Annotated in this window: 107 protein-coding genes and 1 riboswitch (2 of these 108 cut by a window edge); of the genes, 60 read left to right on the plus strand and 47 right to left on the minus strand. The window is 30.2% G+C overall.

Annotated elements, in window-relative coordinates; genetic code table 11:
- Nucleotides 1-196, plus strand: partial view of an NUDIX hydrolase gene (locus bsdtw1_RS09270; RefSeq protein WP_183277295.1) — the end only. Its footprint begins 251 nt before the window's first position; the window shows 196 of its 447 coding nt (coding positions 252-447); its start codon lies off the left edge, out of view; it ends in the stop codon at nt 194-196.
- A 93-nt stretch (nt 197-289) separates the two neighbouring features.
- On the opposite strand, the gene bsdtw1_RS09275 is transcribed toward bsdtw1_RS09270, so the two are convergent.
- Nucleotides 290-814 (minus strand): HXXEE domain-containing protein, encoded by a 525-nt coding sequence (locus bsdtw1_RS09275; RefSeq protein ID WP_183277296.1) that lies wholly within the window; start codon nt 812-814, stop codon nt 290-292.
- A 156-nt stretch (nt 815-970) separates the two neighbouring features.
- Here bsdtw1_RS09275 and bsdtw1_RS09280 point away from each other — a divergent pair, with 156 nt between their 5' ends.
- Nucleotides 971-1,528, plus strand: coding sequence for a TetR/AcrR family transcriptional regulator (locus tag bsdtw1_RS09280; RefSeq protein WP_183277297.1), 558 nt, complete (start codon nt 971-973; stop codon nt 1,526-1,528).
- Between the two features lie 123 nt (nt 1,529-1,651).
- Nucleotides 1,652-2,560, plus strand: coding sequence for a Gfo/Idh/MocA family protein (locus bsdtw1_RS09285; RefSeq protein WP_183277298.1), 909 nt, complete (start codon nt 1,652-1,654; stop codon nt 2,558-2,560).
- A gap of 91 nt (nt 2,561-2,651) precedes the next feature.
- Here bsdtw1_RS09285 and bsdtw1_RS09290 read toward each other — a convergent pair whose 3' ends face one another.
- Complete coding sequence (locus bsdtw1_RS09290) at nt 2,652-3,905, minus strand: MFS transporter (protein ID WP_183277299.1); 1,254 nt, start codon at nt 3,903-3,905, stop codon at nt 2,652-2,654.
- Nucleotides 3,906-4,391: 486 nt separating this feature from the next.
- Nucleotides 4,392-4,613, minus strand: coding sequence for a hypothetical protein (locus tag bsdtw1_RS09295; RefSeq protein WP_183277300.1), 222 nt, complete (start codon nt 4,611-4,613; stop codon nt 4,392-4,394).
- A gap of 496 nt (nt 4,614-5,109) precedes the next feature.
- On the opposite strand from bsdtw1_RS09295, the gene bsdtw1_RS09300 reads away from it, so the two are divergent.
- The 3 genes from bsdtw1_RS09300 (at nt 5,110) to bsdtw1_RS09310 (ending at nt 7,605) form a co-directional block, all read left to right on the plus strand.
- Nucleotides 5,110-5,811: a YoaK family protein gene (locus tag bsdtw1_RS09300; RefSeq protein ID WP_244638139.1), complete on the plus strand. Its 702-nt coding sequence runs from the start codon at nt 5,110-5,112 to the stop codon at nt 5,809-5,811.
- A gap of 444 nt (nt 5,812-6,255) precedes the next feature.
- Nucleotides 6,256-7,137, plus strand: coding sequence for a VOC family protein (locus bsdtw1_RS09305; protein WP_183277301.1), 882 nt, complete (start codon nt 6,256-6,258; stop codon nt 7,135-7,137).
- A gap of 51 nt (nt 7,138-7,188) precedes the next feature.
- On the plus strand, nt 7,189-7,605 hold the full coding sequence (locus tag bsdtw1_RS09310) for a VOC family protein (RefSeq protein WP_183277302.1): 417 nt from the start codon (nt 7,189-7,191) through the stop codon (nt 7,603-7,605).
- 118 nt (nt 7,606-7,723) lie between these two features.
- Here bsdtw1_RS09310 and bsdtw1_RS09315 read toward each other — a convergent pair whose 3' ends face one another.
- Nucleotides 7,724-8,365: a hypothetical protein gene (locus bsdtw1_RS09315; RefSeq protein WP_183277303.1), complete on the minus strand. Its 642-nt coding sequence runs from the start codon at nt 8,363-8,365 to the stop codon at nt 7,724-7,726.
- A 13-nt stretch (nt 8,366-8,378) separates the two neighbouring features.
- Nucleotides 8,379-8,939: a sigma-70 family RNA polymerase sigma factor gene (locus tag bsdtw1_RS09320; protein WP_183277304.1), complete on the minus strand. Its 561-nt coding sequence runs from the start codon at nt 8,937-8,939 to the stop codon at nt 8,379-8,381.
- A 420-nt stretch (nt 8,940-9,359) separates the two neighbouring features.
- On the opposite strand from bsdtw1_RS09320, the gene bsdtw1_RS09325 reads away from it, so the two are divergent.
- The 6 genes from bsdtw1_RS09325 (at nt 9,360) to bsdtw1_RS09350 (ending at nt 14,079) form a co-directional block, all read left to right on the plus strand.
- Complete coding sequence (locus bsdtw1_RS09325; RefSeq protein WP_183277305.1) at nt 9,360-9,617, plus strand: TM1266 family iron-only hydrogenase system putative regulator; 258 nt, start codon at nt 9,360-9,362, stop codon at nt 9,615-9,617.
- A gap of 18 nt (nt 9,618-9,635) precedes the next feature.
- On the plus strand, nt 9,636-11,054 hold the full coding sequence (gene hydG, locus bsdtw1_RS09330; RefSeq protein ID WP_183277306.1) for a [FeFe] hydrogenase H-cluster radical SAM maturase HydG: 1,419 nt from the start codon (nt 9,636-9,638) through the stop codon (nt 11,052-11,054).
- A 410-nt stretch (nt 11,055-11,464) separates the two neighbouring features.
- On the plus strand, nt 11,465-12,448 hold the full coding sequence (locus bsdtw1_RS09335; RefSeq protein WP_183279772.1) for a D-isomer specific 2-hydroxyacid dehydrogenase family protein: 984 nt from the start codon (nt 11,465-11,467) through the stop codon (nt 12,446-12,448).
- Entirely contained in the window at nt 12,441-12,578 is a 138-nt protein-coding gene (locus tag bsdtw1_RS09340) for a hypothetical protein (RefSeq protein WP_183277307.1), read from the plus strand. The genes bsdtw1_RS09335 and bsdtw1_RS09340 overlap by 8 nt, the downstream gene beginning before the upstream one ends.
- Nucleotides 12,579-12,790: 212 nt before the next feature.
- Nucleotides 12,791-13,219, plus strand: coding sequence for a MarR family winged helix-turn-helix transcriptional regulator (locus bsdtw1_RS09345; protein ID WP_183277308.1), 429 nt, complete (start codon nt 12,791-12,793; stop codon nt 13,217-13,219).
- Complete coding sequence (locus bsdtw1_RS09350; RefSeq protein WP_183277309.1) at nt 13,216-14,079, plus strand: SDR family NAD(P)-dependent oxidoreductase; 864 nt, start codon at nt 13,216-13,218, stop codon at nt 14,077-14,079. The genes bsdtw1_RS09345 and bsdtw1_RS09350 overlap by 4 nt, the downstream gene beginning before the upstream one ends.
- 10 nt (nt 14,080-14,089) lie before the next feature.
- On the opposite strand, the gene bsdtw1_RS09355 is transcribed toward bsdtw1_RS09350, so the two are convergent.
- Nucleotides 14,090-14,440 carry a DUF3784 domain-containing protein gene (locus tag bsdtw1_RS09355; protein WP_183277310.1) on the minus strand — a complete coding sequence of 117 codons (351 nt, stop codon included), beginning with the start codon at nt 14,438-14,440 and terminating at the stop codon, nt 14,090-14,092.
- Between the two features lie 365 nt (nt 14,441-14,805).
- Nucleotides 14,806-15,429 (minus strand): TetR/AcrR family transcriptional regulator, encoded by a 624-nt coding sequence (locus bsdtw1_RS09360; protein WP_183277311.1) that lies wholly within the window; start codon nt 15,427-15,429, stop codon nt 14,806-14,808.
- A 261-nt stretch (nt 15,430-15,690) separates the two neighbouring features.
- Between bsdtw1_RS09360 and bsdtw1_RS09365 the strand changes: the two genes are divergently transcribed.
- Complete coding sequence (locus bsdtw1_RS09365; RefSeq protein WP_183277312.1) at nt 15,691-17,055, plus strand: glycoside hydrolase family 1 protein; 1,365 nt, start codon at nt 15,691-15,693, stop codon at nt 17,053-17,055.
- Between the two features lie 126 nt (nt 17,056-17,181).
- On the opposite strand, the gene bsdtw1_RS09370 is transcribed toward bsdtw1_RS09365, so the two are convergent.
- Both bsdtw1_RS09370 and bsdtw1_RS09375 read right to left on the minus strand, forming a co-directional pair.
- A complete protein-coding gene (locus bsdtw1_RS09370; RefSeq protein WP_183277313.1) occupies nt 17,182-17,637 on the minus strand; it encodes a staygreen family protein in 456 nt (151 codons plus the stop codon).
- Nucleotides 17,638-17,705: 68 nt separating this feature from the next.
- Entirely contained in the window at nt 17,706-18,596 is an 891-nt protein-coding gene (locus tag bsdtw1_RS09375) for an AraC family transcriptional regulator (protein WP_183277314.1), read from the minus strand.
- 207 nt (nt 18,597-18,803) lie between these two features.
- On the opposite strand from bsdtw1_RS09375, the gene bsdtw1_RS09380 reads away from it, so the two are divergent.
- From bsdtw1_RS09380 to bsdtw1_RS09420, 9 genes are all read left to right on the plus strand, one after another.
- Entirely contained in the window at nt 18,804-21,158 is a 2,355-nt protein-coding gene (locus tag bsdtw1_RS09380) for a glycoside hydrolase family 31 protein (protein ID WP_183277315.1), read from the plus strand.
- 56 nt (nt 21,159-21,214) lie between these two features.
- Nucleotides 21,215-22,609 (plus strand): glycoside hydrolase family 32 protein, encoded by a 1,395-nt coding sequence (locus bsdtw1_RS09385; RefSeq protein WP_183277316.1) that lies wholly within the window; start codon nt 21,215-21,217, stop codon nt 22,607-22,609.
- A gap of 319 nt (nt 22,610-22,928) precedes the next feature.
- Entirely contained in the window at nt 22,929-24,623 is a 1,695-nt protein-coding gene (locus bsdtw1_RS09390; protein ID WP_183277317.1) for a methyl-accepting chemotaxis protein, read from the plus strand.
- A gap of 238 nt (nt 24,624-24,861) precedes the next feature.
- Nucleotides 24,862-26,043 (plus strand): GGDEF domain-containing protein, encoded by a 1,182-nt coding sequence (locus bsdtw1_RS09395; protein WP_183277318.1) that lies wholly within the window; start codon nt 24,862-24,864, stop codon nt 26,041-26,043.
- Nucleotides 26,044-26,301: 258 nt separating this feature from the next.
- Nucleotides 26,302-27,048 (plus strand): MBL fold metallo-hydrolase, encoded by a 747-nt coding sequence (locus tag bsdtw1_RS09400; protein ID WP_183277319.1) that lies wholly within the window; start codon nt 26,302-26,304, stop codon nt 27,046-27,048.
- Nucleotides 27,049-27,430: 382 nt separating this feature from the next.
- Nucleotides 27,431-27,874: a GNAT family N-acetyltransferase gene (locus bsdtw1_RS09405; protein ID WP_183277320.1), complete on the plus strand. Its 444-nt coding sequence runs from the start codon at nt 27,431-27,433 to the stop codon at nt 27,872-27,874.
- Between the two features lie 433 nt (nt 27,875-28,307).
- Entirely contained in the window at nt 28,308-28,547 is a 240-nt protein-coding gene (locus bsdtw1_RS09410) for a hypothetical protein (RefSeq protein ID WP_183277321.1), read from the plus strand.
- Nucleotides 28,548-29,011: 464 nt separating this feature from the next.
- Nucleotides 29,012-29,623 carry a class I SAM-dependent DNA methyltransferase gene (locus tag bsdtw1_RS09415; protein ID WP_183277322.1) on the plus strand — a complete coding sequence of 204 codons (612 nt, stop codon included), beginning with the start codon at nt 29,012-29,014 and terminating at the stop codon, nt 29,621-29,623.
- 451 nt (nt 29,624-30,074) lie between these two features.
- Entirely contained in the window at nt 30,075-31,187 is a 1,113-nt protein-coding gene (locus tag bsdtw1_RS09420; RefSeq protein WP_183277323.1) for a ribose-phosphate pyrophosphokinase, read from the plus strand.
- A gap of 111 nt (nt 31,188-31,298) precedes the next feature.
- On the opposite strand, the gene bsdtw1_RS09425 is transcribed toward bsdtw1_RS09420, so the two are convergent.
- Both bsdtw1_RS09425 and bsdtw1_RS09430 read right to left on the minus strand, forming a co-directional pair.
- The gene (locus bsdtw1_RS09425; RefSeq protein WP_183277324.1) at nt 31,299-32,660 is read right to left on the minus strand and encodes an MATE family efflux transporter; all 1,362 of its coding nucleotides are present in this window, start codon (nt 32,658-32,660) and stop codon (nt 31,299-31,301) included.
- An 82-nt stretch (nt 32,661-32,742) separates the two neighbouring features.
- On the minus strand, nt 32,743-33,108 hold the full coding sequence (locus bsdtw1_RS09430) for a cytochrome b5 domain-containing protein (protein WP_205245277.1): 366 nt from the start codon (nt 33,106-33,108) through the stop codon (nt 32,743-32,745).
- Nucleotides 33,109-33,441: 333 nt separating this feature from the next.
- Between bsdtw1_RS09430 and rbsK the strand changes: the two genes are divergently transcribed.
- The 9 genes from rbsK to bsdtw1_RS09475 all read left to right on the plus strand — a co-directional run bounded on the left by rbsK (nt 33,442) and on the right by bsdtw1_RS09475 (nt 43,806).
- The gene (gene rbsK, locus bsdtw1_RS09435) at nt 33,442-34,359 is read left to right on the plus strand and encodes a ribokinase (protein WP_371874676.1); all 918 of its coding nucleotides are present in this window, start codon (nt 33,442-33,444) and stop codon (nt 34,357-34,359) included.
- A 191-nt stretch (nt 34,360-34,550) separates the two neighbouring features.
- The gene (locus bsdtw1_RS09440) at nt 34,551-35,753 is read left to right on the plus strand and encodes an efflux RND transporter periplasmic adaptor subunit (RefSeq protein WP_183277326.1); all 1,203 of its coding nucleotides are present in this window, start codon (nt 34,551-34,553) and stop codon (nt 35,751-35,753) included.
- Nucleotides 35,753-36,445 (plus strand): ABC transporter ATP-binding protein, encoded by a 693-nt coding sequence (locus tag bsdtw1_RS09445; RefSeq protein WP_183277327.1) that lies wholly within the window; start codon nt 35,753-35,755, stop codon nt 36,443-36,445. Before bsdtw1_RS09440 ends, bsdtw1_RS09445 begins: the two co-directional genes overlap by 1 nt.
- A gap of 12 nt (nt 36,446-36,457) precedes the next feature.
- Complete coding sequence (locus tag bsdtw1_RS09450) at nt 36,458-37,684, plus strand: ABC transporter permease (RefSeq protein ID WP_183277328.1); 1,227 nt, start codon at nt 36,458-36,460, stop codon at nt 37,682-37,684.
- A gap of 26 nt (nt 37,685-37,710) precedes the next feature.
- Nucleotides 37,711-38,289 (plus strand): CDP-alcohol phosphatidyltransferase family protein, encoded by a 579-nt coding sequence (locus bsdtw1_RS09455; RefSeq protein ID WP_183277329.1) that lies wholly within the window; start codon nt 37,711-37,713, stop codon nt 38,287-38,289.
- A 17-nt stretch (nt 38,290-38,306) separates the two neighbouring features.
- The gene (locus bsdtw1_RS09460; protein ID WP_183277330.1) at nt 38,307-39,749 is read left to right on the plus strand and encodes a sensor histidine kinase; all 1,443 of its coding nucleotides are present in this window, start codon (nt 38,307-38,309) and stop codon (nt 39,747-39,749) included.
- Between the two features lie 46 nt (nt 39,750-39,795).
- Nucleotides 39,796-40,488 (plus strand): response regulator transcription factor, encoded by a 693-nt coding sequence (locus bsdtw1_RS09465; protein ID WP_183277331.1) that lies wholly within the window; start codon nt 39,796-39,798, stop codon nt 40,486-40,488.
- A gap of 229 nt (nt 40,489-40,717) precedes the next feature.
- Nucleotides 40,718-41,113 carry a bacteriohemerythrin gene (locus bsdtw1_RS09470; RefSeq protein WP_183277332.1) on the plus strand — a complete coding sequence of 132 codons (396 nt, stop codon included), beginning with the start codon at nt 40,718-40,720 and terminating at the stop codon, nt 41,111-41,113.
- A 53-nt stretch (nt 41,114-41,166) separates the two neighbouring features.
- Nucleotides 41,167-43,806: an EAL domain-containing protein gene (locus bsdtw1_RS09475; protein WP_183277333.1), complete on the plus strand. Its 2,640-nt coding sequence runs from the start codon at nt 41,167-41,169 to the stop codon at nt 43,804-43,806.
- A gap of 857 nt (nt 43,807-44,663) precedes the next feature.
- Here the strand turns inward: bsdtw1_RS09475 and bsdtw1_RS09480 are convergent.
- A complete protein-coding gene (locus bsdtw1_RS09480; protein ID WP_183277334.1) occupies nt 44,664-45,515 on the minus strand; it encodes a helix-turn-helix domain-containing protein in 852 nt (283 codons plus the stop codon).
- A gap of 203 nt (nt 45,516-45,718) precedes the next feature.
- On the opposite strand from bsdtw1_RS09480, the gene mraY reads away from it, so the two are divergent.
- The 4 genes from mraY to nadC all read left to right on the plus strand — a co-directional run bounded on the left by mraY (nt 45,719) and on the right by nadC (nt 49,940).
- Nucleotides 45,719-46,690 (plus strand): phospho-N-acetylmuramoyl-pentapeptide-transferase, encoded by a 972-nt coding sequence (gene mraY, locus bsdtw1_RS09485; RefSeq protein ID WP_183277335.1) that lies wholly within the window; start codon nt 45,719-45,721, stop codon nt 46,688-46,690.
- A gap of 154 nt (nt 46,691-46,844) precedes the next feature.
- Entirely contained in the window at nt 46,845-47,744 is a 900-nt protein-coding gene (gene nadA, locus bsdtw1_RS09490) for a quinolinate synthase NadA (protein WP_183277336.1), read from the plus strand.
- A 68-nt stretch (nt 47,745-47,812) separates the two neighbouring features.
- Entirely contained in the window at nt 47,813-49,120 is a 1,308-nt protein-coding gene (locus bsdtw1_RS09495; protein ID WP_183277337.1) for an L-aspartate oxidase, read from the plus strand.
- A complete protein-coding gene (gene nadC, locus bsdtw1_RS09500) occupies nt 49,101-49,940 on the plus strand; it encodes a carboxylating nicotinate-nucleotide diphosphorylase (protein WP_183277338.1) in 840 nt (279 codons plus the stop codon). The genes bsdtw1_RS09495 and nadC overlap by 20 nt, the downstream gene beginning before the upstream one ends.
- A gap of 76 nt (nt 49,941-50,016) precedes the next feature.
- Here the strand turns inward: nadC and bsdtw1_RS09505 are convergent, their stop codons facing one another.
- Nucleotides 50,017-50,229: a hypothetical protein gene (locus bsdtw1_RS09505; RefSeq protein ID WP_183277339.1), complete on the minus strand. Its 213-nt coding sequence runs from the start codon at nt 50,227-50,229 to the stop codon at nt 50,017-50,019.
- Between the two features lie 225 nt (nt 50,230-50,454).
- Here bsdtw1_RS09505 and bsdtw1_RS09510 point away from each other — a divergent pair, with 225 nt between their 5' ends.
- Both bsdtw1_RS09510 and bsdtw1_RS09515 read left to right on the plus strand, forming a co-directional pair.
- Entirely contained in the window at nt 50,455-51,003 is a 549-nt protein-coding gene (locus bsdtw1_RS09510; protein ID WP_183277340.1) for a DUF6143 family protein, read from the plus strand.
- 296 nt (nt 51,004-51,299) lie between these two features.
- Nucleotides 51,300-52,655 carry an MATE family efflux transporter gene (locus bsdtw1_RS09515; protein ID WP_183277341.1) on the plus strand — a complete coding sequence of 452 codons (1,356 nt, stop codon included), beginning with the start codon at nt 51,300-51,302 and terminating at the stop codon, nt 52,653-52,655.
- Between the two features lie 57 nt (nt 52,656-52,712).
- On the opposite strand, the gene bsdtw1_RS09520 is transcribed toward bsdtw1_RS09515, so the two are convergent.
- Nucleotides 52,713-53,273 (minus strand): P-loop nucleotide/nucleoside kinase family protein, encoded by a 561-nt coding sequence (locus bsdtw1_RS09520; protein WP_183277342.1) that lies wholly within the window; start codon nt 53,271-53,273, stop codon nt 52,713-52,715.
- Nucleotides 53,274-53,736: 463 nt separating this feature from the next.
- On the opposite strand from bsdtw1_RS09520, the gene bsdtw1_RS09525 reads away from it, so the two are divergent.
- The 6 genes from bsdtw1_RS09525 (at nt 53,737) to bsdtw1_RS09550 (ending at nt 59,170) form a co-directional block, all read left to right on the plus strand.
- A complete protein-coding gene (locus bsdtw1_RS09525) occupies nt 53,737-54,447 on the plus strand; it encodes an ABC transporter ATP-binding protein (RefSeq protein ID WP_183277343.1) in 711 nt (236 codons plus the stop codon).
- Entirely contained in the window at nt 54,440-56,047 is a 1,608-nt protein-coding gene (locus bsdtw1_RS09530) for a hypothetical protein (protein WP_183277344.1), read from the plus strand. Before bsdtw1_RS09525 ends, bsdtw1_RS09530 begins: the two co-directional genes overlap by 8 nt.
- A gap of 34 nt (nt 56,048-56,081) precedes the next feature.
- Nucleotides 56,082-56,546: a pyridoxamine 5'-phosphate oxidase family protein gene (locus bsdtw1_RS09535; RefSeq protein WP_183277345.1), complete on the plus strand. Its 465-nt coding sequence runs from the start codon at nt 56,082-56,084 to the stop codon at nt 56,544-56,546.
- A gap of 213 nt (nt 56,547-56,759) precedes the next feature.
- On the plus strand, nt 56,760-57,587 hold the full coding sequence (locus bsdtw1_RS09540; protein WP_183277346.1) for a Cof-type HAD-IIB family hydrolase: 828 nt from the start codon (nt 56,760-56,762) through the stop codon (nt 57,585-57,587).
- 127 nt (nt 57,588-57,714) lie between these two features.
- Nucleotides 57,715-58,242 (plus strand): putative ABC transporter permease, encoded by a 528-nt coding sequence (locus bsdtw1_RS09545; protein ID WP_183277347.1) that lies wholly within the window; start codon nt 57,715-57,717, stop codon nt 58,240-58,242.
- A gap of 157 nt (nt 58,243-58,399) precedes the next feature.
- Nucleotides 58,400-59,170: a CAP domain-containing protein gene (locus tag bsdtw1_RS09550; protein ID WP_183277348.1), complete on the plus strand. Its 771-nt coding sequence runs from the start codon at nt 58,400-58,402 to the stop codon at nt 59,168-59,170.
- A gap of 71 nt (nt 59,171-59,241) precedes the next feature.
- On the opposite strand, the gene bsdtw1_RS09555 is transcribed toward bsdtw1_RS09550, so the two are convergent.
- Nucleotides 59,242-59,634, minus strand: a complete 393-nt coding sequence (locus tag bsdtw1_RS09555; RefSeq protein WP_183277349.1) for a PadR family transcriptional regulator — start codon at nt 59,632-59,634, stop codon at nt 59,242-59,244.
- Nucleotides 59,635-59,940: 306 nt separating this feature from the next.
- Here bsdtw1_RS09555 and bsdtw1_RS09560 point away from each other — a divergent pair, with 306 nt between their 5' ends.
- Entirely contained in the window at nt 59,941-60,147 is a 207-nt protein-coding gene (locus tag bsdtw1_RS09560) for a hypothetical protein (protein ID WP_183277350.1), read from the plus strand.
- A 62-nt stretch (nt 60,148-60,209) separates the two neighbouring features.
- Here the strand turns inward: bsdtw1_RS09560 and bsdtw1_RS09565 are convergent, their stop codons facing one another.
- Nucleotides 60,210-61,028, minus strand: a complete 819-nt coding sequence (locus bsdtw1_RS09565) for a TIM barrel protein (protein ID WP_183277351.1) — start codon at nt 61,026-61,028, stop codon at nt 60,210-60,212.
- A gap of 214 nt (nt 61,029-61,242) precedes the next feature.
- On the opposite strand from bsdtw1_RS09565, the gene bsdtw1_RS09570 reads away from it, so the two are divergent.
- The 7 genes from bsdtw1_RS09570 to bsdtw1_RS09600 all read left to right on the plus strand — a co-directional run bounded on the left by bsdtw1_RS09570 (nt 61,243) and on the right by bsdtw1_RS09600 (nt 68,911).
- Entirely contained in the window at nt 61,243-61,953 is a 711-nt protein-coding gene (locus bsdtw1_RS09570; protein ID WP_183277352.1) for a pseudouridine synthase, read from the plus strand.
- A gap of 10 nt (nt 61,954-61,963) precedes the next feature.
- Entirely contained in the window at nt 61,964-62,506 is a 543-nt protein-coding gene (mnmM, locus tag bsdtw1_RS09575) for a tRNA 5-(aminomethyl)-2-thiouridylate-methyltransferase MnmM (RefSeq protein ID WP_183277353.1), read from the plus strand.
- A gap of 91 nt (nt 62,507-62,597) precedes the next feature.
- A complete protein-coding gene (locus bsdtw1_RS09580; RefSeq protein ID WP_183277354.1) occupies nt 62,598-63,485 on the plus strand; it encodes a MurR/RpiR family transcriptional regulator in 888 nt (295 codons plus the stop codon).
- A 432-nt stretch (nt 63,486-63,917) separates the two neighbouring features.
- Nucleotides 63,918-65,141 (plus strand): BaiN/RdsA family NAD(P)/FAD-dependent oxidoreductase, encoded by a 1,224-nt coding sequence (locus tag bsdtw1_RS09585; RefSeq protein WP_183277355.1) that lies wholly within the window; start codon nt 63,918-63,920, stop codon nt 65,139-65,141.
- A 99-nt stretch (nt 65,142-65,240) separates the two neighbouring features.
- Nucleotides 65,241-65,909: a (d)CMP kinase gene (gene cmk / locus bsdtw1_RS09590; protein ID WP_183277356.1), complete on the plus strand. Its 669-nt coding sequence runs from the start codon at nt 65,241-65,243 to the stop codon at nt 65,907-65,909.
- Nucleotides 65,910-65,913: 4 nt separating this feature from the next.
- Nucleotides 65,914-67,824, plus strand: coding sequence for a bifunctional 4-hydroxy-3-methylbut-2-enyl diphosphate reductase/30S ribosomal protein S1 (locus tag bsdtw1_RS09595; protein ID WP_183277357.1), 1,911 nt, complete (start codon nt 65,914-65,916; stop codon nt 67,822-67,824).
- A 223-nt stretch (nt 67,825-68,047) separates the two neighbouring features.
- Nucleotides 68,048-68,911, plus strand: a complete 864-nt coding sequence (locus bsdtw1_RS09600) for a GNAT family N-acetyltransferase (RefSeq protein WP_183277358.1) — start codon at nt 68,048-68,050, stop codon at nt 68,909-68,911.
- A gap of 257 nt (nt 68,912-69,168) precedes the next feature.
- On the opposite strand, the gene bsdtw1_RS09605 is transcribed toward bsdtw1_RS09600, so the two are convergent.
- Nucleotides 69,169-70,356 (minus strand): aminotransferase-like domain-containing protein, encoded by a 1,188-nt coding sequence (locus bsdtw1_RS09605; RefSeq protein ID WP_183277359.1) that lies wholly within the window; start codon nt 70,354-70,356, stop codon nt 69,169-69,171.
- 248 nt (nt 70,357-70,604) lie between these two features.
- Here bsdtw1_RS09605 and miaB point away from each other — a divergent pair, with 248 nt between their 5' ends.
- The 6 genes from miaB to bsdtw1_RS09635 all read left to right on the plus strand — a co-directional run bounded on the left by miaB (nt 70,605) and on the right by bsdtw1_RS09635 (nt 79,223).
- Nucleotides 70,605-71,921, plus strand: coding sequence for a tRNA (N6-isopentenyl adenosine(37)-C2)-methylthiotransferase MiaB (miaB, locus tag bsdtw1_RS09610; protein WP_183279774.1), 1,317 nt, complete (start codon nt 70,605-70,607; stop codon nt 71,919-71,921).
- Nucleotides 71,922-71,962: 41 nt separating this feature from the next.
- Nucleotides 71,963-74,665, plus strand: a complete 2,703-nt coding sequence (gene mutS / locus bsdtw1_RS09615; protein WP_183277360.1) for a DNA mismatch repair protein MutS — start codon at nt 71,963-71,965, stop codon at nt 74,663-74,665.
- Between the two features lie 11 nt (nt 74,666-74,676).
- Nucleotides 74,677-76,614, plus strand: coding sequence for a DNA mismatch repair endonuclease MutL (gene mutL, locus bsdtw1_RS09620; protein WP_183277361.1), 1,938 nt, complete (start codon nt 74,677-74,679; stop codon nt 76,612-76,614).
- 12 nt (nt 76,615-76,626) lie between these two features.
- On the plus strand, nt 76,627-77,559 hold the full coding sequence (miaA, locus tag bsdtw1_RS09625) for a tRNA (adenosine(37)-N6)-dimethylallyltransferase MiaA (protein ID WP_183277362.1): 933 nt from the start codon (nt 76,627-76,629) through the stop codon (nt 77,557-77,559).
- 45 nt (nt 77,560-77,604) lie between these two features.
- Entirely contained in the window at nt 77,605-77,850 is a 246-nt protein-coding gene (gene hfq, locus bsdtw1_RS09630) for an RNA chaperone Hfq (protein ID WP_183277363.1), read from the plus strand.
- Between the two features lie 92 nt (nt 77,851-77,942).
- Nucleotides 77,943-79,223, plus strand: coding sequence for a methionine gamma-lyase family protein (locus bsdtw1_RS09635; protein WP_183277364.1), 1,281 nt, complete (start codon nt 77,943-77,945; stop codon nt 79,221-79,223).
- A 69-nt stretch (nt 79,224-79,292) separates the two neighbouring features.
- Here bsdtw1_RS09635 and lexA read toward each other — a convergent pair whose 3' ends face one another.
- Entirely contained in the window at nt 79,293-79,895 is a 603-nt protein-coding gene (gene lexA, locus bsdtw1_RS09640; RefSeq protein WP_183277365.1) for a transcriptional repressor LexA, read from the minus strand.
- Between the two features lie 400 nt (nt 79,896-80,295).
- Here lexA and bsdtw1_RS09645 point away from each other — a divergent pair, with 400 nt between their 5' ends.
- Entirely contained in the window at nt 80,296-80,679 is a 384-nt protein-coding gene (locus bsdtw1_RS09645; protein ID WP_183277366.1) for a hypothetical protein, read from the plus strand.
- A gap of 22 nt (nt 80,680-80,701) precedes the next feature.
- Here bsdtw1_RS09645 and bsdtw1_RS09650 read toward each other — a convergent pair whose 3' ends face one another.
- Together bsdtw1_RS09650 and purB are read right to left on the minus strand one after the other, a co-directional pair.
- On the minus strand, nt 80,702-81,703 hold the full coding sequence (locus tag bsdtw1_RS09650; protein ID WP_183277367.1) for a tyrosine recombinase XerC: 1,002 nt from the start codon (nt 81,701-81,703) through the stop codon (nt 80,702-80,704).
- 813 nt (nt 81,704-82,516) lie between these two features.
- Nucleotides 82,517-83,947: an adenylosuccinate lyase gene (purB, locus tag bsdtw1_RS09655; RefSeq protein WP_183277368.1), complete on the minus strand. Its 1,431-nt coding sequence runs from the start codon at nt 83,945-83,947 to the stop codon at nt 82,517-82,519.
- Nucleotides 83,948-84,090: 143 nt separating this feature from the next.
- Between purB and bsdtw1_RS09660 the strand changes: the two genes are divergently transcribed.
- Nucleotides 84,091-84,312: a DUF378 domain-containing protein gene (locus bsdtw1_RS09660; RefSeq protein ID WP_183277369.1), complete on the plus strand. Its 222-nt coding sequence runs from the start codon at nt 84,091-84,093 to the stop codon at nt 84,310-84,312.
- A gap of 37 nt (nt 84,313-84,349) precedes the next feature.
- Here the strand turns inward: bsdtw1_RS09660 and bsdtw1_RS09665 are convergent, their stop codons facing one another.
- From bsdtw1_RS09665 to bsdtw1_RS09675, 3 genes are all read right to left on the minus strand, one after another.
- Nucleotides 84,350-84,610 (minus strand): HPr family phosphocarrier protein, encoded by a 261-nt coding sequence (locus bsdtw1_RS09665; RefSeq protein ID WP_183277370.1) that lies wholly within the window; start codon nt 84,608-84,610, stop codon nt 84,350-84,352.
- A gap of 91 nt (nt 84,611-84,701) precedes the next feature.
- The gene (locus bsdtw1_RS09670) at nt 84,702-85,895 is read right to left on the minus strand and encodes a pyridoxal phosphate-dependent aminotransferase (protein ID WP_183277371.1); all 1,194 of its coding nucleotides are present in this window, start codon (nt 85,893-85,895) and stop codon (nt 84,702-84,704) included.
- A gap of 12 nt (nt 85,896-85,907) precedes the next feature.
- On the minus strand, nt 85,908-86,738 hold the full coding sequence (locus bsdtw1_RS09675; RefSeq protein WP_183277372.1) for a PHP domain-containing protein: 831 nt from the start codon (nt 86,736-86,738) through the stop codon (nt 85,908-85,910).
- 370 nt (nt 86,739-87,108) lie between these two features.
- Here bsdtw1_RS09675 and bsdtw1_RS09680 point away from each other — a divergent pair, with 370 nt between their 5' ends.
- A complete protein-coding gene (locus tag bsdtw1_RS09680; RefSeq protein WP_183277373.1) occupies nt 87,109-87,591 on the plus strand; it encodes a hypothetical protein in 483 nt (160 codons plus the stop codon).
- 653 nt (nt 87,592-88,244) lie between these two features.
- Here the strand turns inward: bsdtw1_RS09680 and bsdtw1_RS09685 are convergent.
- The 24 genes from bsdtw1_RS09685 to infB form a co-directional block, all read right to left on the minus strand.
- Nucleotides 88,245-89,990 carry an ABC transporter ATP-binding protein gene (locus bsdtw1_RS09685; protein WP_244638141.1) on the minus strand — a complete coding sequence of 582 codons (1,746 nt, stop codon included), beginning with the start codon at nt 89,988-89,990 and terminating at the stop codon, nt 88,245-88,247.
- Nucleotides 89,980-91,725, minus strand: a complete 1,746-nt coding sequence (locus bsdtw1_RS09690; RefSeq protein ID WP_183277375.1) for an ABC transporter ATP-binding protein — start codon at nt 91,723-91,725, stop codon at nt 89,980-89,982. The genes bsdtw1_RS09685 and bsdtw1_RS09690 overlap by 11 nt, the downstream gene beginning before the upstream one ends.
- A 109-nt stretch (nt 91,726-91,834) precedes the next feature.
- The gene (locus bsdtw1_RS09695; protein WP_244638142.1) at nt 91,835-92,167 is read right to left on the minus strand and encodes a YkvA family protein; all 333 of its coding nucleotides are present in this window, start codon (nt 92,165-92,167) and stop codon (nt 91,835-91,837) included.
- A gap of 18 nt (nt 92,168-92,185) precedes the next feature.
- Nucleotides 92,186-92,716 carry a Chromate resistance protein ChrB gene (locus bsdtw1_RS09700; protein ID WP_183277376.1) on the minus strand — a complete coding sequence of 177 codons (531 nt, stop codon included), beginning with the start codon at nt 92,714-92,716 and terminating at the stop codon, nt 92,186-92,188.
- 213 nt (nt 92,717-92,929) lie between these two features.
- Nucleotides 92,930-93,934 (minus strand): ABC transporter substrate-binding protein, encoded by a 1,005-nt coding sequence (locus tag bsdtw1_RS09705; RefSeq protein ID WP_183277377.1) that lies wholly within the window; start codon nt 93,932-93,934, stop codon nt 92,930-92,932.
- Complete coding sequence (locus bsdtw1_RS09710; protein WP_183277378.1) at nt 93,915-94,697, minus strand: ABC transporter permease; 783 nt, start codon at nt 94,695-94,697, stop codon at nt 93,915-93,917. Before bsdtw1_RS09710 ends, bsdtw1_RS09705 begins: the two co-directional genes overlap by 20 nt.
- Complete coding sequence (locus tag bsdtw1_RS09715) at nt 94,697-95,461, minus strand: ABC transporter ATP-binding protein (protein ID WP_183277379.1); 765 nt, start codon at nt 95,459-95,461, stop codon at nt 94,697-94,699. The genes bsdtw1_RS09710 and bsdtw1_RS09715 overlap by 1 nt, the downstream gene beginning before the upstream one ends.
- A 217-nt stretch (nt 95,462-95,678) precedes the next feature.
- Nucleotides 95,679-95,778, minus strand: a riboswitch (TPP riboswitch).
- 157 nt (nt 95,779-95,935) lie between these two features.
- Nucleotides 95,936-96,196 carry a stage V sporulation protein S gene (locus tag bsdtw1_RS09720; RefSeq protein ID WP_183277380.1) on the minus strand — a complete coding sequence of 87 codons (261 nt, stop codon included), beginning with the start codon at nt 96,194-96,196 and terminating at the stop codon, nt 95,936-95,938.
- 382 nt (nt 96,197-96,578) lie between these two features.
- Nucleotides 96,579-98,123, minus strand: coding sequence for a ribonuclease Y (gene rny / locus bsdtw1_RS09725; RefSeq protein ID WP_183277381.1), 1,545 nt, complete (start codon nt 98,121-98,123; stop codon nt 96,579-96,581).
- Nucleotides 98,124-98,377: 254 nt separating this feature from the next.
- Nucleotides 98,378-99,460, minus strand: coding sequence for a recombinase RecA (gene recA / locus bsdtw1_RS09730; protein ID WP_183277382.1), 1,083 nt, complete (start codon nt 99,458-99,460; stop codon nt 98,378-98,380).
- Between the two features lie 627 nt (nt 99,461-100,087).
- Nucleotides 100,088-100,678 carry a CDP-diacylglycerol--glycerol-3-phosphate 3-phosphatidyltransferase gene (pgsA, locus tag bsdtw1_RS09735; RefSeq protein ID WP_183277383.1) on the minus strand — a complete coding sequence of 197 codons (591 nt, stop codon included), beginning with the start codon at nt 100,676-100,678 and terminating at the stop codon, nt 100,088-100,090.
- Complete coding sequence (rimO, locus tag bsdtw1_RS09740) at nt 100,665-102,005, minus strand: 30S ribosomal protein S12 methylthiotransferase RimO (RefSeq protein WP_183277384.1); 1,341 nt, start codon at nt 102,003-102,005, stop codon at nt 100,665-100,667. The genes pgsA and rimO overlap by 14 nt, the downstream gene beginning before the upstream one ends.
- Before the next feature lie 80 nt (nt 102,006-102,085).
- Complete coding sequence (locus bsdtw1_RS09745) at nt 102,086-104,383, minus strand: FtsK/SpoIIIE family DNA translocase (RefSeq protein WP_183277385.1); 2,298 nt, start codon at nt 104,381-104,383, stop codon at nt 102,086-102,088.
- Between the two features lie 154 nt (nt 104,384-104,537).
- Nucleotides 104,538-105,233, minus strand: a complete 696-nt coding sequence (locus bsdtw1_RS09750) for a ClpP family protease (RefSeq protein WP_183277386.1) — start codon at nt 105,231-105,233, stop codon at nt 104,538-104,540.
- A 58-nt stretch (nt 105,234-105,291) separates the two neighbouring features.
- Nucleotides 105,292-106,485 (minus strand): aspartate kinase, encoded by a 1,194-nt coding sequence (gene dapG / locus bsdtw1_RS09755; RefSeq protein ID WP_183277387.1) that lies wholly within the window; start codon nt 106,483-106,485, stop codon nt 105,292-105,294.
- 15 nt (nt 106,486-106,500) lie between these two features.
- Nucleotides 106,501-106,776 (minus strand): YlmC/YmxH family sporulation protein, encoded by a 276-nt coding sequence (locus bsdtw1_RS09760; protein WP_183277388.1) that lies wholly within the window; start codon nt 106,774-106,776, stop codon nt 106,501-106,503.
- Nucleotides 106,777-106,827: 51 nt separating this feature from the next.
- Nucleotides 106,828-108,123 carry a M16 family metallopeptidase gene (locus tag bsdtw1_RS09765; protein ID WP_183277389.1) on the minus strand — a complete coding sequence of 432 codons (1,296 nt, stop codon included), beginning with the start codon at nt 108,121-108,123 and terminating at the stop codon, nt 106,828-106,830.
- Between the two features lie 53 nt (nt 108,124-108,176).
- Nucleotides 108,177-110,300 (minus strand): polyribonucleotide nucleotidyltransferase, encoded by a 2,124-nt coding sequence (locus bsdtw1_RS09770; RefSeq protein ID WP_183277390.1) that lies wholly within the window; start codon nt 110,298-110,300, stop codon nt 108,177-108,179.
- A gap of 84 nt (nt 110,301-110,384) precedes the next feature.
- On the minus strand, nt 110,385-110,648 hold the full coding sequence (gene rpsO, locus bsdtw1_RS09775; protein ID WP_183277391.1) for a 30S ribosomal protein S15: 264 nt from the start codon (nt 110,646-110,648) through the stop codon (nt 110,385-110,387).
- Between the two features lie 120 nt (nt 110,649-110,768).
- Nucleotides 110,769-111,698: a bifunctional riboflavin kinase/FAD synthetase gene (locus tag bsdtw1_RS09780; protein WP_183277392.1), complete on the minus strand. Its 930-nt coding sequence runs from the start codon at nt 111,696-111,698 to the stop codon at nt 110,769-110,771.
- Between the two features lie 10 nt (nt 111,699-111,708).
- A complete protein-coding gene (truB, locus tag bsdtw1_RS09785; RefSeq protein WP_183277393.1) occupies nt 111,709-112,587 on the minus strand; it encodes a tRNA pseudouridine(55) synthase TruB in 879 nt (292 codons plus the stop codon).
- Between the two features lie 2 nt (nt 112,588-112,589).
- Nucleotides 112,590-113,543, minus strand: a complete 954-nt coding sequence (locus bsdtw1_RS09790; protein ID WP_183277394.1) for a DHH family phosphoesterase — start codon at nt 113,541-113,543, stop codon at nt 112,590-112,592.
- 1 nt (nt 113,544) lies between these two features.
- On the minus strand, nt 113,545-113,895 hold the full coding sequence (gene rbfA / locus bsdtw1_RS09795; RefSeq protein ID WP_183277395.1) for a 30S ribosome-binding factor RbfA: 351 nt from the start codon (nt 113,893-113,895) through the stop codon (nt 113,545-113,547).
- Between the two features lie 14 nt (nt 113,896-113,909).
- Nucleotides 113,910-115,343, minus strand: the 3' portion of a protein-coding gene (gene infB / locus bsdtw1_RS09800; protein WP_183277396.1) for a translation initiation factor IF-2. The gene runs 657 nt beyond the window's last position; only the last 1,434 of its 2,091 coding nucleotides appear in the window; the start codon falls outside the window, past its right edge — the gene reads right to left on this strand; it ends in the stop codon at nt 113,910-113,912.

The following is a 115,343-nucleotide window of genomic DNA, read 5'->3' on the forward strand; positions in this document are numbered from 1 at the left end:
TGGAAAATGCTATATTGAGTTCCCAAATGGAGATAAAGCATATTTTATTTCTATTGGTTATGTTAGTAAAAGCTTTAGTGGAAAGCTAACAATTGATAACAATGAAACAAAAGAATTAAAATTTTTTAGTTATAAAAATCTTCCTGAAGATATACCTAACAGCCATAAAATAATGATCAATAAATATTATAAATAATTATAAAGCTTAATAAGCTAAAATGATAATATTTGCATTAATATGCTTTAATTTAGGTAAGAGATACTAATATAATATCTCTTACTTTTTTTATTATATTTTCATAAATCGATTTAACCAGCAGTCTACTGAAGACATCAATTTATGAAGTGCAAATATATTTGCAATCATAATAATTGTGCTTAAAAGTATTGAGATTATGAGCGATATGGCTGCAAAATTAACTAAAATATAAACTTTATAAATCATGTAAATTGAAATGGGAAAAAGAATAATACTTGTTATTGTAGCGGGAATATATTTCTTAAAGATAAACAACTGAACGAAATGCAGGATTAGATGAAAAGTAAAAGCAATAAATATTCCATACCAAGCTAGATAATTATCACTTAGTGATGAGAATAAAGTAACAAAGGATATGATTATAAATTCCTCTGCAACACCAAATGAAAAAGCAGCTGTTGATGCATTAAAATTGAAAGGGATATGTCCCTTCGCAATAGATGAGATCTTAGTCTCATTCCTTTTCGACCAAGCATTAAACATAATTATTTCTTCAAAATCGTGAAGCATAAAAATAATAGGGAAAAGCCAAATAATCATAGATAAATCTTTCATTTAGTTAGACCTCCTTATATTTTATATTAGTGACTCACTTGTGTCACTTGGTAATTTTTAGTATAATATTTTATATGGAATTAGTCAATAAAATCGGAACAAGTGCTACAATTGCTGATTAAATGTGTCATTTATTATGTAAAAGGAGGTGAATCTATGGAAAAAGAAAGTTCTAATCCAATATCTATTCAATCTAAAGAATGGCTAATCAAAGCATTGATTAATTTACTTAAAGAGAAACATTATGATGATATTACTGTAACTGAAATAGCAGATAAAGCGCAATTAGCAAGGAGAACATTTTATAGAAATTTTGATAGTAAAGAAGCTGTGTTAAATTCATTTATACAAAAGTTAGTATCAGAATATATAGAAGATTTGTCGAAGGAGAAAAGCTTAGAAGTATTTGATATTGCTAAGGTTTATTTCACTTTTTGGTGCAGGCATTTAGAGTTTTTGAGATTAATGGACAAAAATGATTTGTTACATATCATTCTTAAAGCTTATAATGATTTTTTGCCAATTATACACAAAAAATTTAAGGGTGAAAATAGATTTGAAGAAAATGATATATTAGAGTATATACTAGCCTTTAGTGGAGGAGGATTTTGGAATATGCTAGTTGCATGGGTAAAAAGTGGTGCAAAGAAAACTCCTGTAGAAATGGCAGAATTAGTTAATAAAATAATTGGAAAGTCTGCTTTTTTAGAATAAGAAAAATTTAAGTATTTTAGTAAAATTAATAAAATGGTATTAGAAACTTTTTTAAATATTGTTTGTTATAATAAAAATTTTTTATTGAAAAGTAATATATAATTACTATTATGAGGTGAGAAAATGAGGGTTGGAATTATTGGATTAGGGGACATTGCTAAAAAAGCATACTTACCTGTTCTTTCAGAAAAAGAAGATATAGAGTTAGTTTTATGCACAAGAAATTCTGTAACATTAAACAATTTAGCAGAAAAGTATAGGATTAAAGAAAAGTATAATACAGTAGAAGAACTTATAAGAAGTGGCATTGATGCAGCTTTTGTAAGCACTGCTACTGAGGCTCACTTTGAAGTGGCTGAAAAACTTATAAAACATGGTGTAAACGTATATATAGATAAACCTGTTTCTATGAATTATGATGAGACCAAGAGTATAGTAAAGCTTGCTAAGGAAAGTGGAAAAATTGCAATGGTTGGTTTCAACAGAAGATTCATACCAATTGTAAAGGAATTGAAAGCTAAAGGAAAACCAACAATAATTATTATGCAAAAAAATAGATTTGCATTACCTGATAAGGTTAGAAGATTTATTGTTGAGGACTTTATCCATGTTGTAGATACCTTGAGATTTTTGATGGGAACTGAAGTTAAAGATCTAAAGGTACAGTATCTAAGAAATGGTGAACTATTAGATAATCTAGTAATACAACTCACAGGTGATGGTGTTATCGCTATTGGAATTATGAATAGAAATGGTGGAGTCACAGAAGAGATTATAGAATACATGACAAGTAGGGATAAATATGTAATTGATAATTTGACTGAAACAACACATTTTCATAATAAAGATATAAAAGTATCTAAATTTGGAGATTGGGAGCCAACTTTATTTAAACGAGGATTTTATCAAATAATAGATCATTTTATTGATTGCGTTAGAAATAATACAGAGCCTATGCCATCTATCTCTGATTCATTAATTACACATGAGCTTTGCGAGAAGATCGTAAAATATATAGATGATGAAGCTTAAAGAAAGTTTGATTTATTTAATAGTTAAAAAATAACCAGTGAGAATACTCACTGGTTATTTTTCGCTAATAATTTATGAAGTCAATCCAAGTTTAGGATGCAGTATTTTCATCGAGTTGATAACTTTTTATATCCTCAAACTTGTTAACATTTAAAATTGAAGGGAAAAGTTTCATCCAGCTTAATACAACTAGTATTGTTCCGATACCTCCTACTAGAGCTGCTAGTTGTGGTCCCAGAAGTGCAGCTGTAGCACCAGATTCAAATTCACCTAATTGATTGGACGTACCAATAAAAATCATATTTACTGAACTTACTCTACCTCTCATAAAGTCTGGTGTTTCTAGCTGTACAAGAGTTGAGCGAATAACAACACTTATAACATCCGAAGCTCCTAGAACGAATAATGCTATGAAAGATATAATGACAGACTTAGATATTGCAAATACTATAGTTGATAAACCAAAGAAAATTACTGCAGTGAACATAGTACGTCCAACATTTTTCTTTAATGGTTTTTTAGCTAGATAAGCTGACATAAGTAATGCACCTACTGCTGGAGCAGATCTAAGTATACCAAGTCCGAAGGATCCTATCTTTAAAATTTCGCTTGCATATATAGGTAGAAGCGCGGTAGCCCCTCCAAATAATACTGCAAATAAATCTAGAGATATTGCTCCAAGAATAATTGGTCTTCCTTTTATAAAGGAAATTCCAGCAAAAAGTGTCTTTAAGCTAGCTGGTTCAGCCTTAGTTTCTTCTTTTCTCATTATAAGCTGAGAAATCAAAATACTAGATATAAATATTAAAATACCAGTTAATCCATACACCAGGGTTGGACCAAAAGCATAAAGTATCCCACCAACTCCAGGTCCTATAATAACTGCAAACTCAGACACAGAAGACATTAAAGCAGAAGCTCTTGGGAAAATGTCTTTACTCACAATGTTTGGGAGTAGAGCTTGCATTGGAGGGCCTTGAAATGAGTGTGCAACAGCGATGAGGAATATTATTATAAGAAATCTTTCTTTTGTAATCCATTCACTATAACTTCCGTAAGCTAAAGCTAGTATTGCTGTTCCCTCAAATATTTGACTTATAGTAATTATTTTTCTTCTATCGTATCTGTCTGCAAGATGTCCAACGAATAGTGATAATAGAAGCATAGGTAGAAATTGAACTAGTCCAACTAATCCTAAATAAAATGCAGAATGAGTCATAGAATACATCTGCCAGCCTATAGCTACAGTTAGCATTTGATAGGCAAAGTTTGTAGATACTCTTGCTACCATTAACAATCTAAGTGACTTATTTTGTAGAAGAGCTGGAGTTTTTGTAGTGTTCATTATGTTCAGCGCCTTTCTGTAGATGATTGCAAATTATAAATAGATATGATAGTTTATTTAGCTTTAATAAATATATTTTTATTTAACCTTTATGTTATATAACGCTCGTATTAATACGGATGAATAATTTAAATTTTAAGTTTAGTATATTAAAATATATTAATTGATTAAATTATTTTATTATTATAACGCTATTGATAGTATATAACACAGACACATAAGTATCAAGCTCAACATTAGTCTAGATAAATTGAATATGCCTCAAAATACTTTACTTTAGTAGGATATTGAATCCAATAGAATTCTCTATTTATTCAACTTTTCAGATCTTGACATTAATGCAAAATGAAAATTTTAACTAAAAAATAAAAGTATCTAATGATAATATGTAGACACTTTTATTTTTTACTTTCTTAAATATAGTTGAAGAACCACTTTCAAAGAATTTGAAATAGAATTACTTTATAAATTCACTAAACATTACAGCTAATCTACTATATTCTCAATTCTATTCATTTTTTTTACTAACCATTCCACAGCTTCTTTACTAGTACTAAATTCTTCATTTGTACTACTTACATAAGAATATCCTTCTTTATCATCTATGCTTTCAATAAATAGATTATTTGTCTCATTTTTTAAGATTATTTCTCCTTTTGATTCAAGTACATCTATCAACTCATCAATAACTTTCTGATTTTTTTCCATAAGTTAACCCCTTTCTTATATTTTATAAACATATGTTTTACAAATTGAATGTTTTTATGACTATTCTAAGATGATTTATACCAATCTATCTTTCATTTTAGCTTTGGATATATTCAGTATATATAAACTAGTTCATATTAGAATTTATCCAAATAAAGATTCGTAGAACAATCGAAATCTTAATTTGGAGTTTAATGACTGAAGTAGTTTATCAGTTTATCTATATATTACTTAAGAATTTGAGAAAAATTAGGATCGAATTTGTAAAAAACATAAGAATAACTTTGTAGAACGCAAATAAAAGCATATGTAAAGATTTAGATTCTAAGTAAAATCCCTTGTTAGCATAGTTATTTTATTATAAAGATAAAAAATGAGGATATATGGTATTTTTTGCTTTAAGATCGTAAGATAAAAATTTTTAATAGTGCTATAATATTTTTGGAAGCTATTCCACACAACCGGATTTTACAGATTTATTTAGGAGGCTTTAGAAGTGATTAGCAAGGTGTATGATATAAGAGATATAAGAACTGATTCAAAATATGAAATTCATGAGACTGTGGTTTTCGGAATGTTACTTGCCATTGTTGGAGGCTTTTTAGATTCCTACACTTTTATATCAAGAGGAGGGGTCTTCTCAAATGCTCAAACAGGAAATATAGTATTTTTGGGGATATATGGTTCACAAGGGCAATGGGCTCAGGCCTTTGAACATCTTCCACCTATATTAGCATTTATACTAGGGGTTTTACTAACGGAGATTGTTAAAGGAAATTCGCCAAAACTTTTTACTCAACAATGGGGTAAAGTTATTTTGATTTTAGAAATTGCAGTACTTTTTATAACTGGTTTTATGCCTAAGGGGGCTACTGATACTGTTGTGAATGTTATAATTTCCTTTGTATCATCACTTCAAATAGCATCCTTTAGAAAACTAGGAGATTGTCCTTATAGCACAACTATGACAACAGGTAATCTTAGAACAGCATGTGAAGCAGTTTATATTGCGATAACTCATAAAGACAAGAAAGCTAAAAGTCGAGCGATAAAACTTTTTACTATAATAGCATCATTTATAGCAGGAGCTTTTTTAGGTGCCATATTAACTATTGTTTTTAGTGTAAAAGCTATATGGGTTGCAGCGTTGATTTTATCTTTTAATGTAGCACTGTTTAGTATAAAGAAACAGAGATAAAGATGAAACACTTCAATTTAAAAATATGAATTTTATAATAAATAGCATTCTATAATTATAAAACTAGAGTTTATAAGAATCACTAAGAGGTGATTCTTTTTTACTTTAAACAAAAGTATTAAATTTTTGCTATACAGTGATAAATTAAACTTATTCGACTGCCAAACTTTCAGTATATACATTCGGAAAGGCAGATGAGGAAAAACTTTTTTTCTCAAACATAAAATAGTAGTGTAGGAATGATGTTTTTGTTGAATAATATAAACTGATTAGGATAAAGATGATAAAATAAGTTTCAGATTATACTTGTTAATCTGAAAGTTTTTTAACAAGTAATAAAATAATTGCAACTTGAAGGAATTATGGAAAACATAGAGAATAATGATATAAATGAAAACTTTTATCAATATGTATGTCGAAAAATATCTAGTTAGGAGAGGTTATATGTCAAAAATAATACCTTATATATGGTATGATGACCAAGCAGAAGAAGCAGCAAAGTTTTATGTTTCTATATTTAAAAATTCAAGAATCAATGATAATTCATTTTATGCAGAAGGTCTGCCAAAGCCTAAGGATAGTTTAATGAGTGTAAGTTTTGAATTATGTGGTCAAGATTTTGTAGCCCTAAATGGTGGCCCATATTTTACAATAACACCTGCGATATCTTTCTTTGTTAATTGTGAGACCTTGGATGAAGTAGAAAGTATCTGGCAACTGATGAGCAAAGACGGCATAGTTCTTATGGAATTAGGAGAATATCCTTTTAGTGAGAGGTTTGGTTGGATCCAGGATAAGTTTGGGGTAACATGGCAGATAAATCTTTCAAACCAAAAGCAAAGTATATGTCCAGCATTAATGTTCTTTGGTGATAATTACAGAAAAGCTCACGAAGCTATGAAATTCTATACATCTATATTTGAAGATTCAAAGATTGACTCAATTGAATTTTATAATGATGGTGAAGTAGATACTGAAGAATCAGTCAAGAAAGCTGTTTTCATACTTAGATCTCAAAATTTCATGGCAATGGATAGTAGTATTAATCATGAATTTACTTTTACACCAGCAATATCATTCTTTGTTGATTGTGAAACTCAAGAACAAATAGATAATTTTTGGGAAAGACTTTCTTATCAAGGTGAAAAGGGCCAATGTGGATGGTTAGAAGATAAATATGGAGTTTCATGGCAAATAGTACCTTCAGTTCTAGGTGAACTTTTAAACAGCGCAGATGAAAAAAGAGCACAGCAAGCTACAGATGCTATGCTAAAAATGAATAAACTGGATATAGATACTTTAAAAAAAGCATATGAGCAAGATTAAATACTGTTAAAGCATTAAAGATATTTAAAAAATTTTGAGGAGTTGAAGAAGATGGCTATACAAGTATATCTAAATTTTAATGGAAACTGTAGAGAAGCAGTGGAATTTTATTCAGAAGTTTTTAACACTGAAAAGCCTCAAATAATGACTTTTGGTGAAAATGCATCTGATCCAAATTTTGTTATACCCGAAGAAGCAAAAAATTTAGTATTACATACAAGACTTGAAATCAGAGGAACTACTATAATGTTTTCTGATACATTCCCTGGTATGCCTTTTACTCAAGGAAATAATTTCAGTCTAACATTAGTTACTAATGATATAGAAGAAGTTAAGTCATATTATGACAAATTAAAAGAAGATGGTACAGTTGATATGGAGCTTCAAGAAACCTTTTGGAGTAAATGTTATGGTTCATTGACAGATAAGTTTGGAATACAATGGCAGCTTAGTTATGAGGGGAAATAAAATTTTAAGTAATTAAGGTAAAAGATAAATAATAAGTTATACATGCCCTAAATTCTTGTACTTTTATTATTTAGGCATGCATAACTTAATTGTTGAAGTTAGCTTTCAATAACTTATATTAGTGAGGTATTACCCAAGTAAATATAAAGCCAATAAATAGACTTCCAAAGGTTGCTATTAAAATTCCCCAGAGCACAATTCTGATAATCAATTTTATTAAAGATTCTTTTCTTTTTATAATTTTAACTCCTTCTTTGGTTAAAATATTTAAAATATCAAGATAATTATTATTAAAGAAGTAAATTTCATGGGTATCTTTATTTTTAGATATTATAGTTATAGTTTTTCTATCTCTTCTTGTAATTTCTTTTACAAATTCTATCTGATTAAAATAATACCACTTGATTTTTATAATTTCATGAATCATATTTGCATATGCTACGTATAATCTTTTGTTAGTTACTATAATTATTGAATTTCTGCCTACATCTCCCCAAAATAGTGAGGATGATATTATTTGTGCACCAGTTGTTTTTGCTGTGATTCCCCAAATTATTTTTTGTACTGCTTCATCTGGTTTAAAGTCCTTTTCAATATTAGATATTCCTCTATTAAAATTTGATTTTAAAACAGAGTTCTTTATTCTATCTTTCATTTCTTCAAGCTTTTCATCATTTAACTTTTGACCATCATATTTATTTGATTCATCTTCACTTAAATAAATATCATTATATGAAATAAGCATATTTCTTTCATTCATATAAACCCCTCCTTTACAAGATTAACTCAATATTCTTATCAGATATAATCTTTTTTAGTTTCTTTCTGCCACGGCTTAGTCTGTTATAAACCGCCATTTTAGACAAATTTAAATCTTTAGCAATAGCTGAAATACTTTTGTCTTCAAAATACCTAGCTTTAAAAATTTCCTTATCAACTTCATCTAGATTATTTAATAGAATCATTGCTTCGTTAAGACGATCTTTTTCTAAATAACTTTCCTCAATATTTTCATTTGAGTTGATCTGAGTAGATTCTAATTCTACATTTTGTAAATCCTTTTTAAGTTTCTTTTTATATGTTAGAGCTTTGTTTTTAGCTACTACGATAATCCAATTTTTTAAAACACCTTTATCTATGGAAAAACAATCAATGTTATTCCATAAGCAAAGAAGTACATCATCCACACATTCATCAATGCTGCTGTTTTCGTGACTTCCATTTAAAACCGATGCGATGACATTGTAAATTATAGAGCCATATTTATCGATGAGATTATTAAGGGCACTAGTATCTTTACGTAAAATTCCTTGAATAATATCTTTATCATTCATATTTTCACCTCCTATGTTTTCACTATATATACTTACTAAATAATAACTTTTTGTCATAAACTTCTATTTTCATAAATTTAATTATTATATATGTGCTAAATATAAACAATCTCTAAAGTGAGAATTTAGTTTTTAGGAAATAAGCTAAGTTCACACATAAAGTTTTACTTTGGAAAACATTATGATATAATAAATATTGTTGGTGCACTTTCTGAGATTAAGCATACAGCTTTTTCTTGTAGTAAACCATAAAATTTAAAGAATCGTACTGAATGAATGAGGGTTAGTCCCAAGTTAGAAGGCGAGAGAATAGTTGTTATAAACTCAGGAAATTAATTTATATGATTACTTGTGTTTTATTTTCTATCCTTGTTCCTTTTGGTGCAAGGTTTTTTTATTCTTTATCGAAAGGATTTTTTTATGGAAACAAGGATTGCTGTCGTTGGAATTATTGTTGAAAATAAAGATTCAGTTGGGAAGCTTAATACTATTCTGCATGAGTATACAGAGTATATTATTGGCAGAATGGGACTGCCATACCCAAAGCGTCAACTTAATATAATAACTATAGTTATTGATGCACCGAATGATGTTATCGCCGCTCTTTCTGGAAAGTTGGGAATGTTACCTGATGTGAACATCAAAACGGTATACTCTAAGGTGTCTGCCAAGGAGTAAAATATTGGAGGGATTTGAATGTATAATGTTAAGTCTAAAGTTGCAACAGAATTTATCGATGATGAAGAAATTAAGAGTACTTTAGAACATGCAAAGGAAAATAAGAGTAATAGAGAACTAATTGCTAGTATTATTGAAAAAGCTAGAAGCTATAAAGGAATAAGCCATAGGGAAGCTGCAATTTTATTAGAATGTGATATCGAAGAATTAAATGAGGAAATGTATAAACTAGCAAAAGAGATTAAACAAAAATTCTATGGAAATCGTATTGTAATGTTTGCACCTCTTTATCTTTCAAACTATTGTGTAAATGGATGTGTATATTGTCCATACCACTATAAAAATAAACATATAGCTAGAAAGAAGCTTACTCAAGAGGAAATAAAAAGGGAAACAATTGCACTACAAGATATGGGACACAAGCGTTTAGCTCTAGAAGCTGGAGAAGATCCTGTAAACAATCCACTTGAATATATTCTTGAAAGTATTAAAACTATATACAGCATAAAACATAAAAATGGAGAAATAAGACGTGTTAACGTAAATATAGCTGCAACTACAGTTGAAGACTATAGAAAGCTTAAGGATGCTGGTATTGGAACTTATATATTATTCCAAGAAACATACCACAAAGAGACATATGAAGAGCTACATCCAACTGGTCCAAAGCATAATTATGCATATCACACTGAAGCAATGGATCGTGCTATGGAAGCTGGAATTGATGATGTTGGACTAGGTGTTTTATTTGGTCTTAACCTATATAAATATGATCTTGTAGGACTTCTAATGCATGCAGAACATTTGGAAGCTGCAATGGGAGTAGGTCCACACACTATCAGCGTACCTCGTATTAGACCAGCTGATGATATTGATCCTAATAGCTTTTCAAATGCGATATCAGATGAAATATTTGAAAAAATAGTTGCTATAATACGTATAGCAGTACCATATACAGGAATGATAGTATCTACTCGTGAATCTAAAAAGACTCGTGAGCGTGTACTTGAACTTGGAGTATCACAGTTAAGTGGTGGTTCAAAGACTAGTGTCGGTGGATATGTTGAGCCTGAACCAGAAGAAGAAAATTCATCTCAGTTTGATGTAAGTGATAATCGTACTCTTGATGAAATAGTAAATTGGCTTTTAGAGTTAGGTTATATACCAAGTTTCTGTACAGCTTGTTATCGTGAAGGCAGAACTGGTGATAGATTCATGAGTCTTGTTAAATCAGGACAGATTGCAAACTGCTGTCAACCTAATGCTTTGATGACTCTTAAAGAATACTTAGAAGACTATGCATCAGAAGAGACTAAGAAAAATGGTGAAGTCGTAATTAATGAAGAAACTGAAAGAATTCCTAACGAAAAGGTAAAGGCTATAGTAAAAGAGCATTTAACTGAGTTGAGAGAAGGAAAGAGAGACTTCAGATTCTAATTAATTAGTTTTATGTGTAAGTCTGAGAAAGTAAATTTTTTAGATTTAAAAATTGAAAATTGAACTGTTATATTTAAAAGTATGTGAATTTTTATTCGCATACTTTTTACTATATAGTTATCTTTCCGGTATTTCATTTTTACTTTTAAAACTCTTAAGTTTATTTTTAGTAGAGAAGCTTTGGATTGTTATAGCTGCAGTTTTTATTTTAGATGAACTATTACAAAAAAATATAGATACATGATGGTTATCTTAGGTGTTTTCTTTCTGGCAATATACATTTATATAAGAAAAATTATATAATATAGTAATAAAATGGATTGTTTTTTCAACTTTATTAATAACCACTAAACTAGAACTAATCACATTATTTTATATGCAGGAGAGGATATATTATGGGTAGAGGTAAAATAAAAGTATGTGTTTTCAATTATAGAGAGTTTGACGAAGCTCAATACTTTAAGAAAATAAGTGAGGAGTTAGGAGTAGAACTTATTATTTGCAGAGAAACACCAACTCTTTCAAATATACAATTAGCAGATGGTTGTGATTGTATTAGTATTATAACTACACCGATAGATGGAAAGTTGATTGAGAAACTTCATGAAATGAATATAAAGCTAATATCAACTAGAACTGTTGGGTTTGATCATATAGATATCAAATATGCAAAAGAATTAGGGATACATGTAAGTAATGCAACATATTCTCCAAACGGAGTAGCAGATTACGCAATTATGTTAATGATGATGGCAGCACGTAATATGAAGCGTATTATGGAGCGAGGAAATATTCAGGACTTCTCCTTGCAGGGACTACTAGGAAGAGAATTTTCTAATATGAAGATAGGAATAATAGGGACAGGAAGAATTGGTGAGACAGTTGTCCGTCATCTTTCAGGGTTCGGAAATGAAGTTTTAGCATACTCATTATATGAGAATGAAGAAGTTAAAAAATTTGCGAAATATGTTTCCTTAGATGAACTTTTAAATGAAAGTGATATAATTAGCCTTCATACTCCAGTTGATGATACAAACTACCATATGATTGATGCAAAATCAATCTCTAAGATGAAGGATAAAGTAATCATAGTAAACACAGCAAGGGGAGCACTAATCGATACTAAGGCATTATTAGAGGGAATTGAAAGTGGCAAAGTTGGTGCAGCTGCTCTAGACGTAATAGAAAACGAAGCTGGGCTTTGTTATAATGATTTGAAATCTGAAGTGTTAAATAATCGAGATTTAGCGGTGCTGAAAAGTTATCCTAATGTGATAGTGACACCTCATATGGCATTCTATACAAATCAGGATGTACAGGAGATGGTTTACTCATCTTTAAAAAGTTGTGTTTTGGAAGTTGAAGGAAAAGAAAACCAATGGAGAGTTGTGTAAATATAGTGCGCACGAAGCCTTATTAAAAGGTGCATCAGCATTAGCTTTAACTGGTTATGATGTTATAACTGATAAAGAACTTCTTAATAGAATTAAGAAAGAGTTTGAAAAAGTAAATATTAGAGGTTAGAAAATATTTTTTTAATCAACGAGTTATATGGACAGCTAGAAATGGCTGTCTTTAATAATATGTTGGATTAACAGTATATTATTAGGGTATTTATATTCTTTGATTTTTCTATGTGAAATAAAATAATTTACTATTAAAATTGACATAAGTAATTTTAGAGTATACTATAGATATATAATTAGTTAGTTAGACTAACTATATGGAGGGTAAGAATGGATAAAGATATTATTATCAGCGCAGATGCTGTTTCTATGTTTTGTAGATTGCAGATGAATATGAAAAGAGACATTCCTATAAGACCAAGTGAAATGGGAGTACTTATTTTTACTAAGACTCAGGAAGCTCAAGTTACACCTTTGATGATTAGTAACTTTTTTAGAATCGCAAAACCTTCTGTTACAGCAATGGTAAATACATTGATAACAAAGGGTTACTTAGTAAAAACTAAATCACTAACAGATGGAAGAAGTTACACAGTTTCTGCTTCTGAGAAGGGGATAGAACTAGTTGAAGAAACTTACAATGAGTATTTTAAAACAATGGAGTTACTAAAGCAAGGGTTAGGTAGTGAAGATTTTTGCAGATTTATTGAGCTGATACAAAAAGCAAATAAAATCTTAGGGGAGAAGAAGGAGTTATGAAAATTTTAGTTACAGGGGCATCTGGAAATGTTGGTAATTATGTAGTTAAGGAGCTTTTGAAAATGGGTGAAAAAGTTGTTGCAGCAGGAACAAATATTGAAAAACTTAAGAATATGTTCAATGAAAAAGTTGAACTCGTAAGATTTGATCTTACAGATAAAAATACTTTTAAAACTGCTCTAGAAGGTGTAGATAGGGTGTTTTTAATGAGACCACCTCACCTTGGAAAAGCTGAAGATTTATTTCCTTTTATTGATGAAATGAAAGCTAATGATATTAAGCTAGTATGTTTTTTATCATTAATGGGAGTAGAAAAGAATACTATACCTCCTCATCACAAAATAGAAAAATATATTGAAACTTTAAAAATTCCATTTACACATATACGTCCAGGTTTTTTTATGGAAAATATATCGGGGATTCATTCTGTTGAAATCAGGGAGCAAGATGAAGTCTTTATCCCAGCAGGAAGAAGTAGAACCAGTTTTATAGCTTCAGAGGATATAGGTCTTTCTATAGCAGTAGTACTACATAACCCAGAATTATATAAAAATACTGCTCATACAATTACTGGTGGTGAAGCCTTAGATTATTATCAAGTAGCAGAAATAATTAGTAAGGTAACAGGAAGAAAAATAACTTATAAAAAGCCTGGATTTTTCAAATATAGAAGATATTATATAAAAAATAGAGGTCTCGAAAAATCATATGTAAATGTGACTGTAGCACTTTATTTTATGACAAGAATGGGAACAGCAAAAAAAGTAACAAATGAGTTTTGTGAATTAACTGGAAAAAAGCCTAAAAGCTTTGAAGAGTTTGTAAAAGAAAATGTAGTGAATTTTTGTAGTAAACTTTAAGCTTTATAAGTTAATCTTTTTTAGTCTTAAATTCATCTTTATAATATCTTTCTTTATTTTTTCTAGTTATTAAAACGTTTCCAAATGTTAGTGCAACTATAATAACTGCCGAAATCAAACCTATTGCTGCAGAGTGGCTTTTCCCATAATCAGTGTTAAGAAGAACCATTACAACCATAAGAACAATATCAGCAAAAAGCAGTTCAAACCCAGTCTCTTTACAGACTTTTCTTTCATCATATTTGTTTTTGTCCAACTCATTCACTGAGTTATAGCCATCAACTAAAAAACTTAATTTGCCATTTATTAAGGCAATTGATACTGCTAAAAAAAAAGCTATTAAAATAAATCCCATTATCATGTGGAATAAACCTCCTCATATAAACAACACCTAAGCTATCAAATATTCAAAATATCCTTTTGATTTATTAGGCATTCAATACTTTATTGTAATTATACACCATTATAAAAATTATTTCAAATATTTACCAATTAGTATGATAATCATTAATTAAAAGCTAACACCAATAACTAAAATTTAATTAGGTTTTAATCTTATTTTCAAATACCTTGTTGAATGTAAGTGGATATTCATCTGATGCTTTTAAGCTGAACAACTATATAGTTGAGCTTATATTAAAAAACTCTGCTGGATTATATGAGCAGAGTTTTTTAAAGTAGTTTAATGATTTAAGTGCTATATGTTTGTTTAAAAATATAAATTCATTATCCTATATTGAGAATTATATGGGTGGTTTCAATTAGCCCTTCTAAAATTTCTATAGCATCATAGGAGGTTTCTATCTGGATATGATCCTTTCTTACTGAAAGTCTTTGCATAAGACCCCATATTGCATTTATTTGGATAGCTAGCTTTTTACGAAAACTTAAATTGTTTTTAATGGAACCATCCTGAAGTCCTTCATTGATTAATTCATCATAAAAGTATGAATAAATGATATAATCCAAATAATTTTCATCGTCTGCTCGATGAGTATGATAACAATCAAAAAATATTGTGAATCTGATATCATCAAATCTTTCAAGGTATAGTTGTTTATATAAATCGATTAAAGAATGAATTTTTTCATTTGCATTATTACCGTGTATGTTATCCTTTAAAAATATTGTTATTTCACCTAAAATGCTTCTGTGAATTTCCCACAATATATCAAATACTGAATCAAAATATTTATAAAAGGTTACTCTACTGGTTTCAGCAAGATTAACAATATCAACCACAGTTACTTTATCCATGCCGTTCTTAACAGCTAGATCGAAAGCTGCCTCCATTAAAGTATTTTTACGTTCACTCTCATCTTTGAATTTATAGTTATGCTTAAAACTCATTAGAACCTCCAGATAAGCAGTTTTGCTTTTTATTTTAGGTAATTCCTTAATTAAAGGATACACATGTTTATATTTTAACATATAAATCGGAAAAGTGAGATTTTCTAAATGCGAAAATCTAATAACTTCGGGTTTACACTGTGTAAATTTAGTGGTAATATAAAGCTAGTTTACAGTGTGTAAACTAGTGAAGAACTTTGTATTATTTAAGACAATTATTATATAGTTGTCGAATTAAATAGAAGGTGGAGGAGAGAATTTATGAGTAAAACTAATGCTAATCAATTTCTTTGGGGAGGCGCTGTAACATCATTTCAAATAGAAGGGGCTTGGAATGAAGGTGGTAAAGGAGTTTCTATTGTAGATAACAGAGAAATAAAACCTGGAGTATCTGATTGGAACACTGCCATAGATTTTTATCATAGATACAAGGAAGACATAGAACTTTTTAAGGAACTTGGATTAAATTCATTTCGTACTAATATAGCTTGGTCTAGAATCTTTCCTGATGGTGAAAATGTAAATGAAGATGGATTAATATTTTATGATAATGTAATAGATGAACTCTTGAATAATAATATAGAACCAGTGTTAACCTTATATCATTTTGATATGCCTTTAGCACTGCAGGAAAAATATAATGGATTTATTTCAAGAAAAGTAGTTGATTTGTTTGAGAAATTTGCAATAACTGTTTTTAAAAGATATGGAGATAGGGTTAAGTACTGGGTTAGCTTTAATGAAATGAATACAGCTACACTAATGACTGATTTGTACGGAACTAAGCTTCCAAAGGACATGGACAAAAAAACTTTCGAAAATCAATTAATCCATAATGTCTTAATGGCTCATTCAAAAGCTACCAAAGCACTACATGATATTGTTAAAGATGGAAAGATGGGCGGTATGGTTAACTACATGCAATTATATCCTGCAACCTGCAATCCTTATGATACTTTTTTAATGAAAAAATTTAAAGAGAGAATTGCTGATTTATATTTAGACGTATTTGCAAGAGGAGAGTATCCATCATACTATCTTACAGATTTAAAAAATAGAAAAATATCCTTGGATTTCGAAGAAGGGGATTTGGAATTATTAAAATACGGAAAAGCAGACTATTTAGGAATCAGTTATTATTTTAGTGGAACAGTTAGCTCAAGTATAAAAAATAACAAACCTCTTTTCCCAGGTATGGAAAATTTAATAGAAAACCAATATCTTAAAGCTAGTGAGTGGGGATGGACTATTGACCCTATCGGTTTTAGACTGGCTTTAAAGGATGTCTATGAAAGATATAATGTGCCAATATTTATATTAGAAAATGGAATTGGTGTGAAAGAAGAATTGAATGAAGATAATACTGTAGAAGATGATTATAGAATTGACTACGTGAAAAAACATATAGAACAAATGAAAATTGCAATATCTGAAGGTGTAGAAATAATCGGTTATTTAGCTTGGGGACCAATTGATATACTAAGCTCTCAGGGAGAAATGAGTAAAAGATATGGATTTATATTTGTAAATAGAACTGAAAATGATTTAAGAGATCTAAAGAGATATAAGAAAAAAAGCTTCAATTGGTTTAAGCAGGTTATAGAATCTAACGGTGAAAGATTATAAAATAAAATCTAAATATAAATTACATGCATACAGAGATGTTTTATGCATAAACCTCTGTATGCATATTTTATCGCAATTTTTAATAGCAATTATATTCAGTAAAAGTTAAATTATAAAGCTATAATGCTAATTTAAAGTATTATACTTTGAAAAAGTTCCATAATCTTCAACCTTGTTTAGATTCGGACATTTGGCAATAAAGTGGACTATAATATGACAGTTATCCAATTTTGGATATACTTCAAATAGTTTTCTATCGCCATATCTTATAGCTTCCAATGCAAGAGGTAGTTCTTTTCTAAAAATGTAGTCTCTAATAGCAGCCTGGATTGGATTTGTGTCGTTATCTACAGCTAAATAAACATAAAACAAAATGGAACTTTCTTTACTTACCCATTCTCCACGTACTTCATCTCTCATCTCATTAGTTTTATCATAGGCAAAGCTCAAACCTATAGTTAAAAATAATTCTGCTGTAATATCTGAGTGAGTTAATGTACAGTGTCTAGTTAAAATAGGATTGCTTGGTGTAACACCATCCCTAAATTCAACTGAAAGTTTTTCAGGTTTAAATTGCGACATATATTATACCTTCTATTATTTATTTACAAGAATAGTATATGTATATCATTACGCTTTGCTATTTTGATTTATATTTTATTTAGCATCTGTTTCTTATATTGGTTTGGAGTAACATTTTCATATTCTTTGAACTTTTTGATAAAATAACTAAAATTATCAAAACCAACTTCAAAACAAATATCTGATATCTTTTTATCACCATTTTTCAAGAGTTTAGTGGCTTGTTCGATTCTATATTGGTTTATAAAATCTACTATTGTTTTACCTGTATTGGCTTTGAAGAATCTACAAAAATATTGAGGATTCATATTTGCTTGTTTAGCTAAATCCTCTATATACATCTTTTCTGTATATTTATTCTGAATATAATTTATAGTTTTTTTAATGACACTTATTTTATAATTAAGCGATGAAGCTGATGATACCTTATGGACAATGAATTTATTTTCTCTAGCGATGACAGAAAGTATCTTGTATAGTGAAGCTTTGATTCCTATCTCCCAACCGAATTGTTTTTCGGAGCATATATCTAGTATTTCTTTTACTTCTTCTATTACTTTTTTACCCCATATATAATTCTCATCTATTATTAAAGGAAAACGAAAATCACCATTTAGAAGTGGGGTAATATAATTATTTTGGCATGGGTCATTGATTGTACTATTTAAAAAGTTTAAATCAAAAAGTAAAGCATGATGCAAGCTGCCTTCACCATTAATAGTATGAGCTGAATGAAGTTGACCGCTATTTATTATTATAGCTTGGCCTTCCGAAACCTTTGTTGAAACAGTGTCTATTGTATAGATTATAGATCCTTTTTCTACGTAGATGATTTCAAACTCATTATGCCAGTGTAAGTATAGGGTGAAGTTGTTCCAATTTTGATTATATGAATAAAAGGGAATGAGAGAGTTACCTCTATATACGGTTTCTCTTAGAGTATTTTTTTCAGTTTCCATTTGTTAAAGTCACCTCACTAGTGGTCTGCAAAGTCTATTAATTTATAACTCAATAATAATCAGTATAATATTGTGGTTTTTATTTGTGTCAAAATAGTGTTATTTTTAGTTAAAATAGAGCAAGTATTGGTGCTAAAAAATATATATACTACTAATATAAGGTTTACATCGTAAAATAACAAGCAAAAATGCTATGGAGGGAATAATATGTTTGGGAAAATAGTAAGTCATAAAGTAGAAGATAATAAGATACATTTAGAGTTTGAAAAAAATAAAGGTATACTTGAAGTTATAAATCCAATGATTGTGAATGTTTTTTGTCCATTAAAATATAATAATCATTATTCGAGAGCTGTTGAGAATTTGAACATTGAGCAATGTGAGATTTTAGTACAGGAAAAAGGCTCTTACATAGAGATAAAAACAGAGGCATTACTTATTAAGGTATATGAAGATTTTAAAGTAGATTTTTATAACATTGAAGGAAAGATCCTATGTGAAGATTTTAGAGAAGAAAGAGCCCCTTTTATAAGAAGAGGTACCATAAGTGATGCACAAGATGAAGGTCATAATGTAGATAAACAAGCTCATAACCATAAAATTGAAGTTGTTAAAAGGTTATTTGGAGATGAGAAGTTCTATGGTCTTGGAGAAAAAACAGGTCATCTTAATAAAAGAGGTTACTACTATGAAATGTGGAATACTGATGATCCAACACCACATGTAGAAAGTCATAAATCACTTTATAAATCCATTCCTTATTTCATTACTTTAAGAGAAGATAGTACTTTTGGCATATTCTTCGATAATACCTTTAAAACTTACTTTGATATGGGAAAAGAAAACTCCGAGTATTATTACTTTGGAGCTGAAGACGGTAATTTAGACTATTATTTTATTGGTGGCAATAATATACAGGAGGTACTAAAGGGGTATACTGATTTAACAGGAAAGACACCTCTTCCTCAAATGTGGACTCTTGGATATCAACAAAGTAGATGGTCTTATTCTCCAGAAGGCAGAGTTAAAGAAATAGCAAAAAACTTCAGAGAAAAAGATATTCCTTGTGACACAATTCATTTAGACATAGATTATATGGAGAGTTTTAAAGTGTTTACTTGGGATAAAGAAAGATTTCCTGATGAAAAGAAGCTATTAAATGAGCTTAATGAAGATGGATTTAAGATAGTTACCATAATAGATCCAGGGGTAAAGAAAGAAAAAAACTATGATATTTATGAGACTGGACTTAAAAATGGGTATTTTGCCACTGATAAGGATGGAATCACTTATGTAAATAGGGTATGGCCAGGTGATTCTGTGTTTCCTGACTTTTCTAATAAAGATACTAGAGATTGGTGGGCTGAAAATCAAAAGCTTCTATTGAATTCGGGAGTTTCAGGTGTATGGAATGATATGAATGAGCCTGCTAGTTTTAATGGACCATTACCGGATGATGTTCAGTTTGAAAACGAAGGAAGAAATACAGATCACACTGAGATTCATAATGTATATGGACATCTAATGGCAAAGGCAACTTTTGAAGGGATTAAGAAACACAGTGGTAAAAGACCTTTTGTTATAACAAGGGCAGCATATGCAGGAACTCAAAAGTATTCTACTGTATGGACTGGTGACAATCAAAGCTTTTGGGATCACTTAAGGATGTCAATACCTATGCTTTTAAACTTAGGAATGAGCGGTATTAGCTTTTGTGGAGCTGATGTTGGAGGCTTTAGCTTTGACTGTACCCCTGAACTTTTATCGAGATGGGTTCAAGTAGGAGCTTTTACGCCATTATTTAGAAATCATTCAGGTAGCAACACAAGAGATCAGGAACCTTGGGCTTTTGATGAAGAGACCTTAAATATTAATAGAAAGTATATAAAGTTAAGATATTCGCTTCTTCCATATCTATATGATTTATTATGGAGTGGGGAAACTACAGGGTTACCAGTTATGAGGCCACTTGTGCTTCATTATGAAAGAGATAAAGAAGTATATGAGATCAATGATCAATTTTTATTTGGTGAAAACATATTGGTAGCACCTATATTAGAGCAAGGTAAGAAAATAAGAACTGTGTATCTTCCAGAAGGTCAATGGATTGACTATTGGACGAAGGAAGTTATAGATGGTGGAAAGTATATACTTAAGGATGCTCCTCTTGATATATGTCCAGTATTTATTAAAAAGGGAAGTATAGTACCAAACTATCCAGAGCAAAGCTACGTTGGAGAAAAAGATATTAAAGAATTAACACTCGATGTATATCCTGGACAAGGCCAATATGTACACTATGTAGATGACAAAGCAAGCTATAACTACAGAGAAGGTGAATATACTTTATACGAATTTATTATGAAGAGTGATGAAAAAGTTGCAATTGATATAAATATAAAGCATGAAGAGTATAAAGCATATAATAGCTTTAAAGTTATATACAATTGTAATACTATAAAAGAAATATCTTTCAATGAAGAAAAATTAGATTTTTTAGAAAATAATAATAAGATTGAATTTATTATTCCTGCAATAAGTGGTAAGCTTGTAATAAGATAGAGTGTTTAAGAGTTTAAGCGAATAAGTATATTCCAATTAATGTGAGGAGAATTCTAATGAACTTATATAGACCTATATTTCATTTTATGCCTGAAAAAAGTTGGATGAATGACCCTAATGGACCGATATATTATAAAGATGAATATCATTTATTTTATCAGTATAATCCTAATTCTGACCATTGGGATACAATGCACTGGGGACATGCTGTTAGCAAAGATTTAGTTCATTGGACTCACTTACCAATTGCTTTATATCCTTCAAATGAATTAGGTGAAACTCATTGTTTTTCTGGATGTGCGTTAGTAAATGATGAAGGTTTACCAATGATTTTCTATACAAGTGTAGGTGAAAACAAAAGAAATTTTAAAGATGGTGCTGAGCAATGGATTGCCATCAGTAAAGATGAAATGTTCTCTTGGGAGAAACCAAATTTTAATCCTATTATCACTGCAGATATTCATGGAGATATATTAATAAAAGACTGGAGAGATCCTTTTATATGGAAAAAAGATAACCTTTGGTATATGGTACTAGGGGGAGGCCATGATGGTAAAGGCTGTGTGCTAATGTATAAATCTACTAACTTATTAGAATGGCAGTTTATAGATATAATATATGAAACAAATGAGTACGAAATTTTAGAATGCCCTAATATGCTTACTTTTGAAGAGAAATATGTTTTAGTTTATTCTCCTTGTGATGAGGTTAAATATCATATAGGAACAATAGATGAAAATAATAAGTTTTTAATTGAGCATACTGGTATATTAGATAATAACTTTGGAAGAGAAGGATTTTATGCTCCTAATACTTTAGTAGATCCAAAGGGAAGAAATATTATGTGGGGATGGCTTCCTGAGGATTCAAGAAGAGATTTTAAAGGAAATGCTGGATGGGCTGGAGTTCAATCAGTACCTAGAATACTTTCTTTAAAGGATAATGAAACTTTAATAATGGAGCCAGCTGAAGAGTTAAATGCTTTAAGATATGATGAGGAGATATATGAACATTTAATTATCCACGATGAAAAATGGAAACTAGAAACTCAAGGGAGAGCTCTAGAAATTGACTTAAATATTCAAATACAAGGTGATGAACAGTTTTCTTTGAATCTTCTAGAATCAAACGATAGTAGTGAATGCACTATATTAAGTTACAATGCAATGGAAGAAACACTATTATTGGATAGATCTAAGTCAAGTTTATCCGATCTACCTAATAAGTGTAGTCTTAAAGCTAAATTAAGCTGCAAAAAGGAACATAATCTTAATATACGAGTTTTTGTAGATCATTCTACAGTTGAAGTTTTTGCAGATAACTCAATATGCATGTCAACAAGAGTATATCCGACTCTTGAAAATAGCTACAATATTAGTTTTACTCTTAAAAATAGCAGCAAGTTAAATGTTAATAAGTTTAGCATATGGAAAATGCGTTCAATTTGGTAAGTTCATATGAAATAAAAGCACTAGAGTTGCATAAATTCTAGTGCTTTTGTTATTGGCGTTAAAGTACCGTGTTGAAATTAATTGGTTAGCTATCCGATGCTTTAATGAGCTTACGCAAAGAATTAATTTCAACAATATTCTTAACCTTAGCCTTATTATAAATAGGAGCTTTCATATATGAGGGCTAATGTTCCAGTGTTGGGTATAAAATCATAGAAGTATATAAAGCTTAATTCGTTAAGAATCATTATCATGTAGACGAGAATCTAAATATACCTTTTACAAGGGAGATTAATATACAAAGGAGGATTTGCTACATATGAAGCTTCGAAATATAAAGTTACTATCCTTGCTCATTACAATGCTTGTAATCATTATAGTGTCTACATCAACACTGATTGGTATTGGATACACAAAAATGAGTGCAATAAACGACAGTGCAGAGTCAATTTATTCAACTAACTTGATTCCAATTAAATACCTTGGGGATATAAGAAGTAATTTCACAATGACGAGAATAAGTATAGTAAAATGTATATGGGGAAGCTATACTCAAACGGAAGCAGATAAAGTAGTATTATATAAACAGAAAGTTGAAGAACTAGAAAAGGAATATGTTCCAGTAATAGATACTACAGAGGAAAAAAAAGATTATGATTCATATAAAGCAGCTCAAAAGATCTATTTCGAAACCTGGGACCAAATGAAACTTAAAAGAATGCAAAACATAGAAATTACTGATGAGGAAAGAGCTTCTTTCGGTGCAAAAGGCGAGAGCGTAGTAAAAAATCTTGATGAGTTAGTTAAGTTAAATACTGTTCAAGCTAGTGAAGGAAAAGAGCATAGTGAAAATATATATTCAAGCGGAATGAAACTGTTTATATTAATTGGATTAGTAGTAATCGTTATATCAAGTGCCGTAGCCTTAACGATACTTTTAATAATACGAAACTCTAGTAAGGAAATATTAAATAACCTTGCTCTATTAGCAAAAGGTGACTTAACAGCAAAAATTGATGATTCAAGTACTAATGAATTTGGAGTGATGAAAAAAGAATTAAATAAGACTGTAAATAGTATAAGAGAAATTCTTTCTTCAATTAAGAGTAATGCTCTTGTACTTAATGATCAATCTTCATCTCTATCTGCTATTTCAGAAGAAATGACTTCATCTTCTCAAGAAGTTTCAAATGCAGTTCAGGAAGTTGCCAATGGTGCAACAAATCAGGCACAAGATCTTGTATCAACTGCAAGCAGCGTTGAGAGTTTTGGACAAAATGTTGAGATAATAGTTGGTGCAATTGAAAAAGTAGATGAAAAAGCTAAGAATATTGATGATAAGGCTAAGGAAAGTAATATTAAATTAGAGACTTTAGCCAACTCTATTGCAAATCTTAGTACATCATTTAACGGGGTAAGTGGACAAGTTGAAGGCTTAGGAGATAACATTAATGAAGTGCAAAAAATCATTACAATTATTAACTCTATTGCGGACCAAACTAATTTACTAGCACTAAACGCTGCTATAGAAGCAGCGAGAGCTGGAGAAGTAGGTAAAGGTTTTGCCGTTGTGGCAGATGAAATTAGAAAACTTGCAGAAGAATCAAAAAAATCAGCACATAGTATTGATAGCTTACTAAATAAAATACTTAATGAAACTAAAGAAGTTGTATCTAATTCAAATAGTGTTGGAACCGATTTAGATAATCAGATTGTAGTAATTGAAGAATCAATAAATTCATTTAAAGAAATCATTGAAGATATTAATAATATACTTCCTCAAATAGGAGAAGTTAGTACTTCTGCAGTGAATTTAAATAAAGAAAAGTTAACAATTATAAATAAGGTAGAAGCCTCAGCTTCTATTGCTGAAGGAACAGCAGCAACAGCCGAAGAGATAGCTGCTTCAGCTCAACAAATGAATTCTTCAAGTGAAGAAGTGGCTAATTCAGCACAAAATCTTGCTGAGATGACAGAAAATATGGCTAAGAATGTAAGTAGGTTTAAGTTATAATTAAATATTTTGTGAACTCATGTTTAATTAGATTTAGGAGTATGCAGTTTGTATACTCTTTTTTACTTATATATTACAAAATAAATGTTTAGTTAAGAGGACAGGTTACTAAAAAAATATGTTATTATTGTATTATTAGAGAATTAATGTAACAATACAATTTGTATAAATAAATTATATATAATTTTAATTTAAGCATTAATAAAAGAAAGCTTAGAAAAACTTGAGAGGTAAAGCGGTGGCTAAGATATTTGACTTTAATATATTTAAACTAAATAGTGACATAAAACTTACCAATGAACAGAGAACATATATAGATAAAGATATAGCAGTAACGAATCTGAAAAGACTTAGGATAGGGTTAAGTATAACTTCAATCATGGAGATGGTGTTAATATTAGCATATGATTTGCCACGAATTAAAGATATTAATTCTTCTATCAGAGAAATATATATATACTATTTATGGTTACATTCACTTATTATTATAGTCTGCTTATTAGGATTTATATTACTAAATTTATGGAGTAATATAAATAAAACTTTTTCTGTCAAATTTATTGAAAGAGTAATATATTCTACGTTAGGAGCTATATTAGTTCTACTTGCATTAATATCAGGATTAGATCAGATTACTACAGGACAAATTTTAGTTTTTGGTATAAACATAATTTTTAGTGGTTTAGCAATACTCATAAAACCACCATATGAAAATATTATATATACTATCACATTTATGACCTTTATTACAGTTATGATATTCTTTCAGCATAGCTGGAACATATTGATTTCTAATGTTGTTAATGGAAGCTTTTTCTTTGTATCAGCCTTATTTTTAGCTAAGTTCATACATAATAACCAAGTTTCACACATAGCTAAAAATATTAAATTGCAAGACATAAATAGAAAGCTGCAGTATTTATCAGATTATGATTATCTTACTGGAATTCCAAATAGAAGATACTTTATGAAACAGTTAAAAGATTTTGGGTATAATTACGATTTTGCCAGCATTAGAACTTATGTAGTTATAGTGGATATAGACTATTTTAAAAATATCAATGATACCTATGGACATCTAATTGGTGATTACGTTCTAAAGGCTGTAGCTGTGGTACTAAAAAATAATATTAAAGAACAGGATTTGCTAGCTCGCTTTGGTGGAGAAGAGTTTTTGATCTTATTATCAAGCATCAACTTAGAAGAAACCAAAGTTATCTGTGAAAATTTAAGAAGATTAATTGAACAATATACTTTTAATTTTGAGAAAAATACAATAAAAATTACTGCTAGCTTTGGAATTTCTTCAATTGAAAATATTACTGAAGTAGATTTTGACAAAGCATACAGTCATGCAGATAAAGCATTATATGAAGCAAAAAGAAGTGGCCGTAATAAAGTATGCATTTTTAACTTATAATATTAAATGGGTACGTAATTGAAAAAACAGTGATAAAAGTCATGAAGTTATGGAATTCATAGTTTTATGACTTTTACTTTTAAAAAGTATATAAGAAGTATTAAAATTTAATGCATACTAACGTAATATGATTTACTATAATAAACATATAAATAGAGATTTATATGAAACTAACGTTCAAAAGATATTCATATTTAAAAAAGTTGAAACACTATATAAATTAGTTTAATTTAAAATAATACAACAGGAGGATAGAATATGTCAAAGTTAATATTTTTAGGTACAAATGGATGGTATGATTCAGAAACTGGAAATACACCATCTGTTCTAATTGACTGTGAACGCTATTATTTAATATTAGATGCTGGTAATGGAATTTCTAAGTTGAATAACTATATAGATTCTGATAAACCTGTTTATTTATTTTTAAGCCATTTTCATTTAGACCACATATCAGGATTGCACACACTAGTTAAAAATAAATTTTCTAAAGGATTATATATTATAGTACAAGGTGGAGGAAAAGAATTTTTGCAAAAATTTATTAACACACCTTTCACAGTACCAATAGAACAACTTCCCTTCGAATTAGAGATAATAGAGGTTGATAAAAATGTAGATGGGCTTCCTTTTAAAGTAAGTTTTTTGCCATTAAAACATAGTATAGATGTTTTAGGTGTTAGATTGGAAATAGACAATAAGATTATTACATACTGTACTGATACTGGTGAATGCCAAAATGCAGTTACCTTAGCTAAAGATGCAGATATATTAATTACAGAATGCAGTATGGCACCAAATATAGAGAAAGATGCTAATGTACATCTTAATCCTCAAATGGCAGCAAGGATTGCAAAAAGATCTGAAGCTAAAAATCTTTACTTAATGCATTTTGATGCAAGTACTTATACTAATAAAAAAATGAGGATTGAAGCAGAATTGAATGCAAAAGAGACTTTTACTAACACTTTTGCAGCCTTCGATGGTTTGGAAGTTGAATTTTAATAAAATATATTACTGAGTTAAGATATTTTGAAGTGCATAATTAACTAAAAAATGAGTTTTACCTCTATACATGTAATATGCAGCTGCATTAGCTGATATCTTGAAGTTATATAACATAAGCTAATCTAGTTGGCAATATTATGTTATAATTATTCAATATAGTAAGACTATAAATATCAGATTTTTATGTGTAAACAGATGTACCAGTTCGAACCGAAATCTTCTTGCAAATATCCTCTGGTTCTAAGAGGAGATTTTGAAAATATAAATTTTAATGCGAAGTGGCACATCCACATATTGCAATGATTACAAGTAAATAGCTTAATCAAATTCATAAATGTTTTTAAGTTTAATTCAATAACATACGTGGAGGATAAACTCGATGATTTGGAAAATTAAAACCTTTGATCAATTAACTGGTGAAGAAGTATATAAACTTCTTAAATTAAGAAGTGAAGTTTTCGTGGTAGAACAAAATTGTATCTATCTAGACCCAGATGGTAAAGATAAATACTCATACCACTTATATTTAGAAGATGAGGGAGAAATTGTGGCTTGCACAAGACTATTAAATAAAGGTGTTGCATATAGACAAGCCTCAATAGGCAGAGTGATAGTAAAAAAAGATTATAGAGGAAAAGGTATATCCAGAGAAATGCTTTTAAAAGCCATTAACTTCATAGAGGAAACTATGAAGGAAACAGAAATAAAAATTCAAGCGCAAGCATATTTATTTGATTTTTATGGAAGCCTTGGGTTTAAGGCAATTTCTGAAGAGTATTTAGAAGATGGTATTCCTCATATAGATATGCTTTATAAAAGTTAATATAAATATAATTCCATGAACTATGTTTAATTTTGATTAGTTATTTATATGCAAAATTTTATATATGGTTAGTTTTTTCAACATATTCATGGGCTTCTTCATAACCCTATTTGCTGCAGCATCTATCAAGAAAAGATCTAAAAATTGGGCTATATTTGTAACATGTCATAAGATTATTAGAGAAGCCTTTAGCGACTTCTCTAATGAAATCTAAATAGCTTTTCTAATTTTATCTAAATCTATAATAAAAAAGTTTGAATTAAAAATGTAGTTACTCGGCAGAATTATTCTAAAAGTATGAAGAAATGCATATAATATAGTCTGAAATATTATAAAAAGTCAGAATATTGGGTAAAATATATATAATTATAGTTTTTAATAGTATATCTTACTAATAATTATACAAAAAATTAGACGGGTGGTGTATAAAACAGTGATAGATATTGGAGAAGAATTTTTATCGATGCATCCTGCACAAAGAAAATGGATTAATGAATGTAGTATGTGCCATCATAGAGGATACAAGCCAAACATATTGGAACAGCTATATCCTTATCCACCAGCAGAAACAAGAAATTTGCGTTGTTATTTTAAACCGCTTGCACTAAATGAAAATGGCGTTTGTGAAGATTGTCATAAACTTCTGAAACAGAAACAAAATAAAAATTATTAATCATAGCTATAACTAAATTTAATACTTCAATGATTGATTTAATTCTTGGTAATAAATTATTACTTCTTTTTACGGATACGAGGTAATATCTATATTGACAACTAATAAATGAAGTTCAATAAAGCGGAGACTTTCAAGGTGTATGTTTTATAGTATAATTATACATATAATACTAACATTACAAGAGATGTAATTATGAATAAAAATTTGAACAAAGAGATTATATAGACTGCAGATAATGTACTTGATATGTTGGACAACCTTATTTTCAATGATTAGAATTTGAAGAAATGAAAGAATCAACTGATGAAAATATCTTTACAAAATCTTTTTTTATGATATGTATTAATGAAAAAGAAATCATAAGTTTTCCGAGTTTTAGGAAACGTCTAGATTTTAAATAAAATTTCACTTTTGTTTAAAATTAATAAAAGATATATTGTTAGAGTTAAGTGAGGTGTCATATGGGATTTGATGAATGTGCAAAAGAATGGGACACAGAGAGACGGATTTCTAGAACAATAATTATAGCTAGGGAATTGGAAAACTTTATTCCAATCAACAAAAGACTTTCTGCTATGGAGTTTGGATGTGGAACAGGCCTTATAAGTTTTAATCTGCATGATAGGTTAAAAGAGATAACACTTATCGATTCCTCAGAAGGGATGCTTGATATAGTTAAATCGAAAGTTGAAAATTATAAGGTTAACAACGTAGTGATTAAAAATTTAGATATAGCAACAAATAATTTATTTGATGAGAAGTATGATATAATATATAGTTCAATGGTACTCCATCATATTAATGATACCCAAAGTATAATAAGTAAACTTTATGAACTTCTTAATAATGAAGGATATCTTTGTATAATTGATTTAAATAAAGAGGATGGTAAGTTTCATAGAAATGAAACTGGTTTCCAGGGGCATAATGGATTTAATCAAGACGATATTATAAGGATCTTTGAGAATACTGGTTTTAAAGAGGTCACAGCTCATACATTTTACGTAGACACAAAAGATGTTGGCGACGAGATAGTAGAGTATTCTTTGTTTATAATTAAAGGTAAAAAATAATTTGTTTAAATGTGGTTGATTTTATATAATAATTTATGAGGAAACACAATGAACTGTTCTATGACAATAACGCTCTAATCTTTCTAGTCAAAGATATGAATATTTCTACTATACTTAAATTTAACTTTAAAAGATAAATTGAATAACTTAAAAATCACTACGAAAAGTTTACTCGTAGTGATTTTTGATTAATTAAAATTACATATAATTCTATATAAAACTAAGTTTTATATTAATTAGCTAGATTAATTTTAGATTTTATGATTTATATGAAAATTTTAGGGGATATTTATATAGTATGACAAATAGTAGAAACTATGAGTAAAGTCATGAATTAGTTAAAATGAACAAGAAAATACTTGAAATATCGAGTTAATCCGACATAATAATTGATTCATGAAATAGAAAATACAAGTATAATATATATATATTTATTATAAGGAGTATGAAGATGAACGAAAATCAAATTTTTATCCACAATAACGGAGAATTAGGTCTTATAGTTTTAGAAAGCTGTAAAGCTTTAGGACAAAAAATTGATGAAGAAATCAAGGCTAAAAGGGGCGTAAGTGAATCTTTTTTAATTCCTTCAGATGAAATACGCTTTTCTAATGGGGAAGGAAAGGTAAAGCTTTCAGAAACAGTTAGAGGTAAAGATATTTACATACTTTGCGATGTTGGTAATCATAGTTGCTCATATAATATGTTTGGAGTAAAAACTTTTAAAGGTCCAGATGAACATTTCCAAGACATAAAAAGAACTGTTTCAGCTATAAGAGGAAAGGCAAGAAGAATAACTGTTATAATGCCACTTCTTTATGCTTCAAGACAACACAGAAGAAAAGGCAGAGAATCACTTGACTGTGCTTTAGCATTACAAGAATTAGAAAGATTAGGAGTTCAAGAAATATTAACATTTGATGCACATGATCCTAATGTTCAAAATGCAATTCCACTTTTATCTTTCGAAAATTTCTATCCTACTTATGACATACTAAAGACTTTTATCACAGAAGAAAAGTCAGCAGAAATAGATAAAAATAAAATGCTAGTAATCAGTCCTGACACAGGAGCCATGGATAGAGCTATATACTATTCAAGTGTGCTAGGTCTAGATGTGGGTCTGTTTTATAAGAGAAGAGACCATTCTACAATAGTTAATGGTAAAAACCCTATAGTAAAACATGAATATATGGGAAGAGATGTTGAGGGTCAGGACGTGCTTATCGTAGATGATATGATTGCATCTGGAGAATCTGTGCTTGATATAGCAAAAGAACTTAAAGCAAGAAAAGCAAGAAATGTTTATGTAGCTGCAACTTTTGCATTCTTTACAGAAGGAGCTGAAAAGTTCCAAAAGTTCTATGAAGATGGTACTATAACAAGAGTTTACTCAACAAACCTTACATATATAGCCCCTGAAGTTCAAGAAGCAGAGTGGTTTAAAAAAGTAGATATGTCTCAATTTATTGCTAGAATAATAAATAGATTAAATGGTGACCAATCTATCGCTTCATACATGGATGCAACATATGTAATATCTGAACTATTAAAAAATAGATAATAGTAAAAGTTTTGATAATATTCCGATATGCAATAAAAAGGTTAGAACTAAAATTTTAGTTCTAACCTTTTTTTATTCTTGCTTACTCGAATTAGAAATATCGATTAGTAATTAATGAACTACCAGATTGTTTATCCACTTTTTAGATGCAATCCTAGGAAATCCAACAAAAAATTTTGCTATTTCCTCCATAAAGACGAAAATATATACTTTATCTATTGGCATATGGAAGTACAATCCTGCTAGAGCAACCAAAGGCACTCCTACAAGCCACATTCCACCGATATCAAGTAGTAGACAAAACTTCGTATCTCCACCGCTTCTAAGTATACCAACAACATTTGTATAATTGAATACCTTTATACAAAGGAAAATCCCAAGTATATGAAGCAAGGATTTAGAATAATTGTGGACCTCAGGCGATACACTATAAGCAAACAAAATTGAAGGAGCTCCTAAATATATTATAAGCCCTACAATAACGCCAAGTAGGGGATTCATTATAATAAATCTCTTAGCATATAGAAAGGCAGTTTTTTCATCCTTTTGTCCTATCTTCTGTCCTATCATGATTGCGGCAGCATTACCGAATCCCAAAAATACAACCATAGCAAGTCTATCTATAGTGCTTACAATATTAGTAGAAGCAACGATAGCTGTGCCCATATGTGCGTATACAACTGAATAAATAGTAACCCCTAAAGCCCAGAAACTTTCATTTAAGATAACTGGGATAGTAATCTTAAAGAATCTTTTAGCAAATTCCATAGATAAGTCTAATAGTTCTTTTGGTTTCGCTGCAAGAGGGAATTTAAATTTATATACAACAAATATCATTAATATAAATTCTATAATACGAGCTATCAATGTACCTAAAGCAGATCCGTATACTCCAAGTCCATGAACACCAGCCACACCATAAACTAGAGTGAAATTTAAAACTGTATTTATTCCAAGTGCAATAATACTAACTACCATTGGAGCTTTTACCTGTCCTAAACTTCTTAAGGTTGCAGCATAAGCAAATGATACTGCGGTAACTATATAACTAAGACAGATTATTCTTAAATAGTTTGCACCCATATTTATAACCGCTGGATCATTAGAGAAAATACTCATAATTGGCTTAGGAAAAAGTAAAGCTGCAATTGTAAAAACTGATGATACTGCTATTGCAGTAATAAGACAAATTCCTAGAACTCTTTTAATATTTTTCAAGTCTTTTTTTCCCCAGTATTGCGCTGTAAAAATCGAAGCACCACTTACTACACCAAACAAAACAAGATTTAGTAAGAAAAACATTTGGTTAGCTAGTCCAACACTTGCAATTGCTACCTCCCCTAATCCTCCAATAATTATATTGTCAAATAAATTTAACGAAGACAATATAAAATTTTGAAGTGCAATTGGGAAGGCTAGCTTTATCGTGTCTTTAAAAAACTTTTTGTCTGAAAATAAAGATAATAAGTTCATAAAAGTAACCTCCATAACATTAGCTATATAATTATAGCATAACTTGGAGATCTTATCATACTAACCTAATTTACTCTATTTACTATTTAAGCTTTCCTACTATAGGTAAATTATTTAATACCTTGGTTCCATGGGCTGCTTGATTAATTTCTTGCGTAAGGTCTTTTCCTGCAGTGATTCCATTTTTATGCTTACCATTATGCCAGTCCTCAGCATTAGTAACATCATATACAATACCACTCACTGCGGCATATGCTGGATTTCCATTTTGACCATCATACTTTTTCAATTCATCTAAAGTAAAGGTTTTATCTGGTATTGATTGAGTAGTACTTGAATTGTTTGTATTATTTTTATTTGAGGATTCATTTGTTTTTGTACATCCAATTAAAGTAAAAGATAAAAATAATACGAGAGTACACATAATATTAAGTGGTTTTTTTATCATATAATCATCTCCTTATCTTATTTATTTGCTATCTAATTGAAGAATATTCTTTTTAAAATACAATATTGTATAGATAAAGATGAACCACTTCGATCCGAAATTTATTTTTAAAACTCTCACGGGTTCTGGTGAGAGAATTTAAAAATATAATTTCTATTACGAAGTAGTTCATCTATAGACCAGTTTTAAATAAAATATAACAAAATAATTTAATTTCTATTAATAATTAATAGAAGCAATAACTAAGTTTTGTAGACTAGAACCAGAGTACAAATAGATGCGTAGTTACTTTATTTATTAATAATGTTAAGATTATATATAGAGGTGATAAATTTGAAGAAGAAAAAAATATTAGTTATCGGAAGCTTGAATATGGATTGGGTGATACCCGTTAATCATATGCCTAAAGAAGGTGAAACAATATTAGCAGAAAGTTATATAGAAATTCCAGGAGGAAAAGGAGCAAACCAAGCTTTGGCTGTCAAAAGATTAGGTGGGAGTGTTACAATGCTTGGGATGGTAGGTGATGATACTATAGGTGAGAAACTAATATCAAACCTTGCAACAGAAAAAATAGATACAACTAAGATAGAAGAAATTAAACAAATTAATTCTGGTTTAGCGTTAATATATGTAAGTAATTATGGATCAAATAGTATTGTAGTACTTCCAGGAGCAAATTCTAGAGTTGATAAAAATTATATAGATAAAAACATAGATGTATTAAAAGACAGTGATATAATCGTGCTTCAAATGGAAATCCCAGAAGAAACTGTTTATTATATAATAGAAAAAGCTCATGAAATGAATAAAATAATAATATTAAATCCAGCACCTGCACCAGAATATCTGAAGAATGAATTATATGATAAAATTGATTTCTTAACACCTAATGAAACAGAGCTAGAAAAATTAACAGGTATATTAGTAAACGATATTAATGGAGCAATAAAAGCTTCAAAAATACTTTTATCAAAAGGTATAAGGAACATCATAGCTACATTAGGAGAGAATGGGGCTTTACTTGTAAACAAAGATACATGTGTTACTTTTAGAGCAGAAAAAGTAAAAGCTGTTGATACAACGGCGGCAGGTGATTGTTTTAATGGAGCATTTGCAGTTGCCTTGGGTGAAGGATATAGTTTAGAACAAGCTATACAATTTGCAAACAAAGCTGCTTCAATTTCTGTTACCAGAAAAGGAGCGCAGCCTTCTATTCCATTTATAAATGAAATGAAAAGTGTTCTATAATTTATAAAAGATTTTAGAATTAGTTTAGAATTATTTAATAATTTCTTTCAATTAATTTTATAATCAGCATGTACAATAAAGATGTACTATTTCAATATGGGAATAATATCTCAGGTTAGATGGTGCATCTTTGTATAATGCTATGAAATTAATTATGGAATATATGTATGATTACATGGGAGGAATTTTGGATGAAAAAGAAAGTAATAGCTATAGTATTAGTAGCAGTAGTAGTGGTTGGAGGATTAGGTTATGCTAGAAGTAGAAAAAATACAACACATTTTCTAAGCGTAAAAACTGCAAGCGTATCAACAGGTGATATTCAGTCATATCTTTCAACTACTGCAACTATAAAATCTAAGAATAGTAAAGATTATTATCCAATCCAAGGTAAAGTAAAAAAGGTAAATGTAAAAGTTGGAGATTCAGTAACAAAAGGACAAGTACTTGTGGAATTTGATGTAACCGATCCTAACATAAGTGTAAAGCAAGCTCAAATAAACTACGATAATGCTGTGTTAACTAAACAAATGCAAGTTAATGCAAATAATGATGCAAAGAACAATATGGCTGATCTTGACAAGCAGATAGCAGATTTAAATAATCAGATTAATGAAGCTAAGAAAAATCCTCAAGATGTAACTAAAATACAATCATTACAACAACAACAATCAACTCTTCAATCTAAAAGAGATGCAGCAAAGATTCCTTATTCAGATGAACAGTTAAAGCAAGCAGATAATACTATATCTCTTCAAAAAATTGCATTAGATACAGCTAAAGATAATCTTTCAAAAAGTCAAAGTACAATTGTAGCAGATTTTGATGGAGTAGTGACTGCATTAAATGTTGCAGAAGGTGCAGCTACAGCAGCAGCAGCTCAACCAGCTATAACAATACAGGATGTGAACAATTTAAAGGCTGTAATGTCAGTTGGAAAGTTTGATGCTGCAAAGATTCAACTTGGACAAGAAGCAGTTATAAAAAGTGGAGATAAAAAACTAAAAGGTAAAGTTTCATTTATTGGACCTTCAGCTAAAACTACTGCATCTGCAACTGGAACTGAATCAACACTTCCAGTAGAAATAGACATATTAGATAAACCAGACGGTTTAAAGATCGATTTTGACACAGATGTAGATGTACTTCTTGGACAAGTAAATAATGTAATAAAAGTACCAGCCGAAAGTTTAAGAACTGATAAAAATGATAGAAACTATTTATATGTTGTAAGTGGTGGAAAAGCAGTGGAGAAAGAAGTAAAACTTGGACTTCAATCTGACATGGAGGCACAAGTAACTGAAGGGTTAAGCAATGGAGATAAGGTTATTCTTAATCCAAGCTCAAGTGTTAAAGATGGGGTAACAGTAAAAGAAGCAGGTGATGGTAAGTAATGCTAGAGGTTAAAGATATAATTAAGAAGTATGTAAACGGAGATATTAATTTTACAGCGCTTAAAGGTATAAACCTTAAAATTGAAAAAGGTGAATTTACTTCTATAATGGGGCCATCAGGCTCTGGAAAATCTACCATGATGAACATAATCGGATGTTTAGATAGAATGGATAGTGGAACATATATTTTAAATGATCAAAATGTATCAAACCTTACGGATAAGGAATTGGCATTTATCAGGAATAAAGAAATAGGGTTCGTTTTTCAGGCATTTAATCTGTTACCTAGAATGACAATCTTAGAAAATGTTGAACTTCCTATGGTATACGCAGGTGTACCTAAGAAGGTTAGAAGAGAAAAAGCTTTAGCCGCTCTTGGTAAGGTTGGTCTAGGAGACAGGGTAAAACATAAACCAAATGAAATATCGGGAGGACAAAAGCAGAGAGTTGCTATAGCTAGAGCAATAGTAAATACACCTGCAGTTATAATGGCTGACGAGCCTACAGGAAATCTGGATACTCAGTCTTCTATAGAAATAATGAAAATATTCCAGGACTTAAATAACGAAGGTGCAACTGTGATAATGGTTACTCATGAACCAGATATAGCACAGCACACAAAAAGAGTAGTTAGGTTCAAGGATGGACTAATAGTTGATGACTACTTAGTGGAAAACAGAATAATTCTATAGGAGGTAAAACTAATGAATATAATAAGCAGTTTACTAGAAAACTTTAAAATGGCTATCGATAGTATTATATCTAATAAAATGCGTTCTTTTCTAACAATGCTTGGTATAATAATAGGAATTAGTTCAGTAATAGCAATTATATCCTTAGGAGCTGGTGGACAGGAGTCTATAACAGGTGAGTTTGAAAAGCTTGGTTCGTCAACTGTAAATGTATCAACTGACACAACGAAAGCATCTGAGAGTGATTTTATAACTTTTGAAGATATAAAACAAATAAAAAATAAAGTTGATACAGCAAGATATGTTGCTCCAAGTGTATCTAAAAATGGAGTTGCTATTTCTGACACAAGTAATAAAAGAGCAAGTATAACTGGAACTAATACTGACGGATTTATAATACAAAACACTGAGTTCTTGTATGGAAGAGCTTTTAATGAAAGAGAATATACAGAAGGTAAAAATGTAGTTATAATTGACGAAGACTCTGCAAATGACTTGTTCGGTTATACAGACGTTACAGGAAAGAGTATTAAAATTGGGTCTGCGAAATCTCCAATAAAAGCTACTATAATAGGGGTTACTGTTTCACCTTTTGGATCTACTTTTAAAAATATGGGAAGAAATCAAAGACCAGGTATATTCTATGTACCTGCTACATTACTACAAAATATGTACTCTAATGAATTCTCTATTGATAAGATAAGCATAATGGCTTCTGATAAAGATGCTTTGGAGGAAACTGGTAATAGTGCAAAAAACGTATTAGAAAGTAGACATAATAACAGAGGAAAAGATATTTATACTGCTCAAGGAGCATTAAGTCAGCTTGAACAAATAAATAATGTTCTTGGAATATTTACTACCTTTATAGGTGCAGTTGCTGCTATATCACTTATTGTAGGCGGTATTGGAGTAATGAATATAATGTTAGTTTCAGTAACTGAAAGAACTAGGGAAATAGGTATAAGAAAAGCGATTGGTGCAACAACTAACAAGATACTTCTGCAATTTTTGACTGAGTCAGTTATAATTTCTCTTATAGGGGGAATCATAGGATTGTTTTTAGGAATAGTAGGCGCTTATGCAATAGGAAGTTTTGCAAATATTACACCTTCTTTATCAATATCTGCAATCATAGGAGTTATAGCATTCTCTTCAGCTGTTGGAATTTTCTTTGGGATATACCCTGCTAGAAAAGCTGCTAAACTCGATCCTATTGAAGCATTAAGATATGAGTAAACTTTATTAAATAGGGGTGAATTTATATGAAATTCGTAAATAAACTTACTATGACCAGATTGGTTTTAGCAACTATCTTTTTAGTATTTATGGCTATAAAGGGAATACCATATCGCAGGAGTATTGCTACAGTGGTGTTTATTGCGGCTACCATGATAGATGTATTTTATGAGAACTTTATTAATAAAGAGAATAAATCAGACAAATTAGTTGTTTTAATAAATTCATTGATTGATAAAGTTCTTGTTACGACTGCTTTGATCTATTTAGTTGAAACAAGTGTAATTCCTAGTTTTGTAGCTGTGACTATTATATCGGTAGAGTTTGCTATCGGTGGTCTTGTATCAATAGGTAATAGTGATGGTCTTTTACTTGCAAAAAGCACTTTGGAAAAAGTAAAAACTGTTTTCCAGATGAGCTCTATAATAATATTACTTTCAAAAATGAGTATTGATCATAATTTTCATAAAGTAAAAGAATATGTAGCAAATAGCTTTATTGGTGTAATACCTTACATGGCATTGTATATCGCGCTTTTAGTAACAGTTATATATGCAGTTGATTATTTCTTTAAAAATAGGCAATTTATTAATATTGATAGATAAATGAAAGGAGGGATTTCGTGTATATAAAAAGGAAACTGAAGTTGACATATGTAATGATTCTTATTACTTCATTTTTACTTTTGATATGTTTAAGTAATGTATTTATTGCATTAACAGAAAGCAATTCTAAATATGATCTAACAGGCAAGCTCGGAAAAGGAAACTTTGCATTTTTTACTGAACTTGTAACTGAGAATAATAAATTACTACAAAAAGTAAATAGTGAAGTTTTGACTAATCCTGATAACTTTTTAAATCATGATTATCTCCTCCAACTAGAAAATAGTTCAAATATGAAATATACTGGAATAGTAACTTTAATTAACGACAAAATTGACTATTCTTCAAATTTTATACGAAAAGACTTGAGTGAAGATGCATTAACTTCTTTTAATTCAAATTCTAACGATCAGTTTAAAAAGAAGATTATAATATTATGGAAACAAGACTTTACGACAAGCAATAAAGATAAAGGTAGCATCTACTATATAATAGACATAGACAGCTACAAAAAATTATTTAAGCAAAATGTTTTAATAGTTATGGTATTAATCCTAATTATATTAATGGCTACTAACGGTATAATAACTTATTTTGTGTCCAAAAGTATTGTTAAGCCTTTAAAAGAGTTAGATAAAGGTGCAGGCGAGATTCTAAAGGGAAATTTGAATTATAAGCTAGACATTGACTCTAAAGATGAAATAGGAGAAGTTGCAGAAACTTTTGAGGAAATGAGATTGAGACTTAAAGAATCTTTAGAAATTCAAAATCAGTACGAAGAAAATCGTAAAGAACTGATTGCAAGTATATCTCATGATTTGAAAACTCCCATAACATCTATAAAGGGTTATATTGAAGGAATTAAAGACGGGGTAGCTGACACTCCAGACAAGATGGAGAAGTACGTAAATACAATTTTGACAAAAGCAAATTACATGGATAGTTTGATAAATGATTTATTCTTATATTCAAAACTAGAATTGAATAAGGAACCTTTTAAATTTCAAACTGTTGATATGAATATTTATATTCAAGATTGTGTTGAAGAAATAAGTTTTGATCTTGATCAATCGAAAGTTGAATTGATAGCGGATGTTCCACAAAAACCTACTTTGATTGATATAGATGTACAAAAATTAAAAAGAGCTATTATGAATATAGTAGAAAACTCTATAAAGTACAGAACTGACAATAAGCTTATAATAAATATAGTTGTTAAGTCAAATAATGATTTGGTGATTGTTGAAATACGAGATAATGGAAAAGGAATTCCAAAGGAAGCATTACCTTATATTTTTGAAAGATTTTATAGAGCAGACACTTCTAGAGAAACAGTTATTGGTGGAAGTGGTCTAGGTCTTGCAATAGCAAAAAAAATTATGGATGAACATAGTGGGAAAATAGCAGTAAGTAGTGAATTGAACAAGGGAACATCTATATTTCTTAGTTTTAAAAAATAAAGTAATGACATATTTATAATTTTAATATCTAGGTAGGTGAGATTTAATGCAAAAAGTATTGATAATTGAAGATGATGTTAGTATTGCTGATCTTGAAATGGATTATTTGCAAATCAATGGCTTTGAGGTTGATATTGAAAATAATGGGGATAACGGATTAGCAAAGGCTTTAAATGAAGACTATAATTTAATAATTTTAGATCTCATGCTTCCTGGTATAGGAGGATTTGAAATATGTAAAAAGATTCGTGCAGAAAAAGAAATTCCTATAATCATTGTATCTGCTAAGAAGGAAGATGTTGATAAAATGAGAGGATTAGGGCTTGGTGCTGATGATTATATGACAAAGCCATTTAGTCCTAATGAAATGGTTGCTAGAGTTAAGGCTCATATCTCAAGATACGAAAGATTAAAAAGCGGTAATAGTATAATAAACAAAGAAATAATAGAAGTTAGAGGAATCTCTGTAGATAAAACAGCTAGGAAGGTATATGTTAATGGTAAAGAAATAGAGTTTACATCAAAAGAATATGAACTTCTAATTTTACTTTTAAATAATCCAAATAGAGTTTTTTCAAAAGAAGAATTATATGAAAGAATCTGGGGCTTAGATCCTGTTGGTGGTATAGCAACAGTAACAGTTCATGTAAGAAGATTAAGAGAAAAAATAGAGTTTGATCCATCAAATCCCGAGTATATTGAAACTATATGGGGGATTGGATATAGATTTACTCTATAGGTTATTTCTGAAAAGAAGTGAGCAAAATGTTTGTCACTTCTTTTTTTCTGTTTTATTGTAAAAATTTATAATCTTCATAAATGATTTTATTAAGTTCTTATTGTTATAACCGATAAATATATATTACAAAAAACATCAAAATACGACAAAAATATAGTGTTGTATACTTCTATTTAGATAATATTTATTTAATTAGCTAAATTTTATATCATCAGAAGGGAGAATATCAATGTTTCTATGGTCTTCAAAATATGAAACAGGATCAAGTTTTATAGACGATAATCATAAAAAATTGTTTGAAATCGGATATGATGTATTAGCATTCATGCAATCAGAAAGAAATGAAGTTAATACAAGTTATTTTAAAAATGTGCTTAAAGATTTTATGACATATGCAAAATTTAATTTTTCTATTGAGGAAGATTATATGTCGGAGATTGAGTATACAGGATTCGTGAGCCACAAACAAGAGCATTATTTTTTTATTAAAAGATTATGTTATTATGATTTTGATGAAATTATTACAAATAAGGAAAGCTTACAAAAGTTGTTTGAATTTATATATTCATGGTTAGATCAACACATAATTTCAGAAGATCTAAAGCTTTTTAAAAAACAACTTTAAATATAATGTTAAGTCGATGTAAAGTTTAAAATTACTTTGCAGGGAGTCGTGATATGAGTACGAAAAAGATAAAGTTATTTATAATGATGTTAATATATTTTATTTGCTTTACTTCTTTTGGAGTAAAAGCAGCAACAAAAGTCATTTATCAAGTTGATAAGAATTATCCTCCATATACATTTACATCTAAAAGTTATTTGCATGGCTTTGATGTAGATCTAATAAACCTAATATTTAATAGTGATAAATATGATGTTCATGTATCTGCTGATAATTGGTCTTATGTTTACAAAAGATTGGTTTCTGGAGAAGTTGATGTTGGTGGTATAGCCGGAATAACTGACAGTAGAAAAACAGAGGTGCTGTTTACTAAGCCTTTATTTAAAGCATACTCTGCTATCTACACTCGTCATGATTATAGACAAGTAGATTTAAATAAACTAAATGAATATAGAGTAGGAGTAGGTAAGAGCAATTTTACAGAAAATATTTTAAAAAACAATCTTAGGGTCAATAATTATATTACTTATGATAATATGGAAGATGCCGTTAAAGATCTTGAAGATGAAAAGATAGATGTGATCTTTGAAAATCAACAGTTAATGGATTATATACTAATGCATAAGAATTTAAAAGGCGAGATAATTCCTCAAGTTACTAACTTATTTCCAGTGGAAGAAGCTTATGCAGTAAGCAAAAATAGACCTGAACTTGTAACTTATATTAATACAAGAATTGATCAATTAAAAAAATCAGGTGTCTTTGAAGAACTATATAAAAAGTATTTCTACGCTAATTCAGAAGAATATATAGCTAATCAACATAAAAGTTATCTAACATTGTTAGGATTTGCTATATGTATAATTGTTATAATATTTATTTTTTTGAAGATTTATATAGACAGGCTTAAATCTACTGTTTTAAAAAATTATGACGAGTTAGCTGTTGTAAATATGGAGTTATCTGAAACTAAGACAAATTTAGAAAAGCAATATGAACAATTATATAAAAATCAAATTGCACTTAAGGAAAGCGAAGAAAGATATCGTTTAGTATTAGAAGCATCCAATGATGGTGTCTGGGATTGGGATGTAGAAAATGATATAGGTTACTTATCAAAGCCTTGGAGAGAACTATTAGGAGTCCAAGAAGAAGAAATTGAGAATTACTTTGATTTCCTAAGAGAAATGGTTTATTCAGAGGATAGAAAGTCAGTGTTAAGTTCTTTAGAAGAATATTTTATGGGAAAAACTAATGCATATGAGGTTTTCTTTAGATTAAATCTACAAAGAGATGAATTTATATGGATTCAGTGTAAAGGAAGAATTTTTAGAAATGAAGCTGGATCTATTGTGAGGATGGCTGGATCAATTTCTGACATTACTGAAAAAAGAAATTATCAATCAAAAATCTTCAAAATGGCTTACTATGACAATTTAACCAATCTCCCAAATAGAACTTATTTAAATGATAAATTAGATGAATTAATAAAAAATGTTACTAAAAAAGGGGGCAAGGCTGCTGTCTATTTTCTAGACTTAGATAACTTTAAAAATATTAACGATACACTTGGACATGACTATGGTGATATAGTTCTAAAATGTGCTAGTAACGAATTATTATCTGTGCTAGGTGAAGATTATACTGTAGCCAGATTTGGTGGAGATGAATTTATAATAATACAACACAAGTTAGATGAAGAAATTGAACTTAACGACACAGCTGAAAAAATAATAAAAATTTTTGATAAACCGATATTAATTAATAATCAACCTTTCTATGTTGCAGCAAGCATTGGAGTAGCAATTATACCAGAACACGGTATGGAATCAGTTGAAATTTTAAAGAAGGCCGACATAGCTATGTATAATGCTAAAGAAGAAGGTAAGGGAAGATTCAAAATTTATGATGAAGAAATGTCCAAAAAAGTTCAATTGGAAAGCGACTTTGAAAAGAGTATAAGAAAAGCTATAATTCAAAAAGAATTTTACTTAAATTATCAACCTTATTTTGATGCAATCAATGGTGAATTAGAAGGTGTAGAAGCTTTAATAAGATGGAATCATCCCAAAAGAGGTATAATTCCACCAAATGAGTTTATTCCTTTAGCAGAAAAAACTGGTTTAATTAAGGAAATAGGTGATTGGGTTCTTATGGAATCATGTAAGCAAAATAAAGCTTGGCAAGATAAGGGCTTAAAGAAAATTCCGGTCGCAGTGAATGTATCTGAACATCAATTTCAGTCTCCTCTATTTGTTGAAAGAGTTAAGACAGTACTAAAAGAAACAGATTTGGATGCTAAATATTTAAAGATTGAGATTACTGAAGGAACCGTCATAAAATCTTTTGATAACAATATTAATATTTTAAATAAGTTAAAACAAATGGGTATTGGAATATCCCTTGATGACTTTGGCACAGGATATTCATCTTTATCGTATCTAATAAAACTGCCATTAGATGTGATAAAGATAGATAAGAGCTTTGTTGATGATATTTGTGGAACTGAAGATACAAAGTTAATTATTGAAGATATAATCTCTATGGCTCACAAGCTAAACTTAGAAGTTATCGCTGAAGGTGTGGAAACTGATGAACAATTGAAGTACTTACAAAAGCATAAAGGTGATAAAATACAAGGTTTTTTATTTTCCAAACCTCTCTCTAGCACAGAGATAGAAAAGCTATTATAAGATAATTTCTTATATAAAAAAGGTTTAATCATAAAATATGTGATTAAGCCTTTATATTTTGCTTACATTTACATTAATAATTCAATGGAGCAATGTAGTAGATTAATACACCTTTTAACAGTAAAAAACAATAGTAATTTTAAATTACTATTGTATATGATAAGAAGATATAGAAGTGATTTGATTATTAGATAAAAGAAACATAGTGATGCGGTTAGCACTAATAAAGATAATTTATTACCTAAGTATAATCTTTCGACCATAAAAAAGCACATCACTACCAAATATTAATGGTTCACTCGACCTTATTAGATATTTACACAACTATATATAACCTTTCGGCTGTATATAACCATTACAACACCTAATAAAATCTTATCTCGACCTTATATGATAAGTTGGAACCTTATTATAATCAAAATATTAAAGCTATCTGACTATAATAAAGCTTTTCCTAACCATATAAAATCTTATCCAAGAGTTTATAACTTGGATATTACTTATATCAAATAGAAATACTATTATTATAAGTATAGACTAAAGAAATTCAATCATTCTAATCAAACGATTTCATCTTATATCAATACAAAATCGATAGTTTTGAAAATTTGATAGAATTGACTGACTCTTTTCATCACTATGTTCCTTACACTATTAATATAACCTTTTTTCGAGATTAAATACTTGGTAAGTTAAGGACACAGTTTAATGTTTTTACAGTTTTAAAAGTTATATGCTTAGATCACTGAAAATTTAATAAGTATATACAACTCTGAACTTAAAACCACAATTTTAATTGCGGAGTTGTCCTTATATTAAAAATTATTACAATTGTAAACTTAGCTTCATCAAGAAAACTATAATAATGATTCTATAAAATTATAAGCCTTTTCATCTTCAAATGATGAAAGCTTCACATTTCTAAGTTCAACTTTACATGAATTTAATGTTAGAAGTTGCTTAAGATTTTCATAATATGTATTTCTTTTGATTCTGATACTGCTTATTAATAACTTTTGACAACATGGCTTACTATTAGCATCTGAAGGCAAGAAAAGCATAGCAAGTCCGCCAACATATTTTCCCTTATTTATGTTTGGCTTGGTCATACTTAGATATGATATACCATCTTCAACACTTTCCATATTAAAAGTAATAATTTTTTCAGAATTATTAATGCTTCCTGAAAAATTCTTCATAACAGAATCTCCTAAAATTATTTTAAAACTTACTCTTTCCTCATGAAACTCCAAAATTCCTTCATGAATAGAGTCTTCCTTACCTATATTAGTAGCAAAAAAATAGCAAAAATAACTACCAGAAAATATATTGCTATTTGAATTTAGCCCTTTCTCAATAATTTCTAGTTCTGTTGCTGATAATCTCAGATTTATAAATTTATCAATCTTTATATTATATACATTACAGATATAAGCTAATGTTTCAATAGAAGGAAATGCATCACCTGCTTTATACTTTGAAAGCAAATCTTCTGATACTCCAATTTTTTTTGCCAGTTTTTTCTGAGTACCCTCTAGTTGAATTAGTTTTTTTAAATTATATATGAAATTACTTGAGATATTTTCAAATAGATTATTTTTAGACACTTTAACAATATTAATTTCATTTGAAGAATCTTTTTTAATTTTATAGAGTTTTTCATTGTTAGTATAGCCCGTTTCCTTAGTGTTTTTTGCTTCATTATTCAATAGAAAACCTCCTTATAGTATTTTCTTATGATTTAAGTTGAATAATATTCAACTTAAATCATAACATTTTCAATTCTATCACATATTTTTATAGATTAGTTGAGCATTACCATCTTATATATTACCATAATAATGGATTTTCAATATATATCAAAATTATTAAAATTATTAAAATTAATCAACAGAAAGAAAGGATTACTTTTATGAAGGATATTATTACATCTATAGTTTTTTCTTTTTTCATTTCAATAATAATTGGGAGGTTAATCATACCTGCTCTAAAAAAAGAAAAAATAGGACAATACATAAGAGAAGAACAGCCTAAGAATCATATAAAGAAAGCTGGTACACCAATTTTTGGAGGATTTATATTTATTATCTCAACAATAGTTACTTCTGTTGTTATGATAAAAGAATTTAACAATGAAGTAATGTTTATTATTTTATCAATTTTAATTTTTGCTACTATTGGTTTTATAGATGATGCGCTTAAAACCTTCAAAAAGAAAAATGAGGGGTTGAAGGTAATTCAAAAGCTTATTCTCATATTAATAGGAGCTAGTTACCTAATATATTTTGCGCAGCAAAACTTGAATATTGGTGATATATTATTGATTCCGTTTACACTTAAAAACATTCATATTGGCATACTTTACATTCCATTTATTCTGTTTTTCTATACCTGTGTGACAAATGCTGTAAACCTAACAGATGGTCTAGACGGATTAGCCGGAACAGTAACAATGCTTATAGCGATCTTTTTTACAACAGTTTGTATTCTTTTTGATAAGGATAACTTAGCCATAGTTTGTGGTTCACTCTTTGCCTCATTAATAGGTTTTTTGAAGTTTAATAAATTTCCAGCTAAAGTAATCATGGGAGACACTGGTTCCTTAGCTTTAGGAGGATTTGTAGCTTCTATAGCAATTATATTAAAGTTACCACTAATCATACCAATAATAGGAGGGATATATCTAATCGAAACATTAACTACATTTATTCAAATATTGGTGTTCAAGATAACAGGGAAAAAGGTATTTAAGATGACTCCAATACATCATTCTTTTGAACTGTCAGGATATCATGAGACTAAAATTGTAAAAATGTTTTCTCTTATAACGGTAGCTCTTTGCATCATTGGCTATTTATCTTTGATTAAGATATTACAATTTTAATCCAGGTGTTGTAAATCAAATGAACTTACGCAGTTTTCTGTTATAAAAAAATATAATTAACACATAATAGGCTGTTCTCTTGAAAAGGAAGTTATATAATGGTATATTTTATATATACTAGTGTATATACATCTGTAAAGGAATGGTGAATATTATGTCAGTTATTGAAGAAATTATAGCTTTAAAAAGAGAAAAAAATGCAATAATACTTGCGCACTATTATCAAAGACCAGAAGTACAAGAAGTCGCTGATTATATAGGAGATTCATACTACTTAAGTAAAATAGCTAAGGATTCAGATAAAAACACCATAGTATTTTGTGGTGTTAAATTTATGGCTGAAAGCGCAAAAATACTATCTCCACATAAGAAAGTGCTTCTACCAGCATTAGATGCAGGCTGTCCTATGGCAGATATGGCCACTGCTGAAAAAGTACTAGAGTATAAAAGTAAATACCCTAAGGCTGCTGTAGTTTGTTATATAAATTCCTCTGCAGAAGTAAAAGCTGTAAGTGATATATGTTGTACTTCGTCCAATGCATTAAAGATAATTAACTCAATTGACAATGAACAAATTATATTTTTACCTGATAAAAATTTAGCATCGTATATTCAAGAGAAGGTTCCAGATAAAGAAATAATACCTTGGCCTGGTTTCTGTATCACTCATAAAAGAATTCAAGTGGAAGAAATTCTTACTGCAAAGAATTCAATTGATGATTTACTAGTATTAGCTCATCCTGAATGTGAAAAGGAAATAAGAGATCTTTCAGATTTTATAGGAAGCACCTCAGAAATAATAGACTATGCAACTTCAAGCAATAATAGAAGCTTTTTAATAGCCACAGAAGAAGGAGTTATACATGAACTAAAAAAGAGAAATCCTAATAAAAAATTCTTCACCCCAAGAGGCGGATTAATGTGTATTAACATGAAAAAAACTTCTCTAAATGATGTAAGAGATGTATTACTTTTTGAAAAGAATGAAATTTTACTTGATGAAGAATTAAGAATTAATGCCTTTGATTGCCTGATGAGAATGCATACAATTTAAGAAGCTTTATAAAATTTAAACAGTATTTTTTTATTTCTAAAGTTTAGTTTTTGAAGGAAGGTTAGAGTATGATATTAAATACTGATGTTTTAATAATTGGGGCAGGAATTACAGGATTAAACTTTGCATTAAATTTAAGAGCGGATCTTGATGTAATTATACTTTCTAAGAATAGTCTGCAAGAATGTAATAGTTATTTAGCTCAAGGTGGTATTTCAGTACTTAGGAATGAAGAGGATTATGAAGCGTATATAAATGATACCTTGGCTGCTGGTGGCTTTAAAAATAGAAGACAAGCAGTTGAAATCTTAGTTAGAGAATCAAGAGCTGCAATAAAAAGGCTAGAAGAATTAAAAGTTCCTTTTAATAGAGATAAGAATGGAGAGCTAATTTATACAAGAGAAGGGGCTCATAGTATTAATAGAATAGTACACTGTGATGATAATACTGGCGAGCAGCTTCACAAAGTTTTTGAGAAAAAAGTTAGCGAAAAAGTAAATATAAAGCTCATAGAAAATTGTTTTTTTGCTGATTTATTGACATCGAAAAATAGATGCATTGGAGCTTTAGCAATTAACGAAGGTAAAGAACTTAATATAATTGCTAAAGCAACAATAATTGCAACTGGAGGAATAGGTGGGTTATTTAAAAATTCAACCAATTTTCATTCTATCAGTGGTGATGGTATAGCAATAGCTATAAAAAACAATATTGATGTTGAAAACTTAAACTATATTCAATTTCATCCTACATCCTTCTATGAAGATATAAAGGATAAAAGACGACTCTTAATATCTGAAGCAGTAAGAGGTGAAGGTGGAAGGCTTATAAATAAAGATGGTAGCCGTTTTGTTAATGAGCTTCTTCCTAGAGATAAGGTTACAGAAGCGATTATTAAGGAAGAATTAAAAAGTAAAAGTAATTACGTATATTTAGATTTAAGTTTTTTAGAAAAAGATTTTATATCAAAGAGATTCCCTAACATTTACAGAAATTGTCTGGAAAGAGGAGTAGATATAACAAAGGAACCAATTCCAGTAACACCTGCGCAACATTATTTTATGGGTGGAATTAAGGTTGATATGTATTGTAGAACTTCCATGGAAAATCTTTATGCTGCAGGAGAAGTAAGCTCTACTGGTTTACATGGTGCTAATAGATTAGCAAGTAATTCACTGCTTGAATCATTAGTTTTTTCAAATAGAGCTGTAGAACATATTAATAGAACTATCTCTCCTTATTCAGTAATTTATAAAGATTTAATAAAAAGACTTAAAGGAGATACGGATTACTATAGTAATAGCCTATCTATTATATTGCAACAGGAAATAAAAAAAGTTAGAGGAGATATTATAAATGAATTGGTCGCTTTATGATGATATTTTTAAGAATGCAATTAAAGAAGATGCACCCTATGGTGATATAACCACAATGGCTATAACTAATGAGTCGAAAAAGTGCACTGCAGACTTGATAGTTAAAGAGGATGGAGTAATAGCTGGACTAGGAGTATTTAAGAGGATTTTTGAAATTCTAGGACCTATTGAAATAGATTTTTATATGAAAGATGGCGAATCAGTAAGAAAAGGACAAGTGATCGCAAAGATTCATGGGAAGTCTGATGTTGTTCTAACAGGTGAGAGGGTGGCGTTAAACTTTCTTCAACGTATTAGTGGAATTGCAACTATAACAAAGCGATATGTTGATGAAATTAAAGAAACTAATGCTAAACTTTTGGATACGAGAAAAACTACACCAAACTTGAGAGTGTTTGAAAAATATGCTGTGAAAATTGGAGGTGGAATTAACCACAGGTTAGGACTTAGTGACGGAATTCTAATAAAAGATAATCATATAGCAGCTGCAGGGGGAATTAGTAACGCTATTAATTTAGTAAAAGATGCTGTACCTTTTGTGAGAAAAATAGAAGTAGAGGTTGAAGATTTAACTCAGTTACAAGAAGCCTTAGATGCAGGTGCAGATATAATAATGTTAGATAATATGAACGTTGAAACTATGACGGAAGCAGTTCAAATTGTAAATAAAAGAGCATTAACAGAGGCTTCAGGTAATATAACCTTAAAGAATATAAGAACTGTCGCTATGTCTGGTGTGGATTTTATATCCTCTGGAACATTAACCCATTCATCAAATATTCTTGATTTAAGTCTTAAGAACTTGAAGCTTATAGATTAGCATTAAAAAGATTATTAATATAAAAGGCTTAAGACCATTAGTTGATTTGGTCTAAGCCTTTTTTGATAGTTGCATATTATTTGATTAACTTACGACAGCATAAAATTAAAAAAAGTATAACAACTATTGGAATAAAAGCAAACATTAGATTAAGTCCAATGAAAACTAAAATTACTGTCCCTATAACAGCTCCAATTACTCCGAAGACAGCTCCAAAAACAAACTTTGTTAAACTTATGATTAGCCCGAATCCCAACACAAGCACCATTAAAATAAATCCTAAAATCATTTATATCACCATTCATTAAAATTTAGTTATAAATAAATACCATTATAACCATCTATATATTATATTATCATAATAATTAATGTTATTATCGAAAACAAAAGGATTTAAGAAAAATTTAAGAATAATAATGTAGTAACATTCTGAGGAAACCTAGCATATATTAGGGTACAATATATTATTTTTATCTAATTTAATATTTCTATAAACAAAAGAGAAGGTGTTAATTTGACATTTGAGAAAAATTATTTTAAGCCTACTGAAGTTGTTAGTTTATCAAAAATTTTTTACGAAGCCGTCCAGGGAAAATATTATGTTGGACAAACAGATATAATATGTACAAATGGCCTAAATATATGGGGAGCTTTATTTAACCCACATGATTCTGGAGTCAATATTTTTGTAAATGTAATAACGTTTTCGAATTTAGGCGATAATCCATTTTTAGCCCAATTGTGGATTAACGGAGATTTTCCTGGAAAAGGGATTAGATCTAACAAATTTACTTCAACTAACACAATTCCATGCTCAGAAACTATACCAAAAGGTGAAATAATATATTCTAATGGAACATGTGGATTTCCTCAAGGTGGTGTGAATATTTATGACAGAATTGTTCCTATTGATACCACACTTGTAAGTGAGGAAGATGGAAAATTCTTAATTCCTCCAGGAGGAAACTTTGGTGTATTTGTTAAGGCAAAAGCAAGACAAGATATTAAAGCCATATTTGCCTTTGGATGGTGGGAAGAACGTATAAGAGATTGTAAAGACTAATATTAAAAGTAAATGAGCATAAATTATTTTGATTTCTCTATAAGCGGTGTAATCTTTAATTGCATCGCTTTTATTAAAATACAGTTGAACAACTTTATGCTTAAATTTATATTTTCAAATTCTCTTGTCAAAAACCAGAGGAGTCTTGAAATGAGATTTCGGATTAAAGTGTTTTATTTTAAAAGTATAATAACATAAAATATTTTTAATAATAAAATTAATTGAATGAAGTACTAGAATAAGTTACCTAAGTTTGATAAAATTGATTATTGTAAAAAGCTTAGGGGGACATACTAATGAATACAGACAGCCGTAAAAATTTAATACTTAATGATGGCATGTATAAAGTCATATTAACTTTATCACTACCTATAATGATAAGTAATCTAATACAAACATTATATAATTTAGTTGATGGAATATGGGTTGGAAAACTTGGTTCTGTCCAGTTTGCAGCTACATCTTTTGTTTGGCCGGTTATTTTCCTATTTATCTCAATAGGCTCTGGAATGTCTATTGCTGGTACTTCTTTATTATCACAGCTTATTGGTGCATCAAAATATGAGAAAGCATCAAAATATGCTTCTCAACTAATTGTAATTTCCGTTATATGCGCAGTAATTTTTTCAGCACTAGGATATTTAATAAGTCCAGTAATAATAAAATTAATGGGAGCAAGCGGTGATTTGGCATATTATAGCAATATATTTTTAAGAATAACCTTTTTAGATATGCCTTTTACTTTTATATTCTTTAGCTTCAATGCAATAATGAATTCGCAAGGTAATACTATAATGTCTACGATTTTAAGTGGATGCAGTGTAATATTAAATGTAATTCTTGATCCTATCCTAATTTTTAATTTTGGCTTGGGTATGGCGGGTGCTCCAGTTGCCACCTTAATTGCAAAAGCTGTACTTGCATTTGTAGGTTTATATATACTTCATAAGTCCAAATCTGAAATAAAACCTAATTTTAGGAATTTTAAATTTGATATTCGTTTAATAAAAAGAATTTTCAGAGTAGCTATTCCGTCTGCAATAGGACAATCTGGTTCTGCTTTGGGCTTTATAGTTCTTAATGGATTTATAGCTTCCTACGGAACAGCTACTATTGCAGCTTTTGGGATGGTTAATAGAATAACTTCATTAATAATGCAGCCTGCTATGGGAGTTGGAGCGGCCCTTACAGCTATTGTTGGACAAAACCTGGGTTCAGATAAAGTTCATAGAGTCAAGGAAGCCTTTATTAAAGCTGTAAAGCTCACTATGACATTTTCAATAATAGGGTGTATTCTTATGGTATGGCAGGACGAGCCTATAATTAACTTTTTTATTCAAGCTAAGGATGACCCTTCGGTTATAACTCAAGGTATAACATATTTAATATATATTTCATTTTCAATGCCATTGATGGGACTATTCAGTATTTATCAAGGTATATTTCAAGGAGCAGGGCACACTAAATATTCAATGAATATGGAAGTAGGTAGACTTTGGCTTGTAAGATTGCCAATGATACTACTATTTAAATATATCACCTCTGCAGGTCCGGTTGGTATATGGTTCTCCATGTCCTTTAGCAATTTGATTGTTTGTATATATGGTTATATTGTCTATAGGAAAGGGAAGTGGCAGAAAAAACAGGTTTAATTAAAGATTTATATAAAAGCTTATTTTAAAATAATTAAAGGTATTATAGGAAGAATCCTATAATACCTTTAATAGCTTTTCTATGTCATTTTTTACTTTTTCTGAACCAGAATTGTCTATTATATGTATTCCTGGTACTTCGGGTTTTGAGAAGTCTTGTCCGCTTACGTACTCATCCCAATTTTGAAGTTTCCAAGTATCTCTTTCTGATGCTCTATCAATCATTCTTTGATGACATACTTCAATGTCACAATGAACCCATACTTGTACCAATTCAGCATCATAAGCTTTTAATTTCTCTTTTAAGTTGCTTATGTATATTTCATCTCTAAATTCTTTAGCAAAAGGTGCATTTACCATAACATGCGAGTTAAATGGTAGTGCCTCAAAAGCAATATCCATAATTGCTTCATATTCAGCATTTCTTACATATTCCTTAAAGAAAGCTGAGTCTCTATTGTAAGGCTCATTTGCTGCTCTATATATCATTTTTGATAATGGAATTACAGTATCCTTGTCCAAATAAACTGGATTAGGAAGTCTTTTAGCTACTTCGTTAGCCACATAAGTTTTTCCACATGCTGGTGGAGATCCTATTAACATTAAATATTTCTTCATTTGATCGCCTTCCTTATTTTAAATAGTTAACAAATATAAAGTTGTATTAGTTAGTAGCGTTTTTATAGATTCATAGCCATAAACCTAAGCTTAAAAGTATAAGATAGTTATATAATATTATAATTAAATACTGACTATAAGCATGTTATTTAAGCAGAATAAGCATACTCAAAGCCTCTTCTGAAAATTAAGAAGAGGCTTAATCTTTACAATTAAGTTAGTACATTATTATAGCTACAAACACACTGTTGTTAATTATATCACAAATATTATAATGATAAAATAACTTTTTAAGAAAATTACTTGTTGGTAATTTCCAATTTATCAAAAATATATTATAATTAATTTAATTTGCAAAAAATAGACAAAAATATGACATAAAAAGTACAACGAGAAATATGAGGAAATTGACAAAAATAAGATAATGATGAAATTAAATTTTAAATAGATTAAGGAGAACACCATGAAGTTAGTGTTGAGAGAAATTGAGAAAAATTTTGGTGAGAAAAAGGTTTTAAAGAATGCATCCTTTGTTTTCGAAAAAGGGAAGATATATGGATTGCTTGGGCGCAATGGTGCAGGTAAAACAACGCTTTTTAATTGTATAAGCGGAGATATGAAGTGTGATAATGGATCAGTAACCTTATATGATGAGATTGATTGTGAACATGAGTTAGATTATTCTAATATAGGCTTTGTATTTTCACAACCTTCATTACCGGAATTTTTAACAGGTTATGAGTTTTTGAAGTTTTTTATTGATATAAATATAGATAAGATATCAAATCTCCTTACAATTGATGAATATTTTAATATGGTAAAAATTGATGAAGATGATAGGTATAGACTGATAAAAGGATATTCACACGGTATGAAAAATAAGATACAAATGCTTTGCTTTCTTATAACACGACCTCAAATTATTCTGTTAGATGAACCGCTAACTTCATTTGATGTAGTAGTTGCTCTTCAGATAAAAAACTTGTTAAAAGAAATTAAAACTGATCATATCATTATCTTTTCCACACACATACTTCAACTTGCTACAGATTTATGCGATGAAATAGTAGTTTTAAATAATGGAATACTTGAAGAATTAGATAATGACATTTTAGATAGCAAAGATTTTGAAGATAGAATTATGGATATTTTGAAGGAGGAGCGTGATGCTTAACACTTTTCTGTCTAGTTTTAAGATTTCCTTTATCCAAAACGCAAACTCTTTTATTTTCTTTTTAAAGGGGATACCTTTTTTTGGTAAGTTTTTCCCGGAACGACTATATAAAGCTACAGGACTTAAGATTTTTTTCGCAATTTTAAGTACAATTTTTAAGATTATTGGAGGTTTATTTAAGACATTCTTATACTTTGGTATAATATTGATACTGCCAGCTTTTCTTATTTCTAGATATTCAGGTAACTTTTATAGAGTGTTTCTTAATATATTCTTTTTCATGAGTTTTGTTCTAAGTGTATTTATGAATAGTTCTATATTTAATTTTAACAATAAAGAAGCTTACGATATGATAAATTTGATGAGATGTGATGCGAAAGAGTACTTTACTATCTTTATGTTATATGAAAAATTTCTTGTTTTTATATATTCTATTATGCCAATGTTACTTATAGCTTCAATTTTTAATAGAACCATATCTCAAACATTATTGATACTGATTGAGATTACATTATTGAAGTTTTTTGGAGAAGCCATTCAAGTGTTTTTTTTCGAGAAAAGAGGAAATGTTATTGCTAGAGATACTAAAATCATCATACCAGCAGTAATAGGTTGCTTATTATTTGCTTATGGGTTACCTCTATTAAAATTCACTTTTAACCTAGAGATTATATTAACAAATATATTTTTACTAGCTGCTATATTAATTATAGGATGTCTTTCTCTTATATATTTATTTACATATAGAAGATATAAGATTATAGCAAGAACAGTACTAGTAAAAGATGCTATTTTTAATCCAGAAGCCTTTAGTGCTAGTTTAGCATTTGCAACTGTTGAGTTAGATGAAAAAAAGCTAAGCAAGGACTTGCTTGATACTAATAGATTCAATCATAAAAAAGGGTATGATTATTTGAATTCTATATTTTTTTATCGCCACAGAAAAATGATAGTAACTCCAATTAAATATCGTGTTTTAGTGATTTTAACTGTAACTTTATTTTTAACAGCGTTAGCGTTTTTTTTTCCAAGCAGCAAACTTTCAATGATTGAAATAATCGAAAGAAGTCAACCGCTGATGGTTTTTCTTATGTATTCAATTTCTACTGGTGAAAGAGTATGCAAAGCTATGTTTCACAACTGTGATGTAAGTCTTCTAAGTTACAAGTTTTATAGAGATGGTAAATCTATATTAAATAATTTTACGTACAGAGCTAAAGTAATTATATTATTAAATTTGATTCCAGCTGTAACTTTAATCTTTGCATTGATTATCTTAATATTTACATGCAATCATAAGCAAGACATAGTATCAATGGTTCCATTTTTTCTTTCTATACTATGCTTATCATGTTTTTTTTCCATTCACCATCTATTAATGTACTATGTTTTACAACCATATACTTCAGAACTTACAGTAAAAAGTCCGCTTTTTAGAATAAGTAATGGTATAATATATTTTATTAGCTATTTTTGTTTAAATTTAAAGACAAGCTCTTCGAATTTTACATTAGGAATACTTTTTGTAACTATTATTTATTCAATAGTAGCACTAGTCTTAATATACAAACTTTCACCTAAGACTTTTAAATTAAGGTGAGATATCTTATTTTATTATAAAAAGGAGAATTGGTATGTTTAGAGAAATGAGAAGAAAAGACAGAGAAATAGATAAAACAGAAGTGATAGAGATATTGGAAAGTGGGGAATACGGAATTTTAGCGACACTATCAGAAAATGGATACCCAGCAACAGTACCTTTAAGTTATGTATATTTTGATAATTACATATACTTCCACAGTGCAACAGAAGGAGAGAAACTTGATAATATAGAAAAAAATAGCAACGTATCTTTTTGTGTTGTTTTGGATACTGAAGTTCTTCCAGACAAATTTAGTACAAGATTTAAAAGTGTAGTTGCTTATGGACATGCATCAGAGGTAACTGGAGATATGAAGGATAAGGTTTTATATAAGCTTATAGAAAAATACTCAAAGGACTTTCTTGAACAAGGAAAAATATATATAGAAAAAGCCAAGGATAAAACTAAGGTTGTTGGTATTGAGGTAGTTAAAGTTACAGGAAAAGCTAGAAGATAAATATAATGAAGGCTATAACACTATTTAGAAAGTGTTATAGCCTTCGTTTTCCTTGAACATGTATTATTTTACGTTTCAAAATTACATAATTGTTAAGAAACCTAAACTTTCTAAATAAGAAAATAACTTTTTTTATACTCAAAATTTCATTATAATCTTTAATATGCGGAATAGAACATTTCAATCTTTTATAAGGATTTAGGGGGAACGTGAATGAAATATAAATTAATTGCAATAGATATGGATGGTACTTTTTTAAATGAGGAAAGGCAAATTACAGAAAGAAACCTTAAAGCAGTAAAAAAGGCTGCAGAGCTTGGAACTAAAGTAGTTATATCATCTGGAAGAATACCATCTGCTTTAAGATACATTATAAAAGATATGCCAAAAAATCAACCTATTATAGCTTGTAATGGAAGTATAATTCTAGATCATAATCATAAAGAAATAGCTTATGGTGCAATGGATAATAATTCGTTAATCACTATGATTGATATACTGAGAAATGATTTTAAGGATACCTTTTTTAGCTTTTTTTCAGAGGATATTATCTATTCTGAAAAACTTCATCCATTTGCTGAAAAGTTTAATGAATATAATTTAACTTTACCGGTTGAGTATAGGATGGAATTGAAAATGATAAGAGATGCTAAAAATTTTATACTTGAATCCACTCCAAGAGTATCTAAATTTGAGATCTACGATGATAATATTAGTAATGTAAATGCTATTAGAGCTAGATTTGAAAAATTATTTGATATAGAAATAGTTTCTTCTGGGCTAAACGGAATAGAAATTACTAATAAGGGATTAAGTAAAGGAAGTTCTCTAGAGGTTTTGGCTAAACATTACGGATATTCTCTTGAAGAGTGCATTGCTGTCGGAAACGACGAAAATGACATTGAAATGATTAAAAAGGCAGGACTTGGTGTTGCTGTTAGTAATGCTAAAGAGTATGTTAAATCAGTTGCAAACTATATAACTATTAGAGATAACGATCACGATGCAATCTCAGAAGTTATAGAAAAGTTTGTTGTATAAATATTTGAATATACAACCTGTTAAATGTAACTATTAAAATAGAAAAACATTTTTATAAATTAGTAAATAAATTCATTAAATTTTGCCAAAAATAAGCTTATTACATTTTAGAAAGAAGGCAAAATTAATGAGTTTTTTTATTTCTATAGGATTTAATTTTATAATTTACTCTTTTCTTGGATGGGTAATCGAAAACCTATATTGCTATCATCTGTTTAAGAGATTCCAAGAAGATGGCTTTTTATATGGGCCATATAAACCTATGTATGGTTTTGCTTTTTCTATTCTAGTTTTACTTAATGATGTTATTCATAACAACATTATACTTGCCATGTTTATCTGCTTAATAATTCCTACATCTATAGAGTATTTAAGTGGTTATTATCTGAAAAAGTTTTTTAATAAAACTTATTGGGATTATTCAAATGAACGCGCAAATTATAATGGATTAGTATGTGTGAAGTTTTCGTTATATTGGATGATTTTGAGTTTGTTAGGTATGTTTTTCATACATCCTATAATAAATAAGTTTTATTTGTTTTATAAAGATATTTCTTTTATATTTATTATTCTAATACTTTTATCTATTTCGATGGATTTATTAATGACTATAGCAACACTATCTAAAGAAAATAAGCTTTTTAAAAAGTTTTAAATTTTTCTATTTAAAGAAAAAGACGTAAAGTTAGGATAAATATTAGAAATTACTTATATAACTCCCTAATTGAATAATTAATAAAAGAACATATAGTAATAAAAAAAGGGCAAAATATTTAAGGATAAATAATTTCAAATTAATAGGAGGGTGTTTTATGAGGAAAAAGTTTATAGTTATTAGCTGTTTTTTATCAGCTGTAGTTATGTTTACTGGATGTACTACTACTAAAAAGAACACAACTGCACAAAAGCCTAATGGTACATATAGTGCGCCTAATGACAATACTGCTGGAACGAATGACAATACTGGTACAAAAGCGCCTCAAACTCAAACAGCTCCAAACACTCCACCTTCAACACAACCTGTTCCTAATCAGCAAGGTGGAGGAACACAATATAATACGCCAGCAACTGATCAGTCAAATGGAACAAATACAAACGGTACCGGAACAAATAGTAATGGCTCTGGAACAAATAAAGCTCAACCTAATCAAAGCAGTACTGGAGTGCAATATATGTCAACAATAGAATCCGATATTTTGACATATACAAATCAAGAAAGACAAAAGGCTGGGTTAGCTCCATTGACTATAAATACAACGGCTGCTAAATATGCTAGAAGCAAGAGTGAAGAAATGATTAGACTTAACTATTTTGACCACAAGTCACCAGTAAATGGTTATATATCCGATATTGCTCAAAGGAATAATTGGAGATATTCATATATAGGAGAGAATATTTATACAATGAATTTTACAGGGCAAAGAGTTGAAGACGTAGCCAGTGGACAAAGTATTGTACAATCTTGGATGAATTCTCCAGGACATAGAGCGAATATATTAAATAAAAACTATACGCAAATAGGTATAGGTGTTACTTACGAAAACGGTAAGGTAATGGCAACTCAAATATTCTATACACCTTAACATAAAAAAAATCGCTGAAGCGACTTACTTCAGTGATTTTTTTGCGCCTTGCTACAAGCTTTATAGTTTTTTTATTTCTGTAACATATAAATAAGCTGGTCAAGCAGACTTTTGGTTTTTTTAATATTATCAATATAATCTGCTACGTGAGTAGTATAATATAACAAACCAGCATCAGTTATAGAATATATTTTTTTGCTTCTCTTATTTAGGAATTCATCACCTTCCCATTTACTTTTCACATAACCTCTAGTTTCCAAGTCATATAAAGTATCATAAACAGTGCTTGATGATACTGGCAGTGGTAAATTATTATTTACGAAAGCTTCCCTAAAATCTTCTAGAATTCTATTGCCAAAAACCTCTTTACCTTTGGCTAATTCCTTTAACACATAAAAAATATATATCTGTTTTATGTTTACAACATTTCTTGGAGCAACCATCCTATTACGACTTTGCGACATAAAAGCACCTCATTTCAATTATACTTATTATAAAACATATGTACGCCTTTATCAATATAACCGTGTTAATGTGTGATATTTTATGTCTTTTAGCATAAAGACCTCTATATATGTATATACCACTTCGTAATAAAATTTATTATTTTTAAATTCTCTCACGAGAAGCCGTGGGAGTTTTAAAAATAGATTTCGGGTCAAAGTGATATATATTTATAAAAAGCCTAATTTAAAATAATATTAAAATTACTGTCAATTTATAACATAATTGAATACTATGTACTATACAAAAGAGATGGGGTGATTAACTTGTCAAGAAGACACGGATGTTGCTGTGGAGGCAATAATTGTTGTAGAAATAATTGTTGTGGTAATAACTGCTGTGGCAATGGATTCAATTATGGTCCAATGGGATGTGGTGCTGGATTTAATAATTGTGGCTGTGGCGGTGGTTTTGGTGGTTACTACAATAACCCATTATTTTTATTATTATTGTTAGGTTCATTCCGCTGCTAGTAAAAGGCCATAGGCATCTTGCCTATGGCTTTATTTATTGTTTAGGATTTCATAATTCAATATTATAAGGACTCATAAATTTTCTTTAGCATTAATGCATCATTTTCTAATATAGGACTCTCGCAAATGACACATCCTTTCACATTGAAGTTCACAAACGCTTTTAAGCAAGCTTTATAGTTAAAGTCGCTTTCTTCAAATGGTAAGTGATTCTTTTCACCTTTTATTGTGTATGCAATACCTGAAAGGTGAATATGCATATCTTTGATTGCTTCATCGCCTAGTTCAGTACCAATATGATCTAATATTTTTGCAAAATCATCGTAGTCCTTTAAGATACCATTACCTCGTGCATGAACATGTGAAAAATCAACACATATCTTACATGTTGGTATATCCTTACAAAGTCTTACAAGCTCATCATAAGAACCAAATTGAGTTGGTTTTCCTGTTGTCTCTAATCTAAAATCTACTCCATCATATGATAGACTTTCAAGTTCTTCCTTTATATTATTGAAAGCCTCTTCATTGGTAGAATCTAAATAGTACCCAGGATGAAAAACAAGACTTCTTCCTCCTACACTTTTTAAGGCATTTGCTCCATTTTCTATTCTTTCCTTTGATTTTTCTCTTTTCTCTTCTTCAATAGCATTTAGGTTTATAAAATATGATCCATGGGCAGATAAATAAAAGTTTTTTTCATTTTTTATATCTAAAATAGATTGTCTATTTTTTTCAGTGACATTAATTGAACGCACAAAAGGTAGTTCCATCGCATCAAGTCCGATTGAATGAAGATATTCTATTCCAGTTTTATAAGTAAATTTATTTTTACCATCGCCAATAGGTAAGCCTGAAATTCCAAATAGTAATTTTTCCATGTAAGTAATCCTTTCGTTTCAACATAAGAGCAGTTAGTTTAGATAAGCGAGCTCAATAAATAATATTTAATAAAACTGTTCTTATAAATATATATTTTTAGTATATCAAAACAAAAGTAATCCCTGCAAATTATTTTCCAGGAAATGTAAGTGAATAATATTTATTGAAATCCTCCTTGTTATTTATTAGAATGGATTATTAGAGGTGATAATTATGGAAGAAAGGCTTCAAAAGTTTATGGCTAGATGTGGAGTTGCGTCTAGAAGAAAGTGTGAGGAACTTATACTTTCAGGAATAGTAAGTGTAAATGATACAATTATAAAAGAATTAGGAACAAAAATTGATTGTGATAAAGATATAGTAAAAGTTTCTGGAAAGGAAATAACACCTGAGGAGAAAAAAAGATATATCATGCTTAATAAACCTGAAGGATATATTTCCTCTGTAAAAGACGAACACGATAGACAAACAGTAATTGATTTGATTGGAATTAAAGAAAGGATATTTCCTATAGGAAGGCTTGATTTTGATAGCTCTGGTCTTTTACTACTTACTAATGATGGGGAAATATATAACAAACTTATTCATCCAAGACAAAAAATAACAAAGACATATGTTGCAATAGTAAAAGGTGTTTTTTCAAAGAATGATATACAAAGATTCGAAAATGGTATAGATATTGGTGGATATATAACTGCAGACGCGAAAATAGAAGTAATTGAAATTCAAGAAGATCGTTCAAAGGTTAGACTTCAAATTCATGAAGGTAAGAATAGACAGATAAGAAAAATGTGTGCGGCTCTAAATCATGAAGTTCTTGAGCTAACTAGGGAAAGCATTGGGGAAATAAAACTTGGAACATTGGAAAAAGGCAATTTTAGAGAACTAACTGAAGCTGAATTAAATTATATAAAATCTCTATAGGAGTGAATGAATGTTTAAGTATGTTGGAGATATAAGTAGCATTACCCATTACATAGTAAGTAATTTTGTAGACGAAAAAATCATTGCTATCGATGCAACCTTAGGAAATGGTTATGATTCTGATTTCCTAAGCGATAACTTTAAAAAAGTATATTCTTTTGATATTCAAAAAGAAGCTATAAGTAATTATAAGTTAAAACAAAAAGATAATGTAGAACTTATATTGGATTCCCATGAGTACATAGAAAAGTATGTAACACAACAGGTTAATTGTGTTATGTTTAACCTTGGTTTTTTGCCTGGCGGTTCCAAAGAGATTACTACACTTACAGATTCAACACTTAAAAGTTTAAATGCTTCAATTAATCTCTTATCTTCTGGAGGTATAATAACCATTGCATTATATAATGGACACAATGAAGGAAAAAAAGAAAGCTCAGAAGTAATAAATTTTGCAAGAAATCTTGATAAAAAGTTCTTTGGCGTAATGCACCATAAATATCTAAATCGTACTAATTGCCCACCAGAACTAGTTGTTATAGAAAAGAAATAAGTTTCTATAATATTGAATATCTTCATATTTGATGATAAAATGAAATAAATATTGCATTTTATCATCGGCAATGGAAGAAGGGATAGCTAGTATGAGTATCAACGATAATCACGATTTAATGAGATTAATACAAATAAAATTTCCACGTTTAAGTAAAGGTCAAAAACTAATTGCTGAATACATACTTAAATATTATGATAAAGCAGCTTTCATGACTGCTGCTAAATTAGGGATTAGCGTAGGGGTAAGCGAATCAACAGTTGTTAGATTTGCAAATGAATTAGGATTTAGTGGCTATCCAAAGTTGCAAAAAGCTCTTCAAGAACTTATAAAAAACAAGTTGACGTCGGTTCAAAGACTTCAGCTTTCTAACGACTATATAAGTGAAGAAAATGCTCTTAAAGGTGTTTTGAAAGCTGACATGGAAAATATAAGAGCAACTTTGGAAAAAACAAATCATAAGACCTTTGAAGATGTTGTTCATAATATTTTTACTGCTAAAAGAATATATATTATTGGTCTTAGAAGTTCTTCTGCACTAGCAGAATTCTTAGGTTTCTACTTAAACTTGATATTAGATAATGTTAAAATAATAGGTAATGGTATAAGCGATGTTTTTGAAGAGATGATCAATATTGGAGATGGTGATTTAGTAATCGGTATAGGATTTCCAAGGTATGCTGTAAAAACTATAGATGCACTAGAATTTGCACAATCTAGAAATGCTAAAGTAGTTGCAATAACAGATAGCTTGCTTTCACCATTAGCTTCACAGGCTGATTATACTTTAATCGCACAAAGTAATATGGCTTCTTTTGTTGATTCCCTTGTAGCACCTTTAAGTATTATTAATGCACTAATAATTGCGGTTGGGATGAGAGAAAAAGAAAAAATATCTAAGACTTTTGCTGATCTTGAAAGTCTTTGGAAAGAATATCATGTATATTCATACAATAAAAGTGGTAATGAATCTAGATAAAGAGGCACAACAGCCTCTTTTTACTGTATAGGAAGGTCGCTTCAGCGACTTTTTTACTGTAACCGAAAATATAAATTTTTTATGTCTATTAAACTTAAATATTTAAATGTTTTCAGAAGCTTTTTATTGCGATACAGTAAAAAAACAAGACTTATTCGCCTGCCAAATTTTCCTCATATGCATTCGGAAAGGCAGATGCGTTAAAAAAGCTCACTGAAGAAGGTCGCTTCAGCGACTTTTTTATCTTTATGAATTTATGCTCAATTGTATCTGCAGATAAATATGAGTAACGACTTAAATCATAATATGACTTAAAGAATAAAAGTAAGAACTTGTCACTTGCCGAGTTTTCCTCATATACATTCGGAAAGGCAGATAAAAAATTATTAATAAAAAAATAGATTAGCTATTTTTATAGAAGGAGTAATAAACATGAGTAAGGTTATTGTTATCGGTGCTGGACCAGCGGGAATGATGGCAGCTATTTCTGCTGCCCAAAATAATCAAGTTGTTTTGTTAGAAGGTAATAATAGATTAGGTAAAAAACTTTTTATTACTGGAAAAGGTAGATGTAACGTTACTAACGCAAAGGATATAAGTGAGTTTTTCGATATGATTCCTGGAAATCCACATTTTTTGTATAGTTCTTTATATACTTTTACAAATGAGGATACTATGAACTTTTTTCAAAAACTTGGAGTTAAACTAAAGGTTGAAAGAGGAAGTAGAGTTTTTCCTGAATCAGATAAATCATCAGATATTATAAGCGGTCTTAGCAGGGCTTTGGATGAAGCTAAGGTTAGAGTTATGCTTAATTCTAAGGTAAGCAAGATACTAACCGAAGGGGATGTTATAAAGGCTGTTGTTTTAACTGATGGCAAAGTGATAGAAGGCGATAGTTTCATTTTATGTACTGGTGGAAAATCATACCCGCTTACTGGCTCTACCGGGGAAGGTTTTAACTTTGCAAGAAAATTAGGTCATAAGATTATAGATCCAAAACCATCGCTAGTTCCTATAGAAATTAAGGAAGACTGGGTTAAAGAGTTACAAGGTCTTTCACTTAAAAATGTGGAATTTAGAATAAGTAATGGAAAAAAGGTGTTGTTCAAAGATTTTGGTGAAATGATTTTTACACACTTTGGTATATCTGGCCCTGTAGTACTTAGCGGCAGCAGATTTGTTAAAAATGATGGAATTACATATACTGCATCTTTGGACTTAAAGCCAGCCTTAGATGATAAGGAATTGGATTTAAGAATACAGAAAGATTTTCAAAAGTACATAAATAAAGATTTTAAAAATTCATTGGTTGATCTGTTACCAAAAAGACTTATTGAAACAATAATTCATTTGAGCGAGATATCAGGTGATAAAAAGGTAAATGAAATAACCAAGGAAGAAAGAAAGAAACTTGTAAATCTTTTAAAGAATTTTAGTTTTACTGTCAAAGGGCTAAGACCTATTGAAGAGGCTATTGTTACTGCAGGTGGCGTTGATACAAGAGAAATAGATCCGTCTACTATGAGATCAAAGATTATTTCAAATTTATTTTTTGCTGGAGAAGTAATTGATGTTGATGCATTTACTGGTGGGTATAATGTTCAAATTGCACTTTCCACAGGTTATATAGCAGGAACTCATGTAAATGAATAGCTAAAACCGATTTTTATAATCACTTGAAAAGATATTTATTGAATTTCATAAAATGTGGTATAATCAGAAAGAAAACTACATAAAGAGAGGACGATTTAATTGAGATTATCAGTTGCTATTGATGGCCCAGCTGGTGCAGGTAAAAGCACAATAGCTAAAATTGTGGCTAAAAGATATAACTTAATGTATATAAACACTGGCTCGATGTATAGAGCAGTTACATATAAAGCTTTAGAAAAGGATATACCTCCTGAAAACATAGAGGCTTTATGCAATTTAATAGAAACCATGGAAATGCATTTTGAAAATGATGAATTATATCTAAACGATGTTAATATAAATGATCAGTTGACTGTACCGAATATCAGTAAAAATGTGTCTGCTTACGCATCAATCAAGGAAGTTAGAACTAGACTAGTAAAACTTCAAAGAGATATGTCTAAAAAGTATGACGTAATAATGGATGGTCGAGATATTGGCACTGTAGTTTTAAAGGACGCTTCTTTTAAGTTTTTCTTAACTGCTAGTCCTGAAGAAAGAGCAACTAGAAGATATGAAGAATTAAAAGCTAAAGGTCTTGAAGTAGATTATAGCAGCATATTGAAAGATATAATTCAAAGAGACTATTTAGATAGTAATAGAGAAGTTGACCCTTTAACTAAAGCTGATGATGCATTAGAAGTGGATACTACTGGAATAAACATAGATCAGGTTGTTAATAAAATTTGTGAGTATATTAATAATGGATTAGAACTTAGTATGAGGTAAAAATATGAGGGAAATATTATTAGCTGAAAGTGCTGGATTTTGTTTTGGTGTTAAAAGAGCTGTTGACGAAACTCTAAAAGTTCAAAAGCAGTATAATAAGAAAATTTTTACAATAGGGCCTTTAATACATAATAACGATGTTGTTAAGATGTTAGAAAATAATAATATTTTTGCTATTGAAATCAACGAGATTGATTCCTTAGCTAATGATGATGTTGTTGTAATTCGTTCACATGGAGTTCCTAAATCATTAGTTGATAAATTAAATGAAAAAGGAGTAACTGTAGTAAATGCTACGTGCCCATATGTTACTAATATTCAAAAGAAAGTAAATAAATATCATGATGAAGGATACAATATTATCATAGTAGGTGATAAAGATCATCCTGAAGTTGTTGGAATTAACGGATGGTGTAATAACGAAGCTTTGGTTACAAAAAGTGGTGAATTCAGTGATAATCTACCTGAAAAAATTTGTATAGTTTCTCAAACAACTGAGAAAAAGTCCAACTGGGATAAGGCCTTAAAAGTAGTTAATGAGAAAAGTACTGATGTTCTTTCATTTAATACCATTTGTTCAGCCACTGATGTAAGGCAAAGAAGTGCTGAAGAAATATCAAAAAAGGTTGATGCAATGATTGTTATTGGCGGAAAAAATAGTTCAAATACAACAAAGTTATTTCAAATATGCAGAAGTAACTGTGAAAATACTATTCACATAGAAAATTTAGAAGAATTACCTAAAGAACTACTAAATGATAATTCAATCCGCACCATTGGAGTAACCGCAGGTGCATCTACGCCTGACTGGATAATTAAGGAGGTTATTGATAAAATGACTATGAATAACAGCGAATATAATGAACAACTAGAACTGATGGAGAAATCTACAAAAAAGATACACGTAGGTGAAATATTAAAGGGTGAAATTTTATCTATAGTCAAAAACGAGTTAATTGTTGCTATAGACGGATATAAAGCTGACGGTGTTATACCAAATTCAGAAATCTCAGTTAATGACGGTGTTAAGTCAAAACTATCAGAACATTTTAAGGTTGGAGAATTAGTAGATGCTAAGGTTTTAAGGCTGCAAAATGAAGAAGGATATGTTGTTTTATCAAGAATTGAACTAGAAAAAGAAAAGGCCTTTGATGAGACCTTAGAAGCTTATAAAAATGGAAGTATTGTAACTGTAAAAGTAACTGAGGTAGTGAACGGTGGAGTTGTTGCAACTTTTAAAGGTCTTAGAGTATTTATTCCTGCATCTCAGTTAGATATTAAATATACTGGGGAGTTCGATAATTTTGTTGGTAAGGAAATAGAAGTTAAATTCATTGAAGTTGAAAAAGAAAGACATATCCGAATAGTTGCTTCGAGAAGAGTATTGTTAGAACAAGAAAAACATCAACGTGAGCAAGATGCTCTAAACTCATTAAATGTAGGTGATGTAGTTGAAGGTACAGTTAAAAGATTCACCAATTTTGGTGCATTCGTTGAAGTAAATGGTATTGATGGTTTAGTTCATATATCTGAAATTTCTTGGGGAAAAATAAATAATCCATCAGATGTTTTAAAAGTTGGTGAAAAAGTTAAAGCTAAAGTTATAGCCTTAGATATTGAAAAGAAAAAAGTATCACTTAGCGTTAAAGCACTAGTTCAAGATCCTTGGATGGAAATTGAAGAAAAATATCCTGAGGGAAGTATAGTTTTAGGTAAAGTAGCTAGACTAAATGATTTTGGTGCGTTCCTTGAATTAGAACCAGGGGTTGATGGATTAGCACATATATCTAAAATATCCTTCAACAAAATTAGTCATCCTTCAGAAGTGTTAAAGGTAGGAGAATTAGTTAAAGCAAGAATCATAAAAGTTGAAAAAGAAAATAAACGTATTGGTTTAAGCATCAAAGATGTATAACCTAAAAGCAGCAGATAATTCTGTTGCTTTTTTACTTTTTAGAGGGTAAAAAACTTTCAACTAGTTAACCTTGATATTTCAATAGTTTTGTAAGTTTTATGTGTATAAATTAAGATTTAGGCTTAGTTGCCTGCCAAATTTTCCTCATATATATCTTTAGTTGATTTATTTCAAGAACAATATTAAAATAGTATTAGGTAAATAATGTAAAGGACATAATGGTATGTTTAAAATTAAGAGACTTTGTTTTGATAAAAATAGACTAATTGACTTATTTGAGTGCTCTAAAAGCTTTAATTCTTTTAATAATAGTTTTATTAAATTCTATAAATCTAAACTGCCAATCTTAAGATTGCTTCTACTTAGAAATATAAGATTTATATATTTAAACAAGAAAGTTATAGGTTACTTTTGGTTTGAGAAGATATATGAAAGAACTTATTCGATAAAGGATTTTGTAATAAATAACACAGCAGGCTTAGCGCAGGTTTTAGAAAAAAGTACAGCTAAATCAGGCTTCTTCACCAAAGGTCTCTTTATATATGAGTGCGAAGATAATACTTTTAATAATACTATACTTAATACACTTGGTTTTAAAAAATCTGGTGAAACATTGCTTATGGAAAGATCTATAGAAGATAAATATATAGAAAATGTCCCATCTAATATCTCATTTAGCTTAATGGAAAATAATAAAGATGAGAACTTAAGGTGTAATTTACAAAATAATATTTTCGAAGATGATAGCAGAATTCCACTAACAATTGATGATATATACTATGATCAGTGTCAAGATTATTATTTAGAGAATGCATCGATTTTTATAAAAAGTTATGATGAATATGTGGGGTATGGTCAAATAATACTCAATAATGACAGTTATTTCATTGTTAATTTAGGTATTGTAAAAGAACAAAGAGGTAAAGGTTTTAGTACATATCTACTTAATCATTTGATAAATGTTTGCTATGATAAAGGTATTAAAAGCATATATATTAGAGTTGATCAACAAAATGAAATAGCTAAGAAGCTTTATTTAAACAACGGTTTTAAATTTGTGAACACGGTAGGAATTTGGGAGCAATAAAGTAGCAATATTACTACTTTATTGCTCATTTTTTTAGAACAGGGATTCTGTTGGAACATAGGACGACTTAGTGTATAATACACTGTCAGTTAAATGACTTCGGTAATATGCTCTATCACCTATGTTCCTTGAGTCATTTTCTTTATTTAAGTCTGTTTCCTTAGAGGTGTCATTAGTTTCTTGATTGCGTTTTAAATCATACATAAAAAATCCCTCCTTATCTATTATTCCAATAAGCAGGGATTTTATTTATTCAATTAACTTTCTTTATAATATTCTTTTAAAAGTTTTGATAATCTCTTAATACCTTCCACTATCTTATCCTCAGGCATATTTGAATAATTTAGTCTCAGATAATTAGTATGGCCTCCACTCGCAAAAAAAGAACTTCCAGGGACAAAAGCCACATTAAATTTCAAAGCCTCTTCAAGTAACTTTACAGTATCAATATCTTCTCTTAATTCTAACCAAGTAAATAACCCACCCTTAGATCGAGTATATTTTATTTCCTTTGGTAAAAATTCGTCCATGCAATCAAACATAAGATTTCTTCTTTTTCTGTATACACTTTTAATCTTTTCTATATGCTCATCTAAGTTATAGTTATTTAGATAATAAGCAATTATTCTTTGATCTAATGAACTGCATTGAAGGTCAGAACTTTGTTTTAGAGTTACATATTTATTAATTACCTTTTCGTCACCAAAAATCCACCCAAGTCTTAGTCCAGGGCAAAAGGTCTTTGAGAAAGTACCGAAATATATAACATATCCATCTGTATCAAAGCTTTTTATAGGAGGAAGTTTTTCTCCTTCAAGTACAAGTTCACCATAGGGGCTATCCTCTAATACTGGTACTTTATATTTACTAGCTATATCAGCAAGTTGCTTTCTTCTTTCTAAAGACATAGTTATCCCTGAAGGATTGTGGAAGTCTGGTATGGTATATATAAATTTTGCATTCGGATATAATTTTAATTTTTCTTCTAACTCTTCAATAATCATACCATCCTTATCCATAGAAACTTCTACAAATTGTGCTTCATAAACTCTAAAAGCGTTTATAGCACCTAGATAGCTTGGCTTTTCTACTATAATTACATCATCTTTATCAATAAATAGTTTTCCAGTAAAATCTAGACCTTGTTGGGATCCACTAGTTATTAAAATATTATCAATAGTTCCTGTTATTCCGAAAGGCTTAAGTCTTTGCTCAAGTATTGCCTTTCTTAATGGATTGTAGCCCTCGGTAGTACCATATTGAAGAGCTTCATTACCTTCGTTATTAATTACTTCAGCTGTTAATTTTATTATTTCTTCTTTAGGAAATAACTCAGGTGCTGGTAGCCCTCCAGCAAAAGAAATAATTTCCGGATTCTCAATCAGTTTTAAAATCTCCCTTATTTCAGAAGTTTTAATGTTACTCGCGCGTTTCGAGAATTTCATAAATTATGCCCCCAATTCAATATTAATTTATTATTATAATTTGATTATATATAATTATCGGCTAAAACTGAAAACTAAGTCAATAAGTTTTAGTGAATTTGTATTATAAGACCTAAATTAATTGTTTTTTCCACAATATATGTAATTAATTTAGTGAAACTTATCTATAAACACTTTAAAAATCTTCACGAATTAAGTATAATATTAAAGAATTGAATAATTGGAGGAATAAAATAGTGAGTAATGTAATGGATAAATATTATATAGAAACATGGGGCTGTCAGATGAATGAAGAAGATTCTGAGAAGCTTTCAGGTATGCTAAAAAGAATTGGATATGAACGTACTGAGGAAAAAAACGACGCATCAATCATAATCTTTAATACATGTTGTGTTAGAGAAAATGCTGAAAATAAAGTGTTTGGAAACTTAGGAGCTCTTAAAGCTCTAAAAGCAAAGAAACCAGAACTTATAATTGCTATTTGTGGATGTATGATGCAACAAAAAGATATGGCAGATACAGTTCTTAGTAAGTTCCCTTATGTAGATATTATATTTGGAACACATAATGCTTATAAATTCCCTGAATATTTAAATACAGTAAAGCAACAAGGGGTTCAGGTAAAAGAGATCGTTAATAAAGAAGAGCAAATAGTAGAAGGTATTCCAATAGATAGAAAGAGCGATATAAAAGCTTTTGTTACAATAATGTATGGATGTAATAACTTCTGTACCTACTGTGTAGTACCGTATGTAAGAGGACGTGAAAGAAGCAGAAAGCCAGAAGATATTGAAAAAGAAATAAAGGAGCTGGTAGCAGCAGGATATAAGGAAATAACCTTACTAGGTCAAAATGTAAATTCCTACGGTAATGGCTTAGAAGAAGAGCTTACATTTGCTGGTCTTTTAAGAAGAATAAATGAAATAGATGGACTTGAAAGAGTAAGATTTATGACTTCACATCCAAAGGATCTTACTGAAGATGTTATAATGGCAATAAAAGAATGTGATAAGCTTTGTGAGCAAATACATCTACCTGTTCAAAGTGGTTCTTCTAGAGTTCTTAAAGAAATGAATAGAAGTTATACTAAAGAACAATACATTGAATTAGTTAAGAAGATAAAAAAGGAAATACCAGATGTTGCTATTTCTACAGATATAATTATTGGTTTCCCAGGAGAAACAGAGGAAGACTTTAATGATACTCTAGATTTAGTAAAAGAAGTAGAATATGACTCAGCCTTTACTTTTATATACTCTAGAAGAAAGTATACTCCAGCTGACAGAATGGAAAACCAAATATCAGATGAAGTAAAACATGCTAGATTTAATAAATTAGTAGATGCAGTAAATGAAATTATTGCAAAGAAGAACGCTACATATGAAGGAAAGACTGTTGAAGTTCTAGTTGAAGGAACAAGTAAAAATGATGAAAACAGACTTATGGGAAGAACTAGAAATGGTAAACTTGTTAATTTTGACGGCTGCAAGGAAAGCGTAGGAAAGCTTGTAAATGTTAAAATAACAAAAGCACAATCATTCTCTCTTGTAGGTGAAGAAGTATAAAGCTCTTATTATAAGAGCTTTTTCGTTTAAGGAGGTTTACTATGGGATTAACTCCAATGATGCAGCAATACATGGAGATAAAAGAAAATTATAAGGATTGCATTCTGTTTTTCAGATTAGGGGACTTCTATGAGATGTTCTTTGAAGACGCAGAAGTTGCAGCTAAAGAATTAGAGCTTGTTCTTACGGGTAGAGATTGTGGGCTAGAAAGTAGAGCGCCGATGTGTGGGATACCATACCACGCTTCAAATTCGTATATCGGAAGACTTATAGCCAAAGGGTTTAAGGTAGCTATATGTGAGCAAGTTGAAGATCCAGCACTGGCTAAAGGATTAGTTAAAAGAGATGTTATTAAGATAATTACTCCAGGTACATACAGTGACTCAAATTACATAGATGAATCAAAGAACAATTATATAATGTGCATATTTGTGGATACTTCAAAGAATACTGTAGGACTCAGTACAACTGACATATCTACTGGTGATTTTTTGACTACAAGCTTTCAATATAATGAAAATATTATTTTAGATGAGATATCAAAATTCTCTCCTAAGGAGATAATATTAAATATACTTGAAAACACAAGTTTAATATCCTCCATAACAGATAGTTGTAATGCTCTGATCACAAGAAAGCCTTTAAACTATTTTGAAGAGGATACAAATGATTTATTATCATCTCAATTTGGTGATGAAAAGAAAAAGCTAGACTCATTCTCTTTATATAGTTCTATAGGTTTAATTAAATATGTAATAGATACCCAGAAGATGGCTTTGAGCAATTTGAATAGAATTGATACCTACTCAATAGTAGATTTTATGACTATAGATACCAATTCAAGAAGAAATCTAGAACTTACAGAAAATATTAGAGAGAAGACAAAAAAAGGATCTCTTTTATGGGTATTAGATAAAACCTCAACTGCTATGGGAAGTCGAGAAATCAGAAGATGGATTGACCAGCCTCTAATAGTAAAATCATTAATTGAAGATAGACTAAGTGGGGTAGAGGAATTACATAATAACCTATATCTAATGGAACAGCTTAAAGAAACATTAAAGGATATATACGATATAGAGAGAATCACAGGAAAAATAGCTAACTTTAATGTAAATGCTAAAGACATGATATCCTTGAAGGTATCGCTTCAAAAGATACCAAATTTGAAGCTGCTACTAAAAGATTGTAACTCATCCATGCTTTCAAGTTTTTATAACAGAATAGACGAGTTAGAAGATGTTAGTGAGTTACTTGATATTTCGATAGCTGATGAACCTTCTCTTTCTGTAAAGGAAGGGAACATAATAAAAAGTGGTTATTCAATAGAGGTTGATGAGCTAAGACAAGCAAAAATCCATGGTAGAGAGTGGATTGCTGCCTTAGAAAATCAAGAAAGAGATTTTACGGGCATTAGATCTCTAAAGGTCGGTTATAACAAAGTCTTTGGATATTATATAGAAATATCTAAAGCAAATTATTCATCTATTCCTGAAGGAAGATATATAAGAAAACAAACTTTAGCAAATGCTGAGAGATTTGTTACTCAAGAGCTTAAAGAAATGGAAGAAAAGATTCTTGGAGCTGAAGAAAAATTAACAAGTTTAGAGTACAGCATTTTCGTTGAAATAAGAGATAAAATTGAAGCGGAAATAGATAGAATGAAACACACCGCGAAAATAATAGCTGAACTTGATTGTTTATGTTCCTTAGCTAATGTAGCTATTAACAACAATTACGTAAAGCCATTGATTAATGAAGAAGATGTGATAGATATTAAAGAAGGAAGACATCCGGTTGTAGAACAGGTGATCTCTAAAGGTGAATTTATATCTAATAACACAAAACTGGATGTTAATGATGAACAACTGCTGATTATAACTGGACCTAATATGGCAGGTAAATCTACATATATGAGACAGGTAGCCTTAATTACCTTGATGGCTCAAATAGGTTCCTTTGTTCCAGCATCTTATGCCAATATTTCTGTATGTGATAAGATCTTTACGAGAATCGGAGCATCTGATGATTTAGCTGGTGGAAAGAGTACTTTTATGGTAGAGATGTGGGAAGTTGCAAATATCTTAAATAACGCTACTAGAAAAAGCTTAGTGCTATTAGATGAAGTAGGAAGAGGTACTAGTACTTATGACGGCTTAAGCATAGCTTGGTCAGTAATAGAGTACATGACAAAGGATGATAGCTTAAAATGTAAGACATTATTTGCAACTCATTATCATGAACTTACTAGATTAGAAAAAGATATAAAAGGTGTTAAGAACTTCTCAGTTGCAGTTAAAGAAGTAAATAACACAATAATATTCCTAAGGAAGATAGTTGAAGGCGGAGCCGATCAATCCTATGGTATTGAAGTTGCAAAACTTGCAGGGCTTCCAAATAGGGTTATAGATAGAGCTAAAGAGATATTATCTTCTCTTGAGGATAATAAAATTCATGATAAACTTGATGGGGTAGCTGCAAGTAATAATGATACATCTAAAGGTGATGCGTCAGAAGTAGCTGTAGATATAATTAAAGAGTCTGCAAATGCACATATTAAAACTGGTAAAGGTAAAAAGCAAAAAGAAGATTCCTTTGAACCACAGATGCAGCTGAACTTTACCGACATAGAAAAGGAAACTTTGTTAAAATCAATAGCTTCAATGGATATTATGTCTATGACACCATTAGAAACAATGAATAAATTGTATGATTTGGTGAAAAGAGCTAAGGAGCTATTATAGGTGGTGATAATTTGAAAAGAATTAATCTACTGGATACTAATACTTCAAATAAAATAGCAGCTGGAGAAGTTGTCGAAAGACCTTCTTCAGTGGTTAAAGAGCTAATAGAGAATAGTATAGATGCTAAAGCTAAGAAGATAGTCTTAGAGATAGAAAACGGCGGAGAAAGTCTTATAAAGGTTACTGATGATGGCAATGGAATACATCCAGATGATATCGAGAAAGCATTTATGCCTCATGCTACTAGCAAAATACAAACAATTGAGGATGTTTATAATATAAACACATTAGGTTTTAGAGGTGAAGCGCTTCCGAGTATTGCTTCAATATCTTATATAAACATAAAATCCAAGAGTGCTGAGTTTGATACTGGTAGGATGCTTCAAATCGAAGGTGGAAAAACAGTTATAAATGAAGAAGTGAGCATGCCAAATGGAACTCAAATCGAAGTAAAAGATTTGTTTTTCAACGTTCCTGCCAGAAAAAAGTTTTTAAAATCTCAATCTAGAGAAGCTGCTTTGATAAATGAGATAATAAGTAGAATAGCTATAGCTAACCCTGACATAGCTATTGAATATCATAACAATGGAAAAAAGGTATTTAATACATATGGAAATGGCAACATGCTAGATGCTATAAGAACGATATTTGGCAAGAATATAGTAGATAACCTCATTTATTTTGAAGGTCATACTGATACTTCTTCTGCTTATGGATATATAGGCAAAGAAGAAATAAGCAGAGGTTCTCGTAATAATCAAATTCTTTTTGTAAATAAACGTTATGTAAAAAACAGATTAGCTACTGTAGCTGTTGAAAATGCTTTTAAATCTTTCAGTACAGTAAATAAGTTTCCGTTTTTTATTCTACTTATTGATATTTATCCTGAGCTTATAGATGTTAACATTCATCCCCAAAAAGCTGAAATAAAATTTAAGGATGATAGAAGTATATATAAGATTGCTTTTGATAGTGTTCATAAAGCGTTAAAAGATGATGTTTTTGAGTCTTTTAAATTACCGGAAGAACAAGTTCATGAGGAAAAGGTAGAAAATATTCCACTAGATTTAGATTTTCATAATTTTGATAAAGTTTATCATCCATATGTAAAGCCTCAAAATGATTATATAGTTAAAGAAAATGATGATGAAGCTACTTATGAAGATAAGCAGCAAGTTGTAGACTTACCTGTTGATTTAAAACCTATTTCTTTTAATGCTGAAGAGGTAGCAGTCAACAACCAAAATGATGAGGATGATAATAGGTATTTAGAAGTAAGTAGACCTTATGTTGAAAGTAACCAGAGCGTTGAAACTGATAGCTCAGTTAAGAATACTTATAAAGTCGTAGAAGAAAAGAGTAATGCTAAAATACCTAACCTTAGAATTATAGGTCAGTTTAACAAAACATATATTATAGGTGAATACGACGATACCATGTACTTAATTGATCAGCATGCAGCACACGAAAAAATCCTTTTTGAAAAATACCTAAAGGATATAGAAAACTCTCATATACAGGTTCAAAGCTTACTGGTACCTTGTGTAATAAATTTAATAATGGACGACTATGAGATTATTCTAGAAAATAAATCAATATTTGAAAAAGCAGGTTTTCTTATCGAGGATTTTGGAGATAATAGTATATTGTTAAAGGAAGTTCCTTACTTTTTGGATAAACTTAATCCTAAAAGTCTGCTCCTAGATCTTATTGATAATTTAAAAAATCTTGGTTCAGGCAAGACTACTGAAGTTAAGTATAATAGAATTGCCACAATGGCTTGTAAAGCTGCTGTAAAAGCTCATGATTTGTTAAGTACCGAAGAGATGTATGAACTACTAAATACTCTTAGATTCATCGATGACCCGTTTCATTGCCCACATGGAAGGCCTACAATAATTAAATTAACGCTTAATGAATTAGAAAAGAAATTTAGAAGGATACAATAAAGGAATAGACTTATGGAAAAGAAGAAATTATTAGTACTCGGAGGACCTACTGCAGTTGGAAAAACTGATATATCCATAAAATTAGCTAAAGAGCTAAATGGCGAAATAATATCAGCTGATTCGATGCAAATATATAAATACATGGATATAGGTTCTGCAAAAGTTACGGAAGTTGAGATGGATGGGGTTAAACATTATATGATTGATGTTGTACATCCTAAAGATGAATTCAGTGTTTCAGACTTCAAAGATCTAGCTAAAGGCTATATCGAGGATATATACAGCAGAGGCAAATTACCTATAATTGCAGGAGGTACTGGTTTATATATAGATTCAATAATATGCAACTTAAGCTTTACTGATAGTAAGAAGGATGAAGAATATAGAGTTTATCTAGAAAGTTTAGCTGACGAACATGGAAACAAATATATTCATGAGATGCTTAAGGTTATTGATATGGAAAGTTATGAAAATATCCATTTCAATAATAGAAAAAGAGTTATAAGAGCCCTTGAGGTACATAAAACTACAGGAAAAAAGTTTAGTGAGTATAAAGAAAAAGAATCTATTTATCAATGCGATTATGATCTTTATTATTATGTTCTAACCATGGATAGAGAAAAACTTTATAACCGTATTAATAAAAGAGTAGACATTATGCTTGATAATGGCCTAATTGAAGAAGTAAAGATGTTAATGGATATGAATCTTACTCCAGAAATGCAGTCAATGAAGGGGATAGGTTATAAAGAGATTTTATACTACCTACAGGATAAAATTTCTTTGGAAAAAGCTATAGAGCTGATAAAACAAGGAAGTAGAAACTACGCAAAAAGGCAACTCACATGGTTTAGAAAAGACCCTCGAGTTGTATATTTAGATAAGGATATATTGTCAGATGGCGAAATAATAAACAAAATAGTTGATGACATAAATATTCAATAGCATTATAATAATATATAAGATTAAGAAAATTTGGAGGTTACGGTTATGAACAAGTCAACAAATAATTTACAGGACATTTTCCTAAATGGCGCAAGAAAGAATAAGATTTTAGTTATAATACATTTAGTTAACGGATTCCAATTGAAAGGTTTTGTAAAGGGTTTTGATAGCTTTACTGTTGTTCTAGATTCAGATGGAAAACAGATGCTAGTTTATAAACATGCGATAACTACAGTAACCCCAGCAAAGCCAATACTATTTAATACACCACAAGTTGATGAAAGTTTATAAGTATTAGCATAGGCAAACAAATTGTTTGCCTAATTTTTATTCATATGATAATATTAAGGTTATTGTTTTAGGATAAATTTGGAGGTTTATACATGTTTGATATTACAAAAGAATTTTTAAGAAAAAGCTATAATATTAGCGAAAATACCTTTGCTCTTTATGAAAAGGCTATTGAAGATGTACAAGAGCAATTTGATATGTATGATGAAATACGAGAGTTTAATCAATTAAAGGTTCTTAATGCACTTCAAGAAGAAAGAATAAGTGACACGCATTTTACTAACTCTTCTGGTTATGGATATGGCGATGTTGGTAGAGATGCTTTAGATAAGGTTTATGCGAGAGTTTTTAACACAGAGAGTGCGTTAGTTAGACCGCATTTTGTAAATGGAACTCATGCTATAGGAGCTGCTTTGTTTGGGAATCTTAGACCTAATGATACTTTATTTACTGTAAGTGGTAAGCCGTATGATACTTTACATAATATTATTGGAATAAGCGGAAATGAAAACATAGGTTCTTTAAAAGAATATGGTGTTAATTATAAACAAGCGGATTTGACTCCAAAAGGAAAATTCGATTTTGAAGTAATAGAAAAAGAGTTAAGAGAAGATAAAAGCATAAAAGTTGTACATATGCAAAGAAGTACAGGTTATGGATGGAGAAATTCTTTTTCTGTAGCAGAATTAGGAGAAGCCATAAAGCTTGTAAAATCAATTAGAGAAGATGTTATAGTGTTTGTGGACAACTGTTATGGAGAATTTATTGATACTATTGAACCAACAGATGTTGGCGCTGATTTAATAGCTGGTTCCTTAATTAAAAATATAGGTGGCGGGATAGCGCCTACAGGTGGATATATAGCAGGTAAGAGTGCATACGTAGAACAGGCTGCATTCAGATTGACCATCCCTGGAATAGGAGGAGAGTGCGGTTCTACTTTTGGAGTAATGAGACAGTTATTCCAAGGTTTATTTCTTGCACCTCATGTAGCTATTGAGGCTGTAAAAGGAGCGGTATTCTGTGCTAGAATCATGGAACTTGCAGATTTTGAGGTTCTACCAAAGTTTGATGAAAAAAGAAGCGATATAATTCAGGCTATTAAATTCAATAATCCTGAAAAGCTAATTAAGTTCTGTAAGGGAATCCAAAAAGGATCGCCTGTAGACTCTTTTGTTGAATGTGAACCATGGGATATGCCTGGATATAACGATCAAGTTATAATGGCTGCAGGAGCATTTATACAGGGATCATCTATTGAATTATCTGCAGATGCACCTATTAGAGAACCTTATATTGCATACTTGCAAGGTGGATTAACTTTTGATCATGCAAAAATAGGTATATTAATAGCTTTATCTAATATAGGCTAATTAAACTTAAGCAAAATAAAAAGAACGGATTGAACCGTTCTTTTTTATTATCGAAGTTTTTTATGTAAACTAATATGATCTAAATAATCCAACTAAACGTCCTAAGATAGCGCAGTCATCTACTATTATTGGATCCATTGTTTTATTTTCAGGTTGTAATCTTATGTGATCATTTTCCTTGAAGAATCTTTTTATAGTAGCTTCTGTTTCAATTAAAGCAACAACTATTTCTCCATTGTTAGCATGACTAGATTGCTCTATTATAGCAAGATCACCATCTTCTATGCCAACATCTACCATACTATTACCACTAACTCTTAGAGCAAATAGTTCATTATCATGTTTGATGTAGTCTATAGGCATAGGAAAAACATCTTCTACATTTTCAGTTGCAAGTATTGGTTCACCTGCAGTTACCTTACCAACTATAGGTATATGTATCATTTCTTTTCTAGGCGTAGATAACTCAGCTATTTCTAAAGCTCTTGGCTTAGTAGGATCTCTCTTTATTAAACCCTTTTTTTCCAATCTTTTAAGATGACCATGAACAGTTGATGTTGATTTTAATGAAACAGCTTCACATATTTCTCTTACTGAAGGTGGGTATCCTTTGTTTTCAGTATAATTTTTTAGGAATTCATATATCTCATTTTGTTTAGTATTTTCAAGCATAACTTACACCTCTCAATCTAATTAACTAAATTATATCACAGATGTTAGTAGTAATCAAACGAACGTTCTCTATTTATTGATATTATTGCTAAGGTTTGATATAATTACTTGGTATATTAACATATAATATTGACAATACATGCAAAGTAGAATAGTATACTTTAGTAGAACTATAACTTTGTGTTTTATTTTATTGAGTGAAGGTTGTAAAATCATTAGATAATTGAAGATTATTACAAATTTATATTTAAAGATAGAGTGGAGATAATCATAGATAAAAAGATATTCAATTTCTGCTATTTTAAATGAATAAGTTAATTTGTACAGTCAATAATCTATATAAGCGATATCTTTTACAATGTGAACTTAATATTATAATCTTTAGGATAGGAGAGAAGAAATGAATACAAACGGAAATCTAGCAGATGAGTTATGTGATATTTTCCCTAACAAGGTATGCGATAATTGCGGAAAATGCCTTGAAAACGAGGGGGTAGACCTAAAAGCTATTAAGATTGAAGATATAGCTAGAAATGTTGATGAGAATGATTTTGTTGAAGAAGAATTAATAGAGTTAGATGAAGACAATTATGATGATTTAGATCTAGATGGCGTTGACGATGAAAGTGATGAAGTAATCTATGAAGATGAAGAATACGAAGACGCTTGGGATCATATAGAATACATAGATGATTTACAAGATATATTAGATGACGATATAAGTATACAAAAGCTAACTGAAGAAGTTTATCCTGGTCTAATTAAAATTAAGAGAAGAGAGTAGAAGAGCGTTCATTTTGAACGCTCTATTTATATCTATTTATTTTTGAAAGTGGATTTGAATTTACAGCTTCTCTTAGACCTTCGTCATCTATATGAGTATATATCTGTGTAGTTGAAACGCTTTCGTGACCTAATATTTGTTGAAGGCTTCTTATATCAACATTGCCGTACTTATACATTAGGGTAGCAGCAGTGTGTCTAAGTTTATGAGGAGTGTATTTATCTTGTGTTAATCCGCTGTTTGTAATATGTTTTTTCACCAGGATTTCAACGGTTCTTTTATCGATTTTTTTATTTCTAGAAGAAAGAAATAAAAACTTTTTGTTTTCTGCATCGCATTTAGAAGAATCTCTTGCGGCAATATATTTTTGAATTGAATCCAGAGAAGCTTCGTTTAAATATACAGTTCTTTCTTTATTACCTTTACCTATTATGGTAAGAGTGTCATTTTTGATTTTATCTATTTGGATATTACATAATTCAGATAATCTTAATCCGCAATTTAAAAATAGTGTTAAAATACAATAATCCCTTAAATAATTTTTATTTTTCTGATCTAAGGAATTAAGCAAATTGATGCTTTGATCTAATGTAAGATATACTGGATGTCTTTTGCTTATCTTAGGTGTTTCTAATTCTACAGTAGGATCTTCAGTAAGGATTTTTGCCTTTGTAGAAATAAACTTGAAATAAGATTTTAAAGCGGCGACCTTTCTAGCTCTGGCATAAGTTCCATTGATTCTTTGTTTTTCTACAAAACTCATAAAGGCGTATAGATCAGTAAGTTTTATAGTCCTTAAGAAGTTTTCATCTATATCTGTTAAAGGAATTTCATTAAAATCAATTTCAGGATTACATAATCCTTTATATAATTTTATAAATCTAAAAAATACAGTTAAATCGAATTTATACCCAGCAATAGTTCTTTCGGATTTACCTTTTATTGTTTCTAGGTAATTTAAAAAATCTATAACTGAATTTGGCAGGTTATTATATGCTTGAATTGCTTTTATATCATATTTCATTGAAAAATCTCCTTAATCATCGGTTCTTTTTAAATTATACCATATTTTCCTTTAAAAATATAGGATAATTTCGCTAAATTAGCATTTAGCGAAATTAATTTTACGCTTTTTTAGGAGTTTTTACTGATTTTAATCATATAAATCATCATTTCTTGCTTTGATCTTTCAATTTTCTTTATAAGCTCAATGATTTTGTCTTTAAATTTATACCAATTTAAAATATGCTAAATTTGATCACTTGATTATATGATTTTTAATTTATTAGCGAGAATTTATTTTTATTCTATAAAACTACATATTTTGCCAATAAAATCTTCTTTAAAAATAACCTTGCATTTTGACGAAAATTTTCTACGGAGAATTTTTAAAATCATTACTATGTATCTTACATAATTTCTAAAAATCTTATTTTTCTACAAATTAACTATTTATTTTTGTTGAATTTTATTATAATTATTTGAAATGCTATATTAAATATTCTTATAACAATTAATATTAACTTATTATACTAATACTTAATGTTTTTTATTTATTCATATATTTAAATATATACTTAAAACCTTTATTTTTTATTCGTAAATCACATATCACTTAAAAATGTAAGATTAAGCTTAGTTGATATCATAACTTTATTTTATTACTTCTTTATTTTCTACAAATGAGAATTATTTTCTCTTTCTACTTTTATTGTTAATAACCTCCAATAAGTTCATAACATAACATATTAAACATTATGTAAAGTTGATATTAATAAAATAAGGTTAAGAAATCTAATTTGATTTCTTAACCTTATTAATTTGAATTTAAATTCTATTAAACATTAATTTGAGCTTCTACACCTAATAATTCTTTATTAGCTTCAAGCACTGGTGAAACTTCATCTCTTAAGAATTCAACCACTTGACCTGGTGCTCTACCAACAAATTTAATCGGATCTATTATGTTGTATATTTCTTCTTTGGATAATAAGAAACTATCATCAGCAACAATTCTTTCTATTAAATCATTGTTCAATCCTTCTTCTTTCACTCTTCTAGCTGCATCCATTGAATGTACTCTTATTTTCTCGTGCATTTCTTGTCTGTCTGCTCCCCTTTTTACAGCTTCCATCATTATGTTTTCTGTAGCCATAAAAGGTAATTCGTTAAACACATGTGCTGATATTACTTTATCATACACAACCATGTTTTCGGCTATATTTATATAAAGATTTAAAACTCCATCTAAAGCTAAGAAAGCTTCAGCTACAGCTATTCTCTTATTTGCAGAATCATCTAGGGTTCTTTCAAACCATTGAGTAGAAGCTGTTATAGCAGGATTTAAAGCATCTACAACTATGTATCTAGCTAAAGCGCCCATTCTTTCTGAACGCATAGGATTTCTCTTATACGCCATTGCTGAAGATCCTATTTGATTTTTTTCAAACGGCTCCTCTACTTCCTTCATACTTTGAAGAAGTCTTAAGTCATTACTGAACTTGTAAGCACTTTGAGCCACTTCAGATAATGTATTAAGTACTATAGAATCAACTTTTCTAGGATATGTCTGGCCAGTTACAGCATAACTACTAGTATACCCCATTTTTTCAGCAACCATTTTATCTAAGGTTCTTATTTTTTCTTCATCGCCATCAAACAAAGTCATAAAACTTGCTTGAGTTCCGGTAGTTCCTTTAACTCCTCTTAGCTTTAGCTTTTCGATAACAAAGTCTAAGTTTTCAAGATCGATCAGTAGATCTTGAATCCATAATGTAGCTCTCTTCCCTACTGTGGTAAGCTGAGCTGGTTGGAAATGTGTAAATCCAAGTGTAGGTAAATCTTTATATTTATTTGCAAAATTACTTAAATGATTTATAACATTTATAAGCTTCTTTTTAACTAATAATAAAGCATCTCTCATTATTATTATGTCAGTATTGTCCCCTACATAACAACTAGTTGCTCCTAGATGAATTATTCCTTTAGCACTAGGACATTGTAATCCGTACGCATATACATGACTCATAACATCATGTCTTACTTCTTTTTCTTTCTTTATTGCTTCATCATAATTTATATCGTATATATGCTCTTTGAGCTCATTAACTTGCTCTTCAGTTATATTTAATCCTAATTCCCTTTCGCTCTCCGCTAGTACTACCCAAAGCTTTCTCCAAGTAGAAAACTTCATATCGTCGGAAAATAAATACGACATCTCTTTAGATGCATATCTTGAATTTAAAGGTGTGCTATACAAATTTCTCATTTTCTTTCCTCCTGCGAATAAAATGTAAAAAAATACAGTTATCATTCGTATTATATCATATTTTTTCTTTTTTTACAGGTATATTTTATTATTTATTTTAATATATATACTATGGGAATTTAATTTGATGGGAGTTGAAAATTGTGTACAAGCTAAGTCTTATCGACAAGCTAAGTTTTTTACTAGTACTTATAGGAGCAATTAACTGGGGGTTAATAGGATTGCTTAATTTTAATCTAGTTAAGCTAATCTCTCTAGGCAACTGCTATATCGAAAGAATAATTTACATTTTAGTATTTGCTGGTGCCGTGAACCTAATAGTCGTATTATTAAGAAGTAAAACTGTTTACAAAAAAAGTTGCTGAACATAAATAAAAAAGGTTCCTTTCGGAACCTTTTTTATTATTCGTCTAATCCTTCGATTAATTTAACGATTTCTTCAGCAGCTAAAGTTTCGTCATCTCCTGAAGCTATAACTTTTATGTTAGCATCTTTAGTAACGCCTAAAGAAAGAACTCCTATTAAACTCTTAACATTAGCTTTCTTTCCATTGAATTCAATGCTAATATCAGATTTAAATGATGATGCCTTCTTTACTAATAATGTTGCTGGTCTAGCATGTAAACCAGTTGAATTTTTAACTAATACGTCTTTAGTTACCATTATATCCACCTCTTTAATTATATTTTATATCATTAACTATTACATTATAATAATTTTTGGACAAAATATCAATAAGTTTTGGACAAGTTGGTTATTTTAGTTTATTTATAAAAGATTTTAATCTTTTTACACCTTCTTCTATATTGTCTATGGAAGTGGCATAAGATAATCTAATATAGTCATCAAGTCCAAAAGCTATACCAGGAACAGTGGCTACAGCACTAGTTTCTAGCAGAAGTTCAGAAAACATTTTTGAATCTTCAATTATAGTTTCTCCAAATTTCTTTTTTAAATAATATGATATATTTACCATTACATAAAAAGCTCCGTTAGGATTAATTATTTTTACGTTTTCTACCTCATTTAGCCTATCTACCATATAATTTCTTCTTTTTTCAAATTCACATACCATATCCTCTACTAATTTCACAGGAGAATTTAATGCTTCAATGGCAGCATACTGAGCTATTGTATTTGGATTTGAGGTCATATGGCTTTGTATGCTAGACATTAGTTTTATCACGTTTTCTGGACCAGCAGCATAACCTATTCTCCATCCTGTCATAGCATATGTTTTCGAAAGTCCATTTATTACTATTGTTCTATTAAAAGCATCCTCTGATACAGCTGCAATACTAAAATGTTTTTCTCCACCATATATTAGTTTCTCATAAATTTCATCGGACACTATATAAAGATCATTTTCTTTAGCAAAATTAGCTATTACAACTAATTCTTCTTTAGAATATATAGTTCCAGTAGGATTATTCGGAGAATTTAATAACAAAGCTTTTGTTTTTGATGTTAAGCTTTGTTTTAAATTTTCTATAGTGTATTTGAAATCATTTTCCTCTTCACACTGTACATAAACAGGAACTCCATCTGCTATTTTAATAAGTTCAGGATAACTTACCCAGTAAGGTGTTGGTACTATTACCTCATCACCAGGATTTAATATAGCTAAAAATAAGTTTCCTAAGCATTGTTTAGCTCCATTAGAAATAATAACCTGTGAAGGCGAATATTCTAATCCATTGTCATCTGAAAATTTCTTACATACAGCCTTTTTTAATTCTAAAAGTCCTGATGCAGGTGTATATTTAGTGTGCCCATTTTCCATAGCACTAATTGCAGAATCAATAATATTCTTAGGAGTATTAAAATCTGGTTCTCCTGCTGCAAAACTTATTACGTTAACCCCAGTTTTCTTCATTTCATTTGCTTTTGCTGTTATTGATAATGTTATAGAAGGCGTTAAAGCTTCTATTTTTTTTGATAATGTCATGATACCCCACCTTTATAATTTATTATAAAATCTAACAATCTTATCTAAGTATTCTTTATCAATTCCATATTGTCCAATTAAGTTACTGCCATCATTAGAACATACTCCGTGACAATCACTACCACCCGCAACTAAAAGTTTATATTTTTTACAAAGATTAAAAAATTTATTTACTTGCATGCCTGAATGACTTGGGTGAAAAACCTCTACTCCATAAAGACCATAATCTTTTAATCTTTTTATTACCTTCTCCACATCTATATTTCTATAGATCTTGCCAGGATGAGCTAGAATTGGAATTCCTCCGGCTTTTCTTATCAAGCTTAAGGTTTCAGTGTAATTAAATTTATATCTTTCTACATAAGCAGGACGACCCTTAATAAGATAATTAGTAAAAGCTGCCTTATAATTATCTACATAACCTTTCTCAACTAGAATCTTAGCTATATGAGATCTTCCAGCAGTATCCCTACAACAACATTCAATGTCCTGTAAGCTAATATCTATAGAAAGCTTATTTAGTTTTAATATAATCTGTCTTATCCTGTCTAACCTTATGTGCTTAAGCTTATTCATAGCATCGTTAAGTTCTACATTATTGATATCTATAAAATAGCCTAGTATGTGTAACTCCGAATCGTTGCAGATAGTGCTTATCTCAACTCCAGGTATAATATTAACTGAAGTATCACAACCCTTTAAAGCAAATTGTGAGCATATTGAGTCATGATCCGTAATAGAAATAGTATTTATGTTCTTTTGTTCTGCGATATGTATTATTTCTGAAGGGCTTAATACCCCATCAGAGTAATTAGAATGTATATGCAAATCGGCATACTTCATCTCAGCACCTTATTTCCATTTTATATATTAAAATATATCATTATTGATTGTAAATGTAAATATGGAGCTCCATTACAAAAGGCTAATTTATGCATGTTAGAAAATCCTTCAACTATGAATTTTAGATATGAATAAATTAATAATTGGAGTTGAAACCATGTAATTCAGAACAAATAAACAGTTATTTTAATATATTGTAAAAATGTGGATATATACAAGACACATATTTTGTGATATACTAAGATAGTTACAGAAGAATGCGCCTAACGGTGCAAAACAATTTTATCCATAAATTAAGATATTATTTGGCTCTTGTGATTTTTATTGCAAGAGTCTTTTATTTTTATTTAATAAAAATTTAGGAGGAAAAATGGAAATATTAATAGTATTTTTACTAAAACTACTGGACAACACTTTGGGTACAATGAAAAACATATATCTAGCCCGTGGAAAGTTCTTCTTTTCGAGCTTACTAGCCGCGTTGTCTACAACTATATACATGATTGCTGTTGTGAGAATGGCAAAGTCAGACGGTATACTAAGCATTGTGGCTATATGTGCCGCAACATTTATCGGGACTCTAATTCCAGGGCTTGCAGTTAAAAAGTCTGAGAAAGAGAAGCTTTATATATTTGATATTACAGCAGATAACATGCACAGCGGCAAGGAGTTTGCAGATATTTTAAGAAGTGCGAATATCGCTATAAAAACCAGTGTTGTCTACGACCAGATGATGACAAAAACGCTTTCAATAAAAGCATACTGCGCCAACAAGGAAGAAAGCAAAATCGTGAATAAAATTATATCACCATCATTCAAATACAATGTTTATGCACCAATGAGTTTGGAGTAAGATCCACTTAGTGTCATTGTTTTAAATAGCTAAGATATCACCTCTTCTTATCCAATAGAACTCTTCAGAGTTCTTAACAGCTCTTTATTTATTGAAACCCTTAAACCACTTTCTGTAGAATGGAATATTATCATTTTGATTTTCCGCATAACTCCATTCTTAAGGGTTACATATTCAATTATTATCTAAGGCTTTATTACCTATACTTTCTATAAATATAAATCCTTTAATCTCTTTATCACTTAAATAACTTATTTTTATTGTTTCTACTCTTTTATTCTATAATTCCTCTTCAGAAGTAATCTTTAAAAATGAGTCTACTAACTCTTTACTACTGTTAGCTATTATATAATATATACTTTTGAAAGTTATAATGCCTAATATCATTTTTAGTCGAACTGGTACATTCTTAATAGTTCAATATATGCAATATAGAAATGTACATCCTTCACTTTTGTTGTATTTCCATATACGCAAATTCGCATTTTATGAAAGATTGCTTATGGAATCAAATCAATTGTACTGATTTTTGCGATTTACCCTATTGATTTGAGATTTACTTTTTTATATAAAGAGCTGTGAACTAATTATTTAGCTCACAGCTCTTTAGTCTTCATTTTTTAAATTACTATTTATCTATCCTTACATATACATTAACTCCATGTCAGTTTCTCTAAAGTAATATGGCTACGATACCAAGCATCATTTTCTAAAAGCTCTTCAGGAGAACCTACATTTTTAACTCTGCTATGTTCCAATATAACCACTGTATCACATGCAATTATAGAGGATAAACGATGAGATATGGACAATATCGTATGTGCCTCACTTGCCTTTTGAAGTACTGACACTATTTTCTCTTCTGTAATTGAATCAAGATTAGCTGTAATTTCATCCAGCAGAAGTACAGGTGGATTGGTTACAATAGCCCTAGCTATGGACAAAAGCTGTTTTTGACCTTGCGAAAAAAAGGTATCACTAGTTACTTTAGTATCCATTCCATTTTCCAAGGCTGACACATATTCTGCAAGACCTACAAAGTCCAAAGCTTTTTCTATTTGCTCTCTCGTAATACTTTCATCTTGAATACTTATTTGTTCTGCTACTGTCCCCTTTATTATATGAAAGCTTTGATCAACATAACCGAAAATTTTGCGTTTTTCAGAGTTTTTTATATCATAAACATCGACACCATTTATTGTAATACTTCCTTTTGTTGGTTTTAAAAGACCCATTATAAGTTTAAATAATGTGGTTTTCCCTACTCCTGTTCTTCCTACAAATGTAACCTTTTCGTTTGGTTTCAAATTAAGGTTAATATTTTGAAGAACATCACTGCCTTCTTCGTATTGAAATGTGATGTCGTTAAAGGATATTCTTACATCTTCTCGGTTTGGAATGATGTCTTCCAGCTTTAGTTCATCTTTTTTTAGGTCATCCTCTGGTTCCCCATAAAAATCATTTACTCTTTTAATACCTGATACTGCCTGCTGGATGTTTTGAAGCTCCATTCCAAGATTCTCAATTGGTGCAAACAAGTTAGATATTAATTCAATTGATGCTGCAACCATCCCCAGGGATATACCAAGAAAGTTCAGATGCTTAGATGACAGTACTACAATAAAGGCTATAACAAAAGCACGGGTAAGCTGAATCAATGGGGAATATACAGAATCATAAAAATTTACCGTCTCTACTGTTTTGTAATTATCAAGCAAATACTTCTTATAATTATCTTCCATATAACCTTCTTTGCTGTAGGATTTTATCATTTGTATATTTTTTAAGCTTTCTGAAATATGATTATTTACCCTACCGATAAGTATTCGATTTTCAATCTGTGCTTTAAGCATTCTTTTTTGAAAAAGCCGTGTAATGCCATAAATAGCTGGCAGTAATAATAAGATTGTAATTCCAAGTTTGCTGCTAAACATCCAAATTGAAATTACAATACCTATTAGCTTAAAGCAGTCAACCATCATTCCGATAATTCCACTTGTAAACAGTGAATTGATAGCATCAACATCATTTATAAACCTTGATACCACTACCCCCGAACTATTGGATGAAAAGAAATTTGCATTTATCATTTCAAGCTTTTCCATCATTTCAATTCTAATTTCCTTTGTAATCTTTTGTCCTAAAACTGTAAGAAAAGCTTCTTTAACAAAATCAAATATTCCAATAAAGACCAACACTCCGATATAAGCAAAAGCAAATGAAAATAATTTATCTGAGTCTTTGGGTACAAGGTTATGGTCAACTATATATTTTAAAATTTGAGGAGGAATTAAACTTGTAACAACAACACCGCAGACAGCAATTACTAATATTATACTTGTCCAAATATTATCTTTAATTACTTTAACTATTGACCTTTTTATTAAACTATTCTCCACTTCCATCACACCCCTCTAAACATTGGAAATTATATATTGTGGAATAATATTCAGATTTTTTCATAAGTTCATCATGTGTACCGTAATCTGCTGTCTTATCGCTTTTTAATAAAATAATATTATTTATTCTGCTAAAAATAGCTAAACGATGAGAGATTAGTATAATCAAGCTATTTCTATAATTGGTTTTTAGGTTTTCAATAATTTTTTCTTCTGTTTTCATATCAACTGCAGAAAAAGGATCATCTAATATTATAATTTTATTTTTATTTAGAAGCGCCCTTGCAAGAGCTATTCTGGCTTGCTGACCTCCGCTTAATTTTATCCCACCGTTTCCTACTAAGGTTTTTTGATCATTCGTCATTGCTTCTAAATCTGTATCAAAACAAACATCCTTTAATACAGAATTAATATCTTTATTGCTTCCTAATGTTATATTGTTGTAAATAGTATCGGAAAGCAGCTGAGGCTTATGACCCAAGTAAGAAATTATTTGGCTTCGCTCATACTCTGAGTAATCCTTAAGTTCCTTACCATCAATTTTAATGCTTCCTAAATAAGGATACAGACCTAATAGAGATATCCCAAGTGTAGATTTGCCTGAAGCAATAGAACCTGTTAAACCTATGATCTCTCCTCCCTTTCCACCGAAACTGATATGCTCAATAATTTTTTCCTTATCTTCTCCATAAGAGAAACTAAGATTATCTACTGAAAGTGAGGTGTCACCATTATTTATATTAGAAGTTTTTTCTTTAATCTTATATTCTTCCAGATACGGTTTAATTCGTTTCCACGAAACCTGTGATTTTTGCACAGAATTAAACAGCTTTGCTGCTTTACTTGCCTTTACCGCCATGGCTGTAAACATTGCAATATACGTAGAAAAAACTCCTACAGTCCAGTCTCCAATAATAACCTTCGTACCTCCAAGGTAAATTACCATAATTATTCCAATCATTGCGATAATATTATATACAGGCTGCATAGAATTTTCTAATATATTTGCTTTAATAGCCTTATTTTGCAAATCCTCTAGTTCATCATTATACCTTGCTCTGTTTTTAGCTTCCATACCTGTTACACGATAAAGAATGGAATTTTCAATTATATCATAGGTGATATCTGTAACCTCACTGCTCTGCTTACGATAATCCTTTGAGTATTTATATATAACACTTTTTAATTTTTCAGCAATTACAATAGCAACTGGAACAAAAATAATAGAAAGCAAAGTTATTTTCACATCATAAGCAAGCATTGTTACCAGGTAAGATATCATAAGAACACCAGTATCAAATACTTCAGTGGTAAACTTCCTCATACCTTCCACACATAAATCAACATCAGAAATAGCTCTTGTCATGAGGTTACCAGTATTCTCATTATCCAGCTCTGAAGTGCTTTTTTGCATTATATTATTGTATATCATAAGCCGCATAGTTGCACTTGTGCTGTTAGCAAAACGCCTTATATAAAACCGCTTAAAATAGCGTAGAAGTTGAACAGTTCCTATTATCAGTAAATAGGTAACTGCTACTGTTAGCGCATATAATAAACTTCCCCCAGTAGCAATAGCGTCTATGAGTTTTCCCTGGTATATTGGTCCTAAAACAATTGAGACATTAAAAGATATTCCGAATATTATAATGCAGACAACAACAAATTTTTCTTTTTTCCAATAGTTTATAGCTTTATCCGGATGTTTCATAGGTTCTATTTTTAATTTGGACATAGTAAATCCCCCTCTGTTTTAAGCAAACCTTTATCAGGTACAAAAGCTAAATTTTTCTCACCAATCATCTCTTTATAAATCTTATAATCACATCAGATATTATTAATATCTAAATCAACATAATAATTCTACCACCTATGTAATTTTTGGGTTTTCCCTTTGAAAAAACATCTTCTGCTGATTCCCTACAAATTTCTTTAACACTATTAGGTATAAGTCTTAAGGACAGCCAAATTAGCGCAGGAAGCACAATTGCATCATCAACAAATCCAAGTACAGGTATAAAATATGGTATGATATCTATAGGACTTAGAGCATATCCAGCAGTTATAATAACTGTCAACTTTGCATACCACGGAGTCAATTCATGCTTATATGCAAGATAAAGTATCGCTATATTAGATTTCAACTTTTTAGCCCATTGTTTTATTTTTGTTATCACTACAATCCTCCCTGAAATCTACGTCTTTTCGTCTATTTCAAAAACTTTATTGCTAAATTCAGCTAATAATGATGAACATCCATCAATTCTCTTCAATACTTCATTTTTCATTGGACATCCGAAATAATCCTTTTTTTCTATCTTTTTTAACCAAGTATTAAGTTTATCTATCTCGTGGTCATTTTCCTCTATCTCAGCAAAGGTAAAATTCTCTCTTTTAGTTTCCCGTTCAATTTCAGCTTCGAAATCATCACACTTCTCAATCAGTTCTTTATAATCCGCTTCTCTTTCCTTATTAAACTGCTCGATTAATTTTTTGTTTTTTAATTCCTCATCTATTAAAGTAATACAGCTAATACTTTGACCTCCACTAGTATTAATTTGTTCTTCAAGCCTCTTAAACTCCTCTTTGCTCTCTTTAGTTTCAGGTAATATCCAGATAGATTGAAAAACATTTAGTGCTCCAATAGATTTTAATCTTCTCCATACAGCCATTCTATTTTTTTGTGGTTCTCTTGGTATTTGATATATCAAAGTTCTCCAGTTCAATTTTCCACTTCCTTTATTATGTATATGTAATACTGGTTACATGTAATACTGGTTACATGAATAATATAGTACTGCTTACATATAATGTCAATGTTTATTGGAAAGATATTAGCCGAACAAATATTTTCTTTTAAAATTATCTTCTTCTTGACTTAAAAGAAAAAAGTACCTAGAGCTTTTTTGCTATAGGTACTTTTCTTATACTGTATAAGATTATTGAATTAGATCCTTACCTTCAACTTTTCCTTTTAGTAAATTCTTATCTTGTAACCATTTAATATTCTTATCCCAAACATTCTCATCTTGACTTAAGAACTTACCGCTTTCATTTTCCATAAGCGGAAGTAATATACTTAAACTCTTCTTTTCAACTTCTGAATCAAGTGGGAAATCTTTATTTTGAGCCTTTAAAACTAAATCTAAAGCTTTATCTGGATTGTTTTTGGTATATTCAAAACCTTTTTTCGCAGCTGCTAAGAATGCTTGTATTGCACTATTATTATTCTTAAGTCCATCTTCACTTGCAATAAATGCTAGTTCATAGCTGTTTGCTACTCCATAATCTACTGGATTGAAAGTGATAAGTTCAATACCTTCTTTTTCTAAAAGTAGCTTTTCGTGGTTTATATATCCACCTATTATTGCATCAACTCTTTTTGTTTCCATTGCAGGCATCAAATCGTAGCCAACATCTACAAAGTTTACCTTTGAAGCATCTGCCCCAGCAGCAGTAACCATTGCCTTAACTGTTTCCTTATCAATATCAAAGGATGCATATCCAACCTTTTTACCTTCTAGATCTTTTAAAGTTTTAACTCCTGAATCCTTACGTACCATAAGCTGATTTAATGGGCTTCTAACTATTGCACCAACAGACTTAACTGGAATGTTTTCGCCCCTTGCTAAGATCACTTGTTTAGGGTAGCTTATAGCTAAGTCAGCTTTATTTGCTGCCACTAATTTAATTCCATCATCTGTACCTGCAGGTGTAATTAAATTAACTTTTAATCCAGCTTCCTTAAAATAACCTTGTTCTTCTGCAGCATATAAGAATGTATGTACTGCGTTTGGATACCAATCTAAAAGAACATTAATCTCTTTTAATTCTTTAGTAGCACTTTTTTCGTCTTTATTATTGGATTTATTAGTACATGCACTTAAAAATAAACCTAACATTACTACCATAACTAATAAAATACTAATCTTTTTTAATTTCATAATTACTCTCCTTTATTACTCTTCTGTATTTTAATAAAATCTTTTCTAGCAAAAAACCTGTAGAAAATAAGGCTAATCCTAGAAATGATAAAACTAACACTCCTGCAAAAACCGAATCTGATTGCAGCATACCTGCTGTTCTCTTCACATATATACCTAAGCCTTTTTCTGCACCTAACCACTCTCCTATGGTAGCTCCTGCAACACTATAGGTAGCGGCTATCTTAAAGCTGCTTAAAAAATTAGGAAGCACAGTGTTCATATGAAGTTTAAAAAATATTTGAAACTTACTTCCACCTAGAGCTTTTAAAACATCCTCTAGATCCTTATCTACAGCATTTAGCCCATCCAACGTACTTATAACGATAGGAAAGAAGCAAAACAGTACTACTACAGCTACCTTTGACCATATGCTATATCCAAACCACATAACCATAATCGGAGATAAAGCTATTGTAGGGATTGTTTGAGAAAATACTATAATAGGATACAAGGTTTTCCCAACATTTCTCCAAAGATAAATGGAAAGAGCGCAAGAAATACCAATAATTACAGATATCATAAGCCCAAGTACCGCTTCTCCTAAGGTTATAATGGAATGTCCATATAATAGTTCCCTTTGAGTCCATAATGCTTTAAGCACCATAGATAGTCTTGGTATAATATATTTCGGCACTTTGAAGTATGGTATTAAAAACTCCCATGCTAGAAGTAGAAGTAATAAGAACATTAAAGGAAATATATAATCCTTTATCTTTTTCATCATGAATTCCCCCTATCATTCTCTTCCAACGCATCAAGAATATTTAAAATACTTCTTTTTAATTCTATAAACTCACTTGAAAGTGTAGTTTCATAGCTTCTTGGTCTATCTATATTAACCTCTATAGATTTTAAATTTTTGTATGGTACTTCAGTACAAATAAGTATCCTATCTGATAAAAGTAAAGCCTCATCTATATCATGGGTTATCATAAATACAGTATTCTTTTCCCTTTGACAAAGTTCTAAAAGCCACGTCTGCATCTTTCTTCTAGTTAATGCATCTAAAGAAGAAAAAGGCTCATCCAATAAAAGTACTGAAGGCTTATTTACTATAGCTCTTAAAAAAGAAGCTCTTTGTCTCATGCCACCAGATAATTCATAAGGGTAGTATTTTTCAGTTCCTTCAAGTCCAAAGTCTTTAAAATAAGCAGCTGCTATTTTCCTTGCTTCTTTTTTGCTGTGACCATTTAATTCAAGTCCAACTGATGTATTGTCAAGAATATTCCTCCAGGGCATTAGAGAGTCCTTTTGGGGCATGTAGCCTATTATATTTTTATTGTCGTCCTTCACCACTTCTATTGTACCTTTTTGTGGCTTAATCAAACCTAAAATCAATCTAAAGAGAGTGCTTTTCCCTGTGCCGCTTGGCGCAATAATTGTAACAAACTCATTTTTATCGATAGTAAGGGACAGATCATCAATTATCAACTTTTCTGAATCCTTATACTTAAACGATAAATTGTTAATTTCCAATACTTTCATATAAATTATCTAACTTTTTTATAGTCTCCATATCAAAATAAAATATTTTAGATATTACGAAAACTTGTACTAACCATGCCTACCAAATAGGATAACATTTTGAGAACAATTTTTCCGAAAACTTCAAAAAAACTCCTTTCAATCAGTATTTGCCATACCAACGAAAAGAGTTAATAATCTAATAATCGTAAATCCACATAACCTTAGATTTACCTGTCATATTGTCTTAAAACTTCCCTTCGCTGGCATTACCCAGTGCAGGTTCAAAGGGTCTGAAAAACTTCATCTCAGCCTTAATGGCCCCCCTAGCATTACAGATAAATTTTATAGTTTAAACCGAAAAATGTCAATAGTTTCATGATATTTATATAAATCTATATTTAAGAATATTATAAACATTAAGGATTTAATCGTATACAAAAAGGAGCTCGTACACATGAACTACTGTCATTTGTGTAAAAGCTCCTCTTAATATTATCTTGGTTGTACTATTAATTTTATTGCTGTTCTTTCTTCACCATCAATCATTATATCAGTGAAAGCTGGTACACACACTATATCTTTTCCACTAGGAGCAACGAAGCCTCTAGCAATTGCAATAGCCTTAACAGCTTGATTTATAGCTCCCGCACCTACTGCTTGTATTTCTACGATATTTTTTTCTTTTATTATAGCAGCTAATGCTCCTGCCACAGAGTTAGGATTAGATTTTGTTGATACTTTTAATACTTCCATTATTATATGACCTCCTAGAAATTTCGATATCGTTTACATAAAGTATAATAATTACCTACTTTATCTATATTCTATATAAACTCTGAAAAACCTCTTTTTTTAAATTTATTTTTTTAAAAATTTTATAAAATTTTTACAAATAATAAACAAGTCACTAAAAAGCATGAAAAATCACTGAAGCGACTTTCTTCAGTGATTTTTTACGCATATGACTTTCTGAATGTATATTAGGAAACTTACAGGCGAATAGGTTTTATTTTTTACTTTATAGCTACAAAAAATTCTAAAATATTGAAATATCTAGGTTTAATTAACTCAAAAATTTTATAATTTCATATACAGTAAAAAAATACATTTTGTTTTCACAAAATGTATTTTATAATTACTTGGCATAGTCAACTGCACGGGTTTCTCTAATAACATTTATTTTAATTTGTCCTGGATATTCTAATTGTTCTTCTATGTTCTTTACAATATTCCTTGCCATTTCAATGGCCCCTGCATCATCAACTTGATCTGGTTTAACCATAATTCTAATCTCTCTTCCAGCTTGAATGGCATATGACTTTTCTACACCTTCGTATGAATTTGCAATTTCTTCGAGCTTTTCTAATCTCTTAATATAAGCTTCTAAGGTTTCTCTTCTTGCGCCTGGTCTTGCTGCCGAAATTGCATCAGCTGCTTGAACTAGTACTGCTTCAAGAGATAGCATTTCTACATCACCATGATGAGCTGCTATAGCATTAACTACTATTGGTGATTCATGATATCTTTTAGCTAAATCTCCACCTATTAAGGCATGAGGTCCTTCATACTCTTGATCTACAGCTTTACCAATATCATGTAACAAACCAGCTCTTCTTGCGAGTGTAACATCTAAACCAAGTTCAGATGCCATAAGTCCTGCTAAGTATGAAACCTCAATAGAGTGTTTTAGAACATTTTGACCATAACTAGTTCTATACTTTAATCTACCTAGAAGTCTAATTAATTCAGGGTGTAGTCCGTGTACTCCGGTTTCGAAGGTAGCTTGTTCTCCTTCTTCCTTAATATCATTTTCCACATCCTTAGTTGCTCGTTCTACCATTTCTTCTATTCTAGCTGGGTGAATTCTACCATCTACAATTAATTTTTCTAGAGCGATACGCGCTACTTCTCTACGAATTGGATCAAAACTTGATAGTATTACTGCTTCTGGAGTATCATCAATAATCAAATCAACTCCTGTTAGTGTTTCTAAAGTCCTAATGTTTCTACCTTCTCTACCTATAATTCTGCCCTTCATTTCGTCATTAGGTAAAGCCACAACGTGTACAGTAGATTCTGAAACATGATCAGCGGCACATCTTTGAATAGCAGTAGTGATTATTTCTCTTGCTTTCTTATCCGCTTCTTCTTTTGCTTTAGTTTCAACTTCTTTAATCATTATAGCAGCATCATGTTTTATTTCCTTACTTATTTCGTCAAGAAGAATTTGCCTTGCTTCTTCACTAGATAGACTTGATATTCTTTCTAGCTCTTCGCGCTGCTTTGTGTATAATTCCTGTACACTATCCTCTAATTGTTGAACCTCTTGTATCTTTTTGTTGAGGCCCTCATCCTTTTTTTCTAAAGCATCACTTTTTTTGTCTAGAGATTCTTCTCTTTGTATTAATCTTCTCTCTAAACGTTGAATTTCATTTCTTCTTTCACGGGATTCTCTTTCAACATCACTTCTTAACTTATGAACTTCTTCCTTAGCTTCCAAAATTGATTCTTTTTTCAGTGCTTCTGCTTCTCTTTTTGCGTTATCCAAATTAGTTTCAGCTTCCTGTTCTAAGCTGGACATTCTACGTTTAAAAGTATTTTGAATTACTGAATACTCGATAATTCCTAGCACTATCAAAACTATTACACAAACTATAATTTCAATAATGTATCTTCCCATTATTAACACCTCCTTCGCACTATTTTAGCAATATATATTATAAGTAAATATGAAGGCGTAGTAAGGTGCATATTAAATTCTCACTGTAATTAAATGAATATGATAAACCAGTATTTGTTATTATTTTATATTAATTTTAAAATTATGTCAAGTTGATAGGTAAAAGCTTGTTAAAAACAATTTAATATCTTTATATATATTATTATTATCAATTGTTTGTAATTTATAACAAAAAAATAAATCGCATATGCGATTTATTTTTCTTCACCAGCTGACTTACCTTGTTTACCTTCTGCTTTAGTTGTAGCTACTTCTGCTTTAGCAGGTGTATTTGCTACAGTAAGTGGCAAACCATATTTTGATCTTATTTTATTTTCTATTTCAAATGCTATTTCAGGATTTTCTTTAAGGAATTGTTTTGCATTTTCTCTTCCTTGTCCTAATCTCACATCACCATATGAGAACCAAGCACCACTTTTTTGTATAATCTCATCTTTTACACCAACGTCAACTAAATTACCTGTCTTTGATATTCCTTCTGCATACATAATATCAAATTCAGCTTGTTTGAAAGGAGGTGCAACCTTATTCTTAACTATCTTGATTCTAGTTCTATTTCCAACAATACTTTCGCCTTGTTTTATTGAATCAATTCTTCTTATGTCCATTCTAACTGAAGCATAGAACTTTAATGCTCTACCACCTGTTGTTGTTTCTGGACTACCAAACATAACTCCAACTTTTTCTCTTAACTGATTAATAAATACAGCTACACACTTAGACTTATTTATAGTACCAGCCAATTTTCTTAAAGCTTGAGACATAAGTCTTGCTTGTAGACCAACGTGAGAATCACCCATTTCACCTTCAATTTCAGCTCTAGGAACTAGTGCTGCAACAGAGTCGATAACTATAACATCTATAGCACCAGATCTAACTAAGGCTTCTGTGATTTCTAATGCTTGCTCCCCTGTATCTGGTTGAGAAACAACAAGATTATCTATATCTACACCTAGAACTTTAGCATAGCTAGGATCTAGAGCGTGTTCTGCATCTATGTATGCAACTGCTCCACCAGCCTTTTGAGCTTCAGCTGCTATATTTAAAGCAACAGTTGTTTTACCTGAACTTTCAGGTCCATATATTTCTATTATTCTTCCTTTAGGAACTCCGCCAATTCCTAAGGCTATATCTAAGTCTAAACAACCTGTTGATATAACATCAAAATTTAATGTACTATGTTCACCTAATTTCATTATTGAGCCTTTTCCAAATTGTTTTTCTATTTGGCCCATAGCAGATTCTATAGCTTTAAGCTTTTCCATATCAATACCCATTGATAAACACATCCTCTCTCTATCGAACGTTTGTTCTATTTATATTATAAGGTACTTTAATATATAAGTCAACACTAATGTACACTTAAATTTAAAGTAATGCCTAGTAATTTTTTCTTTTAAAGGTTATAAAGATATCTTATTTTATATAATTCTACTATTGGGTTCCTGTATAGAAATTTAATTTATACCTTTTCTAAAATCATGTACTTATGATTTTTAGCATGTATAAATTAATAGTTGAGCTAGGAACCCTATATATGGATGTACACTTTAATTACAAAATTTATATTTTCAAATCTACCTCTCATTAGTCATCGGCATTTTCAAAATAAATCTCGGATTTAAGCGTTTTATTTTTAATTCCTAATGTAAGAAAGTAGTGCGATTTGAATTAACAGGATAGAAAAAATTTAAATTAACCGCATAACAGATGTACCACTTCAAGCCATAAACATCTTCTCATCATCATTTGACTAGATAATTTGAAAATATGCATTTAGTTATGAAGTGGTACATTTATTAAAATAAGTATACATCAAATAAAATCAACATTAGTTAATTTAACTACCATACTATCAATCATACAGTCTTTAAAATTATCGACTATTTTTATGATTATTAAACCTATTTATCTGTATTTATTGCAGCTTTATTTTTTACAAAATAGTCCACTCCAGATAAAATAGTCACTATTACAGCTATATATAACGCAATAGTTGGTACTATATCAAAGAAATTGTTCATCCAACTATGTTTATATACTAATTCTGTTAAATACTTAGAAGAACCTATATTAACCTTTAATAACAATAAAATTATAGCAACAATTTGAATTACAGTTTTTATCTTTCCCCACCAACTAGCTGCAATAACAGTACCGTCAGAAGCTGCTATAGTTCGAAGTCCAGATACTGCAAACTCTCTAGCAATAATTATAACAGCAGCCCAGCTTGGTATTACATGAAGTTCAACTAATGAAATAAGTGCAGATGTAACTAATAACTTATCTGCTAGTGGATCCATAAGTTTTCCAAAACGAGTTATTTGATTTCTACTTCTAGCTATGTATCCATCAAGTTTATCAGTTAGTGAAGCTAATATGAAAATAAAAGTAGCTATAAAAGTACTATATGTTAAATCTCTAAAGGCTATAAATACTAAAAAGAACGGAACTAAAAATATTCTGATCAAAGTTAGTTTATTAGCAAGATTCATTACAAACAACTCCCAACAAGTCATATTCAGCGGAATCAGTAATTTTAACTTTTATTATATCACCAATAGTTAATTTATCATTAGTATGATTAACAATTATAGTACCATCAATTTCAGGAGACATTTCATAAGATCTTCCAATATAATTCTCTCCATCATGTTCTTCAATAAGAACATCATAGACATTGCCAATCTTAGCTTTATTAGTAGCCTCTGAAACATCCATTTGAGTTAGCATTAATAACTCTTCTCTTTTTTCTTTTACCTCTTCGTCAACATGGTTTGGCATTGAAAATGCAGGTGTTCCTTCTTCTTTTGAGTATTTAAACACACCAACCTTATCTAGTTTATAATCTTTCAAAAAGTTTTTAAGCTCGCCGAAATCTTCATCAGTCTCTCCTGGGAATCCTACAATTAATGAAGTTCTTAAAGTTATATCTTTAACTTTTTCTCTTAGAAGTTCTATCTTGTTAATGATAGCTTCTTTAGTTGTCTTTCTACCCATAGCTTTTAAAATATTATCACTTATATGCTGTATAGGCAAATCTATATATTTACAAACCTTAGGATTTGAAGCAATTTCATCTATTAATTCATCATATATTTCTTCAGGATAGCAGTATAAAAGTCTTATCCACTCAATACCTTCTATCTTACTTAATTCATTTAATAATACATGAAGTCTATTCTCTTCATATAAATCTATTCCATATCTTGTAGTATCTTGACCTATTAGTATAAGTTCTTTAACTCCAGCTGACGCTAATTTCTTTGCTTCTTCAAGTACACTTTCTAAAGCTCTGCTTCTATATTTACCTCTTATCTTTGGTATGATACAGTATGTGCAGAAATTATCACATCCTTCTGATATTCTTATATAAGCTGTTGCTTTATCAGTTGTAATAACTCTTTCACCTTCATTTATATTTGTATTACTGTATTCAAGCTTAGTTATCTTTCCTTCTTCTTTTTCTATAAAAGCTCTTATAAACTCATCGATTTTATTATAATCATTAACTCCAAGCATTATATCAATTTCAGGCATTAGCTCTGTTAGTTCACTTCCATATCTTTGAGTTAAACATCCTGTGGCGATAAGCAACCTACAGTTATATTTGTTTTTATATTCTGCCATCTCTAATATTGTATCTATAGATTCTTGTTTAGCCTTTTCTATAAAGCCACAAGTATTAACAATAATTATATCTGCAGATTTAGGGTCATTAGTTAATTCGTAACCAGACTTTAGCTTACCCAGCATAATTTCAGAATCAACCCTATTTTTGTCGCATCCTAGGCTTATCAAGCCCACCTTATATTTCGTCAACTTAATTCCTCCTGTGTTCAATACAATATATAATACAAATTAATTTTAAAACTGTTTCAACATTAAAACAAGTATTTTTTCTACATATTCTCAAGTTCTTCCTTTGATATTAGAACTTGTCTAGGCTTACTGCCATCTTTTGGGGAGATAATATTATTTTCCTCTAACTGTTCCATTATCCTGGCTGCTCTATTAAACCCAACTCTAAGCTTCCTTTGAAGAAAGGAAGTAGATGCCTGACCAGTTTCAACTACTATTCTTATAGCTTCATCCAAAAGTTCGTCTCCATCCTCAGGATTTGATGTACTTGATGAAGTAACTTCACTATTAATATGCTCTATTATTTCTGTTTCATAGGAAGTTTCTTCTGATGAACCTTTTATGAAGTTAATTACTTGCTCAACTTCCTCTTCTGATATAAATGCTCCCTGAATTCTTACTGGTTTTGATGCTCCAACAGGATAGAATAACATATCCCCCTTACCTAGAAGCTTTTCTGCACCGGATGAATCTAGTATAGTTCTTGAATCTATCTGGCTAGAAACTGCAAAAGATATTCTAGATGGTATATTAGCTTTTATAACACCGGTTATAACATCAACTGAAGGTCTTTGAGTTGCAATAACAAGATGCATACCAGCAGCTCTAGCCATCTGTGCTAATCTAGCTATATAATCTTCTACATCATTAGGGCAAGCCATCATTAAATCTGCAAGCTCATCTACTATTATAACAATCCAAGGTAATTTTTCTGTGATAATACCTTTATCAAAAAGATTATTATATGATTCTATATTTCTAACACCGCTATCTGCAAACAATTTATATCTTCTTGTCATTTCATTAACAGCCCAATTAAGAGCCGCAGCTGCCTTTTTAGGATCAGTTACTACTGGAATTAGAAGCTGAGGTATTCCGTTATATACATTAAGTTCAACTACCTTAGGGTCTACCATCAAAAGCTTAACCTCAGCAGGAGAATATTTATATAATATACTAATAATTAGAGTATTAATACATACACTTTTACCCGATCCAGTAGCACCTGCTATTAATAAATGAGGCATCTTACTTAAATCTGTAACAATAGCTTTTCCCGCTATATCCTTACCTAGAGCAAAAGCAAGATTGGTTTTAGTATTAATAAATTCTTCAGACTCTAATACTTCTCTAAGCATGACTGGTGTCAATTCTTTGTTAGGAACTTCTATCCCTACAGCTGCTTTACCTGGGATAGGGGCTTCTATTCTTACACCATTAGCAGCTAGCCCTAAAGCTATATCATCTGATAAATTAACTATTTTGCTTACTTTTACCCCTGCACTTGGCTGAAGCTCAAATCTAGTAACAGATGGCCCTTTAGTTACTTGTACAATTTTAGCATCAACTCCAAAACTATTAAGGGTTTCTTCAAGTTTAGTTGCATTTAAAAGTAAATCCTTCTTATCTTCCTTTTTAAGCTTTAAAGCTGAATTTACATTTAGAAGTTCAGTGGAAGGAATTTTATACTCTTTATCATCTGTTGAAAGCAATCTTTCTGTTAATTCCTTATTCACTACTTCCTTAACTTCGTTGTCTAATCCTTTTTTCTTATCTGAGGTATTGGTAGTGCTTGGAGTAGATATATTATTATCTGTTATTTCCACCTTTGTTGGAGCACTCTCAGACATTACTTCTTCATGAATTGACGCATTCTTCATAAAATCCAGTATTTTAATTTTATTATTTATTCCATTGATAAACTCATTTTGATCCGGATTCTTTTCCTCTATAACTAGGAAATCATCTTTTTTCTCTACCTGTTTAGGTTTCTCACTATTCTTTACATTCTTCTTCTGTAGAAAGCCTAAATCTATATTTATTGACTCTAACGAGAAATCAAATCCAATTATAAATACTATAACATAGATAGCTATATTTACAATGAAAGTACCAACGCTCCCAATTAACTTATATATAGGTAAAGTTATAGTAAATCCAATAATTCCGCTATGAAAATAATTTTGAGAATATATAATTGCTTTTAATGAATTTAAAAAACTAGTCTTGTCATAATAGCTTTCTATAGACATTACTTGTATAAATACTAGAGAATTTATTATTGCTATTGTTAAAGCTATAAAACTTTTAGATAACTTTATAACTCCTTTTGAGCTAATATATATTATTGATAAATATATCATATATATTGGCAATATATATGTTCCTACTCCTATTGATGATATAAAGAAACGTTTTGAAAAAAACGAAAGATATCCAGCTGCATTTGTATATATGCTTATAGCTAAAACTAGGCTCACTGCTAGTAATATTATTCCTGTTATATCAGTATTTTTTTTCTTTTGATTTTTTTTGCTTGTAGATTTTTTCTTAGCCATTCTTTTCACCTCCCTTTACTACTTCTACAAATAGGTTTAATTTCCTCTTCTTATTTACTCTTTATCTTAATAGCTTTTGTTATATCATAAATATAATTATCTATACTTTTTATTATTGCGAATTAGTAAAGAGTAAATAAACCATAGGTTTTCCCTATGGTTTATTTACACTATCTATCATTGAATTCAGTTTAGCAAGTGCTTCTTTAATTCCACCAACTTCATCTATGAGTCCATAATCTACAGCTTCTTTTCCTACTAAAATAGTTCCCATATCATTTAATAGCTCATCAGTTTGAAGCATTAACGTTTTTAGGGTTTCCTTATTTATTTTAGAAGTTCTAACTATAAATTCATTTATGCGTTCCTGCATTTTATTAAAATATTTAAAAGTTTGAGGAACCCCCAGTACCAATCCGTTCATTCTTATTGGATGCAATATCATAGTAGCAGAAGGGGATATAAACGAATAGTCAGATGCAGTAGCTAAAGGAACTCCTATAGAGTGTCCTCCACCTATTACTAACGAAACTGTAGGCTTACTTAAACTTCTTATCATCTCTGAAATGGCGAGTCCTGCTTCTACGTCACCACCAACAGTGTTTAAAATAGTTAATATACCTTCTACCTTTTCATTTTGTTCCATTTCTATCAGTTGAGGTATTACATGCTCATACTTTGTGGTTTTAGTTTGTGGTGGCAAAACACCATGACCTTCAATCTGACCAATTATAGATAATATATGAATTCTTTGTTGTGTTTCTTGAGCAGAATTTAAATTTCCAAGTTCTTTTATTGCTTCAATTTTATCATCTTGTTTTGTTTCATCTTTTTTTAGTTCATCGTTCATAATCATTCCTCCTGTACTTTACTATTTTGTACAAGAGAACACTCTATTATTCAAGCTATTACATAAAAGCTTTATGAAGTACATTAATTGCTTTTTCTACATCGAAGGAATGTATTAAGCACCATATTGTAGTATGAGAATCAGCTGTCTGGAGAACCTCAATATTATTATCATCCAAAGTTCTTATTATTTTGGCCATTACTCCAGGAATACCTTTCATTCTTGAACCAATTAAAGAAACCTTACTGCAGTCTTTAACTAAGCTGTATATAATATTTTCATCTTTTAACACTGATTCTAATTTCAACAAGTCTTCTGAATCAATCGTAAATATTTTTTCTTTTGGAAATATATTAATTAAATCTAAGCTTATTTTATTTTCAGCTAAAGTATCTAATACTTTTCTATATTCAATTTTATCTTTATTTTCTAAATCAGTTACAGTTACTTGAATTCTTCCTGACATATGAGTTATACCAGTTAAGATACGTGGATCACTGCTATCACCAACATTGTCTATAACCGTCCCTTTACTTTTAGACATTGTATTTCTTATTACAAGAGGTATATTTCCTCTCATAGCAATCTCTACAGCTCTAGGATGAATAACTTTAGCACCTTGATCAGCAAACTGAAACACTTCATTATAACTTATTTTATCTATCAAATTCGCATCTTCTACTATTCTTGGATCTGCTGTCATTATCCCATCTACATCAGTAAATATTTCAATTTGCTCACTTTTTAAAGCTACACCTAATATTGATGCTGTAGTATCACTACCGCCTCTTCCGAGTGTTGTAAAATTACCTTCTGCATCAGTACCTTGAAATCCACATATTACTGGTACTATTCCTTCGTTCAATAAGTGTATTATTCTCTTTGTATCTACGTCTAATAAGCGCGCATTGGAAAAATCACTATTAGTTATTATACCAGCTTGTCCTCCAGTCAAAGGCATGGCTTTAATATTGTTCATGTATAGTTCTTGACAAAGAACTGTAGAACTAATTATTTCACCACAGCACATTAAAAGATCAGTTGCATGCTTGTTTGATTTTTTAAAATCACTATTAAGAAGTGAAAGAAGTGTATCTGTTGCATACGGTTCTCCCTTTCTTCCCATAGCAGAAACTACAACTACTGGTGAATAACCATTGTTTATTGCTTCTTTAACTTTTTCAATTACCTGTTCTCTTCTCTCAGATGTAGATACTGAAGTTCCACCAAACTTTTGTATGATGATTTTCAAAATATCACTCCTTTGTTAAAGCTTTGTTCTTTTAATCATTTCCTCTTCGACGTCAAGTATTATTGTTTTTGCACCTATTTTTTTTACGTAATCCCAAGAAATCTCTAGGAATTCGTCTCCTCCAAATAGGCTAAACTTTGACATATTGACATTTATGATGAGAAACTTAAGTTTCCCCTCGTCATCTATAACTATATCATTGCTTGATAAAGAATTATACTTTTCGCCATCATTTACGTTTATGATCTCATAACGTTCCATTTCAGATAAATATTTTACATTGTCACTCATTGTAATACACCTCCTTAACATCAAAGTATGATACCAAGGAGGATTTTATGCTTATATATTTCCTTCACTGTTAGTGTATGCAACTATATCTTTTTGTGCTAGTGTGGACAAAGTATCTAAATTAATTTCTTTTCCAACAAATGCACCATTTATAATTCCTGGTTTAAAGCATTGTTCGAGCATAGTGTGAACTGTATCGAAATTAATTCTGTCTATTTTACTTATTATATCTTCTGGTTTATTTATTTTATTCAAGAATAGAACAGATTTACCATTGCTAAACATTCTACTACTAGTACTTTCTAGTCCTAAAACATAACCTGCTTTAATTTTTTCTTTGTTTATATTTAGTTGTTCTTTAGTGATTCCTTTAGAAATAAAAAGCTCTAATTCCTCATTTATGGCAAGCAGTGTTTGTTCTGCATATGCAGGATTAAGTCCTACATAAATATTTAACATTCCAGTATTTTTATAAGAAAGAGGATATGAATAAACTGAATAACATACACCCATTTCTTCACGAACTTTTTGGAACAACAGTGAGGATGCACCTCCACCTAAAATATTATTTAGAACTATTAAATTATATCCGTTATCGTCTCCAATTGGAACTCCTTTAAGTCCTAAATTTATATGAAGTTGTTCTATATCCTTATCAGAGCTTAAGAAATTATTTTTAAGCTCAGGAGTTGAATAATCTGTTATTATCTCTCTTTCAGATTTCCAACCTCCAAAATAATTCTCTACAAGTTTTATAAGTTCTTTGTATTCAAACTTACCACAGATAGATAAAACTGAATTTTTAGGTGTATAGTGAGATTCAACATAGTTAGTTATAATTTCTCTATTAAATGACCTTACAGTTTCAGGAGTTCCGAGGATTGGATATGCTAAAGAATCATCTTCAAAGGCTGCTTTTGCATGTATATCAGATAATACATCCTCTGGAGTATCTTCACCCATATTTATCTCTTCCACAACTACACCTTGTTCCTTTTGTATGTCTTCCTCAGTAAAATTAGAATTAAACATCATATCAGACAATACATCTAAGCATAAACCAGCATGAGTCGAAAGGGCTTTGAAGTAATAACAGGTAGATTCTTTACTTGTATAAGCATTTATTTGTCCACCCACATTTTCAATATCTTCAGCTATTTGTTTAGCATTTCTATTTTTTGTACCTTTAAACATCATGTGTTCTATAAAGTGAGAGATACCATTATTATGTAAGTCTTCATTTCTTGACCCATTCTCTACATGTAATCCTATGCTTATAGAGTCAACATGATCTATATATTCAGTAACAACTCTTAAACCATTTGGTAGTGTGTATAGATTATACATAAAAATACCTCCTTAAAAAATAAAAAGGCAATTTTTAAGTTGCCCTTTCATCGTTATTCTTTTGATTTATCTTCTTTTGATTTGTCTTCCTGTGTTTCAGCAATTGCATCTTTTCTAGATAGGTTAATTCTACCTTGGTTATCTATGTCAGTAACCTTTACAAGTATTTCATCACCTACAGATACAATATCTTCAACTTTATTTACTCTAGTTACATCAAGTTTAGATATATGAACTAAACCTTCTTTGTTTGGTAGTATTTCAACAAACGCACCAAATTGAGCAATCTTGACTACTTTACCTAAGTATATTTCTCCTGCTTTTACTTCACGAGTAAGTCCATCTATTATCTTTAAGGCTTCATTAACTCCTGCATGGTCTGAAGAGGAAACAAATATCTTTCCATCATCCTTAATGTCAATCTTAACACCAGTATCAGCTATAATCTTATTGATTATCTTTCCACCAGCACCGATTACATCCCTTATCTTATCAGGATCAATTTGTATTGTTGAAGTCTTAGGCGCATATAATGAAACTTCTTTTCTAGCAGCTGGTATACATTCTTTAATCTTATCAAGTATGCCAAGTCTTGCTTTTCTTGCATCATATATAGCCGTTCTTATACAATACTCTGATAATCCAGCTATCTTTGTATCAACTTGTATAGAAGTTATTCCTTTTTCTGTACCTGCTACCTTAAAGTCCATATCTCCAAAGAAGTCTTCTATTCCTTGTATATCAGTTAGAACTTCTTCTTCTGATAAATCTTCGGAAGTTATTAACCCCATTGCTATACCAGCAGCTGGTCTTTTAATTGGAACTCCTGCATCTAATAATGCTAAAGTAGATCCACAAACTGATGCTTGTGATGTAGAACCATTTGAGCTTAATACTTCAGATACAAGTCTTATAGTGTATGGGAATTCTTCTTCCGATGGTATAAGTGGTTCTAGAGCTCTTTCAGCTAATGCACCATGACCAATTTCTCTTCTACCTGGTCCTCTTAAAGGTCTAACTTCACCAACACTGTATGATGGGAAGTTGTAGTGATGCATGTATCTCTTAGATACTTCTTCGCCAATTCCATCTAGAATTTGAACATCTCCTATAGCACCTAAAGTTGCTACAGTCATAACTTGTGTAAGTCCTCTTGTAAATATACCTGTTCCATGAGTTCTTGGTAAAACTCCTACTTCACAGCTTATTGGTCTAACCTGATCAAAAGCTCTTCCATCAGGACGTCTTCTTTCATGTAGAAGCATATCTCTTACGATTTCTTTTTGAATTCTGTATACAACGTCATTAACATCTGACATGTTATCTGGATATATATCAGCAAAGTGTTGTACTACACTCTTCTTAACTTCATCCATTTCTTCATTTCTTTCATTCTTGTCGATAATATACATAGCTTTTTTTATAGTTTCAAAGGAATATTCGCGAACAGTTTTTTCAAGTTCTGCATCAACCTTGTATATTAAAGGTTCCTTTTTCTCTTTTCCAAAAGCTTTCATTGCTTCTTCTTGGAAAGCAACTATATCTTTACATGCTTCAAATCCAAAAGTAATAGCGTTTATCATAGTTTCTTCTGGTATCTCGTGACCACCAGCTTCAATCATCATAACTCTATCTTTTGTAGCACATACTGTTAAAGCAAGTATCATTTCTTCTCTTTGCTTTGATGTTGGATTTAATATAAATTCATCACCGATTAAACCTACTTGTACTGCGGCTACTGGAGTGGTGAATGGGATACTTGATAGACAAAGAGCAGTTGATGCTGCATTTATCGCAAGAATTTCTGGAAGGTTATCATTTTCTACAGAAACTACTGTACAAACTACTTGTACGTCATTCCTATATCCTTTAGGGAAAAGTGGTCTAAGCGGTCTGTCGACAGCTCTTCCATTTAGAATTGCTTTTTCTGAAGGTCTACCCTCTCTCTTGATAAATCCTCCAGGTATTTTTCCTACTGCATATAATCTTTCTTCATATTCAACACTTAAAGGAAAGAAATCAATCCCCTCTCTTGGTGATTCTGAAGCATTAGCGTTTGTTAATATTACTGTATCACCATAGCTCATTAAGATAGCAGTATCTGAAAGCATTCCTAACTTTCCAAATTCTACTTTCATTTTTCTACCAGCTACGGTGGTTTCATGAAAATGATTCATGTGTTATTACCTCCTTTCGGTTACTTATGTAAAACTTTACTTTAGTTGATAAAATAATAGAGCGGTATAACCGCTCTTTTCAGATTAACCTCTTATACCTAATTGTCCTATTATTGCTCTATATCTTTCGATATCTTGAGAAGATAGGTAGTTTAAAAGACCTCTTCTTTGTCCAACCATCATTAGAAGACCTCTTCTTGAATGGTGATCTTTCTTATGAACCTTTAAATGTTCAGTAAGATAGTTGATTCTTTCAGTAAGTAGTGCTATTTGCACTTCTGGTGAACCAGTATCTCCTTCATGTCTTGCGTACTTAACTATAATTTCTTGTTTTCTTGCCTTATCCATGTGTAAACACCTCCAAAATTATCCCCTAGTTCCATGAAAAAAGATGGCAAACCTTTTATCTTAGGATTAGGTTCTCAAAGGTATTATAGCAGAACTGATTTTTATTGTAAATGAATTTTTTTACAATCCACTTAGGTTTTTTCTTGATTCAGCAAAAGCTTTGTCACTAATTAGTTGCTGCTGTAACTCCTTTAGGCTATTAAACTTTTCTTCATTTCTTATTCTTTCAAGAAAATAAACTTTTAATTCATCGCCATAAATATTTTTATTAAAATTTAATATATATGTCTCTATGGTTATATTCTTACCATTTACAGTAGGATTATAACCAATAGAGGTTATACTTTTATATAACTTACTCTTATAAACTGTATTTGTATAATAAACTCCAATCTTAGGAAGAACTGAGCTAGATTCAACCTCAGTATTTGCAGTAGGAAATCCTAAAGTTCTTCCAAGCTGCTTTCCTTTCACAACTGTACCTCTAAGAATATATGGTCTAGTAAGTAGTGCATTAGCACCATCCAAATCCCCATCAATTAGAAGATTTCTTATCTTTGTGCTGCTTATTATATTTTCTTCATTCATCAAAGCACCCATAATATGCAGTTCAAATCCATACTTTTCACTTAGAGTTTTTAGAAGATTTATATCACCTTTATTTTTATAGCCAAACCTATAATTAAACCCAACTATTATGCCTTTAGCATTGTATTTATTTAAGAGCATTTCTATAAATGCTTCAGGTTCAATCTTCATAAAGTCTTCATTAAAATTTATGAGACAAGCAATATCAATACCTAGTTCTTCAAGAATCTCAAGTTTTGTTTTATTATCAAGTAGCAATTTAGGAGCTCTATCTTTATTTACTACTGTTAGTGGATGGTTTTTAAAAGTAAAAACCATACTAGAACAGCTATTTTTCTTAGCTAATTCCAAAGTTTTATTTATTAAACTCAAATGTCCTAAATGCAAGCCATCGAAACTACCTAGAGCTATAAAAGAACTTTTTTGTAAAGAGATTTTGCTATTTTCATCAATAATTATCATCTTTGTACCTCTAATCTAATAATAATTTTTCCAACTTAAAGCCATCCCTATTCATCTTACCAAGTCCAATTAAAGATCCTTTGTTATCATACACTTTATAAAGCTTTTGAAAATCAAGTTCATCTCTAATCATTGTTCTATCACTTACTCTTACACCATTAATTAACAACTTAGAGAATTTTTCGTTTACGTTAATACTATCATAAAATTTTAATGCATCTTCAATTGATATAATAAATTCACTTATATTAGATTCATTTAAATCTTCTAACTTAACGCTATTTCCTAAAGTGAAAAATCCATTTCTAGTTCTACACAAAGCAGTCATAGTTGCACCTACATTTAATTCATTTCCTATATCAAAACATAGGCTTCTGATATATGTTCCTTTGGAGCAAGTGACATCCATAGTGACAAAAGGTAGAGCTATCTCTATATTATCTATAGAATATATGTTAACCTTTCTTGCCTCTCTTTCTATCTCTTTTCCTTGCCTCGCAAGCTCATACAATCTCTTTCCATTAACCTTAAGTGCAGAATACATAGGAGGAACCTGATCTATTAAACCAATAAATTTAGATATTACATTTAAAACATCCTCATTCTTTATATGGTCTGTCTCTGAAGTCTTAATAACAGTTCCTTCTAAGTCATATGTATCAGTTACTAATCCTAACTGAAAACTAACTTTGTATGATTTTTGATTTTCCATTATATAATCAATTATTTTAGTTGCTTTTCCCATACAAACAGGAAGAACCCCTGAAGCTTCAGGATCAAGGGTTCCTGTATGTCCAACTTTTTTTTCCTTAGTTAAAAACCTAACTTTTCTAACTACATCAAAAGAAGTCATACCTGTGCTTTTATTTATATTAATTACACCATTCATATCTATATCTCTTCTTTTATTTGATTTAAAACTAAATTTTTAGCTTCGTTTAAGGATATGTTTTTCATAGTAATTCCAGAAGCTCTTATATGGCCGCCTCCACCGAAAACTGAAGCAACTTTGTTAACGTTCAAATATTTTTTAGATCTTAAGCTTACTTTAACTCCATCTTCAACTTCCCTAAATAACACTGCTCCCTCAACGCCTCTAATTTGGAGTCCTTGAGATATTATATCTGAAGAATCATCTAAAACTATATTTAACCTACTAACTGTATCCTTAGTAATTTCCATAACAGCAAGCTTTCCTTCATATATAAGCTCTGTATTTCCTAGTACATACCCTATAAGTTTTAGCTTTTCAAAAGGCTTGTTATCAAATATATTGCTGTGAATATCTGAATGATTAATATCAAACTTTAGAAGTTCAGATGCAATATTATGAGTAGTTGGAGTAGCATTTGAATGTCTAAAAGACCCAGTATCTGTAACAAGAGCAGTATAAAGACATTTTGCGATATCACTATCCATTTCAGCATTTAATAAATTTATAAGACTATATACTATTTCTGCTGTTGCAGAAGCAGTAACATCTATAAAATTTAAATCACCATAAAGATCATTTGATAAATGATGATCTATATTTATAATAGTACCTTTAAATCCTTCTAAATCTGCTGAAATTCTCTCTTTGTTTCCACAATCAAGTATTATTACACAATCACTATCTTCTTTAGGACTTACACATTCTCCATTAAGCTCATTTGAAAAAGGAAGGAAGCTTAAATTATATGATATCGTATCTTTCGATATCATATAAGCTTCCTTACCAATTTTTTTTAAAGCTTGATATAATGACAACACGCTACCAGCAGCGTCACCATCAGGAGAAACATGAAATGTAATACCTATTTTATTCATCGGTAAAATCTTATTAGCAATTTCATGTAGTGTCATTCTATTTCTCCTTTATCTTCTCTAAAAGAGAATCTATATGCATTCCTTTTTCAATAGACTCATCTAACTGAAATAATACTTCAGGTGTATGTCTTAAATTAATTCTATGACCTAATTCTTTACGAACAAATCCACTAGAACTCTTTAAGGCACTAAAAGTGCTAGCCTTTTCCTCTTCACTTAAACTAAATATACTAATATAGATATTAGCATATCTTAAATCCTTTGTTACTACTGCATCTGTTACACTTATCATAGCAGTAAGTCTAGGATCCTTTATATTATTTCTTATTATATCACTTACTTCTTTTTTTACTTCTTCATTTATTCTTCCGCCTCTATAGTTAGGCATGAAAATCACCTCTTTTAAAGTTCTTTTCTTTCAATTGCTTGCATAGTAAAGGCTTCAACGATATCGCCTTCTTTGATATCATTAAACTTTTCTAAACTTAATCCACATTCGTAACCTGCATTAACCTCTTTAACATCATCTTTAAATCTCTTTAACGATGAAAGCTTTCCTTCTAAGATAACTATTCCATCTCTAATTAATCTAATATCTGAGTTTCTTACTAGCTTACCATCTAATACATAAGATCCTGCAATAGTTCCTACATTAGAGATCTTGTAAGTCTGTCTTATCTCAGCTTTACCAAGGATAACCTCTTTGTACTCAGGTTCAAGCATACCAATCATAGCTGATTTTATATCTTCGATAGCATCATAGATAATTCTGTATGTCTTAATATCAACATTTTCTTTTTCTGCTATACTTACTGCATTGTTGTCAGGTCTTACGTTAAATCCTATAACAATGGCATTAGAAGCTGTTGCAAGAGTTATATCTGTTTCAGTTATTGCTCCAACTGCACCATGAATTACTCTCACTCTAACATCCTCAGTAGATAATTTTTCTAATGAAGATCTTATAGCTTCAACTGAACCTTGAACGTCAGCTTTTACTATTATAGCAAGTTCCTTTACTTTTCCTTCTCTTATTTGGCTATATAAATCTTCAAGAGAAACTCTATTTGAGTTATTAAAGCTTTCTTCACGATTCTTTTCTCTTCTAGATTCAGCCATTTGTCTAGCAGTCTTTTCATCCTTAACTACTATAAATCTATCTCCTGCTGAAGGAACATCTGATAGACCAAGAATTTCCACTGGAATAGAAGGACCAGCTTGCTTAATCTTCTTTCCTTTATCATCAAACATAGCTCTAATTCTTCCATATGTTGAACCAACTACGATTGAATCTCCAGAATGAAGTGTTCCATTACCGATAAGTAATGATGCAACAGCTCCTCTACCTTTATCAAGTTTAGCTTCAACAACAGTTCCCTTAGCTCTTCTTGATGGGTTAGCTTGAAGTTCAAGCATTTCTGCTGTTAGAACTACCATTTCTAGAAGAGTATCTATACCTTCATGAGTTTTTGCAGAAACAGGAACACATATAACATCTCCGCCCCAATCTTCTGATACAAGACCGTACTCTGTAAGTTCTTGTTTAACTCTTTCGATATTAGCTCCTGGTCTATCCATCTTATTTATAGCTACAACCATTGGTACATTGGCAGCCTTACAGTGATTTATTGCTTCAACTGTTTGTGGCATTATACCATCATCAGCAGCTACTACAAGGATAACTATATCAGTAATTTGAGCACCACGTGCTCTCATCGCTGTAAAAGCCTCATGTCCTGGAGTATCTAAGAATGTTATCTTTTGATCGTTAACATTAACAGTATAAGCACCTATGTGCTGAGTTATACCTCCAGCTTCTGATTCAGTTACCTTTGC

It is taken from the genome of Clostridium fungisolvens, from assembly GCF_014193895.1.
In the GTDB taxonomy this organism is placed as follows: Bacteria; Bacillota; Clostridia; order Clostridiales; family Clostridiaceae; genus Clostridium_AR; species Clostridium_AR fungisolvens.

Excerpts from the sequence above, each read along its gene's own strand:
- bsdtw1_RS09765 (WP_183277389.1), bottom strand. The coding sequence starts at position 108,123 with ATGTATAATCTATACACACTACCAAATGGTTTAAGAGTTGTTACTGAA.
- bsdtw1_RS09475 (WP_183277333.1), top strand. The coding sequence starts at position 41,167 with ATGAGTACGAAAAAGATAAAGTTATTTATAATGATGTTAATATATTTT.
- bsdtw1_RS09350 (WP_183277309.1), top strand. The coding sequence starts at position 13,216 with ATGAAAATTTTAGTTACAGGGGCATCTGGAAATGTTGGTAATTATGTA.
- bsdtw1_RS09365 (WP_183277312.1), top strand. The coding sequence starts at position 15,691 with ATGAGTAAAACTAATGCTAATCAATTTCTTTGGGGAGGCGCTGTAACA.
- bsdtw1_RS09515 (WP_183277341.1), top strand. The coding sequence starts at position 51,300 with ATGAATACAGACAGCCGTAAAAATTTAATACTTAATGATGGCATGTAT.
- bsdtw1_RS09370 (WP_183277313.1), bottom strand. The coding sequence starts at position 17,637 with ATGTCGCAATTTAAACCTGAAAAACTTTCAGTTGAATTTAGGGATGGT.
- bsdtw1_RS09760 (WP_183277388.1), bottom strand. The coding sequence starts at position 106,776 with ATGAGTGACAATGTAAAATATTTATCTGAAATGGAACGTTATGAGATC.
- bsdtw1_RS09355 (WP_183277310.1), bottom strand. The coding sequence starts at position 14,440 with ATGATAATGGGATTTATTTTAATAGCTTTTTTTTTAGCAGTATCAATT.
- bsdtw1_RS09380 (WP_183277315.1), top strand. The coding sequence starts at position 18,804 with ATGTTTGGGAAAATAGTAAGTCATAAAGTAGAAGATAATAAGATACAT.
- bsdtw1_RS09445 (WP_183277327.1), top strand. The coding sequence starts at position 35,753 with ATGCTAGAGGTTAAAGATATAATTAAGAAGTATGTAAACGGAGATATT.
- bsdtw1_RS09470 (WP_183277332.1), top strand. The coding sequence starts at position 40,718 with ATGTTTCTATGGTCTTCAAAATATGAAACAGGATCAAGTTTTATAGAC.
- bsdtw1_RS09780 (WP_183277392.1), bottom strand. The coding sequence starts at position 111,698 with ATGATAATTATTGATGAAAATAGCAAAATCTCTTTACAAAAAAGTTCT.
- bsdtw1_RS09680 (WP_183277373.1), top strand. The coding sequence starts at position 87,109 with ATGGAAATATTAATAGTATTTTTACTAAAACTACTGGACAACACTTTG.
- bsdtw1_RS09635 (WP_183277364.1), top strand. The coding sequence starts at position 77,943 with ATGTTTGATATTACAAAAGAATTTTTAAGAAAAAGCTATAATATTAGC.
- purB (WP_183277368.1), bottom strand. The coding sequence starts at position 83,947 with ATGAGAAATTTGTATAGCACACCTTTAAATTCAAGATATGCATCTAAA.
- bsdtw1_RS09325 (WP_183277305.1), top strand. The coding sequence starts at position 9,360 with ATGGAAACAAGGATTGCTGTCGTTGGAATTATTGTTGAAAATAAAGAT.
- rbfA (WP_183277395.1), bottom strand. The coding sequence starts at position 113,895 with ATGCCTAACTATAGAGGCGGAAGAATAAATGAAGAAGTAAAAAAAGAA.
- bsdtw1_RS09745 (WP_183277385.1), bottom strand. The coding sequence starts at position 104,383 with ATGGCTAAGAAAAAATCTACAAGCAAAAAAAATCAAAAGAAAAAAAAT.
- bsdtw1_RS09720 (WP_183277380.1), bottom strand. The coding sequence starts at position 96,196 with ATGGAAGTATTAAAAGTATCAACAAAATCTAATCCTAACTCTGTGGCA.
- bsdtw1_RS09285 (WP_183277298.1), top strand. The coding sequence starts at position 1,652 with ATGAGGGTTGGAATTATTGGATTAGGGGACATTGCTAAAAAAGCATAC.
- bsdtw1_RS09390 (WP_183277317.1), top strand. The coding sequence starts at position 22,929 with ATGAAGCTTCGAAATATAAAGTTACTATCCTTGCTCATTACAATGCTT.
- rny (WP_183277381.1), bottom strand. The coding sequence starts at position 98,123 with ATGGGAAGATACATTATTGAAATTATAGTTTGTGTAATAGTTTTGATA.
- bsdtw1_RS09665 (WP_183277370.1), bottom strand. The coding sequence starts at position 84,610 with ATGGTAACTAAAGACGTATTAGTTAAAAATTCAACTGGTTTACATGCT.
- bsdtw1_RS09320 (WP_183277304.1), bottom strand. The coding sequence starts at position 8,939 with ATGAATGATAAAGATATTATTCAAGGAATTTTACGTAAAGATACTAGT.
- bsdtw1_RS09305 (WP_183277301.1), top strand. The coding sequence starts at position 6,256 with ATGTCAAAAATAATACCTTATATATGGTATGATGACCAAGCAGAAGAA.
- bsdtw1_RS09710 (WP_183277378.1), bottom strand. The coding sequence starts at position 94,697 with ATGAAAAAGATAAAGGATTATATATTTCCTTTAATGTTCTTATTACTT.
- bsdtw1_RS09420 (WP_183277323.1), top strand. The coding sequence starts at position 30,075 with ATGAACGAAAATCAAATTTTTATCCACAATAACGGAGAATTAGGTCTT.
- bsdtw1_RS09525 (WP_183277343.1), top strand. The coding sequence starts at position 53,737 with ATGAAGTTAGTGTTGAGAGAAATTGAGAAAAATTTTGGTGAGAAAAAG.
- bsdtw1_RS09405 (WP_183277320.1), top strand. The coding sequence starts at position 27,431 with ATGATTTGGAAAATTAAAACCTTTGATCAATTAACTGGTGAAGAAGTA.
- nadA (WP_183277336.1), top strand. The coding sequence starts at position 46,845 with ATGTCAGTTATTGAAGAAATTATAGCTTTAAAAAGAGAAAAAAATGCA.
- bsdtw1_RS09670 (WP_183277371.1), bottom strand. The coding sequence starts at position 85,895 with ATGACATTATCAAAAAAAATAGAAGCTTTAACGCCTTCTATAACATTA.
- bsdtw1_RS09280 (WP_183277297.1), top strand. The coding sequence starts at position 971 with ATGGAAAAAGAAAGTTCTAATCCAATATCTATTCAATCTAAAGAATGG.
- bsdtw1_RS09600 (WP_183277358.1), top strand. The coding sequence starts at position 68,048 with ATGTTTAAAATTAAGAGACTTTGTTTTGATAAAAATAGACTAATTGAC.
- bsdtw1_RS09315 (WP_183277303.1), bottom strand. The coding sequence starts at position 8,365 with ATGAATGAAAGAAATATGCTTATTTCATATAATGATATTTATTTAAGT.
- bsdtw1_RS09705 (WP_183277377.1), bottom strand. The coding sequence starts at position 93,934 with ATGAAATTAAAAAAGATTAGTATTTTATTAGTTATGGTAGTAATGTTA.
- bsdtw1_RS09690 (WP_183277375.1), bottom strand. The coding sequence starts at position 91,725 with ATGTCCAAATTAAAAATAGAACCTATGAAACATCCGGATAAAGCTATA.
- bsdtw1_RS09275 (WP_183277296.1), bottom strand. The coding sequence starts at position 814 with ATGAAAGATTTATCTATGATTATTTGGCTTTTCCCTATTATTTTTATG.
- mutS (WP_183277360.1), top strand. The coding sequence starts at position 71,963 with ATGGGATTAACTCCAATGATGCAGCAATACATGGAGATAAAAGAAAAT.
- bsdtw1_RS09565 (WP_183277351.1), bottom strand. The coding sequence starts at position 61,028 with ATGGAAAAATTACTATTTGGAATTTCAGGCTTACCTATTGGCGATGGT.
- miaA (WP_183277362.1), top strand. The coding sequence starts at position 76,627 with ATGGAAAAGAAGAAATTATTAGTACTCGGAGGACCTACTGCAGTTGGA.
- bsdtw1_RS09425 (WP_183277324.1), bottom strand. The coding sequence starts at position 32,660 with ATGAACTTATTATCTTTATTTTCAGACAAAAAGTTTTTTAAAGACACG.
- bsdtw1_RS09555 (WP_183277349.1), bottom strand. The coding sequence starts at position 59,634 with ATGTCGCAAAGTCGTAATAGGATGGTTGCTCCAAGAAATGTTGTAAAC.
- pgsA (WP_183277383.1), bottom strand. The coding sequence starts at position 100,678 with ATGAATCTTGCTAATAAACTAACTTTGATCAGAATATTTTTAGTTCCG.
- bsdtw1_RS09770 (WP_183277390.1), bottom strand. The coding sequence starts at position 110,300 with ATGAATCATTTTCATGAAACCACCGTAGCTGGTAGAAAAATGAAAGTA.
- bsdtw1_RS09440 (WP_183277326.1), top strand. The coding sequence starts at position 34,551 with ATGAAAAAGAAAGTAATAGCTATAGTATTAGTAGCAGTAGTAGTGGTT.
- bsdtw1_RS09375 (WP_183277314.1), bottom strand. The coding sequence starts at position 18,596 with ATGGAAACTGAAAAAAATACTCTAAGAGAAACCGTATATAGAGGTAAC.
- bsdtw1_RS09450 (WP_183277328.1), top strand. The coding sequence starts at position 36,458 with ATGAATATAATAAGCAGTTTACTAGAAAACTTTAAAATGGCTATCGAT.
- bsdtw1_RS09520 (WP_183277342.1), bottom strand. The coding sequence starts at position 53,273 with ATGAAGAAATATTTAATGTTAATAGGATCTCCACCAGCATGTGGAAAA.
- rpsO (WP_183277391.1), bottom strand. The coding sequence starts at position 110,648 with ATGGATAAGGCAAGAAAACAAGAAATTATAGTTAAGTACGCAAGACAT.
- bsdtw1_RS09750 (WP_183277386.1), bottom strand. The coding sequence starts at position 105,233 with ATGAACGATGAACTAAAAAAAGATGAAACAAAACAAGATGATAAAATT.
- bsdtw1_RS09605 (WP_183277359.1), bottom strand. The coding sequence starts at position 70,356 with ATGAAATTCTCGAAACGCGCGAGTAACATTAAAACTTCTGAAATAAGG.
- recA (WP_183277382.1), bottom strand. The coding sequence starts at position 99,460 with ATGGGTATTGATATGGAAAAGCTTAAAGCTATAGAATCTGCTATGGGC.
- bsdtw1_RS09295 (WP_183277300.1), bottom strand. The coding sequence starts at position 4,613 with ATGGAAAAAAATCAGAAAGTTATTGATGAGTTGATAGATGTACTTGAA.
- bsdtw1_RS09650 (WP_183277367.1), bottom strand. The coding sequence starts at position 81,703 with ATGAAATATGATATAAAAGCAATTCAAGCATATAATAACCTGCCAAAT.
- bsdtw1_RS09360 (WP_183277311.1), bottom strand. The coding sequence starts at position 15,429 with ATGAGTTTTAAGCATAACTATAAATTCAAAGATGAGAGTGAACGTAAA.
- bsdtw1_RS09570 (WP_183277352.1), top strand. The coding sequence starts at position 61,243 with ATGGAAGAAAGGCTTCAAAAGTTTATGGCTAGATGTGGAGTTGCGTCT.
- mraY (WP_183277335.1), top strand. The coding sequence starts at position 45,719 with ATGAAGGATATTATTACATCTATAGTTTTTTCTTTTTTCATTTCAATA.
- bsdtw1_RS09530 (WP_183277344.1), top strand. The coding sequence starts at position 54,440 with ATGCTTAACACTTTTCTGTCTAGTTTTAAGATTTCCTTTATCCAAAAC.
- bsdtw1_RS09585 (WP_183277355.1), top strand. The coding sequence starts at position 63,918 with ATGAGTAAGGTTATTGTTATCGGTGCTGGACCAGCGGGAATGATGGCA.
- bsdtw1_RS09505 (WP_183277339.1), bottom strand. The coding sequence starts at position 50,229 with ATGATTTTAGGATTTATTTTAATGGTGCTTGTGTTGGGATTCGGGCTA.
- bsdtw1_RS09495 (WP_183277337.1), top strand. The coding sequence starts at position 47,813 with ATGATATTAAATACTGATGTTTTAATAATTGGGGCAGGAATTACAGGA.
- bsdtw1_RS09580 (WP_183277354.1), top strand. The coding sequence starts at position 62,598 with ATGAGTATCAACGATAATCACGATTTAATGAGATTAATACAAATAAAA.
- bsdtw1_RS09550 (WP_183277348.1), top strand. The coding sequence starts at position 58,400 with ATGAGGAAAAAGTTTATAGTTATTAGCTGTTTTTTATCAGCTGTAGTT.
- nadC (WP_183277338.1), top strand. The coding sequence starts at position 49,101 with ATGAATTGGTCGCTTTATGATGATATTTTTAAGAATGCAATTAAAGAA.
- bsdtw1_RS09465 (WP_183277331.1), top strand. The coding sequence starts at position 39,796 with ATGCAAAAAGTATTGATAATTGAAGATGATGTTAGTATTGCTGATCTT.
- bsdtw1_RS09385 (WP_183277316.1), top strand. The coding sequence starts at position 21,215 with ATGAACTTATATAGACCTATATTTCATTTTATGCCTGAAAAAAGTTGG.
- mnmM (WP_183277353.1), top strand. The coding sequence starts at position 61,964 with ATGTTTAAGTATGTTGGAGATATAAGTAGCATTACCCATTACATAGTA.
- bsdtw1_RS09790 (WP_183277394.1), bottom strand. The coding sequence starts at position 113,543 with ATGACACTACATGAAATTGCTAATAAGATTTTACCGATGAATAAAATA.
- bsdtw1_RS09715 (WP_183277379.1), bottom strand. The coding sequence starts at position 95,461 with ATGAAAGTATTGGAAATTAACAATTTATCGTTTAAGTATAAGGATTCA.
- bsdtw1_RS09535 (WP_183277345.1), top strand. The coding sequence starts at position 56,082 with ATGTTTAGAGAAATGAGAAGAAAAGACAGAGAAATAGATAAAACAGAA.
- bsdtw1_RS09675 (WP_183277372.1), bottom strand. The coding sequence starts at position 86,738 with ATGAAGTATGCCGATTTGCATATACATTCTAATTACTCTGATGGGGTA.
- hfq (WP_183277363.1), top strand. The coding sequence starts at position 77,605 with ATGAACAAGTCAACAAATAATTTACAGGACATTTTCCTAAATGGCGCA.
- bsdtw1_RS09540 (WP_183277346.1), top strand. The coding sequence starts at position 56,760 with ATGAAATATAAATTAATTGCAATAGATATGGATGGTACTTTTTTAAAT.
- bsdtw1_RS09290 (WP_183277299.1), bottom strand. The coding sequence starts at position 3,905 with ATGAACACTACAAAAACTCCAGCTCTTCTACAAAATAAGTCACTTAGA.
- bsdtw1_RS09645 (WP_183277366.1), top strand. The coding sequence starts at position 80,296 with ATGAATACAAACGGAAATCTAGCAGATGAGTTATGTGATATTTTCCCT.
- bsdtw1_RS09595 (WP_183277357.1), top strand. The coding sequence starts at position 65,914 with ATGAGGGAAATATTATTAGCTGAAAGTGCTGGATTTTGTTTTGGTGTT.
- bsdtw1_RS09310 (WP_183277302.1), top strand. The coding sequence starts at position 7,189 with ATGGCTATACAAGTATATCTAAATTTTAATGGAAACTGTAGAGAAGCA.
- bsdtw1_RS09455 (WP_183277329.1), top strand. The coding sequence starts at position 37,711 with ATGAAATTCGTAAATAAACTTACTATGACCAGATTGGTTTTAGCAACT.
- bsdtw1_RS09430 (WP_205245277.1), bottom strand. The coding sequence starts at position 33,108 with ATGATAAAAAAACCACTTAATATTATGTGTACTCTCGTATTATTTTTA.
- bsdtw1_RS09415 (WP_183277322.1), top strand. The coding sequence starts at position 29,012 with ATGGGATTTGATGAATGTGCAAAAGAATGGGACACAGAGAGACGGATT.
- bsdtw1_RS09400 (WP_183277319.1), top strand. The coding sequence starts at position 26,302 with ATGTCAAAGTTAATATTTTTAGGTACAAATGGATGGTATGATTCAGAA.
- lexA (WP_183277365.1), bottom strand. The coding sequence starts at position 79,895 with ATGCTTGAAAATACTAAACAAAATGAGATATATGAATTCCTAAAAAAT.
- miaB (WP_183279774.1), top strand. The coding sequence starts at position 70,605 with ATGGATAAATATTATATAGAAACATGGGGCTGTCAGATGAATGAAGAA.
- bsdtw1_RS09345 (WP_183277308.1), top strand. The coding sequence starts at position 12,791 with ATGGATAAAGATATTATTATCAGCGCAGATGCTGTTTCTATGTTTTGT.
- truB (WP_183277393.1), bottom strand. The coding sequence starts at position 112,587 with ATGAATGGTGTAATTAATATAAATAAAAGCACAGGTATGACTTCTTTT.
- bsdtw1_RS09545 (WP_183277347.1), top strand. The coding sequence starts at position 57,715 with ATGAGTTTTTTTATTTCTATAGGATTTAATTTTATAATTTACTCTTTT.
- hydG (WP_183277306.1), top strand. The coding sequence starts at position 9,636 with ATGTATAATGTTAAGTCTAAAGTTGCAACAGAATTTATCGATGATGAA.